The organism is Paraburkholderia tropica (assembly GCF_900109265.1).
Taxonomy (GTDB): domain Bacteria; phylum Pseudomonadota; class Gammaproteobacteria; order Burkholderiales; family Burkholderiaceae; genus Paraburkholderia; species Paraburkholderia tropica.
This window is the reverse complement of the sequence record NZ_FNZM01000011.1, coordinates 57480-170263: the sequence shown is the minus strand read 5'-3', so window position 1 is coordinate 170263 and position 112784 is coordinate 57480. Positions and strand designations below refer to the sequence as shown.

Sequence of the window (112784 nt, the reverse complement as noted above, 5' to 3'; positions counted from 1 at the left end):
TGCCGCGTTTCGACGCTTTTCACGCCTTTTCACCGCACCTTGCCGTTTCTCGCCGCCGCGCCGCGGTCGAGGCGCGCGCACGTCTGTCTGATCGTGCCCGGAAATCCTGGTGCCGCGGGTCGACCATCGGTCATAATGTCCGCCAAAATACCCAGAGAGGACTTCGTGCACCCGGCCCAACCGCGAGACCTGCTTGCGCAGGCACGTCAGCGCTTCACGCAGCAGCAGATCGCCGCCCACGTCGGCAAGGACGTCAAGACCGTGCGCCGGTGGGAAAAAGGCGAAACGCCTTGCCCCGCCATGCTCGAAGCCGCGTTGCGCGAATTGCTGCGCAGCGCCGAACCCGTTCGGGGCGCCGCGTCGGGCGCCGGCGCCGCGCCGGCGCGCTTTCGTTTCGTCGATCTGTTCGCGGGCATCGGCGGGATCCGCATGGGCTTCGAGGCGCACGGCGGCCGCTGCGTGATGACGAGCGAGTGGAATCCGTTCTCGAAGAAGACCTATCTCGAGAACTACGGCCAGACCGATGCCGAAGGCCACGCCTTCGTCGGCGATATCACCGCGTTCGAGGCCGCCGACGTGCCCGACCACGACGTGCTGCTCGCGGGCTTTCCGTGCCAGCCGTTTTCGATCGCGGGCGTCTCGAAGAAGAACGCGCTCGGCCGTCCGCACGGTTTCGAGTGCACCACGCAAGGCACGCTCTTTTTCGACGTGGCGCGCATCATCGCCGAAAAGCGGCCGGCCGCCTTTCTGCTGGAGAACGTCAAGAACCTGCTGTCGCACGACAAGGGCCGCACCTTCGACGTGATCCTGCAGGTCCTGCGCGACGAACTCGGCTACGACGTGCACTACCGCGTGATCGACGGCCGCCATTTCACGCCGCAGCATCGCGAGCGCATCATCATCGCCGGATTTCGCGAACCGACCGATTTTTCGTGGGACGCGCTCGACCTGCCCGAAGACGGCCCGCGCCTCGCCTCGATTCTGCATCGCACCGACGGCAGCGAACCGGTTCTGCCGTGGGACGGCGAGCGTTTCTTCGATCACACCGCGCGCCGCGTGCAGCCGAAGTACACGCTCACGCCCGGTCTCTGGGCCTATCTCCAGCAATACGCCGAGAAGCATCGCGCAGCCGGTAACGGCTTCGGCTACGGCCTCGCGTTTCCGGAGAGCGTGACGCGCACGCTGTCGGCGCGCTATCACAAGGACGGCAGCGAGATCCTCGTGCATCAGGGCGAAGGCTTGCGTCCGCGCCGCCTGACGCCGCGCGAGTGCGCGCGCCTGATGGGCTTTCCCGACACGTTCCGCATTACCGTGAGCGACACGCAGGCGTATCGCCAGTTCGGCAACAGCGTGGTGATGCCGGTGATGCGCGAAGTGGCGCGCACGATGATGCCGCATCTCGACGCGATGCTCGCGAAAGCGCCGGCCGGCAAGCGCGCGGCGAAGTCGGGCAAGAAATCGGTTGAGGAAGCGGTAACGCTGGGCGAAGCACAACCCGCAGCGAAAGCCGCCGCGAAAGCCCCCCGCCGCCGCGCACCAGCCACCGCCGAAGCCGCCGCCTCGGCCTGAGCGGACCTTCGCACACACGTCAGGACGAATCAGCATGGTCGACGTCGTGGATGCCGCCACCCGAAGCCGGATGATGTCCGGCATTCGCGGGCGCAACACGAAGCCGGAAATCCTGATTCGCAGCCTGCTGCATCGCCGCGGCTTCCGCTTTCGCCTCGACGTGCGCGAACTGCCGGGCCGCCCCGACATCGTCCTGCCGCGCTATCGCGCCGCCGTGTTCGTGCACGGCTGTTTCTGGCACGGCCACGACTGCGCGCTTTTCAAGTGGCCCGCCACGCGGCCCGAATTCTGGCGCGACAAGATCGCCCGCAACCGCGCCAACGACGCCAAAGCCATCGCCGCGCTCGCCGCCCAGGGCTGGCGCGTCGCCGTGATCTGGGAATGCGCGTTGCGCGGCGCGTCACGCGATCCGCAGGCGGTCGTCGACCGGCTCGCCGCGTGGCTCGCCACCGAGCAAGGCGCGTGGTTCGAAGCGCGCGCCTGAGACGTTGCGACCTGAAGCCGCGCGAACCTGCGTCGTCGCGGAAAAGCGCCTGCGCATCGCGGTGCTAAACTGGATCGACACGCTCTGCGCAGGCTGTGCGAGCCGCATACGTCCGCGCATCCGCTCAAGACCCGGCACCCACGAAAAGGAGACAAGCGATGGCTGACTTTCGACTCTGGTCCGACGACTTTCCGGGCAATGGCTTCATGCCGAAGGCGCAGGAGTTCGACGATCGGGCCTTCGGCGTCGATGGCGACAACGTCTCGCCCGCGCTGCAATGGGACGCCCCGCCCGCCGACACGCAAAGCTTCGCCATCACCGTCTACGATCCCGACGCGCCCACCGGCAGCGGTTTCTGGCACTGGGTCGTGGTCAACGTTCCGCCCGACGTGCGCTCGCTCGCGCGCAACGCGGGCAAGCCCGACGGCAGCCTGCTGCCGCAAGGCGCCGTGCAGATGCGCAACGACTACGGCACGGTCGGCTTCGGCGGCGCCGCGCCGCCGCGCGGGGACAAGCCGCACCGCTACATCTTCCGCGTGCACGCGCTGAAGGCGGCGCAACTGCCCGTCACGCCCGAGACCACCAACGCGGTCGCGCGCTTCATGACGCATCTGAACGAAATCGACTCGACGACCTACGTCGGGCTCTACGAACTGAAATAACGCGCGCCGCGCGCCCACGCACCGCGCGCGCCGCCATGCAGCTTCCGGCGGCGCGCGCCGTCCTTTCCTCGATGCCGATCACCACGCCAACCGCCTCATCGCGCGCACCCGCCGCGCACCCCGCCGACGACGCCGAATCCGGCCTGCCCTTCCCCCAACGCTATTACGCGATCCTCGTGGTCGCGCTCGGCATCACGCTTGCCGTGCTCGACGGCGCGATCGCCAACGTCGCGCTGCCGACCATCGCGCACGACCTGCGCGCGAGCGCGGCCAGCTCGATCTGGATCGTCAACGCCTACCAGCTTTCGGTGACGATCTCGCTCCTGCCGCTCGCCTCGCTCGGCGACCGCATCGGCTACAAGCGCGTCTATCTGGCCGGTCTCGCGCTCTTCACGGTCGCCTCGCTCGGCTGCGCGCTCGCGGGGACGCTCACGCAACTGGCGCTCGCGCGCATGATCCAGGGCTTCGGCGGCGCGGGCATCATGAGCGTGAACACCGCGCTCGTGCGCATGATCTATCCGCGTGCGCAGCTCGGGCGCGGCGTGGCGATCAACGCGATGGTGGTGGCCGTCGCCTCGGCGGTTGGCCCGACGCTCGCCTCGGGCGTGCTCGCCATCGCCTCGTGGCCCTGGCTGTTTGCGATCAACGTGCCGATCGGCATCGCCGCCTTCGCGCTCGGCGTGCGCGCGCTGCCGATGAACGAAGGGCATCCCGCGCCCTACGACTACGTGAGCGCCGTCTTCAACGCCATCGTGTTCGGTCTCCTGATCTTTGCCGTCGACGGCTTCGGCCACGGCGAAAACCCGCTCTGGATCGCCGCCCAACTCACGGGCGCGGTGGTCGTCGGCTGGTTCTTCGTGCGCCGCCAGCTCAGCCAGCCCGCGCCGCTGCTGCCCGTCGATCTGCTTGCGAATCCGGTGTTCGCGCTCTCGATCAGCACTTCGGTCTGCTCGTTCTGCGCGCAGATGCTCGCGTTCGTGGCGCTGCCGTTCATGTTGCAGGACGCGTTCGGTTTTTCGCAGGTCGACACCGGCTTGCTGATGACGCCCTGGCCGCTCGTCATCATCGGCGCGGCGCCGCTCGCGGGCTGGCTGTCCGACCGCTACGCCGCCGGCATGCTCGGCGGCATCGGCCTCGTGCTGTTCGCGCTCGGGCTGTTGTCGCTCGCGACGCTCGGCGCGCATCCCTCGGTGTTCGACATCGGCTGGCGCATGGCGCTGTGCGGCGCGGGTTTCGGCATTTTCCAGTCGCCCAATAACCGGCAGATTCTCTCGTCCGCACCGCGCGAACGCAGCGGCGGCGCGAGCGGCATGCTCGGCACCGCGCGGCTCACGGGGCAAACGCTCGGCGCGGCACTGGTCGCGCTGATTTTCGGCGTCGCGCCGCAGCACGGACCGGCGCTCGCGCTGTATGTGGCGACGGCGTTCTCCGCCGTGGCCGCCGTCGTGAGCCTGATGCGGCTCGTGCCGCAGCGCAACGCACGCCTGCGCGGCTGACGCGGGCCGCGCGGATCGCCTCGCGTTTGCCCTCACGTTTCGCACAGGCACGCACTAACATGGGATTACGGCGCGCCGCACGCGCGGCGCGTCTTCCTTCGGTGAGTCAACCTTGCGAAGGGGGATTCCCATGTCACTGATCGTCGCCGGGCGCTTCACGACCTTCCCCGCCGCCGAAGCCGTCGCCGACAAGCTGTTCGCGCGCGGTTTCGTCGAAGAAGACGTCAACCTGTTCTTCGTCAATCCGCGCGGACAACACGCGCGTCACACGCCGCATCCGGTGGCCGTGGCCGCCGCGCCGCCGCATCGCACGCGCAATCTCACCCTCGGCGCGGTCGCGGGCGCCGTGGCCGGTGTCGCGCTGTTCGGCGCGCTGCTGTCGGCGTCGCTGCCGGCGGTGGTGATCGCGGCGGGCGTGGGCGCGTGGATCGGCGCACGCATCGGCGCGGGCTGGCACCGCGCGAGCGAGCACGAGGAGCGCGTGCATCACGAGATGCGTCAGTCGGGCGTGCTGCTCGCCGTGCACGTGAGCCCCGATAACCAGGCCGTCGCCGCCGACGTGCTGCGCGAAGCCGGCGCCGACGACGTCGAGCGCGCGTCGGGCCAATGGCACGGCGGCCACTGGGCGGATTTCGATCCGACCGCCGCGCCGCATCCGTTCGGCGAAGCGGGCGCGCAACGCGCCTGAAGCGACACGCGGCACCACGCGGCGCGGCAAGCGTGCGCAAAAAAACGGCGACTCGAAAGCCGCCGGGGGGTGAATCGTCTGTCGTCCGCGTTAACGCGTGACGACGATGTGCATCGCGATCATTCCGCCTTCGCCTTGCTGACGGTGGCGGCGCTCGACGCCGGCTTCGCGGCGGCCTTCGCCGACGCCTTCGAAGGCAGATCGACTTGCGCAGCTTTCGCGACCGGAACCGCGACCGGCGGGACCGGAGCGATCGGTGCAATCGATGCATTCGGCACGCCCGGCGTCGCACTGCGCGCCTTCGCCGTGGCCGTCACCGAAGCCGCCGTCGCGACGCTGCGCAGATCGGCGAGGAACGTATCGCGCCACACCGAAAGATTGTTCTCGCGCAGCGACGCCATCATGTCCTCGTAGCGCGACTGGCGCTCGGCATACGGCATCGAGAGCGCGCGCTCCAGCGCCTCGGCGGTCTGATTCAAATCGTAAGGATTCACAACCAATGCGCCAGGCAACTGCTCTGCCGCGCCCGCGAACTGCGAGAGCACCAGCACGCCCGGATCCTCAGGATTCTGCGACGCCACGTATTCCTTCGCGACGAGGTTCATGCCGTCACGCAGCGGCGCGACATAACCCACCTGCGCCTGGCGGAACAGCGCCATCAACAGATGACGTTCGTACTTGCGGTTCAGATACTGGATCGGCGTCCAGTCGAGCTGCGCGAAGCGGCCGTTGATGCGTCCGGCCTCGCCTTCCAGATTGCGGCGGATGGTCTGATAGGTCTGCACGTCGGAGCGCGTCGGCGGCGCGATCTGCAGGAGCGAGACGCGGCCATGCCAGCCCGGCCCGTTCTGCAGCATGCGCTCGAACGCCTGGAAGCGCTCGGCGAGCCCCTTCGAATAATCGAGACGATCGACGCTCATGATGAGCTTGCGTCCGCGCATCGCGTCGCGCAGGCTGCGCACCGGCTTGCGGTCGGTGAATTGCGCCGCCGACTTCGCGATCGAATCGGGATAGATGCCGATCGGGTACGCGCCCACCTTCAGGAAGCGATCCCAGGCGTGCACCATGCCGTCTTCGCTCGCGGTGCCGTGGCCGCCGCGCTCGATGTAGTCGACGAACGCCTGACGGTCCGCATCGGTCTGAAAACCGACCACGTCGTAATGGCACATGAACTTCATCAGTTCTTCGTGCGGCGGCACCGAGCGCATCACTTCGGGCACCGGCAGCGGAATGTGCAGGAAGAAGCCGATCGGATTCTTCACGCCGAGGTCGCGCAGGCAGCGCGCGAACGGAATCAGGTGATAGTCGTGGACCCAGATGATGTCGTCGGGCTGGATCAGCGGCTTGAGCTGGCGCGCGAGCGTCACGTTCACGCGCAGATAGCCGCCATATTCCTGGCGCTCGTAGCGCGCGAGGTCGTTGCGATAGTGGAACGTCGGCCAGAGCGTCGTATTCGAGAAGCCCTTGTAGTACTGGTCGTAGTCACGGCGGGTGAGTCCTACCGTCGCGTAGGTGACGCTGCCCTGCTGCTCGATGACCGGCGCGGCCGGCTCGGCGACCGTTTCGCCGCTCCACCCAAACCACACGCCGCCCGTCTCCTTGAGCGCGTCCAGCACGCCGACCGCCAGCCCGCCTGCTGCGGGACGGCCTTCTTGCGTCGGTGCCACGCGATTCGATACCACGATCAGTCTGCCCATTGCGGCCAATCCTCCTGTTTCGTTGCTTCGTTGTTTCTCGTGCGTCCGAAGACGTTGCCTCAGGCACGCACGCAAGATCCGCGCCTCCTTTGCCCGACAAGGAACGGATTTAAACGGGGCACAAACGGACGCCGACACCTTCCGCGCGCACGCGTCCCGACTGCGCGCGCGGTGAATGCGCTGCGCAAAAGCAGGGTGGGATGCCTGACTGCGAGTGAACTTCGACTGAACTTCGACTGAACTTCGACGGGAGCCGCGTTCGCCGACGGAGCGCTCGGCAGCGCGACTTGAACCGATCGATCAAGCGTCCTGCTCCGAGCCCAGATCCCGCTGATAGTCGATGCCCTCGGCGCGCGCGCCGCCCTGGTTGTGCTCGCCGTCGGGCGGCACGCCGGGCGCGGGGCGATTCTGGCCGGCCGGATCGGGGCTGTATCCGGACGCACCGGAAGCGCCGGGCGAGCCGGAAGACGGATCGGCGGAACTGCCGCTTTTCGGTTCTCCGTCACGCGAGCCGCGCCGGGCCGAGTGACGTGCGGAGCGGCGCAATGCGGGATGTCTCATGTCGATGCCTCCAGCGGGAAGGCTGCCACGCAGCGTGGGCGTTTTTTATAGTCTAGGGTTCGCCGCGTGAATTTGCCGGTAAATATGGCGATTGGTTTGTAACTCGTACATAAAAATCGCGGATGTCACCGATGCTGCAACACTGGCGCGGCCCGGGACGGCGCGGACGGGGTTCGATCGTCGCCGGGACGGCAGGTCCAGCTTGCCCAACGCGCCCAGCGCGCCCACGCCGAGCGGCCCGCCTCGCGCGCATACGCGGCCACGCGCGCCCACTCGTCGTGCGACTCGCGCGTGCGCATCACGGGATAGTGTCGGATCGAGCGCGGCACTTCGCCCGGCTGCGGCGGCGGATCGCCGACCGGGGGCACGTCGGGCGTGCCGGGTTCGCTGGGCGGCGGATCGTCGGGTTGCGGCGTATGGGCAAGCCACGGCTTCACGCGGAACGGATCGGATTGTTTGCAGCTGGGCATCGTGCACTCCTCCAAAGGTCGTCGATGAACCGTCTGCAAGCGACATACCAGCCGCGCCGATCGGCGGGTGAGCGGCGTCCCGCGCGGCATCGGCGCGCTGTCGCCGACTGGTGCCCAATGCAAAGCGCCCGTTCGGCCGGCGCGATTTACATCGCATACCGGCACGAACGGGCGCTGACTTCAGTGCGTCTTGAGGCTTATCGCCTTATCCGGACAGGGCGGCTCAGGCTCCCGCGCGCGCGGGCGTCTCGCCCTTGCCCGTCTCGTTGCCATACTCGACCAGCCGGTTATAGAGCGTCTTCAGGCTAATGCCGAGAATCTCCGCCGCGCGCGTCTTCACGCCGCCGCACTGTTCGAGCGTCGCGAGGATCAGTTGACGATCGGCGTCGGCGAGCGAGGTGCCGAACGGGATCGTCACGGCCGTGCCCGCCACGGGCTTCGACAGCGAGATCTGCAAAGGCACGGCCGCCGTGAGATCGCCTTCGTTGCCCGACATGATGTGCGCACGCTGCACGTAGTTCTTCAGCTCGCGCACGTTGCCGGCCCACGGATAGGCCGCGAGCATCTCGCGCACCGCGGGCGGAAACTGCTTCTTCGTGCCGTGGCGCTCGTTGAGTTCGTCGAGGAAGGCCTGCGCCAGCAGCTCGACGTCCTTGCCGCGCTCGCGCAGCGGCGGCAGGTTGATCGGGAACACGTTCAGACGGTGATACAGGTCCAGACGCAGCTTGCCCTCGGCCACGGCCTGCTCCGGATCGCGATTGGTGGCCGCGATCAGGCGCACGTCGGTCTCGATTTCCTTGGTCGTGCCGACGCGCATGAACATGCCGGTTTCGAGCACGCGCAGCAGTTTCACCTGCAACTCGATCGGCATTTCGGTGATTTCATCGAGAAACAGCGTGCCGCCGTTCGCGCGTTCGAAATACCCCTTGTGCTGACGGTCCGCACCCGTGAACGAGCCGCGTTCGTGGCCGAACATTTCGGATTCGATCAGGTTCGGCGAAATCGCGCCGCAGTTCACCGCGAGGAATTCGTGCTTGCGGCGCAGGCTCAACTGATGGATGGTCTGCGCGGCGACTTCCTTGCCGGTGCCCGACTCGCCCACCAGCATCACCGAGGCGGGCGTGGGCGCGACGCGGCTGATCTGGTCGTAGACGTCCTGCATGACCGGCGAATTGCCGAGCATCAGACCGAAGCGGCCCATGCGGCGCAGCTCGCCGCGCAGCGTGCCGATTTCGGCCTTGAGATCGCCCGCGCGCGGCAGACGATTGAGAATCGCCTTCACGCGCTGGAGGTTGATCGGCTTCACGAGGTAGTCGATCGCGCCGTTCTTGAGCGCGTCGACGGCCGTCTCCACGGTCGCGTGACCGGTGATGACAACGAGTTCCACGCCCGAGCGCGGATCGAGATCCTGGAACAGATCGGTGCCGCTGCCGTCGGGCAGCTTCAGATCGGTGAACACAACGTCCGGCATTTGCCGGATCAGCTGGATGCGCGCTTCCCGCAGGTCGCCGGCCTGCGCGGTGGTGAGTCCGTCTTCGCCCACCACGGCGGCGAGCGCTTCGCGGGTTTCTGCGTCGTCATCGACAATCAATACATGTGGCATCGCGTCTCGTCAGCCCTGAAAGGTGAGTGGCTCCTGGGCGCACAACACGACGCGCCGCAGCAAGTTCCAGCGCGACGGACAACAGAGTCCGACGTCGCGGGCTGCGCGGCGCGAGGGTGGCGCTGCAAGTGGAGTGCGAAACGGCCGGGTACGCTCAGGACGGCGAGCGCGGTCTTTTAGCTGCATGATCGCAACAATCTCGCGACCCGCAGTCAACCCAAACCTTGATTGTTGTGGATATGGCCATTATAGACATATTCCAGATACGGATGCGTGGCATTCACGGTGACATCGGACGCCCGGCGCGCGCGTCGCGAGGACGTGAGCGCCGTGCCGATGTTGCGTCGAAAGCCGCATCCGCTACCGGAATGCGTCCTCCCGTACCTCAATGCCGCGTGGCCGGATCGCTGCCGCTTTGCGGAAACGGCCATGCGCCGCTCGAGGCGTCGCCCGCCGCGCCGTTGACCGGCTCGCCGCGCGCCATCACGCCGGCGGCCATCGCATCGCCCGTCGCTGCCGCGCCCGGCGCCACGCCGCTCTCCGCCAGCGAGCCGCCCTCGCCCTCCCAGCGGTTCAGCTCGCGGTGAAACGTCTGACGCTGCATGCGGTGACGCTGCGCAAAACGCCACGCCAGCATGCCTGCCGTCGCGCCGAGCGCACCCACCGCCACGAGGGTCCCAATCAGTCCACGCTTGTTCTTCGCCATGTCGCACTCTCCCAGGTTGTTGTCGGAAATGCGGTCAGAATCGGCAGCCGTGAGCAGATGAACCGGCCACCGATCTATCGGCGCATACGCCGCGCCAGGTAGGATAGACGCCCGTGCGCAGTCCGACATGCAGAGCACGAGGCGTGCCAGCCGGTCCGCGCGCCGAATTCTGGCCGCAGTCGACGGCGTCCGGGCGCGCATCGGGGCGCATTCGCGCAGAACGCGGCGCGCAGCGACAATCCGGGCACGTCCATTGCCCTGCGACGCGCGGCAGTGGTTAAATGTTTACGAGATGGAAATCCCGTGGCCGCCGGGCAAGGTATCGCCTGCGCCGTTTCGCACAGCCAGTTGGCCAGATCGTGCGGCTCGCCAGCCGCCGAGGCCGGCAAGCCATGCCCGATCCGCCCGACGCGCGCAACGCCAGCGCCCCGGCTTCGGGCCACACACCACACTTTGCAGGACGACTACCCTATGGCGACAATCGAGCCGGGCTCGCCCGCCGCCGAGCGCGATGCAATGCGCGACGAACAACGTAACGAGATGCTGGATGAACGGCCTGACGAGAAGCGTGCAGGAAAGCGCAGTGAAAAACGCAGCGACAAGCCGCGCGCCGCGGCACGCCGCGACAAAGCCGACAAGCCCGACAAGCCCGACGACGCGCGCATGAGCGAGGAACGGAGCGCGCGCGTCGCGGGCCTGGAATCGTACGGACGCCTGTACGGTTCGTCGGCGGTCATGCAGGACCTCTACGAGCAGATCCGGCGCGTTTCGGTGACCGAGGCGACGGCGCTGATCGTCGGCGAATCGGGCACCGGCAAGGAGTTGGTCGCGCGCACGATTCACGAGGAAAGCAATCGCCGCGACGGTCCGTTCATCGCCGTGAACTGCGGCGCGATTCCCGACGAGCTGATCGAAGCCGAACTCTTCGGCCACGAAAAAGGCAGCTTCACGGGCGCGGTGCAGGCGCGCGACGGCCACTTCGAGCACGCGCGCGGCGGCACGCTGTTTCTCGACGAAGTCACCGAAATGTCGCTGCTGCATCAGGTCAAGCTGCTGCGCGCGCTGGAGTCCGGCGAGTACTACCCCGTCGGCAGCAACGAGGCGATTCGCGGCGACGTGCGCGTGATCGCCGCGACCAATCGCGACCCCGTGGCCGCCGTGCGCGACATGGCGCTGCGCGAGGATCTGATGTATCGCCTCGCGGTGTTTCCGCTGCGCGCGCCGCCGCTGCGCGAACGCGAGCGCGACCGCGAACTGCTCGCCCAGCTCTTTCTCAACGAACTCAACGACGAGAGCGGCACGCAGAAGGTGTTCAGCAAGCGCGCGCTCGAAACGGTGCGCAACTGGTCGTGGCCCGGCAACGTGCGCGAGCTGAAGAACGCGGTGTATCGCGCGTTCATCCTCGCCGAGAAGCAGGTGGAGATCGCGCATCCGCAACTCGTGCCGCGCGTGAAGAAGCCCGTCACGCAGGGCGATGCGATGAGCGTGTGGATCGGCACGCCGCTCGCGGACGCGCAAAAGCAGATCATTCTCGGCACGCTCAAGCATTGCGGCGGCGACAAGCGTCTCGCGGCGCGCACGCTCGGCGTGAGTCTGAAGACGCTGTACAACCGGCTCGGCAGCTACGGCGCCGAGGACGGCGACGCGCCGCCGCCGGAGGACATCGACAGCGACGAAGGCGACGACCCGCGCGACGACGCATGATCGCGCGCGGAAGATTTCAGGCGAAAGGAATCTGAAACGAGGCTGTCGGTTATCGGCAAGCGCGTTGCCGAATACGTTGACGAAAGCGTCGGCAAAAAGCCTCGAAATGTTGCGAAATAGCCGTCATCGCAATCACGTTAGGACAAGCGGTGCACGGCATTTTGCAATTTCTTGCACTTTACCTATGCCCTTGTGTAAGTCCTTCCTGCACAATCCGCAGCACGAAAACGTGCTGGAGGCTTGCGCAACGCGGCTTCCGGCCGCAAGCGGCAGGGAAAGGATCATGCAAGAACGAAGTGCTCTGGCGTGCAACGCGCCGATGGCGGCATCGCCGATCGACTCGACGACTCACCCGATCGCTGATTCGCCGCGTGAAACGATTCGTATCGCGCTCGCACGGCACGCCGCTTCGTCGGCGCGCTGGCGCCGCGCCGCGTCGCTCTCGCTGCTCGCCACCGTGGCCAGCTTCGCGTGTTCGGCGTGCAGCTCGCTCTACTCCGAGGGCGCGCAAACCGGCGCCGGTATCGCGGGCGCCGCCGTCGCCGCGAAGGTGACGAACAACGCGGCCGTGGCGACCGGCATCGGCCTCGGCGCGCTGGCCGCCGCCAAGGCCGGCGTGCAGTACTCCGAGCGCGTCGTGCACACCAACACCCAGGACAGCATCGCGAAGGCCGCGGGCCCGCTCGACGTCGGCGCCGTCGCGCCCTGGTCGATCGTCCATTCGTTTCCGATCGAAGACGACGAACACGGCCGCGTGACGGTGAGCCGCACGATCAGTTCGGGCGCGCTCGACTGCAAGGAAATCGTCTTCTCCGTCGATCACGACGCGACGAAGGACAAGGCCGCGACGAGCGCGTTCTACGTGGCCTCGGTGTGCCGCGACGGTCAGAACTGGAAGTGGGCGTCGGCCGAACCGGCCACCGCGCGCTGGGGCGCGCTGCAATGAACGGCGTGAATTCCCCGGCCGTGGCCGCGACACGTGCGGCGCGCGCGCGGCGTCCCGGCGCATCGCGCGGGCTCTCGCTCGTTGCACTCGCGGCGCTCTGCGCGAGCGTTGCGCTCACCACCAGCGGCTGCGGCTCAATCGGCGCGGCCAGCGGGGCCGCCGCCGCGGCCGCCACCGGCATCGTCACCGCGAATCCGGCCGTGGGCGTGGGCGTGGGCATCGCCGTGCAGGCGGCCACCGACGAAGCCGTCAACCGCTTCATGAAGAGCATGCACGCCGACCAGCAGGAGCTGATCGCGGAAACCGCCGGACGTCTGCCCGTCGACGGCACCGACACCTGGCGCATCAAGCACACGCTGCCCGTGGAAAACGGCCACGGCAAGGTGCGCGTGACGCGCGCGTTCGCGTCGGCGCTCGCGCTGTGCAAGGACTTCGTGTTCTCGGTGCAGGACGGCGACGCCGCCAACTCGCCCGAGCAGTGGTACACCGCCACCGCGTGCCAGGATCAGAGCACCTGGAAATGGGCGACGGCCGAGCCTGCCGTCGAGCGCTGGGGCTCGCTGCAATAATCGCTCGCTACACGAAAAAACGGTCGCCTCGGCGACCGTTTTTCATGGTGCGTATCGCGTGAATGCGATCCGCAAATCGATCAGGACTCCACGTCTTCGAGACTGAAGATTTCCGACTGGTCGTTGTACGAGAAGATCTCGCCGTAACGGCCCCAGTCGATCACGGTGTCGAGCGTCTCCTCGGCCGCGCCGTCGGAGAGAAAGTCTTCGAGTTCCTGCTCGAAACGCACGCGCGGCGCGCGGTGGCCCGGACGCTCGTTGAGCACCTTCTTGATCCGCGCCGCGAGCGGCACATGACGCAGCAGATGCTCGGCGAACATCATCTTGCGCTCCTGCGTGCCGAATTCCGCGAACACGCGGGCGGGCGGCGTGAGCAGCACGTCGCCTTCGCGCACATCGGCGAAACCGAGGTGTTGCAGCACTTCCGCGATCGGGAACAGATCGTCCACTTCCAGATGCAGCGAGCGGGCGATTTCCGGCATGTCGGCGCGGCCGTGATACGGCGCGGCGGCGAGCGTTTCGATCAGACCGGCCATCAGGTTGGTCGACACGCGCGGCAGCCAGCTGCCGAGTTCGAGGCCCTTCCTCGTCGTCTCGCCGGTCTGACGCGCGGTCATCTTCGCGTAGATGTCGTCGACCAGCTTGCGGAACGCCGGGTCCAGACGATTGCGCGGATGCTTGAACGGCACCTTGATTTCCGCGACCACGCGACCCGGATTCGACGACAGCACCAGAATGCGGTCGCACATGAACACCGCTTCCTCGATGTTGTGCGTGACGATCAGCACCGACTTGATCGGCAGACGCCCTTGCGTCCACAGATCGAGCAGGTCGGTACGCAGCGTTTCGGCGGTCAGCACGTCGAGCGCGGAGAACGGCTCGTCCATCAGCATGAGCATCGGATCGACGACGAGCGCGCGCGCGAAGCCCACGCGCTGGCGCATGCCGCCCGAGAGTTCGCGCGGATAGGCGTTTTCGAAGCCGTCGAGACCGATCAGGTCGATCGCCGCCAGCGCGCGTTCGCGACGCTCGCGCGCGCCCACGCCCTGCGCTTCCAGACCGGCTTCCACGTTCTGCAGCACCGTGAGCCACGGGAACAGCGCGAAGGTCTGGAACACCATTGCCACGCCTTCGGCCGGGCCGTCGAGCGGCTTGCCGCGCCACGTCACTTCGCCGCCGGTCGGCTCGATCAGCCCGGCGATGATGCGCAGCAGCGTCGACTTACCCGAACCGGAGCGGCCGAGCAGCCCGACGATCTCGCCTTCGCGCAGCGAGAGATTGGCGTCGTCGAGCACCAGCAGTTCGCCCTGCGACTTGTTGAAGCCCCGGCATACGTCCTTGACACGCAGGATTTCCTCGCCGAGCCGCGGCGGATTCGGGGCCGTCTGCACGTCGCCGTGCGCGGTGCTCAGGGTCTTGGGGTTTTGCATCGCGTTACCTTCGATCCTTCGTTGATTCGCTGAATTGTCGCAGTCTTCGCCCGATGGCGATCAATCGAGCCGCAGCCGCGATTCGGCATGCGTGTACAGCGGGCGCCAGAGCACGCGGTTGAACAGCGTGACGAACAGCGACATCACGGCGATGCCGAGGATGATCTTCGGAAAGTCGCCGGCGGCGGTCATCTGCGCGATGTACGCGCCGAGGCCATGCGCTTCGAGCTTCGTGTCGCCCCACTGCACGTATTCGGCGACGATGCTCGCGTTCCACGCGCCGCCCGAGGCCGTGATCGCGCCGGTGATGTAGTACGGGAAGATGCCCGGCAGCACCGCCTGACGCCACCACTGCCAGCCACGGATGCGGAAATTCTTCGCCGCTTCCTTGTAGTCGTTCGGGTAGGCGCTCGCCCCGGCAATCACGTTGAACAGGATATACCACTGCGTGCCGAGCACGATCAGCGGTGACAGCCAGATGTCAGGATTGAGGTGGAAGCGCACGATCACGATCACGAACGCGGGGAACAGCAGGTTCGCCGGAAACGCCGCGAGAAACTGCGCGAGCGGCTGGATCTTTTCCGCGAGCGCCGGGCGCATGCCGATCAGCACGCCGAGCGGCACCCAGATCACCGAAGCGATCGCGATCAGCACGATCACGCGCAGCAGCGTGATGAGGCCGAGCATGAGCACGTGGCCGACTTCGTCGAGCGAGACGCCCGTGCGCACGTAGGCCACCACGCGCCAGACCACGAACAGCGTGAGCGCGATCACGAACAGCGCCCAGACGATATCGCCGAGCTTCGAGCGCGCGCCGCCGCGCGCGGGGGCCGCGGGCGCGGCGCGCTGGATCGTCCGAAACGCGGGCAGACGGAACGGAATGCGCGCGGCCTTGGCGAAAACCCAGCCGAGCGGCACGAGCAGTTCGTGAATCAGATGCGTGCGGCGGATCAGGTCGAGCAGCCACGACTGCGGCGCGTCGCCGGAACTGGTGTTCTCCATGCGGAACTTGTCGGCCCACGCGACGAGCGGTCGGAACAGCAGCTGGTCGTAGGCGAGAATCACGACCGTCATCGTCAGGATCACCCAGCCGATCGCGTGCATGTTGCGCTCGGCGATGGCCTGCGCGAGATAGGCGCCGACGCCCGGCAGCGTGATCGTGTTGTTGCCCACCGTGATCGCTTCGGAAGCCACCACGAAGAACCAGCCGCCCGACATCGACATCATCATGTTCCAGATGAGGCCCGGCATCGAGAACGGCACTTCGAGCTTCCAGAAGCGCTGCCAGTTGGTCAGATGGAAACCTTTCGAGACTTCGTCGAGATCGCGCGGCACCGTGCGCAGCGACTGATAGAAGCTGAAGGTCATGTTCCACGCCTGGCTCGTGAAGATCGCGAAGATCGCCGCGAGTTCGGCGCCGAGCACGCGCGAGGGAAACAGCGCGAGGAAAAACGTGACCGTGAACGAAATGTAGCCCAGCACCGGCACCGACTGAAGAATGTCGAGGATCGGCACCAGCACGAGACCGGCGCGGCGGCTCTTGGCCGCGAGCGTGCCGTAGACCAGCGTGAAGATCAGCGAGGCGACCATCGCCGCCAGCATGCGCAGCGTCGTGCGCATCGCGTATTCGGGCAGGTTCGCGGCGTCGAGCGAGATCGGCTGCGCCTTGAGCGTGGCGATGGGCGCCATCGTTTCGTGAAAGCCCACGGCGGCCATCGCGATCAGGCAGATGATCAGCGGGAACGCCACGAAGTCCCAGCGATTAGGCAGCACGCGCCACGCCGAAGCGTTGGCCGTGCGGTTCAGGTTGAACTTGAATTCCATCAGACGCCCTCCCCGTTGAAGATCGATGCGGCGGCCTCGCGGTGCGGTGCGCGCGCGGCACCAGCCACGCAAGCAACGCAAGCGGCGCGCGGAGAGCGGAAATCAGCAAAGGCAAGACGCATGGACTGAGTATTTCGTTAGCGTTGATGACGCGGCGGCGCCCCACGAGGACGCATGCCGCCGCACGCAGGGGCCGGACCCAAGGAAGCGCGCCCGCTGCCGTCCGGCGCGGCCGGCGCAACCCGCGGCGGCGCGCTCACGCGGCAGGCTTGCCTGGTTCGGAACGGCACGACACTACACCAACCTTCGTGACACATTCAACCTCGCGCGCCACGCCGGCAGGATTCCAGCAAACGCCCGCCAGGCGGGGCTTTCGAGCCACTTTCGGCGCGCTTTCCGCGACATTCCGGCCAGCATGCGGCAAAGCCTGCCGACGACTCCCCAACGTGCGCCCGCGCACACGGCGATCACGCGCGAGGCCCGCCGGACGGCGTTTGCAGGCTCGCAGACGCCGTTCGAGAGGTAGAATCGTCACGCGGCGACGGCCACCCCTTCGCCGCGCAGTGTCCCGTTGTGCCGGGCCGGTGCTTCACGCGCCGGGATATCGGGCGAGCCGCCCGCTCAAGCATCAGGCGCGCCATGCCCATCCACGAATCAGAAGGCCGATGAACAGGAGACTCTTGCGTCAGGCAGCCGGGCCGCTCGGAGTCGTGGCGGTCGCCCTCGTCTGCTGGCTGGGCGCCGGCTGGCTCGCCGACCGCATGGTGCGTCAGGAGCTCGACACGGCGCTCAAGGTCCAGCGTCAGATGACGCGTTCCGTCGTCGACAACATGGCGGAAGTGATCGCCAGCGATCTCGCCATGTCGCGCGCGATTCCCGCCACCATGGCCGAGACCCGCGTGGTGCAACAGGCGCTCACCGAGGCTGGGCATTATGCCGCTTTGCGCACATCTACGGAACTGGCGCGACGCGAAGCGTTGCAGCAGATGCCCGAGCTCGCCACCGTCAACCGCTTCCTGCACGACGCGCAAGGCTTCTCCGGCCTCGATGCGATCTGGCTCGTCAACAGCAACGGCATCTGCATCGCGTCGAGCAACGCGATGGACAAGATTTCCTACGTGGGCGTCGACATGCGTCCGCGCGCGTACCTCACCGACACGCTGCTCGGTGCGTTCTCAGAAACCTATGGCGTGGGCACCTCGAGCGGCGAGCCGGGCATCTTCGTCGCCGCACCGGCCTACGACAACGGCCTGCTGGTGGGCGCCGTGGTCGCCAAGGTGAGCATCGCGCGGCTGCGCCACTGGGTCACGCATCCGGGCACCTTCGTCTCGGACAGCAACGGCGTGATCGTGATGGCGCACGACAGCGCGCTCGAAGGGCTCGCGATGCCCGGCTCGCACGTCGAAGAAATGAACGCCGTCGACCGCGTGAACACCTATCTGCGCGAGCGCTTCTCCGAACTGTCGCTGCAAAACGCCGCCGACGCCGCCACGAGCCAGGCGCCGTGGATGCCCGCGCAGGCCGCGCAGTCGCTCGTCGATCTGCCGGGCCAGCCCCTGCCCGCGCTTTATGAGGTGCGCGGCGGGCTCAACTCGGGACTCTCGGCGCATCTCGTCGATCCGCTCAACGCCTGGCCTGAACTGCTCGCCAACCATCGGCGCGATCGTCTGCTGATTTTTCTGACGCTCGCGGGCACCGCGGCGCTCGCGGCCGTGATTTCGATCTCGTGGGTGCGCGAGCGGCGTCTGCATCGCGCGAGCCGCGATCTCGCGGGGCAACTGCAGGCCGCCAACGCGCTGCTCGCCGCCGAAGCGCGCCACGACGCGCTGACCGGCGCCCTGTCGCGCCGCTATTTCCTCGACCTGCTGCGCCGCGAAATCGACGCCGCCTATGCGCAGGGCAAGCCGCTGTGCATGGCGATCGCCGACCTCGATCACTTCAAGCAGATCAACGACCGCTTCGGCCATCCGGCGGGCGACCGCGCGCTTCAGCATTTCGTGGAAACCTGCCGCGCCGAACTGCGCTCCGGCGACGCCGTGGGACGGCTCGGCGGCGAGGAGTTCGGCATCCTGCTAACCGACACCTCGCTCTCGACCGCGCACGACGTAATCGAGCGTCTGCGCCGCGAAGTGAAGTCGAGCCCGTGCGCGGAATTGCCCGCGGAATCGAACCTGAGCGTGAGCATCGGCGTCACCGAACTGGCCGCGTCGCAAGACCAGCCCGAACGGCTGATGAGCCGTGCCGATCTGGCGCTCTACATGGCGAAAGCGGGCGGCCGCGACCGCTGCGAGGCGATGACCGCCGACGGCGCCGTGCCGCCGCGCACCGCCGCCGAAACGTGGTGAACGCGCCGTCGCCGCGCACGCCGGACATCAGCACACACTCACTTAACTGCCGAACTCGACCGGGGCAAACCGGCCCGACGCGGTATCATCGGACCAGCGCAGCACGCGCCGCCATGCTATGCGCATCGCCGAAGTCCGGCGTGCGGCGCGTCAGGTCGTTTCACAGCACATATCAGGAGGCATGCATGAAGGGAAATCTGGTCATCGTCTGCCGCGATCAGGATGCTCTCGCGTTCGACCAGTTGATGGTGGAATACGGCGCGTTCCAGACGCGCCTCTCTTCGACCGCGTGGTATCTGAAGCTCGAGGCTGCGCCCGAGCTGGTCCAGGAAGAGATTCTCGCCCGCATCGGCAAATACACGACGCACTACATCTTCGAAGCCGACAGCGTTGTTTACAACACGGTCGACAGCGAAGCCGCCGCCGCACTCGACACGCTGTTCTCGGCCTGAAAATAAAAAGAGCGGCTGGTTCGCAGCCGCTCCGGGTCACACTGATTCATATTCGCCAACACGCATCCGCTGGACTTTCGGTCGGCTCCGGCACAGCCCGGACGCCCGCCGCGCAAATCCCCAAACCGTCTACAGCACGCCGGCGCTCACCAGATCTGAGCCGCCTCGGCCACCGTACGTTCGACCACTTCGAACGGAAAGCTCATGCGCACCGCGAGGCCGCCGCTTTCGCCGTTGCCGATGGCGATCTCGCCACCCGCGCGCCGCACCAGCCGCTCGACAATCGCGAGACCCAGGCCGCTGTGGCCGTTGCCGCCGCGCGCCGGGTCGAGCCGCACGAACGGACGGCTCGCCTGCGTAAGGTCCTGGTCGGCGATGCCCTTCCCGTGGTCGCGCACCGTGAGCGTGTAGCCCTCGGCATCGCGCGACGTTTCGATCACAACGGGCGGCGCGCCATAGGCGTGCGCATTGTCGAGCAGATTCGCGACCACGCGGTCGAGCGTGGCGGCCGGCAGACGGAAGTCCGGACCGGCCTTGAAACGCCGCTCGATCGCCAGCGTCTCGCCGCCCACCGTGCGGTAATTGCGCGCGATGCGCTCGCACTGCTCGTCGACTTCGACGGGCTCGCTGCGGTCGGCGCCATCGTGCGCGAACACCAGAAACTGGTCGACGATGTGCGCCATGGACTCCACGTCGCGCACCACGCCGTCACGCACCTTTTGCTCGTCCATCATTTCGGCGCGCAGACGCAAACGCGCCAGCGGCGTCTTGAGGTCGTGCGCCACGCCCGCGAGCATGACCGCGCGGTCTTTCTCGGTGCGCTCGACTTCCTTCACCATCTGATTGAAGCCGCGCGTGAGCTGGCGCAGCTCGCGCGGACCGCGCTCGCGCAGCGGCGGCACGGGCTGGCCGCGGCCGAAGCGCGCGACCGCGTGAGCCAGCGCGCGCAGCGGCTTTTGCACCATCCACGCCGCCACCAGCGCGGCCACCAGCGCCGCCGAGAAGATGATGATGAACCACGGCGCGCGGTCGATCGGCCGCATCATGCGCAGCGGCTGACCCGGCACCACGATCCACTTGGCGTCCTGCGGCCCCTTCACCCACAGCGTGGGCGGACGCCCCGGCATGCCGGGGCGCACTTCCGTGCCCGGCGGCATGCGCTCGCGGATGTCGTCAAGGAAGCGGTGAAGCGGCTCCGGCATTTCGTTGCGCATGGTCGGCACGTCCGGGCTGTCGGCTGGCACCAGTTGCACCCGCGAGGGCAGCGGCTGGTCGGGCTCGCGCTGGACGTGCTGGCGCACGGCGTCGACGAGGAACATGGCCTCTTCGACCGCGTAGCGCGATTGCATCTGGTCGCGCTCGAGACGCATGAGCGCAAACCAGGCGACGTGCGACAGCAGCAGAACGCCAATGAAGAGCAGCGCAAGCCGCCCGAACAGCGAATCAACCGGCCGGCGCATGACCACTCTGCTCGCCGTCCGGCACGAAAACGTAGCCGCGGCCACGCACCGTCTGGATGAAGCGCGGCGTGGACGGATCGGTTTCGAGGATGCGTCGCAGACGCCACACCTGCACGTCGATGCCGCGGTCGGTGCCGTCGTATTCCGGACCGTGCAGCAGTTCGAGCAGGCGCTCGCGCGTGAGCGTACGCATGGGGTGATTGACGAAAATCTTCAGGAGCGCGAACTCGCTGCCCGACAGCATGATGGGCTTGCCTTCCTGCTGGAGCGTGCGCGACTGGAAGTCGAGCGTGAAGCGGCCGAACGAGAACGGCTCGCGCTGCTCGGGCGCGGCGGCCGAGGGCAGCGTGCGGCGGCGGCGCAGCACGGCCTGCACGCGCGCCAGCAGTTCGCGCGGGTTGAAGGGTTTGCCGAGGTAATCGTCGGCGCCCAGTTCGAGACCGACGATGCGGTCCACGTCGTCGGCGCGCGCGGTCAGCATGATGACGGGGATGTCGTCGCCGGACGCGCGCAGCTTGCGCAGCGCGGTGAGCCCGTCGACGCCCGGCATCATGAGATCGAGCACGATCAGGTCGGGGCGCTCGCGCTCGAGGCGGCGCTCGAGCGAGCCCGCATCGTGCAGCACCGACACTTCCATGCCTTGCCGCGCCAGATAGTCGCGCAGCAGGTCGCGCAGTTCGACGTCGTCATCGACGACCAGAATTTGAGTAGCCATGGGACGAAGTTTAACGCGCGCATGTAAGCCGTTTGCTTACACGGAGGCGCTTTGGGTTACGAGAAGTTACCGCGAAAGGCACATGTAATGTCGCGTAATGACAACGCCGTGGCCCGTAACACGCCGCTCCCGACCGGCCTATACGCTAGGGACACCGGTTGCGGCCACCCTGCTTCGGACGCCGTGCCAAACCGGACCAAACCTTCAAGGATTTGTCAGGAGCATCACCATGTACAAGACTACTTCGCGCCTTCTCGCGATCGCCGCTGCCTCTCTCGCTCTCACGGTCGGCGCAACCGCCGCCAATGCACAAACGCCGCCGCCGCCCCCGGGCGGTCCCGGCATGATGCACGGCCCGCACGGCGGCCCGGGCATGCACGGCGACTTCATGATGGGCGCCAAAAAGCTGCACGACAAGCTCAACCTGAACGCCGCTCAGGAAAAGCAATGGCAAACCGCCGTCGACACCATGAAGCAGAACGGCCAGGCCATGCGCAAGAACCATGAACAGCTCAAGCAGCAGTTCGACGCGCAGAAGAACCAGCCGATCCTCGACCTGAACGCGATGCACGCCACGCATCAGCAGATCGAGCAGCAGGAAGCGCAACTGCGCGAGCAGACCGCGCAAGCCTGGCTCGCGTTCTACAACGGCCTGAACGACCAGCAGAAGACCACCGTCAGCTCGGCGCTCAAGGAGCACTTCGCGAAGATGGAACAGCGCCACGAGAAGATGCGTCAGCGCTGGGAACAGCACCGCCACGACAAGGGCGCGGCATCGGCGCCGGGCGCGCAGTAAGCAACCGGGCGCCAATCGAGGCGCGCGCCTGAGCGGACGCGCGGCGGGTCGCGCCGCCGCATGTCCGCCCGGCGCGGGCCTGACCGCCCGGTTCAGCAAAGACGCAAACAAAAGCGAAAGCGCCGCGAGTCTCATCCCTCGCGGCGCTTTTTTCATGGCCGCGCGCGGAGCGTTTCCGCGCGCGGCGTCACACGCGCAGCCTGCGCGTCCCGTGCGGCATCACGCCACGTCGAACAGCAGCACTTCCGCCGCTTCGCCCTTCGCGAGCACCACGGCCGTTTCAGCTTCGATCATCGCCGCGTCGCCCGTGTTCAGGCGCTCGCCGTTGACCTCCAGCGCGCCGCGCGCCACCTGCACGTAGACCCGCCGCCCCGTCGGCACCGCATATTCGGCGCGCTCGTCGCCGTCGATCAGCGCTGCGTGAATCGAGGCGTCGGCCTGCACCGTCACCGAGCCGTCGCGCCCGTCGGGCGAGGCGATCAGGCGCAGACGGCCGCGCTTGTCGGCGTCGTCGAACCGCTTTTCCTCGTAGCCCGGCGCGCCGCCGCGTTCGGTCGGCAGCAGCCAGATCTGCAGCAGATGCGCTTCCTCGTCCTTCGAGGCGTTGAACTCGCTGTGCATCACGCCCGTGCCGGCGCTCATGCGCTGCACGTCGCCGGGGCGGATGGTCGAGCCGTTGCCCATGCTGTCGCGGTGCGCGAGCGCGCCGGAAAGCACATAGGTGACGATTTCCATGTCGCGGTGGCCGTGCGCGCCGAAGCCGCGTCCGCCCGCGATGCGGTCGTCGTTGAGCACGCGCAGTGCGCCGTAGTGCAGATGCGCTTCGTCGAAATAGTCCGCGAACGAGAAGCTGTGATACGTGTCGAGCCAGCCGTGGTTGGCATGGCCGCGTTCGTCGGCGCGTCGGATCGCAAGCATGGGGATTCTCCGTTCAGTCATGTCGATGTCCGAAGGTAGGGGCGGACGGCCTCGCGCACAATCCGCACCGGCGCACCGCATCGTTTCGCCAGCAACATCAATGGCCGGCGCGGGCGCGTCGCGGCCGTCCGGACACCGATCGGGCGCCCGATCGCCGCTCGATACGCGCCCCGCGACCAATTCTGTCAGGCCTGAACCACATGCCTGGTGCCGAGTCGCCCGCGTGCGCCCTGGCTTCGGGTAAAATACCGCGCTTTTCGGCCAGCGCCAGCTCGCGCGCGACCCGGCGCCGGCTTTGGGCGCCAGCCTGGACGCCCTGCGCGTCCGACCCGTATTTTTGATCGCCTACAATGGCGGCGCTCCGGCCACGAGCCGGTTCGCGCAAGTCGCGAGCGAGCGCCGGTATCGACGCGCGCCGCCGGCGCCGCGGTCCCGAAGCGCCCGCCTCAGCTATGGAAGGGACGGAGTCAGTGATGAACCACTCGCTGCGCCCCGACAGGAGAAAGATGAAGAAGTTCGCAGTGTGCGTCGCGCTCGCCCTGATGGCGGGCAGCGCCGCGGCCAGGGATTGGCATACCGTGCGTATCGGCGTCGATGCGAGCTATCCGCCGTTCGAGTCCAAGGCCGCCAACGGCCAGATCGTCGGTTTCGACGTCGACCTCACGAAGGCGCTGTGCGCGCGCATGAACGTGAAGTGCGTGTGGGTGGAAAACGACCTCGACGGCATCATTCCGGCGCTCAAGGCGCGCAAGTTCGATGCGATCGTCTCGTCGCTGACGATCACGCCGCAGCGCCGCCAGCAGATCGACTACTCCGACAAGCTGTTCGACGCGCCCGCGCGCATGATCGCGCGCAGCGGTTCGCCGCTGCTGCCGACGCCCGAATCGCTCAAGGGCAAGAACGTCGGCGTGGAACAGGGCTCGACCCAGGAAGCGTACGCGAAGGTCCACTGGGCGCCCAAGGGTGTGAACGTGGTGTCGTACCAGAACCAGGATCAGGTCTATCAGGATCTGATCGCGGGCCGCCTCGACGCCACGCTGCAGGATGAAGTGCAGGCCGACTACGGTTTCCTGAAGACGCCGCGCGGCAAGGGCTTCGGCTGGGCCGGTCCGGAAGTCGAGGATCTGGCGACGATCGGCGACGGCACCGCCATCGGCCTGCGCAAGGACGACGCCGACCTGAAGGCGAAGTTCAACGCGGCCCTCGCCTCGCTGCACAAGGACGGTACGTTCGACCAGATCGCGAAGCAGTATTTCGACTTCCCGATCTACAAGGGCAAGTAAGCAAGGCAACCAGGCCGGCGCGCGCGGCGCGCCCGGGGCTCGCCCCGATGGACCGCGCAGGCGCTTCGTATACAGTGCGAAGCGCGTCCTGCGAAGACGCCGTCCAGAGCGCCATTCGACACCATTCGACACGCGCCTCCAGGACACGGAGACCGACGGCCACGCGGCGAAGCCTCGCCAGCCGCGCTTGACCGGATTTGAACCGCGGCAGTCGCTGCCGCGCCTTTCGCGAGGCGCCCCTCGGCATCGAGGACGCTTCGTCGAGGACTCACCTATGTTTCTTCAAGGCTACGGCCCGCTGATCCTCGCCGGCACCTGGCAGACCGTCAAGCTCGCGGTGCTCTCGCTCGTGCTCTCCTTCGTGCTCGGGCTGATCGGCGCGGCGGCGAAGCTCTCGAAAAACCGCGCCGTGCACGGCGCGGGCACGGCCTACACCACGCTGATCCGCGGCGTGCCCGATCTCGTGCTGATGCTGCTGCTGTTCTACAGCATCCAGATCTGGCTGAACGACCTCACCGACATGCTCGGCTGGGATCAGATCGACATCGACCCGTTCCTCGCCGGCGTGGTGGTGCTCGGCTTCATCTACGGCGCGTACTTCACGGAAACCTTCCGCGGCGCGTTTCTCGCCGTGCCGCGCGGCCAGCTCGAAGCGGGCCACGCCTACGGCATGACGAACTGGCAGGTGTTCACGCGCATCATGTTCCCGCAGATGATGCGCTTCGCGCTGCCCGGCATCGGCAACAACTGGCAGGTGCTCGTGAAGTCCACGGCGCTCGTCTCGATCATCGGTCTCGCCGACGTCGTGAAGGCCAGCCAGGACGCCGGCAAGGGCACGCTGCGCTTTTTCTTCTTCACGCTGCTCGCGGGCGCGATCTATCTCGGCATCACGACGGTCTCGAACTTCGTGCTGATGTATCTCGACAAGCGCTACTCCACGGGCGTGCGCAAAGCGGATCTCTGAGATCCAGGCTCAGGCGGAACTTAGCCAGAAGACAAGACAAGGCCAACGACAATGCAAGACCTGATCCAGCTGATCCAGCAATACTGGCGCAACTATCTCTACACCGACGGGTATCACTTCACGGGCGTCGCGATCACGGCCTGGCTGCTGGTGATTTCGATCGGCCTCGGCTTCTGCCTCTCGGTGCCGCTCGCCGTCGCGCGCGTCTCGAAGAAGAAGTGGCTCTCGGGCCTCGTGTGGCTGTACACGTACATCTTTCGCGGCACGCCGCTCTACGTGCAGTTGCTGCTCTGCTACACGGGCCTCTACAGCCTCGAAATCATCCGCAATCACGAGCTGACGAGCGCGTTCTTCCGCAGCGGCATGAACTGCACGCTGCTCGCGTTCACGCTCAACACCTGCGCGTACACGACCGAGATCTTCGCGGGCGCCATCAAGGCGACGCCCTACGGCGAGATCGAGGCCGCGCGCGCCTACGGCATGAGCCCGTTCACGCTGTATCGCCGCGTGATCCTGCCGTCGGCGCTGCGCCGCGCGCTGCCCTACTACAGCAACGAAGTCATCCTGATGCTGCACGCGACCACCGTCGCGTTCACGGCCACCGTGCCGGACATCCTGAAGATCGCGCGCGACGTGAACTCGGCGACGTACCAGTCGTTCGGCGCGTTCGGCATCGCCGCGGTGCTGTACCTGATCATTTCATTCACGCTCGTGTGGCTGTTCCGCCAAGCCGAGCGCCGCTGGCTCGCATACCTGCGACCGCAAGGCAAGTGAGCCAACGAGGTCTTTGATGAATTCCCAGAAGCAGAAACTTTTCGTCGATTCGATCCACAAGCAGTACGGCGACAACGAAGTGCTCAAAGGCGTCTCGCTCAAGGCGAACGCCGGCGACGTGATCAGCGTGATCGGCTCGTCGGGCTCCGGCAAGAGCACGATGCTGCGCTGCATTAACTTCCTCGAGCAGCCGAACGCGGGCCGCATCTTCGTCGACGGCGAAGAAGTCGTCACGAAGGCCGACCGCCGCAGCGGCGCGCTCGTGGCCGCCGACGTCAAGCAGTTGCAGCGCGTGCGCACCAAGCTCGCGATGGTGTTCCAGCACTTCAACCTGTGGTCGCACATGACGGTGCTCGAGAACGTGATCGAGGCGCCGGTGCACGTGCTCGGTCTTTCGCGCAAGGAGGCCGAGGACCGCGCGCGCGTCTATCTGGAGAAGGTCGGGCTCGCGCCGCGCGTGGAGAAGCAGTATCCGTCGCATCTCTCGGGCGGCCAGCAGCAGCGCGTGGCGATCGCCCGCGCGCTCACCATGAACCCCGACGTGATGCTGTTCGACGAACCGACTTCGGCGCTCGACCCCGAACTCGTCGGCGAAGTGCTCAAGGTGATGCAGCAGCTCGCCGAGGAAGGCCGCACGATGATCGTCGTGACGCACGAAATGGGTTTCGCGCGCAACGTTTCGAATCATGTGATGTTCCTGCATCAAGGCCGCGTGGAAGAGGAAGGCGTGCCCGCCGAGGTGTTCGCCAATCCGAAGAGCGACCGTCTGCGCCAGTTTTTGTCGGGCAGTCTGAAGTGATGCCGGGTTTTGTAGTCGCGCTGCATAGTCAGTCTATGTAGTCGACTACATCCGTTCCAGCGGCGATGTAGTAAAAGTAGTATTTCAAGGCGCTTTCTGCGCCTTTTCTTTTTTCCTTCGCAACCCGCCTCTCGCCCCCGAAAATCGCCGCCAAAAGCGCGTTTTTCGCATTACTCCTGCGTCCTTCACGCGTCAATAGTGGCAATCCTGAGGAGCCCCCCTGACGATCCGTGTGTCCCTTGTCTGATAAGGATTTAGGCATACTTTTCAGACTCGGGTGACCACCATCCAGGAAGGCCATATGGCAATTTGACGACACCCGGCGCCGCCCGCGCGATTTCGTTCGCCACCGCCCACCTTTTTTGCTAAATTAGTAACCAAAGTAGCAAAACAAACTTCTTTAAAAGTAGTTTCACTTCAAATAAGAACGGGAGATGCCAGTCAACCAGGGGATCTGCATGACGACTCGATCAGGTTGTCCTGCTCGCATCGTTTCCGTACGCCGATCCTCCGGGTCACACTCCCTTTACGCGACCGTTTCTGTCCGCAGCACCCCGAAGGCGCGCGGACGTCTTTCGCAGTACTAAGGTTGACTCTTTGACAGGGTATGGAGGAGAAGATGAAGAAAGCATTGCTCGCCGCAGCATTGATGTCGGCTGGCGTCGTGGCGCATGCGCAAAGCAGCGTGACGCTCTACGGCCGCCTCGACGCAGGTGTGGCGTACATGAACGGCGTCGGCGCCGGTTCGGGCGCAAACGGCCAGGCTACCCATGGCACGAGCCAGGTTCAGCTCGAAAGCGGCTACTGGGGCACCAGCCTCTGGGGCATGAAGGGCGTTGAAGACCTCGGCGGCGGCAACAAGGCACTCTTCCAGTTGGAAGGCAGCTTCAGCACGGCAACGGGCGCAGGTCCGGGCAACGGCGGCCTCTTCAATCGCTGGGCAACGGTCGGTATGTCGAACGACAACTACGGTACGCTGCTGTTGGGCCGCGAACTGATGATCGTCAACGGCATTTGGGACTTCGACCCGTTCGGTCAGTCGAACTGGTCGTCGGCATCGATGGTCCGTGGTCGTAACTGGCCGCAATCAAGCAACAACATTTCGTACCAGTCGCCGAAGTTCTACGGCTTCGACGTGTACGGCCAGTACTCGTTCTCGAACGCCACGAACTGGAACGGTAACGGCACGACGTCGCAAGGCCGCCAGAACGGCATCCAGCTGACCTACACGAACTCGCTGTTCCAGGTTCGCGGTATCTACGACGAAATCCGCAATCCGGCCAACGGTACGCTGGGTGGCACGTACGACCAGACCAACGCAGACAACGCCTCGCAAGGCGTCTTCGCGTACTCGCGCGACTACATGGCGATGGTCAACGTGTTCCTCGGTCCGTTCAAGGTTCAGGGCGGCTACGAAGCCGTTCGCTCGTCGGGCATGACGGGTCTGGCAATCGGCCAGCCGAGCACGCTCGATCACGAGTGGGGCGGTGTGACGTGGCAAGCCACGCCGGCTGCCGCGCTGATCGCCGCGGTCTACCACGTCAACGCGAACAACGGCGGCGGCAACGCCACGCTGTACACGATCGGCGGCTCGTACAACCTGTCCAAGCGCACGCTGCTCGACCTGCAGGTCGCCACGGTGCAGAACAGCAAGTCGGCCAACTTCGGTCTGAACGCCAACAACTACGGCGACTCGGCTGCCACGGGCAACCCGCTGGCCGGCCACAGCCAGACCGGCGTGTACGCAGGCATCCAGCACTCGTTCTAATTCCGGACGAGTGTAGACAGAACAGCTACATCGACGTTTTCACGCTGCTGCGAGAGGCGCGTATCGGTGCGGTGTCCGAAAGGGTACCGCACCGTTTTTTATTCCTGGGCGACCTTCGGGCCGCCCTTTTTCTTTGCCGGCGTCACGCTGTGACGTGACGCCCGTGCGGACGATCGATCAGACCGCCGCTTCGTTCTCTTCGCCCGTGCGGATGCGGATCACGCGCTCGACGTCGGTGACGAAGATCTTGCCGTCGCCGATCTTGCCGGTGCGCGCCGCGCCGATGATCGCGTCGATCACCTGGTCGGTCTGCTCGTCGGCGACCACGACTTCGATCTTCACCTTCGGCAGGAAGTCGACCACGTATTCGGCGCCGCGATACAGCTCCGTGTGGCCCTTCTGGCGGCCGAAGCCCTTCACTTCGGTGACGGTCAGGCCCGTGAGGCCCACTTCGGCGAGCGCCTCGCGCACTTCGTCGAGCTTGAACGGTTTGATGACGGCGGTAATGCGTTTCATGGCGATCCTCGTTCGGTATCGGTTACGTAGGTTTCGTATCCGGTGACTTGCGGTAAATGGGCAATGTGACTGGCGTAATTTTACGCCGCCGGCTCCTGCGCGGGCACGCGCTCCAGATCGGCGAGCCAGACGACCGATTCCGAATCACTCGGCGCGCGCCAGTCGCCGCGCGGCGACAGCGAGCCCCCCGTGCCCACCTTCGGCGCGTTCGGCACGCAACTGCGCTTGAACTGGCTCTGGCGGAAGAAGCGGTCGAGGAAAATCCGCAGATTGCGCTTGATGGCCGCCAGATCGTACTGATTGCGCGCGACCTCGGCGTTCTCCGGCCACGCGCCCGTCTCGCGGTCGCGCCACGCGTGACGCGCGAGGAACGCGACCTTCGCGGGCGTGAAGCCGAAGCGCAGCGTGTAGTAGAGATTGAAGTCCTGCAGCTCGTACGGTCCGATCGTGCTTTCGGTCTTCTGCTCGGGCGCGCCGTCCGACTTGCCGGGAATCAGTTCGGGGCTGATGTCGGTGCCGAGAATCGCTTCGAGCACGTCGCGTCCGCTCTCGCCGTTCTGGCCGATCTGGCCGGTTTCCGCGACCCAGCGCACGAGGTGCGTGATGAGCGTCTTCGGCACGCTGGCGTTCACGTTGTAATGCGACATGTGATCGCCGACGCCGTAGGTGCACCAGCCGAGCGCGAGCTCGGACAGATCGCCCGTGCCGATCACGATCGCATGATTGAAGTTCGCGAGACGGAACAGATGATTCGTGCGCTCGCCCGCCTGCACGTTTTCAAACGTGATGTCGTAGCTTTCCTTGCCTTCCGAATACGGATGGCCGAGGTCTTCGAGCATCTGCATGCAGCTCTTGCGGATGTCGATTTCGCGCGCCGTGCAGCCGACGAGATTCATCAGCTCGCGCGCCTGGCGCAGCGTGCGTTCGCTGGTCGCGAAGCCCGGCATCGTGTACGCGAGGATGTTCGCGCGCGGCAGCTTGAGGCGGTCCATCGCCTTCGCGCAGACGAGCAGCGCGTGCGTGGAATCGAGCCCGCCCGACACGCCGATCACCACCTTCTTGATGTTGGCCTGCGAGAGACGCTGCACGAGCGCCTGCACCTGAATGTTGTAGACCTCGTTGCAGCGTTCATCGCGGCGCTTCGGATCGGCCGGCACATACGGGAAGCGCTCGACGCGGCGCTCCAGCGCGAGCGTTTCCTGCTGCCACGGCGCCGTGCCTTGTGCGTTGTCTTGTGCATTGCCGACGGCGCATTCGATCACGCGGAACTTCGCGATTTCGTCGGCGTGACGGCGGATCGAATCGCCGAATGTGGTCTGGCGAATGCGCTCCTGCTGGAGGCGCTCCAGATCGACATCGGCGTAAATGATCTGCGAATCGTCGAAGAAACGCTCGGACTGCGCGAGCAATTCGCCGTTTTCGCAGACGAGCGCCTGACCGTCCCACGCGAGATCCGTGGTCGATTCGCCCTTGCCCGCCGAGGTGTAGAGATACGCGGCGAGGCAGCGCGCCGACTGCTGCGAAACCAGTTGATGGCGATAGCCCGCCTTGCCCACCACCACGTTCGACGCCGACAGATTCACGAGCACCGACGCGCCCGCAAGCGCCGCGAACGACGACGGCGGAATCGGCACCCAGACGTCCTCGCAGATTTCCACCTGGAAGCGCAGGCCCGCGACCTCCGGCACGTCGAACAGCAGCGCGGCGCCGAACGGCACGTCCGCGCCCGCGATGCGCACGCTGTCGACGCTCGCGCTGTCGGCGGCGCTGAACTGGCGCGGCTCGTAGAACTCGCCGTAGTTCGGCAGATAGCTCTTCGGCACGATGCCCGCGACGCGCCCGCCCGCCACCACGGCGGCGCAGTTGAACAGCGAATGCCCGACGCGCAGCGGCAAACCGACGATCATCGCGAGCGGCAGCGTCTTCGAAGCTTCGGCGATCTGCGCGAGCGCGTGCTCGCAGGCATCGAGCAGCGCCTGTTGATGGAAGAGATCGTCGCAGCTATACGCCGACAAACCGAGTTCCGGAAACGCGACGAGCACCGCGCCCTTCGCCGCCGCCTCGCGGGCGAGCGCGAGCGTCTGTTCGGTGTTGAAGACCGGATCGGCCACGTGGCAGCGCGGCAAGCCCACGGCCACGCGCGCGAAACCATGCGAGTAGAGATTGAAGAAGCGCTCTTTCATGTCGATAACCTTGGGCTCTTGAGGCAGTCGGCGCGCGCGGCGCCTGGCAAGCGAATGGCGAGGTTCTGGTGCGGTTCGTGCCGTCCGCGCGGAACGTACGCATTGCGTGACGACGGCGCAACGACGGCAGCGGCACGATAGCGGCGGCGCGCCAGCGCTCACCCGTTCGGAGGGTTTGCTTTACCATGACCGCTTGCCGCGGCGCGGCGAAACCGGCGCACCCGCGCCGCGACGGGCCGAAACCCTCGCCGCCCGCCTCCCACCTCGCCACGCCAGAACGGGCACGCAAGTTGAAAAAGGAACATTTCGATTATCGCACGGGCATTCTCGGCTCACCGGCCGAGATCGACGCCGCCGAATGGAACGCGCTGCTCGCGCGCCAGGCGCAGCCGACGCCTTTTTTGCGCCACGAATTCCTCACGGCGCTCGACGCCACGCGCTGCGCCGCGCCCGACGCGGGCTGGGCGCCGCAGTTCGTCACGCTCACCGACCCGCAAACGGGCAAGCTTGCCGCCGCCGCGCCGGTCTATCTCAAGGGCCATTCGTACGGGGAATACGTGTTCGACTGGGCCTGGGCCGACGCCTACAAGCGCAACGGCCTGGAGTACTACCCGAAGCTGCTGTGCGCCGTGCCGTTCACGCCGGTGCAAGGCACCCGCCTGCTGGCCGCCGACGAACCCGCGCGCCGCCATCTGGCCGCCACGCTGCTGGCGTTCGCGGAGCAGGCCGAAGTCTCGTCGCTGCACGTGCTGTTTCCGCCCGAAGACGATGCGCGCGCGCTCACCGACCTCGGCATGATGCAGCGTGAAGGCGTGCAGTTTCACTGGCTCAACCAGGGCTATCGCGACTTCGACGACTTCCTCTCGACGCTCGAACAGAAGAAGCGCAAAAACATCCGCGCCGAGCGCCGCAAGGTGCGCGAGGCCGGCGTGACGCTGCGGCGCGTGCGCGGCGAGGACATCCGCGACGAGGACTGGCGCTTTTTCAGCCGCTGCTATCGGCAGACCTACCGCGAGCATTTTTCGTCGCCGTATCTGAACCTCGATTTTTTCCGCATGATCGGCGCGTCGATGCCCGAGAACCTGCTGCTCGTGATCGCCGAATACGAAGGCAAGCCGATCGCCAGCTCGCTCGTGGTGTATCAGCGCGGCGCGGACGGCCGCGGCGGCACGCTCTACGGCCGCTATTGGGGCGCGCTCGAACACGTGCCCTGCCTGCACTTCGAGACCGCGTACTATCAGCCGCTCGAATTCTGCATCGAGGAAAAACTCGACGTGTTCGAAGGCGGCGCGCAAGGCGAGCATAAAATGGCGCGCGGCTTCATGCCGACCGTCACGCGCTCGGCGCACTGGCTCGCGCATCCCGCGTTCGCAGACGCCGTCGCGCGCTTTCTCGACAGCGAGACGAACCAGATTCACGCCTATATGCATGAGTTGAACGAGCACAATCCGTTTCGCGGATAACGCCAGCCCGAACGCAAACGCCGACGCACACTCACCCAAGCCTCACGATCATCGCTTCCAGAAATATGCCGTGGTTTCTCTATCTGCTCGAATGCGCCGACGGCAGCGTCTACACGGGCATCGCCATCGACGTGGCCGCGCGTTTCGCGCAGCACGCCGACGGCACGGGCGCGCGCTACACGCGCTCGCGCAGGCCCGTGCAGGTGCTCGCGCAATTCGAACTCGCCGATCGCGCGAGCGCCTCGCGCGCCGAATACTGGGTCAAGCGGCTCACGCCGCGTGAGAAACGCGCGCTCGCGGCAGGCGCGCGCACGCTCGAATCGGTGCTGCCGCCGGTGCCGGTCGAAGTGCCCGCGAGCGACGAACCGGAAGCCGAAGCGCCCGCTTGAAGCCAAACCCGCACCCATGAAAAAACCGCACGGCCTTTCGGCACGTGCGGTTTTTTTACCGCCAGGAATCGCGACGCTTACTTCTTCGCGTTCGCGAGGCCTTCAGTGATTTCCTTGTGAGCGGCTTCGATGCCGACCCAGCCTTCGACCTTGACCCACTTGCCCTTTTCGAGCGCCTTGTAGTTCTCGAAGAAGTGCTTGATCTGGTCTTTCAGGTACTCGGGCACGTCGTCCAGCGTCTTGATGTTCGCCGTCATCGGGCAAACCTTGTCGTGCGGCACGGCGATCAGCTTCGCGTCGACGCCCGACTCGTCCGTCATCTGCAGCATGCCGAGCGCGCGCGAACGCACGACCGAGCCGGCCAGCAGCGGGAACGGCGTGATCACGAGCACGTCGACGGGGTCGCCGTCGCCCGAGAGCGTCTGCGGAATGAAACCGTAGTTGACCGGATAACGCATGCCGGTGCCGACGAAACGGTCGACGACGAGCACGCCCAGATCCTTGTCGGCTTCGTACTTGACCGGATCGCTCTGCGCCGGAATCTCGATGATCACGTTGAAGTCGTGCGGCAGATCCTTGCCGGCGGGGACATTTGCGAAGCTCATGAGCGCTCTCTGAGAGAAGGGGAAAAAAGCGACGGTTCACGCGAGGCGCGCGGCGAGCACGCGGCTCTCGCGCGAGGCGTGCCGGTGCGAAACCGGACGTCACAGGTTCGCAGCATTATAGCCAATCGGCTGCGGCGTCCGGATGATGCCCGGATGAAGCGTCTCCTGAAAACCCACGCGTGCGCCGCGATTGGCGCGATAATGGCCCGGCAGGCCGGCGCTCGCGCACGCAACGCGCGGCGCCTGCCTGTTGATGGCCTGATACTGGCTGTTCGTGTTTTCGTCTTGCGTTCCCTTCCCTCGTTTCATCCCCTATTTACGAGGCGCATGCATGGAAGAAGCGAAGCATTTCATCGGCGGCGCGTGGCGCGCGCCCGCCAACGGCGAAACCCTCGCCGCCCTCGATCCCTCCACCGGTCAACCCTTCGCGCAACTCGCGCGCGGCAATGCCGCCGACATCGACGCCGCAGTGCAGGCCGCGCGCGCCGCGTATGAAGGCATCTGGGGCGCGCTCAGCGCCGCCGAACGCGGACGCCTGCTGTTCAAGCTCTCGGGTCTCGTCGCGCAGCATCAGGAAACGCTCGCGCAACTCGAAGCGCAGGACACCGGCAAACCGCTCAAGCAGGCCCGCGCCGACGCCGCCGCGCTCGCGCGCTACTTCGAGTTCTACGCGGGCGCCGCCGACAAGCTGCACGGCGAAACGCTGCCCTATCAGCACGGCTACACGGTCCTCACGATCCGCGAGCCGCACGGCGTGACGGGCCACATCGTGCCGTGGAATTATCCGATGCAGATCTTCGGACGCAGCGTGGGCGCCGCGCTCGCGACCGGCAACGCCTGCGTGGTGAAGCCCGCCGAGGACGCCTGCGTGTCGCTGCTGCGCGTGGCGGCGCTCGCGCATGAAGCGGGCTTTCCGCCCGGCGCGCTCAATCTCGTCACCGGGCTCGGCCACGAGGCGGGCGCGGCGCTTTCGGCGCATCCGGGCATCGACCACATCTCGTTCACGGGCTCGCCGCAAACCGGCAAGCTCGTCGCGCAGGCCGCCGCCGAACATCACGTGCCGGTCACGCTCGAACTGGGCGGCAAGTCGCCCCAGATCGTGTTCGCCGACGCCGACTTCGACGCCGCGCTGCCCGTGCTCGTCGCCGCGATCGTGCAGAACGCCGGGCAGACCTGCTCGGCGGGCAGCCGCGTGCTGATCGAGCGCAGCGCCTATGCGCCGCTGCTCGAGCGGCTCGCGGCTGCGTTCGAAACGCTGCGAGTCGGGCCCGCGAGCGCCGATCTCGACTGCGGCCCGCTCATCAACGAGAAACAGCGGCGGCGCGTGCGCGACTTTCTCGACGAAGCGCAGCGCGACGGCATCGCCGTGGCCGCGCGCGGCACGCTCGACGCCGCCGCGCCCTCCGGCGGTTTCTACGAAGCCCCGACGCTGCTGCGCGACGTGCCGCCGCAAAGCCGTCTCGCGCAGGAAGAAGTGTTCGGCCCCGTGCTCGCCGCCATGCCTTTCGACGACGAAGCCCAGGCGCTCGCGCTCGCCAACGGCACGCCCTACGGCCTCGTCGCGGGCGTGTGGACGCGCGACGGCGCGCGCCAGATGCGCATCGCGCGGCGCGTGCGCGCGGGCCAGGTGTTCGTCAACAACTACGGCGCGGGCGGCGGCGTCGAACTGCCGTTCGGCGGCTCGCGCCAGTCGGGCCACGGCCGCGAAAAAGGCTTCGAAGCGCTCTACGGCTTCACCGTGCTGAAAACCATCGCGCTCAAGCACGGCTGACGCCACACCGTTTTTTCATCGCTGATAAAAAATTCGGAGACAGCATGCGACTCACAGGCAAGACGGCCGTCGTGACGGGCGCCGGTTCGGGATTCGGCGAAGGCATCGCCAAAACCTATGCGCGCGAAGGCGCGAATGTCGTCGTCAACGATCTGAACGCCGAGGCCGCACAGCGCGTCGCGAGCGAGATCGCGCACGCGGGCGGCCAGGCGATCGCCGTGCAAGGCGACATCACGCGCGAAGCCGACTGGCACGCGCTGCGCGACGCCGCCATCGGCCGCTTCGGCAGCGTGGAGATCGTCGTCAATAACGCGGGCACCACGCATCGCAACAAGCCCGTGATGGAAGTCAGCGAAGCGGAATTCGACCGCGTTTTCGCCGTCAACGTGAAAGGACTCTACTGGAGCGTGCGCGCGTTCGTGCCGCATTTTCGCGAGCGCGGCGGCGGCGCGTTCGTCAACATCGCCTCGACGGCGGGCATCCGGCCGCGCCCCGGGCTCGTCTGGTACAACGGCAGCAAGGGCGCGATGATCGTCGCGAGCAAGGCGCTCGCCGCCGAACTCGGCCCCGACCGCATCCGCGTGAACTGTGTGAATCCCGTGATCGGCGACACGGGCCTCACCGCCGAATTCATGGGCGTGCCCGACACGCCCGAGAACCGCGCGCGCTTCGTCGCGACGATCCCGCTCGGGCGCTTCTCCACGCCGCAGGACGTGGCCAACGCCTGCCTCTATCTGGCCTCCGACGAAGCCGCGTTCATCACCGGCGCGTGTCTCGAAGTGGACGGCGGGCGCTGCGTCTGAGCCACGCCGCGCCGCTTTCGCCTCGCTCGTAAGTGCTTGACGCATGAGTGTTTTCCCGCGCCGCCACGCTCCGGCGGCGCGGCTAGAATGGTCGTGCTTTAATCCGGCGTACTCGACGCAAACAACACGAATAACAGCCGACACACGACATTGGAGACACCATGGCCAGTCCAGCGAATCCCCTGCCGCATGCGAGCGCGGGCGCGCCGCCTTCGGCGTTCGAAGAAGCCACTTACCGCAAGGTCGCCTGGCGGCTCACGCCGCTCCTGATGCTCTGCTACGTGGTCGCGTATCTCGACCGCGTGAACGTCGGCTTCGCCAAGTTGCAGATGAGCGCGGCGCTCAATCTCTCCGACGCGGTCTACGGCTTCGGCGCGGGCATTTTCTTCATCGGCTACTTCCTGTTCGAAGTGCCAAGCAATGTGATCCTGCATCGCGTGGGCGCGCGCATCTGGATCGCGCGCATCATGGTCACGTGGGGGCTCGTGTCCATTCTCACGATGTTCGTCACCACGCCGACGATGTTCTACGTGATGCGCTTCCTGCTCGGCCTGTGCGAAGCGGGCTTCTTCCCCGGCATCATCCTCTATCTGACCTACTGGTATCCGGCGCACCGGCGCGGCCGCATGACGACGTGGTTCATGACGGCCATCGCGCTCTCGGGCGTGATCGGCGGTCCGGTGTCGGGCTGGATCCTCAAGGCCTTCGACGGCGCGAACGGCTGGCAAGGCTGGCAGTGGCTGTTTCTGCTCGAAGGGCTGCCGTCGGTGATCGTCGGCGTGCTGGTGTTTTTTGTGCTCGACGACCGCATCGGCAACGCGAAGTGGCTCACGCCCGACGAACGCGCGCTGCTCGAACGCAACATCGCCGCCGAAGACGCGACCAAGGAAGATCCGCCGCTCGTCACCGTGCTCACGAGTCCGCGCGTGCTGCTCATGAGCCTCACCTACTTCTCGTTCGTGATGGGTCTGTACGGCGTGAGTTTCTGGCTGCCGACCATCATCAAGGCGACGGGCGTGAAGGACGCGCTGGCGATCGGCCTGCTCTCGGCGATTCCGTTCGCGGCGGCGGTGGTCGGCATGGTGCTGGTGGCGAAGAGCGCCGACCGTCGCCGCGAACGTCGCTGGCACATCGCGATTCCGGCGGCCGTGGGCGCGCTCGGCCTCGTGCTCTCGGTGACATGGGCGCACGACACCGCGCTCGCGATGGCCGCGCTCACGCTCGCGACCTTCGGCATCCTCACCACGCTGCCGCTGTTCTGGAGCCTGCCCACAGCGTGGCTCGCGGGCACGGGCGCCGCGGCGGGCATCGCGCTCATCAACTCGATCGGCAATCTCGCGGGCTTCCTGAGCCCGTACGCCGTGGGCTGGCTCAAGCAGGCGACCGCCGCCAACGACTCCGGCATGTACATGCTCGCGGCGTTCATGATCCTCGGCGGGCTGCTCGCGCTGTCGGCGCCGAAGACGCTGGTCGATCGATAAACATGCTTCGACAAAAGAAAACGGCCGCTAGCAGCGGCCGTTTTTCGTTGCAGCATGCGCAGCGAAAGCGCACGATCCGACGGACGATCACACCACGTTCATCGACATCGCGCTTTCGCGATAGTGCGTGGCGGCCTTGCCGGCGTCGCCCAGTTCCTCGTGCAGACGCGCGAGCGCGCGGTGCGAGCGGATCTTGAGCGGCTCGTTGTTGCTCGCGTTGGCCGACTTCAGCGCCGCCTCGAGGAACGACTGCGCCTTGCCCCACAACTGCTGCTTCAGGCACAGGCGACCCAGCGCGAACAGCAGATCGCCGTCTTCGGGACGCTCCTTGCGCCACGCCTCGGCCTTCTGGATCAGCGGCAGCGCGTCATCGCCGGCCGTGTCCGGATAGCGGCGCAGCAGGCGCGCGTCCCAGTTCTGCGCGAGCGCTTCCTCGACGATCTTGCGCGCGTCCGCCTGCCGCTCCAGCGCGATCAGCAGTTCGGCCGCGCAATCGGCCAGACGCGGCGAATGACGCTCGATCGGCGACAGCGCGTGCCAGAGTTCGAGCAGCGCGTCGGCGTTATGGCGACGGTCGCGCAGCAGGTTCTCGGCCGCCAGCTGGCGCAGACGCACCGCCACGGCCGGATGCAGCGCCTCGCGCTTTTCCAGCGTCTTCACGAGCTTGAGCACTTCGCTCCAGTTCTTGAGCTGCTGCTGCGCGCGCAGCGCGATCTGCTGCGCGTGAATGCGGCGGCCGCCCTGCGAGCGCATTTCGGTGAGCGCGGCCAGCGCGCCGTCCGCGTCGCGGCCGTCGGCGCGCATGTCGGCGGTCGCCATCAGACGCGCTTCCTGCAACTCGGGGTCGTCGACCTGCGTGAGCCAGTCGTCGCGACGCGCGTACTCGTGCAGACGATGCGCGGCGTTCGCGGCGATCAGGCCCGCGGCGCCCTTGTTGTTGTCGTCGGCGAGCGAGTCGCGCGCGGCCTTCTCGGCGCGCGAGAAACGGCCCGCATAGAGATTGCCGATCGCGTCGCGCAGCGCCGAATGCGCCTTTTCCTTGCGCGCGCGTGCGCGGTACGCGGCCACGCGGCGCGGCATCGTCACGACGTTGCGCACGAAACGCAGGATCGCGTAGAGCAGCAGAAACGCCACCACGACGCCGACCACGAACAGATTGAGCGAGACATCCACGCGATACGGCGGATAGACGAGCAGCACCTGCCCCGCGTCGAAACGGCCGACGGTCGCGAGCGCGACCGCCACGACGAACAGGAGCGCGAGCCAGAGAAGTCCACGGATCGCCATGCTTACCCCCGGCTCTGGTATTGCTGCAGCGCCTTCAGGCTCGTGTCGAGCGTGGGCAGCGCGACAGCGGCCGAGCCCGCGTCCACCTGCTTGAGCAGGTCGCGCACGTTCTGCGTTTCTTTCGACGCGCCGTCGAAGTAGCGCGCGAGCGTTGCGTCGGCGGCGGCGAGGTCGGACTTGAGCGTGGCCGGATTGCGCGAGAGCAGCGACAGACGCGCCGACAGCAGGCGCAGCTTCAGGTTCTCGCGCATGAAGTAGCCCTGATCGGGCGAGACGAGCATGGCGTCGGCGTTGTCGATGCGGCGCACCTGCACGAGGCTCGCGATCTGCTGGCCGACGCCGTGCACGAAGGTGTCGAGCCACGCCTTCCAGCGCGGCTCGCCCGTGGCGGCGGCCGTCACGGCGACGTCGGCAGGCGCGGCGGCTTCGGGCTTCGTGTGCGCGACGAGCGCTTCACCCGCGAGCGGCAGCGCGTCGATTTCGGCGAGCGCGGTGTCGAGCTTGATGGCGAGACCGGCGAGGTCGGTGGACGGCGCGGCCTTGAGCTTGTCGATGTCCTCGGCGATGGCCTTGCGCACGGCGAGCGCCTGCGGGCTGGCCGACGCGGCGAGGCGCGTGTCGGCGCTTTGCAGCGCGAACAGCGCGAGCTGCGTGTTGCCGGTGAGCTGGAGCTGCTCGCTCGCACTCGACAGCATCTGGCCGACTTCGGCGAGCGTCCAGTCGTCGCGGTTCTTCGCGAGGTCGGCATATTGCTGCGAGAGCGCCTGCTGCGAGTTCTGCGCGTCGGCGATCTTGCCTTCGAGCTGCGCCATCTGCTTGTCGATCTGCTGCGCGCTCGACGCGGCTTCGTCGGCGCGCGCGCGCAAGGCGGCGGTCTGCTGGTCGGCGCTCTGCTGGCGCTGCGCAAGCGAGGCGTCGACGCGGTCGAGCTTGCGATTGAGCGCATAGCCGCCGCCCGCCGCACCTGCCGCGAGCAGCACGACCACGAGCCAGAGGATCGCGGTGCCGCCGCCGCGGCGCGCGCCGCCGTTGCCGGCCGGCGTCAGCGGCGCGGACGAATAGGACGTCGATGCGGATGACGACGCAGCGGACGACGCAGGTCGCGCGCTCGCGGCCTGGGCGGCCGGTTTCGATGCCGTCGGGGAAGCGGTTTGCGAAGCGCCTGCCGAAGCGGCGCCTTGATTGGGAACGTGGCTGGAATCGTTCGAATCAGTCATGCGGGGTTGTGCCGGCGGCGAGGCCGGGGTGTTCTGAACCGGTTGAGCCGCCGAAAGCGCGGCTGAAGAGAGATCGGAAGAAACCGTGCTGGCTGGCGCGGATGCGGCAAGCCCCAGCAGCGTCTCGACGATGCGCTCGTCGCCCGCGCCGGACACCGTCATCCTATCAAAACCCAATCCGCGCGCCGTCTCGGCAATACGCGGATGCGGCGCGACCAGTTGCGCATGGCGCAGCTCGACGATCTCGCCTGCCGTGAGGTGCTCGCGCGCGAGTTCGTCGAGATTGCGCACGCCTTCCGAGCTGGTCACGAGCCACGCGTGCGGCGCGCCTTCGAGCAGCGTGTGAACCGCCGCCCACGCGCCCATCGGCGGCTCGGGCACGATGCGGCGGTAGGCCGCGACGGCCTCCACTTCCGCGCCCGCTTCGCGCAGGCGGTCGGCGAGCCATTCGCGCCCGCCGTCGCCGCGCACGATCAGCACGCGCTTGCCCGCGAAGGCGTTCTCGCCGAGCTCTTTTTCGAGTGCGGCGTACAGCGATTCCGAGTCGAAGCGCGCCGGTTCCTCGTCGGCGGAACCGGCCGGGCTGATCACGCGATGCGCGGGGGCGGCAACGCCGTGGCGCGCGAGCGCGGCGACGCTCGCCGGACCGACCACGCCGACGGGCAGCGCGTGCGGCCAGATCGACGAAATCGACCGGTAGCACTCGAACGCGCGGTCGACCGCATTCGGCGAAACGAACACGACGAGCGCATAGCGGTCGAGCGCGCCGAGCGCTTCGCGCAACGGCGCGTCGTCGCGCACGGGCGCGATGGCGATCAGCGGAAATTCGAGCGTGCGCAGGCCGCTCGCGGCCAGTTGCGCGGACAGCGCGTCCGACTGACCGGCCGGACGGGTGATGACAACGGTGAAATCCGTGCCCGCTGCCGTGCCGCGCGCGTCATGATGCGGCGCGGACGAATCGGCCGGCCCGCGCCATTCGTCGGGCTGGGCCGAACCCGGGCCGCCCTGGCGCGGCTGCCACGGGCCGCCGGTCATCGCGGCTCGGCGGGATCGTCGCCCGCGCGGTTGGCGTTGCCGGAAGTTGCCGGGGGCGCGTTCGGCACGCGTTGTTCTTCAGGCCCCGCTTCGGACAGCGCGCGCACGATCTCGAGCGCGCCCTGGGCGATCAGTTCGTCGGCGACCTTGCGGCCGAGCGCGACGGCGTCCGCGACCGTGGCGGGCGTGGCCGCATCTTCGGCGGCCAGCACGCGGCTCGCGTCCGGCGTGGCGATGGTGCCGCGCAGCGCGAGCTTGCCGTCCTGCCACTGCGCGTAGGCCGCGAGCGGCACCGAGCAACTGCCGCCGAGCGCGCGCGACACCATGCGTTCGGCCTCGACGGCCTTCGCGGTGGCGTCGTCGTGCAGCGGCGCGAGCCAGGCGGCGATGTCGGCGCGGTCGGCGCGGATCTCGATGCCGAGCGCGCCCTGTCCCGCCGCCGGCAGGCTGTCCGCCGGTTCGAGCAGCGCGCGGATGCGTGCGCCGAGACCCAGACGCTTGAGCCCCGCCGCCGCGAGAATGATGGCCGCGTAGTCGCCGCGGTCGAGTTTGCCGAGACGCGTGTCGAGATTGCCGCGCAGCGGCTTCACGTCGAGATGCGGATAACGCGCGCGAATCATCGACTCGCGGCGCAGGCTGGAGGTGCCGACCACGGCGCCCGGCGGCAGCGCCGCGAGCGAGTCGTATTCGTTAGACACAAAGGCGTCGCGCGGATCTTCGCGCTCCATGATGCACGCGAGCGCGAAGCCCTCGGGCAGCTCCATCGGCACGTCCTTGAGCGAATGCACGGCCAGATCGGCGCGCCCTTCGGCCAGCGCCTGCTCCAGCTCCTTCACGAACAAACCCTTGCCGCCGACCTTCGACAGCGTGCGGTCGAGAATTTGATCGCCGCGGGTCGTCATTCCGACGATGCTCACGTCGCAGGATGGATATAATTTGTGCAGCGCAGCTTGCACATGCTCGGCCTGCCACATCGCGAGGCGGCTCTCCCGCGAAGCGATGACAAGCGTGCGGGGCATGGGCGCGGATAACGTCTCGGAATTCATGGCTAGCACATCGAATGACGGGTTCGAAAAACAGAATCGGATAACAGGCAATGTTAGCACGCGCCCCTTTTTAGGCCCGCGCGTGCGGCGGCAAGGAAGAGACACGGTCCGTCGCTGACGTACACGCTATCTGCGCGTCGGCGGCGCTGATCCCGCACGCCCTCCCCGGCACCCGGCGCGAACCTGCGTCCGCTCCATGGTGCCGCGCTTTCGCAAAGCCTGCTCCCGGCGCGCCGGTATCCGCAGTTTTTCGCCGTCTTCGTATCGTCTTCGCCGTCGCTTGCCGTTCGATCCGCCGCGATACCGCAGCACCGCAGTCCGCGCGGCTCGCGCAGGATGGCTCCCGCCATCCGTTCTGGTGGTTTCTGGTAGCACCGAAGTACCCTGACCGCGGCCCGCGCCGCGGCCATGCAGTTGGCAGTCCCCGAATACCCTGTCCACACTCCTGGCTAGTCTTGAGGAAAACATCGTGAAGTCTTCCGGATCGGCGCGCGCAGAGCGCCGCAACAACGCATCGCTTGCCTCTTCTTCCCCCGCGGCCGCCGACAAGGCCAAAACCGCCAGGGCCGTGAAAGCCGCAACGGCCACTGAAACGAAGAAGACGACGAAGACATCGAAACCGGCCGACGCCAGCAAGACCACGAAAACGAAAGCGACGAAGGCGGTCAAGGCCGGCAAGTCGTCAAAAGTCGCGTCGAAAGCCGCGTCGAAGGTCGCCGAATCCGCCGGGATCGTCGAAGTGGCGCAGGCGGCAAAGCCTGAAAAAGCCGCGAAGGCGACGAAAGCCACCAAGGCCGCAAAGCCCGCCAAGGCGCCGAAAACCGCCGGCGCGCCGCGCGGCGGCCGCACGCGCGACGAAGAACAGCGCGACGACAAGGACCAGCCGCTCTTCGAAGACATCCGCTATCTCGGACGCCTGCTCGGCGACGTCGTGCGCGAACAGGAAGGCGATGCCGTGTTCGAGGTGGTCGAAAGCATCCGCCAGACGGCCGTGCGTTTTCGCCGCGAGGACGACAACGCCGCCGCGCTCGCGCTGGAAAAACAGTTGCGCGGACTCTCGCCCGAGCAGACCGTGAGCGTGGTGCGCGCGTTCAGCTATTTCTCGCATCTGGCGAACATCGCCGAGGACCGTCACCGCAACCGTCGCCGCCGTATCCACGATCTGGCCGGTTCGGCGCCACAGGCGGGCACCATCGCGCATTCGCTCGAACGTCTCGCGCAAGCGGGCGCCGCCGCCACGCCGATGCTCCAGCAGTTCTTCAACGATGCGCTGATCGTGCCCGTGCTCACCGCGCACCCCACGGAAGTGCAGCGCAAAAGCACGCTCGATTCGCAGCACGACGTCGCGCGCCTGCTCGCCGAACGCGACCAGCCGCTCACGCATCGCGAACGCGAGCATAACGAAGCGCTGCTGCGCGCACGCGTGACCTCGCTGTGGCAGACGCGCATGCTGCGCGACGCGCGCCTGACCGTCACCGACGAAATCGAAAACGCGCTCTCGTACTACCACACCACCTTCCTCACCGAGATTCCCGCGCTGTACGGCGAGATCGAAACCTCGCTCAAGGAGCACGGTCTTTCCGCGCGTCTGCCCGCGTTCTTCCAGATGGGCAGCTGGATCGGCGGCGACCGCGACGGCAATCCGAATGTCACGTCGGCCACGCTCGAAGAAGCCAGCGAGCGCCAGGCGCAGGTGATCCTGCAGCACTATCTCGACGAAGTGCACAAGCTCGGCGCGGAACTGTCGGTGTCGAATCTGCTTGCCGGCGCGAGCGACGAACTCAAGGCGCTGGCCGAAGCCTCGCCCGACCAGTCGCCGCATCGCGTGGACGAACCGTATCGGCGCGCGCTGATTGGCGTGTACACGCGCCTCGCCGCGAGCGCGCGCGTGCGCCTGGGAGAAGGCGTCGTGGCCGTGCGCAGCGCGGGCCGCAACGCCGCGCCCGTGCGCGCGCAGCCGTACGCCGACGCCGCCGAGTTCTCGCGCGATCTGCACATCCTGATGGATTCGCTCGCCGCGCATCACGGCGCTTCGCTCGCCACGCCGCGCCTCGCGCCGCTCGTGCGCGCGGTGGAAGTGTTCGGCTTCCATCTGGCCTCGATCGACCTGCGTCAAAGCTCGGACATCCACGAAGCCGTGATCACCGAACTGCTCGCGCGCGCGGGCGTGCAGGCCGATTACGCGGCGCTCTCCGAAGAAGACAAGCAGATCGTGCTGCTCGCGCAACTCGCCGATCAGCGTCCGCTGCGCTCGCCGTATCTCGACTACTCCGCCCTCGTGAAGAGCGAACTCGGCGTGCTGGAAATGGCGCGCGTGACGCGCGAAAAGTTCGGCGCGCGCGCGGTGCGCAACTACATCATCTCGCACACCGAAACGGTGTCGGACCTGCTCGAAGTGATGCTGTTGCAGAAGGAAACCGGTCTGCTCGGCGGCCGCCTCGGCCACACGGACGATCCCGCGCAGGCCGCGCTGATGGTGATCCCGCTGTTCGAAACGATTCCCGACTTGCGCCACGCGCCGGGCATCATGCGCGACCTGCTCGCGCTGCCGGGCATCGACGGCATCGTCGAGCATTGGGGCAACGAGCAGGAAATCATGCTCGGCTATTCGGACAGCAACAAGGACGGCGGCTTCCTCACGTCGAACTGGGAGCTGTATCGCGCCGAACTCGCGCTCGTCTCGCTGTATCGCGAACGCGGCATCACGCTGCGTCTGTTCCACGGGCGCGGAGGCACGGTCGGACGCGGAGGCGGCCCGACCTACAACGCGATCCTGTCGCAGCCGCCGGGCACGGTGGACGGCCAGATCCGCCTGACCGAACAGGGCGAGGTGATCGCCAGCAAGTTCGGCAATCCGGAAATCGGCCGCCGCAATCTGGAGACGGTGATCGCGGCCACGCTTGAAGCCACGCTGCTGCCGATGGACAACACCGCGGGCAATGCGCCGGATCAACTGCCGGCGTTCGAAGCAACCATGCAGCATCTCTCCGATGCGGCGATGGCGGCGTACCGCTCGCTCGTCTACGAGACGCCCGGCTTCACCGACTACTTCTTCGCCTCGACGCCGATCACCGAAATCGCGGAACTGAACATCGGCAGCCGCCCGGCTTCGCGCAAGCTGCAGGATCCGAAAAACCGCAAGATCGACGACCTGCGCGCGATTCCGTGGGGCTTTTCGTGGGGCCAGTGCCGTCTGCTGCTGACGGGCTGGTATGGCTTCGGCAGCGCGGTGGCCTCGTATCTCGACGAAGCGGACAGCGACGCCGAACGCGCGCGCCGCCTCGCGCTGTTCAAGAAGATGTACAAGACCTGGCCGTTCTTTGCGAACCTGCTGTCGAACATGGACATGACGCTCGCGAAGACCGATCTCGCGGTGGCGTCGCGCTACGCGCAACTCGTCGCCGACAAGAAGCTGCGCAAGCATGTGTTCGAGCGCATCGTGGCCGAGTGGGAGCGCACGACGAAGGTGCTCGACGAGATCACCGGTTCGAACGGCCGTCTCGCCGACAACCCGCTGCTCGCGCGCTCGATCAAGAACCGCTTCCCGTATCTCGATCCGCTCAATCACTTGCAGGTCGAGCTGATCAAACGCTATCGCGCGGGCGACCCGAGCCCGCGCGTGCGGCGCGGGATTCATCTGACGATCAACGGGATTGCGGCGGGGTTGCGGAATACGGGTTAACTGCGCGGGCGACCGCACGGGTTGACACCGTATAAAAAAGCCTCGCAGGTCTTTGATCTGCGAGGCTTTTCTTTTGGACGATGCTTGCCGGGATGCAAAATTCTGATGCAAAATCGCATCAGAATCTGAATCACGGAGGGCAGCATGCGCACCACGGTGACCCTGGACGACGCGCTTTATGAGAAAGCGCTCGAAATGGCCGATCCCGGCATGGAGAAGGCCGATCTGTTTCGCGAAGCCGTCAAGACGTTCGTGCGGGTTCAAGCGGCCAAGCGGCTGGCCGCTTTAGGCGGCAGCGCGCCCGAGATGGCGGACATCGCGCGTCGGCGCGACGACACGCCCGCGTCATGAGCGTGCTCGTCGACACGTCGGTCTGGGTCGATCATTTCAGACGCCGAAACGGAGCGCTCGTCGAACTGATGCTGAGCGACGAAGCGCTGGCTCATCCGATGGTGCTCGCCGAACTGGCCTGCGGCACGCCGCCCGCGCCACGCGTGCGCACACTAGGCGACATTGGCCTGCTGCGGTCGGCGAATCCGGTGAGCCTGCAGGAAGTCATGGCGCTGATCGAACGCGAACAACTCTACGGCCTCGGCTGCGGCGTGGTCGACCTGATCCTGCTCGGCTCCGTGCTGATCACGCCGGGCGCGCGCCTCTGGACGCTCGACAGGCGGCTGGCAGGTCTCGCCGAACGCTTCGACGTGGCCTGGCAGCCGCCCATGCATTGAATTGCGCGCAGGCTAACCTGTTGCGCAACATGCCCCTCAATCCCGCCGCGTCGCCTCGATCATCAGCGCATCGAGCTTGAACGAGCGATCGCTCTGCACATCGAAATACTGGCGCACTTCATCGGGCGCGTTGTCCCACATCGAGCGGATCGCCGTCACGCGCTCCGGCGGCGTGCGCATGCGCGCGACCCACGTGTCGAAGTCGAGCGCGATGCGCCAGCGCTCCGTCACCTTCGCGTCGAAGCCCGCCGCATCGAGCATGCTCACCCACTCGTCGGCGCGGTAATCGCGGATATGCGACGCATCGCGCAGCAATTCCACCGCCTGAATATGCGTGTCGAAAAGCGGATCGTCGATGCCCGCGATATCGATGAACTTGAGCCGGCCGCCCGGTTTGAGCACGCGATGCACTTCGGCGAGCGCGCGCGGCACGTCGCGCCAGTGGTGCGCGCTCATGCGGCTGATCGCCCAGTTGAAGCTCGCGTCGGCGAACGGCAACGTCTCGGCGGCGCCCTGCTGCGTGCGGATCGTGCTCAAACCGCGCTCCTTCGCGGCGGCTTCGACGGTCGCGAGCATCGGCGGCGCGATATCGTAGGCGACGACTTCACGCACATGCGGCGCGACCGCGAAGCTCGCGTGACCCGCGCCGCAGCCCATGTCGAGCACCCGCGCGTTGCCGCAGGTCGCCGCGAAGGTCGCGGCCAGGTTCTCGAGATCGGCACCGGTTGCGTGGACCTGGCTGGTGAGATAGGCGGCGGCGGTCGTGCCGAAGGCGTCGGCGACCTGATCGTGATGCTTCATGACATGCTCCTGGTGCGGATCCGGCGCGCCGACGCTCCTGCGCGCGCACCGGTGTTCCGGTTGTGTGGGGCGCGAGTTCAGCTGCATGGACCACGACATCTGCGGCTGCGGCCTCGCGTCAATCTTTTTTGCTTCTGTCCCCGGGGCGGGTCGGCGCGGCGGCCCGGCGCCGCGTCAGCCGTTACAATAGAGCCCGTTCTGTACCAGTACAAGTTGAGCGATTATTCTGGTATCGCCAGCACCCGCCAGCCTTCCATGAGCCTCGATACCTCCACTACCGGCGATTCCGGCCCCGCTAAAACCCTCGACGCCACGCCCGCGCGCGCGCTCGGCGAGTTCATCCGCGCCCATCGCGAGCGTCTGTCGCCGCAGGAAGTCGGCCTGCCGCCCGGCCCGCGCCGGCGCACGCCCGGCCTGCGCCGCGAGGAAGTCGCGCAGCTTTGCGGCGTGAGTCCGACCTGGTACACGTGGATCGAGCAGGGCCGGCCGGTCTCGGCGTCGGCGGACGCGCTCGCGCGCATCGCCGTGGCGCTGCGGCTCTCGCGCGCCGAACGCGCCTATCTGTTCGAACTCGCCGCGCAGCGCGATCCCGCCGAACCCGACACCGCCAGCGCCGCCGACGCGCCCGCCACCCTGCTGCAAACCGTCGGCCTGATCGACGCGCCCGCCTACGTGCTCGACCGCCAGTGGACCGCGCTCGCCTGGAACGCGCAAGCCGCGGATCTGTTCACGGGCTGGCTCGACGGCGATCACGACCGCAACCTGCTGCGTTTCACCTTCACGGAGCCGCTCGGGCGCGAGCTGATCGTCGACTGGGAAACCCGCGCGCGCCGTCTGGCCGCTGAGTTCCGCGCCGACTCCATCCGCCATCTGAACGACGCGCCCACGCGCGCGCTGATCGATTCGCTGATCGCCGCGAGCGACGAATTCGGCCGCTACTGGGGCTCGCAGGACGTGTTCGAGCGCGAAGGCGGACGGCGCGAATTCCATCATCCGCGCCACGGCCGCATCGCTTACGACCAGATCACGTTCAAGCCCGCGCACCGCGAGGATCTCAAGCTGGTGGTGCTGGTGCGCCTCTGAGTGCGCCCCGGACGCGCCGCATCGCCGGTCCGCGCCTGCGCGGATGGTAAAATCCTGAACTTTCCTGCCGCACCCGGCGCCCTGCGAGGCACTCAGCGCGCGGCCCGCTTTCCCATCGCTCACCGCTCATCATCATGACGTCCCAACTGCACAAAAAAGGCGAAGCCTGGTCGGCTCGCTTCTCCGAACCCATGTCGGAGCTGGTCAAGCGCTACACGTCGTCGGTCTTCTTCGACAAGCGACTCGCGCTCGTGGACATCGAGGGCTCGCTCGCGCACGCGTCGATGCTGGCCGCGCAGAAGATCATCTCCGCCGACGACCTCGCCGCCATTCAGGGCGGCATGGCGCAGATCAAGGGCGAGATCGAGCGCGGCGAATTCGAGTGGAAGCTCGATCTCGAAGACGTGCACCTGAACATCGAAGCGCGCCTCACGGCGCTGATCGGCGACGCGGGCAAGCGCCTGCACACGGGCCGTTCGCGTAACGACCAGGTCGCGACCGACATCCGCCTGTGGCTGCGCGGCGAGATCGACCGCATCGGCGGCCTGATCGGCGACCTGCGCGGCGCGCTGCTGGACCTCGCCGAGCAACACGCGGGCACGATCATGCCGGGCTTCACGCACCTGCAGGTTGCGCAGCCGGTCACCTTCGGCCATCACCTGCTCGCCTACGTGGAAATGTTCACGCGCGACGCAGAGCGCATGGTCGACTGCCGCAAGCGCGTGAACCGCCTGCCGCTCGGCGCGGCGGCGCTCGCGGGCACGAGCTATCCGATCGACCGCTTCGCCGTGGCGAAGACGCTCGGCTTCGACGGCATCTGCACGAACTCGCTCGACGCCGTCTCCGACCGCGACTTCGCGATCGAATTCACGGCCGCCGCCGCGCTCGTCATGACGCACGTGTCGCGCTTCTCGGAAGAACTGGTGCTGTGGATGAGCCCGCGCGTCGGCTTCATCGACATCGCCGACCGCTTCTGCACCGGCTCGTCGATCATGCCGCAGAAGAAGAACCCCGACGTGCCCGAACTGGCGCGCGGCAAGACCGGCCGCGTGAACGGCCATCTGATGGGCCTGCTCACGCTGATGAAAGGCCAGCCGCTCGCGTACAACAAGGACAATCAGGAAGACAAGGAGCCGCTGTTCGATACCGTCGATACGGTCGCGGACACGCTGCGCATCTTCGCGGAAATGGTCGCCGGCATCACGGTCAAGGCCGACGCCATGCGCGCCGCCGCGCTGCAAGGCTTCTCGACGGCCACCGATCTCGCCGACTATCTGGTGAAGAAGGGTCTGCCGTTCCGTGACGCGCACGAAGCCGTGGCGCACGCGGTGCGGATCTGCGTGGATCGCAACTGCGATCTCGCCGACCTGACACTCGACGAAATGCGCAGCGAACTGCCGGCCGTCGCGCATCTGCTCGCCGAAGACGTGTTCGAAGTGCTGACGCTGGAAGGCTCGGTGTCGTCGCGCAATCATCCGGGCGGCACTGCGCCCGAACAGGTGCGCGCGGCGATTGTCGCGGCGCGCGCGGCGCTCGGCGCGGCGAAGTAAGCGCGAAGTTAGCGCGAAGCAAGCGCAGCGGCCCGCCAGGCCATGCACCCGAAACGGGCGCGCGACGGACAACGTCGCGCGCCCGTTTTGTTTTTGCGCGCGGCGTGTAAATTGCGCAGAGGCAAACCGCGCGGCTGTACCCGCTTCGAATGGCCCCAGTTGTACGCCTGACGATCGCGCCCCTTGACCTAGAATCGAGATCGTTACTGTTGCGCTTCTATCGCGTTCCGTCGCTTTCCCGCTCCGAGTCTCCGCCCCGATGATCGTCCGCCCTCACCTCAACTGGTTCCGCATGCTGCTCGCGTGGCGCGGTTCCGTCCTGCCGCAACTGCTGCCGCGGCTCTTTATCGTGCCGTGTCTGTCGATCGTCGCCGTCGCCGCGCACGACCACATCCTGCGCGTGACCGTGAACCTCAGCACGGTGCCGTTTTCGCTGATCGGCATCGCGCTCGCCGTGTTTCTCGGCTTTCGCAACAACGCGAGCTACGACCGCTACTGGGAAGGCCGCAAGCTCTGGGGGCAACTGCTCAACGAATCGCGCTCGCTCGCGCGCGAGGCGCTCACGCTCGTCACGCCCGGTCAAGGCGAGGACGCCCGCAGCCACGCGCGTCCGTTCGTCGAGATCCTGTGCGCGCTGCCGCATGCGCTGCGCCATCAACTGCGCCACACGGACCCGCGCGCCGACCTCGAAACGCGTCTGCCGCCCGCACTGCTCGAGCGCGCGATGGCCTCGCAATTCCGTCCCGCCACGCTGCTGCTGTGCGCGTCCGAGTGGATGCGCGGCGAAGCGCGCGCAGGCCGTCTGGACGGCTATGCGGTGCTCGCCTTCGAGCGCAATCTCAACGGACTCTCGGACGTGATCGGCGGCTGCGAGCGCATCGCCTCCACGCCGCTACCGTTCGCCTACACGGTGATGATCCATCGCACGGTCTACTTCTTCTGCGCGATGCTGCCGTTCGGGCTCGTCGACAGCATCGGCGCGCTCACGCCGATCTTCGCCGTGTTCGTGGCCTACGCGTTCATGGCGCACGAAGCGATCGCCTCGCAGATCGAGGACCCGTTCGGCATCGAAGACAACGACCTCGCCCTCAACGCGATGTCGACGGGCATCGAGTCGGCGCTGCACGATCTGCTCGGCGACCCGACGCGCACGCCGTCCCATCCGCCCGAGCAGTTCATTCTCGACTGACGCGGCCCAAAACCGCGGCTCAAAACCGCGCCCAAAACAAAACCGGCGTGTATCGCGAAGATACACGCCGGTTTTTTCATGGAACGCACGCAACGGTCAGCGGTTGTTCACCGTCTCCGACAAACGCTTCAACGTGGCCAGCCGCGCACCGAGCAGATCGAGGCGCGCGCGCTCGTCGATGAGCGGCGTGGTTGCATCGCGATACGCGCGCCACGCGCTCTGCGCGCGCGACACGGCAGGCCGCGCGTGCTTCGGCATCCGCGCGTAAAGCTGCCGGTAATAGCGGTTGAGGTCGTAGCTCACGTGCTCGCAGCGCGCATCGGCGCTACAGGCGCGCGAACGCGGCGCCTGGCCGTCCCAGCTCGCGGCTTCGTTGCGCAGCGCAAGCGCGCGGTCGCGCACCGGCTGCAAGCGCATGTCGGCCTCGTAGAGCTGATACGTGCTGCCGCTCGTGGTCGCGAACGCGGCGCCGAGCATGGTGTCCTCGGCGTCGCGCCACGCCACCCACTTCTGCTGGCTCAGCTTCCAGCGTTTCTGGTCCGCCGGTTTGAGCTTCGCGTTCAGTTGCACGAGCGCGGATTCCGTGGCGGCGCGCCATGCGCCGCGCGCCTCTTCCATGCACTGGATCTGGCCCGCTGTCGTCGAGCGGTCCGCGCGCGCGAGACACGCGCGCATCGCCGTATCGATCGGATCGGCGGCCGCCACTTCGGCGCGCGCGGGCGCGGCGGCGAACATCGTCGCCGCCAGCGCCAGCGTCGCCGTCAGCGCCCGCAGGGTTCGCGAAGTTCGCACCGTCATGCCGCCCGCCTCCGCGCTCAGCCGCGCACGCAATCCACGAAATACTCGATGCGGCCGTTGATGGTCTCGCCCACGAGTCCGTGGATGTCGGTGTGGAAACCCGGGAAGCGCTCGTTGAATTCGCGCGCGAACTTGAGGTAGTTCACGATCGTCTTGTTGAAGCGCTCGCCCGGAATCAGCAGCGGAATGCCCGGCGGATACGGCGTGAGCAGGATCGACGTCACGCGGCCTTCGAGTTCGTCGACCGGCACGCGATCGATCTCGCGGTGTGCGAGCTTCGCGAACGCGTCGGACGGCTTCATGGCCGGCTCCATCGTCGACAGATACATCTCGGTCGTCAGACGCGCGATGTCGTTGGCGCGGTAGACGCTGTGGATCTGCTGGCACAGATCGCGCAGGCCCACGCGCTCGTACATCGGATGCTGCGCCACGAACTCGGGCAGCACGCGCCAGAGCGGCTGGTTGTTGTCGTAGTCGTCCTTGAACTGCTGCAGTTCGGTGACCATCGAGTTCCAGCGGCCCTTCGTGATGCCGATCGTGAACATGATGAAGAACGAGTACAGACCGGTCTTCTCGACGATGATGCCGTGCTCGGCCAGGTACTTCGTGACGATCGCCGCCGGAATGCCGGTTTCGCCGAACTCGCCGTCCACGTCCAGACCCGGCGTGACGATGGTCGCCTTGATCGGGTCCAGCATGTTGAAGCCTTCCGCCAGCGCGCCGAAGCCGTGCCAGTGGTCGTTCGGACGCAGGATCCAGTCGTCGCGCGAGCCGATGCCTTCCTCGGCCAGATCGTCCGGACCCCAGACCTGGAAGAACCAGTCGTCGCCGTATTCGGCGTCCACCTTGCGCATCGCGCGGCGGAAGTCGAGCGCCTCGGCGATCGACTCTTCCACCAGCGCCGGACCGCCCGGCGCTTCCATCATGGCCGCGGCCACGTCGCACGACGCGATGATCGCGTACTGCGGCGAGGTCGACGTGTGCATCAGATACGCCTCGTTGAAACGATGGCGGTCGAATGCGCTGTCTTCCGAATCCTGCACGACGATCTGCGAAGCCTGCGAGATGCCGGCCAGCAGCTTGTGCGTCGAGTGCGTCGCGAACACGAGCGCCTTGGTGCGCGGACGGCCCGCGCCGATCGCGTGCATGTCCTGGTAGAACGCGTGGAACTCGGCGTGCGGCAGCCACGCTTCGTCGAAGTGCAGCGTGTCGAGCATGTCGCCGAGCAGATCCTTGATCATCTCGACGTTGTAGACCACGCCGTCGTACGTGCTCTGCGTGATCGTCAGAATGCGCGGCTTGACGTTCGGGTTCTTCGCCAGCGCTTCACGCGCGAACGGATTCGCCTCGATCTTCTTGCGGATGTTTTCCGGCTTGAACTCATCGCGCGGAATCGGGCCGATGATGCCGAAGTTGTTGCGCGTCGGCGTGAGGAACACGGGGATCGCGCCCGTCATCGTGATCGCGTGCAGGATCGACTTGTGGCAGTTGCGGTCGACCAGCACGATGTCGCCCGGCGCCACGGTGGCGTGCCAGACGATCTTGTTCGAGGTGGACGTGCCGTTGGTCACGAAGAACACGTGGTCCGCGCTGAAAATGCGCGCCGCGTTGCGCTCCGACGCCGCGACCGGGCCGGTGTGATCGAGCAGCTGGCCGAGTTCTTCCACGGCATTGCACACATCCGCGCGCAGCATGTTCTCGCCGAAGAACTGGTGGAACATCTGGCCGAGCGGGTTCTTCAGGAACGCCACGCCGCCCGAGTGACCCGGGCAGTGCCACGAGTACGAGCCTTCGTCGGCGTACTTGACGAGTTCCTTGAAGAACGGCGGCGAGAGCGCGTCGAGATACACCTTCGCTTCGCGAATGACGTGGCGCGCCACGAACTCCGGCGTGTCCTCGAACATGTGGATGAAGCCGTGCAGCTCGCGCAGGATGTCGTTGGGCAGATGGCGCGAGGTGCGCGTTTCGCCGTACAGGAAGATGGGGATGTCGGCGTTGCGCTTGCGCACCGCTTCCATGAACGCGCGCAGCGCGACGATCGCGGGCGCGTGCTCGGGCGCTTCGCCGTCGCTGCCTTCCACGTAGGGCAGCAGTTCGTCGTCGTCGATCGACAGGATGAAACAGGCCGCGCGGCTCGATTGCTGCGCGAACGACGTGAGGTCGCCGTAGCTCGTCAGCCCGAGGACTTCCGCGCCCTCTTTCTCGATGGCTTCGGCGAGTGCCCGGATGCCGGAACCCGAGATGTTCTCGGAGCGAAAGTCTTCGTCGATGATGACGACGGGAAAGCGAAACTTCATGGGCGAATCTCCAAAAGAAACGACCGCTGCTTTAAACGCGCAGCGGTCCCCGTATGTCGTTGAAGCCGGAGTGGGTTTGCGCTCGAACTCAGGTCTTCGGCAGCGTGACGCCGTGCTGGCCTTGATACTTGCCGCCGCGGTCGGCGTACGACACTTCGCAGATCTCGTCGCTCTCGAAGAAGAGCACTTGAGCCACGCCTTCGTTCGCGTAGATTTTCGCAGGCAAAGGTGTCGTATTCGAGAATTCGAGCGTCACGTAGCCTTCCCACTCGGGCTCGAACGGCGTGACGTTCACGATGATGCCGCAACGCGCATAGGTCGATTTGCCGAGGCAGACCGTCAGGACGTTGCGCGGAATGCGGAAATACTCGACCGTGCGCGCCAGCGCGAACGAATTCGGCGGGATGATGCAGACGTCGCCCTTGAAGTCCACGAACGACTTCTCGTCGAAGTTCTTCGGATCGACGATGGTCGAATTGATGTTCGTGAAGATCTTGAATTCGTCGGCGCAGCGGATGTCGTAGCCGTAGCTCGAGGTGCCGTAGCTCACGATCTTGCGGCCGTCTTCCGACGTGCGGACCTGGTCGCGCACGAACGGCTCGATCATGTTCTGCTCTTCGGCCATGCGCCGGATCCACTTGTCGGATTTGATTGCCATGTTTCGCTACGGTCCAGAAAAAACGGGGATGTAACCCCGGGCCGCGACCCGGGGGAAAGCCGCGCGAACGGGCCGACGGGCGGGCCGCTCGCGAAAGGCGACTATTTTACGCGATGTCAACCGGCGTGCCGGGAAGTGCGCCACGAGGCGCATCCATGCGGGCGCCGCAGGCTTTGCCGCGGCGCATCATGCGCGCTCGGGCGCTGCAATGCAAGCGTTGTTTGCGAGGATGGCTTCGGGCGGGCGCGGATCAGACGTGAGTCGGGCGGGAATCGTGCCAATCCGCAGCCTGGCGTGGACTTCGGGCCGGGCGGCTTGGGGCGGCTTGCGGCCGGCTTGCAGCGATTCGCGTCGGCTTACTGCGCCTTGATGACGCCGCACGCGATCGCCGCGCCGGTGCCGCGCTGCGGATACGCATACGGGTCGATGGCGTCGTGATGCACGATCACTGCGCGCTGGATGACCGAGCGCACGCCGTCGAGCGAAACATCCGGCGCGACGATGAAGCCGATAGCTACGCCGTTCGAATCCGCATGAATATTGCCGAGGTCGCCTTCCACGCGCGCGCCGGCCTTGAGCCGGTCGGCCGCGGGCGCGAACACGGCGCCCGCGCTGGAGGCGTCGGCGGCGTTGCAGTCGCCGCGCTCGTGTACCTGCAGCGCATGGTCGCTGTCCGGTTGCAGGCCGGCGAGGTTGTAGCTCACCTGCACGCCGTCCGAACGCTCGACGAAGGACACGGTCCCGCGCACCTGGCTGCCGACCGTGGGCAGCACCTGCGCGCCTGCGCGCTTGTCCTGCTGCCCCATGAAGCTCGTGCAGCCGCCCAGCAGCGCACACGCAACCACGGCCAGCACGACTGCGTCTACCGCGTTCCTGTCGTTCCGTTTAACCATGCGATCCTCTTGCCGTCTCGCGGCCGCCCCTGCGGCCGTCGATCCGGACCCATGAAGCCCACATGATACCGCGCGCACGCGCTCTCGCGGGCCTTGCATGAGCACGGCGGCGAGCACGTTGCGTGCCGCCGCAGGCCTTGCTCAGCAAGCGATGCGAAGAATCGCGCGAACGCCGCCGTCGATCAGGTGTTCTGCACGACGATGGTCGGGAACTTCGAGGTCATGTCGCGGGCGCGTTCGGCGATCTGAATGGCCACGCGGCGCGCGATCGCCTTATAGGTCGACGCGACCTGCCCGGCCGGATCGGCGACCACGGTCGGCTGGCCCGAATCGGCCTGCTCGCGGATCGAGATATCGAGCGGCAGGCTGCCCAGCACCTCGACGCCGTACTCCTTCGCCATGCGCTCGCCGCCGCCCGCGCCGAAGATATGCTCGGCGTGGCCGCAGTTCGAGCAGACGTGCACAGCCATGTTCTCGACGATGCCGAGAATCGGAATACCCACTTTCTCGAACATCTTGAGGCCCTTCTTGGCGTCGAGCAGCGCGATGTCCTGCGGCGTCGTCACGATCACGGCGCCCGTGACCGGCACGCGCTGCGAGAGCGTGAGCTGGATGTCGCCCGTGCCCGGCGGCATGTCGACCACCAGATAGTCCAGCTCGCGCCAGTTGGTCTGCCGCAGCAGCTGTTCGAGCGCGGACGTGGCCATCGGGCCGCGCCAGACCATCGGGTTGTCCTGATCGACGAGAAAGCCGATCGAATTGGCCTGCACTCCGTGGCCTTCGAGCGGATTCATCGACTGGCCGTCCGGCGACTCGGGGCGGCCTTCGATACCGAGCATCATCGGCAGCGACGGGCCGTAGATATCCGCGTCGAGCACGCCGACCGAAGCGCCCTCGGCCGCCAGCGCGAGCGCGAGGTTCACGGCGGTCGTGCTCTTGCCGACGCCGCCCTTGCCCGACGCCACGGCCACGATGTTCTTCACGTTCGGCAGCAGCTTCACGCCGCGCTGCACCGTATGCGCGGCCACTTCGTGACGCACGTTCACGCGGCTCGATGCGACGCCCGGCACGGCGGCCAGCGCGGCTTCGACCTGCGCGCGCACCGCGTCGTACTGGCTCTTCGCCGGGTAGCCGAGCACGATCTCGACGCCCACCGTGTCGCCGTCGATCGTGACGTTGCGCACGCCTTTGGCGACCGTGTACGGCTTGCCCGTGTTGGGATCCGCGAGGGCCGCGAGCGCGGCGTCGACCAAAGCCCGATCTATGCTCATTGAAACTCCGTGGGGAATGTCCCGGCGCAAGCGGCATCAGGCCGCGCAGACGCCGGAAATCGAAAGAAATTGTTAAGCTGGATTGCGCAATTGTCTGCGACAAGGCACGCTTCGCGGCAACGGTTATCCTGAACCGCGCGCGCCTGTGTCAAGCGGCCGCCGAGCAGCAGGTGTACCGGATGCATCAGATGCGACAACGGCGCAAGCCAGCCCTCAAGCCGTCATTGTAGTAGCTGCCGCGGCGCGTCGTTTGAAGACCCTGACTGCAATCGGGGCCCACAGGAAGCGCACGCAGCCGTCACGTTCCACTCCAGAGAGGAAGGATTGAAAATGAACACAAGAATCTTGACCCGCCTGTCCGTCTTCGCCGTCGCCGGTGCGCTCGTCGCCGGCTGCGCGACCCAGCAGGGCACCGACACGGCGCTCGGCACCGGCGTCGGCGCCGGCACGGGCGCCGCCATCGGCGCGATCTTCGGCGGCGGCAAGGGCGCGGCAATCGGCGCTGGCGCGGGTGCGCTGGTCGGCGGCGTCACCGGCTACAACTGGCAGAACATCAAGAACAAGCTCTCGGGCGCGACCAAGGGCACGGGCACGCAGATCACCGAGCAGCCGGACGGCTCGCTCAAGCTCAACATCCCGAGCAACGTGACGTTCGACACGAACAGCTACGCCATCAAGCCGACGTTCGCGCCGGTGCTCGACCAGGTTGCGCAGACGCTGCAACAGAACCCGGAAGTGGTCGCGCAAGTCGTCGGCCATACGGATAACACCGGCCAGCCGGCGTACAACCAGACGCTGTCGGTCAACCGTGCACAGAGCGTCGTGAACTACCTCGCCTCGCGCGGCATCCAGATGCAGCGCATGGCGGCCGAAGGCCGTGGCGACACGCAACCGATCGCCGACAACAGCACCGAAGCCGGCCGCGCCGCGAACCGTCGCGTGGAAATCTATCTGCGTGCAACGGCGCAGCATCAGGGCGGCTAAGCTCGCGCGGCGCATGGCGCGCCGGAAATTAGCGCCATAAATAAGTGACACACCAACGGGACAGCGGCTTCGCTGTCCCGTTTTTATTTCCGCAGATGAACGCCGATCACGCCAACGCCCCGCCAGCCGGGCGCTCGGCCCGTCGCGCCGCGACACTCGCCGGGAAAGTTAAAAAAATTTCGAACTCTCGTTGAAAGGTGCTGTCTGTCTTTACGGTACGTGTGCGGCGACGCCGCCGCGTCACCATTCTCCTCTTGTCGTTGTTGCTCCGGGGCCATCCTGCCCCGGTTTTTTTTGCCCATCGATTTCGTCATGCCGATGCCTCGCGCATCGGGTCGCAGACTGGAGCGCACGCCGTAACGCGCCGTCCGCCCGGATCCGCGCGCCACGGTTGAGCGCCGGCCCGCCTGAGCCCGCCTTCGTCCGCGCCATCCGGCAGCCGACCGCGCGGACCGGCCGCCCTGCTAAAATCGCCCTTTCCCCCCGCAACATCGGACTTCCATCCACTTATGTCAGCACCCTCTACCGACCTCGCCGCCGGCGCGCCTGCCGTCCAGGGACGCCGCCAGATTCTCGTCACGTCTGCTCTGCCGTACGCCAACGGCCAGATCCATATCGGCCACCTGGTCGAGTACATCCAGACGGACATCTGGGTTCGCGCGCTGCGAATGCACGGCCACGAGGTCTATTACGTCGGTGCCGACGACACGCACGGCACGCCCGTCATGCTGCGCGCCGAGAAGGAAGGCCTCACGCCGCAGCAGCTGATCGCGCGCGTCTGGCAGGAACACAAGCGCGATTTCGACAGCTTCGGCGTGTCGTTCGACAACTATTACTCGACCGATTCGGACGAGAACCGCGTGCTGTCCGAGTCCGTCTATCTGGCGCTCAAGGAAGCCGGTTTCATCGAAACGCGCGATATCGAGCAGGCCTACGATCCGGTCAAGAACATGTTTCTGCCGGACCGCTTCATCAAGGGCGAGTGCCCGAAGTGCGGCGCGAAGGATCAGTACGGCGACAGCTGCGAAGTCTGCGGCTCGACCTACGCACCGACCGATCTGAAGAATCCGTACTCGGTCGTGTCGGGCGCCACGCCGATCCGCAAGACCTCGACGCACTACTTCTTCCGTCTTTCCGACTCGCGCTGCGAAGAATTCCTGCGCGGCTGGGTGGCGGGACTCGCACAGCCGGAAGCGACGAACAAGATGCGCGAATGGCTCGGCGACGCGGGCGAATCGAAACTCGCCGACTGGGACATCTCGCGCGACGCGCCGTACTTCGGCTTCGAGATTCCGGGCGCGCCGGGCAAGTACTTCTACGTGTGGCTCGACGCGCCGGTCGGCTACTACGCGAGCTTCAAGAACCTGTGCGAACAGCGCGGGCTCGACTTCGACGCGTGGGTCAAGCCCGGCACGAAAACCGAGCAGTACCACTTCATCGGCAAGGACATCCTGTATTTCCACACGCTGTTCTGGCCGGCGATGCTGGAGTTCTCGGGCCATCGCACGCCGACGAACGTGTTCGCGCACGGCTTCCTGACGGTGGACGGCGCGAAGATGTCGAAGTCGCGCGGCACCTTCATCACCGCGGAAAGCTACGTCACGACGGGCCTGAACCCCGAGTGGCTGCGCTACTACTTCGCGGCGAAGCTCAACAGCACGATGGAAGATCTCGACCTGAACCTCGAAGACTTCCAGGCACGCGTGAACAGCGACCTCGTCGGCAAGTACATCAACATCGCGAGCCGCGCGGCGGGCTTCCTGATCAAGCGTTTCGACGGCCGCGTGCAGGACAGCGCGATGCATCATCCGCTGCTGCAGCAACTGCGCGCCGCGATTCCGCAGATCGCCGCGAACTACGAGGCGCGCGAGTACAACCGCGCGCTGCGTCAGACGATGGAACTCGCCGACGCGGTGAACGGTTACGTCGACACGGCCAAGCCGTGGGAACAGGCGAAGGATCCGGCCAACGCGGTCGCGCTGCATGAAACCTGCAGCGTGAGCCTCGAAGCGTTCCGTCTGCTGTCGCTCGCGCTCAAGCCGGTGCTGCCGCAACTCGCGCAAGGCGTCGAGGAATTCCTCTCGATCGCGCCGCTCACGTGGGCCGACGCGAACACCGCGCTGTCCTCGCAGCAGCCGATCAACGCGTACAAGCATCTGATGACGCGCGTCGATCCGAAGCAGGTCGAAGCGCTGCTGGCCGCGAACCGCGACTCGCTGCAAGCGACCGACGCCGCGCCCGCCGCTGCCGCCGATGCGAACAAGAAGTCGAAGGCCGCGAAGGAAGCGAAGAAGGCCGAGCCCGAAACGCCGGAAACCATTTCCATCGACGACTTCGCGAAGATCGACCTGCGCGTGGCGCTGATCGTCGACTGCAACATCGTCGAAGGCTCGGACAAGCTGCTGCAACTCACGCTCGACGTCGGCGAAGAAAAGACGCGCAACGTGTTCTCGGGGATCCGTTCGGCCTACAAGCCGGAAGACCTCAAGGGCAAGCTGACGGTGATGGTCGCGAACCTCGCGCCGCGCAAGATGAAGTTCGGCATGTCCGAAGGCATGGTGCTCGCGGCGTCCGCGAAGGACGAGAAGTCCGAACCGGGTCTTTACATCCTCGAACCGCACAGCGGCGCGAAGCCCGGCATGCGCGTGCGCTAAGTTCGGCGTACGACCGCGGCATGAAAAAACACCCCTGTTTCAGGGGTGTTTTTTTTGTGCGCCGCTTACTGATGGTCGCTTACTGATAGCTCATCGTCATGGTCGCTGTTGCGTTGGCGGTGCCCGCGACGATGGGGTCGCCCGTCGCCACGTATTTCGCGACGATCGGTATCGTGACAGTGCCGTTCTGGGCCGCCGACACGAAGAACTGATTCGCGTTGCCGGCCACCGCCGAATCCGCGCCATACGCCAGCACCTGGCCGTTGTAGCTCAACTGCACCTTGACGCCCTTCGCTGTCGACGTCGGCGTCAGGGACAACTGGTTGGTGCGGTTGGCGGGCGCCGTGGCGTCCGTCATGGTCGCGTAGAGTTTCGTGGTCGAACCGGTCACACCACCGCTGCACGACAGTTGCACATTGGCCGAGGCCGCGCCTGCGGTCGAACCGGCTCCGGCAAAGGCGCCGCTCGACACCGCACCGAGGCTCGCCGATACCGACCTGGTGCTCACCGTGCAGGTCGGCACTTTCGGGATCACGCTGAGCGCCCCGTTGTATCGCAGGCTGAAGGCAAAGAGCGGCGAGCCCGTGGTTTGCGAGATCCACCATTGTCCGAACTCGCCGGTCAGCATGCCGCCGGCGGTGATGTCGCCGGTCTTGATCAGCCTGGCCGTCAGCGTCGGTTGGTACAGAAAGTTCACCTGGTAACTGAAGCTCCTCGTGATGGGGAATTGCCCCGACGCGAAGCTCAGGATGACACCGATTCCGGGGATGCCCGTGGCGTACTCGCCGTACTGTCCGACCGACGCCTGCGCCCCCGTTCCCGCCGTGCCGAAATACGTGTTGTTGCCGCCCGTCGTGCAGTCGACTTCGATCGCAGCAGAAGCCGGTACGGTCGATGTCGCGAGTGTCGTCCCGTCCGCAACAGTCGGATCGAAGGCCGGGAAATTGAAGGAGAACGCGAAGACGCCCGGCGCGCCGCCCACCACGACGCAGGACGCCCAGGCGCCGGGCGACAGCGCCAGCAGCACTCCGGCCGCGCACAGCAGCTTCGGGACGGCGCGCGCGCCGGTTCGGGCGCGGCCGCACACGGCCAGCGCCGTCAGCAGGGTCAACGCCCATGCCGCGATTCGTATCACAAACATGACTTCACCTCGAAACAGGCGCACCGCCCGGAAGCGGCACGCTCACGCCGCTCACTTGTATGTGAAATTGACCGTCGCCGCCGCGGCCACGGTGCCCGCCGTCATCGTGCCGAGACGGTAGTACTGCGCCACCATCGGGATCGTCATCGCGTTGGTCGCGTCGACCGTGCCGACGCTCTGTAACGCATTGAGCGCGATGGCCGTCCCCGTGGTCGCACCGACACTCGAACCGAGCAGCAGTTGCACGCCGACGCCCGTCGCGGTGCCGGTGTTCTTGAGCACGCTGGTGACGGTGTCGCTCGTGCCGCTGACCGTCATGCTCACGCCAGCTCCCGACGTACAGCTTTTGAGCTTGAGGTTGAACGCCGCGGGCAGCTGCGTGCTGCCGACGCTCGCGAAATTCGACGACGACGCCGTGGTCAGCGGAATCGTCTGGTTGGCGGTCGTGCTGTCGACCGTACAGGTCGGCACGATGATGTTGCCCGTGAAGCTGAGCGTGACGTCCGCCGCCTGCGCCTGCGCGGCGAAGCCCAGGGCCGCGACGGCCGCGAACATTCTGAGTGGATTCATAGCTGTTTCGTTACGTGATGGTGGTTGTTCGCCAATCGGGCGCCCCGGGGGGCGCCTTACCGGCACTCGGCGTCGACCGGCTCGTAGGCGCCGGCTTTCTCCTGCTTCTCGCGTGCCGCGTAGTACGACACCTTGCAGGTCTGCTGCGCGCCGTCGCCCCACTTGACGGCGAACTCGCCCGCCTGCGCCTTGCTGTAGACGAGCACGCGCCCGCCTTGCGCGACCGAGCCGACGTTGTTGCCGCCCGCGTCGAACACCTGCGCGCCAAGCGGAATGACGTCGCCGCCGCTGTGCTTCACGCGCAGCATCAACGGCTTGCCGCGATTGACGGTCTCGAAGTTGAGCCTGACGACCGCGCCCGCGCTCGGCGCGAAGTGCTGCTCCGTGTTCTTGAGTTCGACGCCGAGCGACAGGCCCTTCGGATCGATCTCGACGGTGTTCTGCTCGTAGGGATTCATGCCCGCGACGACGGCATGACCGAACGGGTCGACACGCACGCCCGGCGCGCTGGCGATCCGCGCGCCCGCCGCGTCCTTCGCGTCGATCACGGCGAAGGTGTCGCCGGTTTGCGACGTCACGGCCACGCCGCCGCGCCCGTGGCCGTCGTCCGGCCAGGCGACGAGCGAACCCGACATGCCCGCGCCCACCTGCGTGTAGCCGTTCGCATGGCTCGCGTTCGCGCGCAGTTGCGTGTACGGGCCCAGATAGCCGCCGTTGGCGCTGATGCTGCTGTTGCTGCCCGTCGGGCCGCCGAAGGTGTGGGCCGCCGTCACGCCGTAGTTGACTTCGTAGTTCTTGCCGAACGCGCCGCTGAAGCTTTCCTGCAACTGGTCGCTGCCGTCACGCGTGTCGTGAACGAACGCCGTGTTCGACGTACCGATCGACGAGCCGAGATTCAGCGGAACCGTGACGTTCAGCATCAGGCGGTTGTCCCAGCGCCGGTTCGACACATCGAGATCGCGCGACGCGGACACGCCGATGCCCACGCGCCTGAGCAGCGTGTTGTAGCCGAACTGGTACGAGGTATCGCGCCCGCTCCTGTTCCAGTAGTTCTGCGTGTAGCCCGACAGATAGAACGAGCCGAGACTGCCGAGGCTCTGGTTCAGCGTGACCTGCACCCGTCCCTTCTGGAGGCCGCTCGCCGAGAACGCCAGCCCGCGCGCGTCGAGGTCGTGCAGGTTCACCGCGTCCGGCAGGGAAAGGAAGCCGCTCGTCGAATAGCGATAGGCGGCCAGCGTGATGTTGGTGTTGGTCGGCGCGATGATGCGCGAGTACGACAGGCGCAGGCTTTGCCCGCTGCGGCTGGGCAGCGTGCGGAACTGCGTGGCCGCTTCGGTGACGTCGAAACCGAATGCGCCGAGCGGCGTGTTCAGCGCCACGCCCGCCGCGCCGGACAGATACTTTTCCGAGGCGATCAGCCCGCCGTACAACGTGACCAGATTGTTCAAGCCGTGCTGCACGTTCGCTTCGAACACGAACGGCGCATGCTCGGAGAACGAGGCGCGATACAGGCCTATGGCGGCGCTATAGCGCCAGCGGCCCTCGCGCAACGCATTGACCGGCGCGGAGTACGGCACGGCGGAGACGCGCTGGCTGCCGTCCGCCTCGGTAATCACGAGCTGAAGGTCGCCGCCGTAACCGGTCGCGTAGAGATCGTCGATCTGGAACGGGCCGGGCGCAACCGTCGTCTCGTAGATGATGTTGCCGTTCTGCCGGACCTGCACCCGCGCGTTCGAGTTGGCGAAGCCGCGCACGGTCGGCGCATAGCCGCGCTGCGATTCCGGGTACATGCGGTCATCGGTCGCGAGTTGCACGCCGCGCACGCCGAAACTGTCGAATATGCTGCCGTCCGTGTACGAATCGCCGAGCGTGAGTTCGCTCTTGAGCGGGACGATCGAGCGCTGCAGGTAGGTCTGAAGCGACTGGACGTGTGTGCCCTGCCCCGTCGTGCTGGTGACGTTGCCGTTGTAACGGAAGCGCCACGGTCCGGCGTTGATCCCGCCGGTCAGGCCGAGGTAGCTCTGGGTGCTCGCCGGGCCGATGCCGTTCGTGTGGAACACGTTGGCGTTGTATTGCAGCATCGCCGAGTTGATGCCGTCGTCCCAATAGGCGGGGTCCACCCAGCCGCGCGCGCTGCGATTGAGCACCGCCTGCGGCAGACTCACGTCGAGACGCTGCTCGCCCATGTCGAACGTGGCCGCCGCCCCGGGGATCAGTTCCGGCAACGTGGCGATGCCGCCCGATCCCGCCGCTTCGATCCGTGTGCGCGCCGCGTCGCTCAGGCGGCGCGGATCGACGCCCATGCGTTCGAGCAGATCGCGATCGACCACGGGCTGGACGTTGTCCTTGTGTCCGTCGATCTCGGCGAGCGAGACGTCGTTGACGCCGACCCAGACCTGATTCACATAGACCGCGGCCCGATACTCGCCCGCCGCGGCGGCATTGCCCGCATTGAAGCGGCTGATGTCGAGGTTCCGCGCGCCCGCGCCCGAGAGAAATTGCTCGTTGAATTCGACGTTGGCGGTAGCGGGCGCCGACGGGTTCGTCGCGGCGGCGGCCGCCACGGCCAGCTCGTCGCCGCCCGGCGTCACGTCCGCGAGGGCGCTGCTGGACGCCAGTGCGAACACGGCGGCGGCGAGCGGCGTCAGCCGATACCCGTCGCCCCGGGACGCCGTGACGGGCTGATTGTGCGTGTTGTCGTTCATTATGATGAGGTGCGGCAAGCAGGCCAAAGCCGGCGAAATCAGGCAAAAAACAGGCAAAGCGAAGCCCTGCCCAGCGCGCGCTCGCGTGCGGGGTGCGTGGGTGTGGTCAGCGAGCAGTTCGGTGAACAGGACAGGCCGGCGGACACCATCTCCGGCGGTCCGATGAGGGACCCTCGCCGGTCAGGGCAAGGTCGCTTCGTGGTGGACGGGACCGCCGTAGTCGTTGATCGTCGTGAACATGACTTTCGCGCCGGCGCGGACCGGCCCCGAGAGCCGCAGCGTCTGCTGGCCGCCCGGCTCCACCATCGTGCCTTCGTCGAAGGTCGGCGCATTGGGCTCGGCGCCCACATGCGCTTCGATAATCGTGATGTGGTACGGCGTGGGATTCGCCACCGTCAGCGCCGGTTTGGCGCTTGCCGTATCGAGACGCCACACGAGCTTGCCGGGCGCATCGTCGGCGCTGCCCGGCAGACCGTCCGGGCGAAAGAAGAATTTGATGCGCGAGCGAAAGGCAAGCTGCACGTAGTTCGCGCCGGCCTGCGCGGCGGTCGGCTTGGGCGGCACTTCCAGCACGTTGAGCCAGAACGCCGTTTCGCGGTCCTTCGCCAGCGGCTCGCCCGTGTAGAGCACGCGCACCGTCTGCCCTTTGCCCGGATCGATGCGCGACATCGGCGGCGTGATCATGAACGGCAGATCGAGCGTGGACGGATCGGCGTGCGGGTCGCCCTTGTCAAGCCAGACCTGGGTCAACGCAGGCTGCTCGCCCGCGTTCGACAGCTTGACCGTGACCTCGCTATCGGACGACTTGTACACCACGCGCGTGCCGCCGATGACGATCGACGCGCCGGATTCGAGCGGCGCCAGCGCCCCCGCCACGATCAGTCCCGCGCACACGACACGCGACAGCAGCTTGGAGAAAGGTTGAATATTCACTTGATGACCTTGGGAAGACCTGCGGCCTTCGATTCGCGACGCCGCGCACGCGACATCGGGCACCGGCCGGCGCTCGGGCGGATTAAATCGTTGTACTGATCAATACCCTGCGCCCTCGACATCGACGCCAGCACCGATCCGATCCGCACGCTCCACGCCAGGCTTGAGCTTGCGGTGCTCACCGCACGCGCGGGGCGGGGCCGTTTCCCTGCGGAACGCGCCCCGCGCCGCTAACACGGCTTACTGGTAGCTCATCGAGTACGTGACGCTGGTCGTCACGTCGCCCGCGGTGGCCGAGCCGGCCGGCGAGACGTACTGCGCCGCGTACTTGAGGTTCGCCGCGCCGCTCGCGATCGCGGCCGTTTGCGAATTCTGCGCGCCGTCGGCCTTGCTCACGTCGATCGTCGCGGGCGTGCCGTTGTAGTCGACGAGCTGGACTTCGACGTTGCCCGCGCTGCCGTTGTTCTTCAGATTGCCGTCGGCCAGCGTGTTCGCGCCGTACTGCCAGAACGTATGCACGTTGCCGGTCGCCGGCGTGCAGTTCGTCAGCGCGATCGAGAAGCCGGTCGAACCCGCGGTCGCGCCCGCCGACGACAGCGTTTGCGCCGACAGCGTCGGCAGCGTGACCGTGAAGTCCTTGCCCTGACCGTTGCCGCTGACAGTGCAGGTCGCGGCGGTCAGCTTGCCGTTGATCGTCAGCGTGCCGTCGCCGACATCCGCCGCATGCGCGCCCGCGGCAGCCAGACCCAGCACCGAGGCGATCAGGGTAATTGCATACTTGTTCATTTATTGCACTCCAGTGACAGCGTTTAGATCGTCCCGACTCATCTTGATCAGGACTCCTTTTTTTTAAAACGAAATGCCCAGAAGGGCGGGTCTCTCACGCTAGAAAGTAATGCGCTCAGCCTCGTTGCCGGGGACGTGAGTGAGGGATCCACCCTCAATTGAACGCAGCGCCATTTTTGCCTTAGGGTTCAGACCAATCCATAAGATTTATCTTAAACAAAAGGTTTTCTATAAGTGAATCGCTTGAAATTTCCCCTGCGCGTGAGAAATTTCGCCGATAAACGTGGGGGATTTCGACACGTCGACGCGACCGTCTGACAGGCGATGTTCAGAGGCCCGGTCGATCTGGGTCAAACGAGGAAGGAAGAATTGCGGCGTCGCATGCGGGGCGGTTTCCGGCGCACAGCCAGGCGTCCTGCCAGGAGCACCGCCAGGCGCGGGCGCGAGCCGAAGCCCGCGCCTCGCGGCTACCAGCGAATGCGGTCGAAGCGACGCGTGTAGTTGATGTCCGCGCCATTGAAAGTGCCGCCGTACACGGACACCGACCAGTAACGCGAGAAGTTGATGGTTGCCTTGATCGCGTTCGCCGCCGACTGCAGTCCCTGCTCGTAGCCGATCACGAGCCGCTCGTTGATCGCCTTCGACAGCATCACCACCTGCGGGTCGGTCAGGCCCACGTCCGAGCGGCCGATCGAGAACTCGTCGAGCCCGATGCTCTGCGCGATGCGCTTGCCCTGCGCGCTGCCGAGCAGCGCCAGCGCCGTGGTCATCGCGCTTTGCTGGCCGAGGTTGTTGCCCTGGTCGGTGCCGTGGCCGAACAGCAGCCAGGAGAGCTTTTCGTTGTCGGTCACGTTCGGCTCGGACACCAGCTTCGCGACCGGCGCCTGCACCGTGCCGGTGACCGACACGCCCGCCTCGACCTGCTGGTTGCGCCGCATCGCCAGAATGTTGATGCCCGGATTCGCCACCGGCCCGTTGAACGTGAAAAAGCCGTTCTCGATGTTGAGCTTGCGGCCGAATGCCGTATAGCTGCTGCCCTCGGTCACGCGCACGTTGCCCACGGCGCGCAGCGGCACGCCCGGCGCGCTCATGGCCGTGATGGTGCCCGCAAGGCCGAGATCCGCGCCCTGCCCGCGGAAGCGGAAGTTGCGGCCGAGATTGATGTCGATGTTCGCGCGCGGCGCAAAACGCGGCGCGGGTTTCGTCGAGGCGGTTTCGTCGAGCGGCGGCGGACCGCCGCGCGTGGTGCCGTCGGGACGCACGAGCACGACGTCGTCGCCGAGCGAGGGCGCCGCCGACTCCGGCAGATCGAACAGCGCGTGATCGACGGTGAATTTGCCGTCGATCTGCATGCCGCCCAGATGCCCGCCGTTGGCGACGCTCGCGCTGCCCGAGAGCGACAGGCGGCGATCGGGCGCGGCGAACAGTTCGAGCTTGTCGGCAACGATGTTCGCCGTGAGATCGGGGTCCTCGTTGTCGAGACGCACGCGGCCCGTCGCGCGCAGCGTGCCGCTCGCGCCGTGGAACTCGACCTGCTGGAAGTCGACCAGATTGTGCGACAGCGCGATATGAATCACGCCGTCCTTCAGTTGCACGCCCTGATCGACCACCGTCGCGGACAGCCCGTCGCCGATCAGCGAACCGGTCAGGTCGGGCTTCGCGACCGTGCCGCCCAGCGCGAGTTGCAGCGCGAGGTGACCGTCGAGCAGATAGCTCGGACCGAGCAGCCCGCCCGTGGTCTTGAGCGACGGCACGTTCGCCTTGATCGTGCCGCCGAGCGGCGCTTCGTCCACGACCGTGAGCACGCCGTCGCGCGGCGCAAGCGTGGTGTTCGCGTCGACGTCGATCACGCCCACGCGGCTCGCCTGCGCGTGCGCCGTAAGCGTCAGCCGGTTGCCGCCGCTGAAGGCCGCGCGCGCGTTGATGTCGCCAAGACCGAGCGAGGCGAGCCCGCGTCCGATTTCCACCGTGACGTCGCCGCTGCGGCGTTTGAGCTGCACGTAGCCCGTGGCCGTCGGCCCGATCGAGAAGTCCCAGTCGCCGTCGAACACGAGGTCGGTCTTGAGCGTCGACGGCTCGCCCGTGAACTGCTGGCGCAGCGCCATCATGCGCGCCACCGAGACGTTGGTGAGCGAGCCCGCCGAGCGGATCCTGCCGTGATCGAGATCGAAACCCTTGAGGTCGAGCGATGCGCCCTCGGCGACGATGCGCGTCGCGCCCAGCGTCACCTTGCCCGCGCCCGCGCTCACCGTGAGCGGCGACTGCATCGTGAGGTCCGGCACGCCGCGATTCTGCAACTGCGTGACGGTGCCGTCCCAGCGCGAGCCCTCGCGCGTGTCGGTGAGCTTGCCGTTGGCGGCCACCGACAGATCGATCGGCTGGCCTTGCAGCTTGCCCTTCGCGCTGGCCGTGAGCGTGTGATGCGCGCGCGTGCCCGAGAGCCGCGCGGTGAGGCTGGCGATATCGACGCCCGCCACGGCGATGTTGCTCGCATCCGTGTTGAAGGCGAGCGCGCCGTTCGCGCCATCGCGCGCTTCGGCGTGGCCTTGCGCATGGCCAACGCGGTTGTCGCCGAACACGACGTTGTCGAGCTTGTAGTCGAGCGCGACATCGGGATGCGCGAAGGTGCCGGTCAGATCGCCGTTCGCCGCCACCTGGCCCGCGACGCCGAAACCGAGCCGGTCGAGTTGCGGCGCGTCGACCTTGAAACGCAGACGGTCGCCGCGCGCGCCGAAGCTGCCTTGCAGATCGACGGTATTGCCCGCCACGGACAGATTCGCGCGGCTCGGCAGGATGCGCGTGCCCGCGAGCTGGATCAGGCCCGCGCCCGTGAGCGGCAGGTCGTCGTAGACGCTCGGCCCGAGCTTGAACTCGGCCTTGGTCGTGAGCGTGGGCGCGAGCATGCCGGTGGCCGTCAGCGTGCCGTTCACGCGCGCCTCGATGCGGCGGTTGGCGGGGCGCGGCGGGGTTTTGGGCTTGGGCGCCGGGTTCTTCACGTCGCTCGATGCGTTATTCGCGGCGTGCGTTGCGCCGGATTGCACGGTCTGTTTGTCGTTCTCGACGCGCTTTTGCGCCTGCGCCTGCTCGCCGCCGATCTGCGCGGGATTCAACGCCGGATTCAGCGACGGATTGAGCGCGAGATTGCGCTTGGGATTCAGCGCATCGCCGGACGTGGCCGCTTGCGTCGCGTCGCGCTGCGCGCTCTTTGCGGGCTTCGTGGACTTCGTCGGCTTCGGCGCGGTTTTCGTCGACCTCGCAGCCGTCGCCGCCTTCGCGGGCGGCACGAGCGAGAGCGGATCGAAGTTCGTGAGCGCCGCCTTCAGCGTGTAGCTGGAATTCGCGTCGTGCTTGAGCGCGCCCGACAGGTCGATGTGACCCGCGCCCGAAGTCAGCCGCACGTCGTTGAACGAGAGCCGCGCCGGGTCCTGCGTGATCTTGCCTTGAAGACGCAGCGCGGCCTTCGGATCGGCGAGATCGAGCGTGACGCTCTGCGTGTCGCCGTTCAGACGCACGCCGATCGGACCCGCCAGCTGCGTCGGCAGCACGCTCGCCTCGATGGCGTTGAGGTCGAGGCCCGCCACCTTGAGGTCGAAGCGCCCATTGCCGCCCGCCAGCGCGCCGCCGCCCGTGATCGTCGCGTTCTTGACGAGCCGCACGTTCAGATTCGAGAGGCGCTGCGCCTTGGCGTCGAGCACGACGTCGGTGTGCGCGTCGATCAGCGGCAGCAGTTGCTGGTCGATGGCGCCCGGCTTCGCGTTGACGATGGAGACGCTGCCCGCGACCGTGAAACCGGCCGCGTCGCTGTGCGCCGCGGCGGCGGACGCGGCAACCGGCGCCGACGCCACGGAAACCGAAGCCATCGCCGGCACCGAAGCCGCCGACGCCACCGAAGCCGAGGCCGCCCGCACCGCCGACGCCACCGCCTGCGGGCTCGCCGCCGCCCCACCGTGCGCCGTCTGCACCGGCTGCAACTGCGCGCGCAGCGCGAGGTCGGCGAACGGCGCGCCGGGCGCAAAAGCTTGCGGATTGACGTGATCGAAGGCCAGCGTGGCGCGCTGCAAAGGCACGGCGGCGAACGGCGTCGCTTCCACGTGCGCATGGCCCGTGAGCTTCATCCCGGTCGCCTCGATCTCCGCGGTGAGCGCCTCGAGCGAGCCGCCGAGCCTCGCGTTCACCTGCACGTCCTCGCCGTTGACCTTGCCCGCGTAGCCCGCGTCGCCCGAGAGCGCGAACGGTTTGACGCCGTCGAGTTTCGCGCTGGCGCTCACCGCGCCGAACGGCGTATCGAGGCGCTCGACGGCGGCTTCGTGATGGCGTCCGTCGCTGCGGCCATGAAACTGGAAGCGCGAAAATTCGGTCGCCGACGTGCCCTGATGCAGCGTGAGCTTGTCCACCTGCACGTCGCGGATGTCGATGGCGAGCGGCAGACGCAGATCGTCGGGCAGCGACATCGGCCCGGACGACGGCGCGTTCGACGGCACGATGCGCAGATCGACGTCGCCCACATGCAGATAGTCGATGACGAAGCGCCACGGCTTGCCGTGCGGCATCTCCAGCACCCACTGGCCGCCGAGGCGATCGACGCTCGCCGTGGTGCCGTCGCCGCCGCGCCAGGCGACGTTGGAGAAGCGCACGCCGCTCGCGAGCGTGCCGCCTTCGAGGGTGCCCGACAGCTTGCCGTCGAGGATCCTCACGGCCGCGCGCCACGCGTAAGCGGTGCCGCGCTCGGTCGTCAGCACGCCATACAGGAGTCCCGCGACGAGCGCGACCAGCAGCACCGGCACGGCAATCGCCCAGGCCAGCGCTTTCCAGAGCCGACGCGGGCGGCGCGGCGGCGGGGGCGTGTCGCCACGTTCGCCGCTTTCGCCCGCTGCGTCACCATTGCGATCTTCGTCGCGCGGCGATTCCGGCGATGGCGCACCGCCGCCCGGCGGCGCGGCCATCGGCGTCCAGGCTCGCGAACCGGCGGGCAGCAAGAAGGAAAGGATCGCGCGCATCGTCATCAGAAGGCGATCCCCAGCGTCAGATACGGCCGCACGCGGCGTTCGCGGAAGCCGTAAGCGAGGTCGAGATTGACCGGGCCGACGGGGCTGCGCCAGCGCGCGCCGAGACCCGCGCCCGGATAGAACACTTTCTCGCCCCAGGTGTCGGTGGCGGTGCCGACGTCGAAGAACGCCGCGCCGCCCCAGTCGTGCGTGAACCAGTGCTGATACTCCGCCGAAGCGGTCACGAGATATTTGGCCGGCAAGATCGAGCCGTCGACATCGTTACCGATGCTCTGGAAGCCGTAACCGCGCACCGAGTTCGAGCCGCCCGCGCGGAACAGCAGCGACGCGGGCACATCCTGCGAACTGCTCGACGTGAACACGCCGCCCAGCTCCGCGCGGAACAGCATGAGGTCGCTATGGCCGATCGGCAGGTATTGCTGGCCGCGCATGTAGCCGCGGAAGAAGGTGGCGTCGGCGAGCGCGCCCTTCACGGCGAAACCCGCCTCCACGCGAATCAGGTTGCCCGAGCGCGGAAACAGCGGGTCGTCGACGTTGCGGCGCGTCCATGACCACTGCGGCACCAGCGCGCGGCTCGTGGTCGGCGGCCCGGCGTTCTGGTCGAGCCGGTCCTGGTAGTAGAGCAGCGAATACGCGTAGTCGATGTTCTGCGAAGTGCGCGTGCGCTGCACGCCCGCGCGCAGGCTGTAGATCCGCGTGTCGGACACATCCGTCGTGGTGTAGGACGCGAGCGCGCTATTGGTCCACGCGCGCGGCCCCGGCGGCATCGACAAGGTCACCTGCCCGTACTGCTGGATCTGGTCCAGACGCCCCTGCACCTGGAACGGCCAGGCCTTGCCGAAGGTATCGAGATACGAATACGAGCCCTGCACGTGCGCGCCCGTATCAGTCGAATAACCCACGCCGCCACGGAAATTGTTGTACGGATACTCGCTCACCTTCACGTGCAGCGGCGTGTTGAGCGGCTTTTGCGTGTTGTCGTCGACGTCGATGGCGACGCTCGCGTAGTACGGCGTGTTCTGGAGCTGACGCTGTAGCTCGGTTACGCGGTTGACGTCGTAGATCTCGCCGGGCGACAGCGGATTCACGTCGGTCACGATCTTTTCAGGATAGCGGCGCGGTCCGGACACGTCGAGCGCGCCCATCGTGAAGGTCGGGCCGCTGTCGAACGTGACGGCCAGTTGCGCGTCGTGCTTGAGCGGATCGACGCGCGCCTCCGAACGCGCGATCTTCGCGCCCAGATAGCGCCGCGCCTGCAAGGCCCGCAGCGACGCGTTCTTGGCGTCGTCCCAGCCGGACTGCGTGAAGGCGTCGCCCGTGTGCAGCGAGAAGGCGAAGCGCGTGGCGTTTTCCTGCGCCTTGTCCTCGGTCAGCACGGGGCCGCGAAACGTGAGCGTGACCGCCGAAATCGTCGTGCGCGGCCCCGGATCGACGCTCACCGTCACGTGGCGGCGGCCGTTTTCGTCGCTGCCGACGTCGGTGCGCACGACCGGCGTGAAATAGCCGTCGGTGGACGCGAGATCGCGCACCTGCTGCGGCGTGGCCGTGACGAGGAATTCGAACTGATCTTCGCTGATGTCGGCGCGCGTGGCGAAGCGGGCGATGTCGAGGTGCGCTTCGAGCAGCTTGCGCAGTTCGCGCGGCGAGGCGTCGACCTTGACGTCGTAATAGGTGCGCGCGCGCGACCAGGGCAGCAGGCTCGCCAGATCCGCGTGCGCGGGCGTGGCGGTCAGCGCGCTCAGCGCCATGCCGAGAGCAAAGCACGCCGCGACGCGGCGAGCAAAGTGATGGGGTCGATTGACGGAAAAAGTCGCGAAGATTTTTGCGATAGCGTGGCCGGGAGCGTGGGTCGAGTGGCGTGTGGCGAGCGGTTTGTCACGCTGTGCGCGCTCCGCCACACGGCGGGCGGCGTGCCACGGCCGCGCCGCCCATACGGGACGCCGCCATGCGCGCAATGCTTCGATCAGCCATCCCGCCAAACAGGACCTCCAGACGTTATTTCGTTCACTTCGGTTCGCTTCGCATCGGTTCGCTACGGTTTGCTTTCGTGCGGCTCGCGCCGCCGCGCGGACTGCGCGCAGACCCAAACGCGCTATTTCACCACATCAGCGCTCCAAAACCCCAGGACGAGGCGCAAAGTGGACCGCAAGCCACGCGGACGGCCAATGCCGCCCTTCCTGCGCAGACGCATCGCGTGCCTTCGACGCGCCGCCCGCCCGGATGTTCCGCGCCCGCCGCTTGCGGTAAAATTGCCGCCGACACGAACATCGGCGGCTGTCAGAAACAGCTGCCTCACTCGACGGACGTCAGCCATGTATCAGTCGGACATCACCCAGTTCCTGACCCAACTCAAGCAGCAGAAGCCGCAGCTCGAAGAGCAGCAGCGCAAGGGCCGCTCGCTCCTGTGGGACAAGCAGCCGATCGACCTCGACGAACGCGAGCGCCAGCAGGCGTCGCGCGTCAAGCAGACGCCCTACGTCTACTACCAGAACTTCTGATGGCTGAAGCCGACGGGGCCGAAGGCGCCAAGGAGGCCTTGACGCCTCCACCCGGCGCCGAGGCGGCGCATTCCGCGGCGCACGCGGCCGGCCATCCGGCCGCGCCGGCGAATCCGCAAGCGCTGGCCGCCCCCGCCACCGACTCGACGCCCGACACGATCGACGGCGTCGCGTTCGCTCGCCTGTACGGCGAGCCGCTTTTCAAGCTGCCGCAGGATCTCTATATCCCGCCCGATGCGCTCGAGGTGTTCCTCGAAACGTTCGAAGGTCCGCTCGACCTGCTGCTCTACCTGATCCGCAAGCAGAACTTCAACGTTCTCGACATTCCGATGGCGGAGGTCACCGTGCAGTACCTCGGCTACGTCGAGCAACTGCGCAAGACCAATCTGGAACTGGCGGCGGAGTATCTGCTGATGGCGGCGATGCTGATTGAGATCAAGTCGCGCATGCTGCTGCCGGTCAAGAAGGCCGACACCGGCGAGGAAGCCGAAGATCCGCGCGCCGAACTCGTGCGCCGCCTGCTGGAATACGAGCAGATGAAGCTCGCCGCGCAGCGCATCGACAAGCTGCCGCAACTCGGCCGCGACTTCATGCGCGCCGAGGTCTATATCGAGCAGAGCATCACGCCGCGCTTCCCGGACGTGGACGCCGTCGACCTGCGCGCCGCGTGGGCCGACGTCATCAAGCGCGCGAAGCTCGTGCAGCACCACAAGATCTCGCGCGAGGAACTGTCGGTGCGCGAGCATATGAGCACGATCCTGCGCAAGCTCCAGGGCGCACGCTTCATGGAATTCTCGGAACTGTTCGACGTCACGCGCGGCGTGCCGGTCGTGGTCGTGAACTTCATCGCCATGCTCGAACTGTCGCGCGAATCGCTGATCGAAATCACCCAGCCCGAGCCGTTCGCGCCCATCTACGTGCGCCTCGCCTATCTGCCGGTTTAACCCGGTTCAAGTCGCGCCAAATTCCGCTCAAGCAGCCAAAATCACGCTTCGCAACGCACCTTCCCGGTGCGCGCGAAGCGGCTGCGCGCGCCTGCGACGTTCCGTCCCCATCAATATTTCACGCCGCCGGGCCAGGATAATCCCGTAGCCGAAGGCGCTGCGCGGCCCGGTCAAATCCTCTACAATCGCCCGCGCCTGCTCCTGACAGGGGTTGGCACGCCATCCGGCCGGCTCGCCCGCGCGAGCGCCGGTTGCCGCAACCTACGTCTTGCCCCGCGCGAGGCATAACGCATCCGATCATGAAAGTCATCAGCTCGATTCAGGAACTGCGCGACCAGCTGCGCGGCCAAAACCGCACCGCGTTCGTGCCGACCATGGGCAACCTCCACGAAGGCCACCTCTCGCTGATGCGCCTCGCGCGCCAGCATGGCGATCCGGTCGTGGCGAGCATCTTCGTCAACCGTCTGCAGTTCGGGCCGAACGAGGATTTCGACAAATACCCGCGCACGCTGCAAGACGACATCGAGAAGCTGCAGAAGGAAAACGTGTACGTGCTGTTCGCGCCCACCGAGGCCGACATGTACCCGCAACCGCAGGAATACCGCGTGCATCCGCCGCATAACCTCGGCGATATTCTCGAAGGCGAATTCCGCCCCGGTTTCTTCGAGGGCGTCTGCACGGTCGTGATGAAGCTGATGTCGTGCGTGCAGCCGCGCGTGGCCGTGTTCGGCAAGAAGGATTACCAGCAGCTGATGATCGTGCGCGCGATGTGCCAGCAGTTCTCGCTGCCGACCGAAGTAATCGCCGCCGAAACCGTGCGCGACGACGACGGCCTCGCGCTCAGCTCGCGCAACCGCTATCTCACGCAGCCGGAACGCGCCGAGGCGCCGCAACTGGCGGCCGTGCTGCGCGCGATTCGCGAGTCGGTGCTCGCGGGCCGCCACGATTATCCGCAACTCGAACTGGACGCCATGGCCACGCTGGCCGCGCGCGGCTGGAAGCCCGACTACATCTCGATTCGCAAGCGCGCGAACCTGCTGCCGCCCGCACCGGGCGAGACCGGCGCGCCGCTCGTCGTGGTGGCCGCCGCAAAACTCGGCGCGACGCGCCTGATCGACAACCTGGAAATCTGAGCGCCACGCCGCTCGGACATCCGCTCCGGTTCCAACCCATCGAATGCCGTGCGGCGGGCTGCCTGCCCGTCCGCCTGAGGAGACGCACCATGCAACGCCACATGCTCAAGTCGAAGATCCACCGCGTCGCGGTCACGCACTGCGAACTGCACTACGAAGGTTCGTGCGCGATCGACGAGGATCTGCTCGAAGCCGCGAACATCGTCGAAAACGAGCGCATCGACATCTGGAACATCAACAACGGCGAGCGCTTCACGACCTACGCGATCAAGGGCGAACGCGGCAGCGGCATGATTTCGCTAAACGGTTCGGCCGCGCGCCGCGCGCAACTGGGCGACCTTGTGATCATCGCGGCCTTCGCGAACGTCGAAGAAGAAGAACTCAAGGCGGGCTGGAAGCCGGACCTCGTGTTCGTCGACGAAAACAACCGCATCAAGGGCAGCCGCGACCACGTGCCGACCCAGGCCTGGAGCTGAACGGCGGCGGATTGTGATCCGCTTCCGGGCGATGGCTGGCTAGCTGACTGAGTGACTCACTAACAGATTGGCTGGCTTTGCTACGGCAAACGGCGCGCGTTCTGCGCGCCGTTTGCATTTCCGGCGGCGCGTGCGGATCGGCGCGCGGGTGCGCTTATGCGCTTATGCGCTCACTTCGCGTTGAGCCAGCTGATGATCGGCTGCCACTGGTCCAGATCCTTCTCCACGCGGCTTTTCGCGACGTCCCAGAGCGTGAGCCCGTGCGCGGCGAGTTGCACGTAGTTTTGCGTGTCGCGCAGATAGCCGAGCACCGGCAAGTCGAGCCCTTCGACGAAGCGCTGCAACTGCTCCGCCGAGCGCGTGCGCGCATCGACGCGCATGCCCACCACGCCCACCTGAATCGCGCCCTTGCGCACCGCCTTTTCCTTCGACAGCCGGTCGAGGAAGTCTTTCGTGGCGAGAATGTCGAACATGGACGGCTGCAGCGGCACGATCACCTTGTCCGCCAGTTCGATCACCGTGGCGAGCCGGTTGCCGTGCAGACCCGCGGGCGTGTCGATGACGGCGTGCTCGAGGCCCTTGGGCGGCTTCTGTGGATGGTCCAGATCGACCGGCCAGCTCTCGATGGCGGGCAGCGTCGCGGGCCGCAGGTCGAGCCACGCATGCGACGACTGCTGCCGGTCGAGGTCGGCGAGCGCGACCCACTCGCCTTGCGCCGCGAAATAGCCGGCCAGATTGGTGGACAGCGTGCTTTTGCCGACGCCGCCCTTGGGGTTCGCCACCACGATCACCGTCATGAATGCTCCCGTCAGGAAGGCTGGCACACGGGCCAGCCGGTTTGCCGATTCTGCTGCTTGTGCGTGTTGATACGTGCCTATACGTGCCTATATGAGCGTGCGCGTGCTCGTACCGACAGTGCGCATCCCGCGGACTTCGGCACGCTTGCGGGCCGCCGCCAGGCGCCCCACGGTCGCGCCGCGTGGCCTGGAGCCGTCTGCAAAGCCGGCCGCGCAGCAGCGCAACCGTCCGATAATATCGGCAAATGCCGTGGCGCCGAAGCCCCCGACGGCGTCAGGGTGGCGCAGCATCGAGCCTCAAACCGGCTTTCCGTGCGCATCCGGACCGCATGAAAACCGTTGCGGCGCCCCGCCTGGCCGGGCTCCGGCCTTGCCTCGACTTCACTTCACCCCCCATCCAAGGAGACATGCCCCCATGAGCACGCTGCGCCCCGAGATCACCCTCGCCTCCCTGCACGAGCGCCAGCAAGGCCGGCTGCCCGACCTGCTCGGATTTCGCGCGGTGGCGCTCGAGCAAGGCATCCTGCGCGCCGAGCTCGATATCCGCAGCAATCTGCTTGCGCCCAACGGCTTCCTGCACGCCGCCACCGTGATTGGTCTCGCCGATACGGCCTGCGGCTACGGTTGCTACGCGCATCTGCCGCCTACGGCGAAGAACTTCACGACCGTCGAACTCAAGAGCAACTTCGTCGGCACCGCGCGCGAAGGCACGCTGAGCGTGGTCGCGACGGGCGTGCATCTGGGCCGCAGCACGCAGATCTGGGACGCCACCGTGACCGGCCCGGACGGCAGGACCACCGCGCTGTTCCGCTGCACGCAGATGGTGTTGTACTGACTGATGCTGACCGACGCGCCCTCGTTCAGCGCATCGCGCCGTACAGGCGGTCGAGGTCGAGGCTTGCGGCCAGCGTGTCGGCAAGCCGCTCCAGCGACGCCTCGCGCAGCGCCGGGTAATCCACGCTCTGCGCCGCGTCGAGCCCGGCCCAGCGCAGCAGCGCGGCGCACGCCTCGGGCGTGTCGAACAGGCCGTGCACATAGGTCGCGAGAATCTGGCCGTCCGCCGATTGCGCGCCGTCCAGGCGCGGTTCGCGCTGCGCCTCCGGCGTTTCTTGCACCTCTTGCGCCTCTTGCGCCTCGCCCTCGATCGAGTCGATCCGCAGCGCCGGTTGCGCCAGCGCCGCGCCGCGCGTCACGCCCATGTGAATCTCGTAGCCGCGCACGGGTGCACCGGCTTGCGCGCCACCCTCGCCCAGCCCCAAGGCAAGCCGCCCCGTCACATTGCGCAGCGCCTTCTCGCGCGTAAGTTCCGTTTCGTAGTCGAGCCAGCCGAAACCCGCCGTCGCGCCGGGCTCACCTTCCACGCCATGCGGATCGGCGATCGCGCGCCCGAGCATCTGCATGCCACCGCAAATCCCGATCACGCGGCCGCCATAGCGCAGATGCCGCGCGAGCGCGCTTTCCCACCCCTGCGCGCGCAGCCACGCGAGGTCGTCGCGGACGTTTTTGGAACCCGGCAGTATCACCAGATCGGCGGCCGGCGGCGCTTCGTTCGTGCGCACGTAACTGAATTCGACCTGCGGATGCGCGCGCAGCGCGTCGAAGTCGGTGTGATTGCTGATGTGCGGCAGCGCGGGCACGACCACACGCAGCGTATGCCCGCCCGCCTGCGCGTGGGTATGGGCAGCGCCCGGCAGCATGTCCTCGGCGTCGAGCGTGAGGCCGTGCAGATACGGCACCACGCCGAGCACGGGCTTGCCCGTCTGCGCCTCGAGCCAGTCCAGGCCGGGCTTGAGCAACCCCGGATCGCCGCGAAACCGGTTGATGATGAAACCCTGCACGCGCGCCCGCTCGCTCTCCGACAGACACGCGAGCGTGCCGATCAGATGCGCGAACACGCCGCCGCGGTCGATGTCGGCGACCAGCACGACCGGGCAATCGACGGCTTCGGCAAAGCCCATGTTGGCGATGTCGTTGGCGCGCAGATTGATTTCCGCCGGGCTGCCCGCGCCCTCGACGAACACCGTGTCGTAGCCCGCGCGCAGTCGCCCATACGATTCGAGCACGGCCACGCGCGCCAGCGGCTTGTAGTCCTGATACGCGCGCGCGTTCAGATTCATGCGCGCCTTGCCGTGGATGATGACCTGCGAGCCCAGATCGCTGTTCGGCTTGAGCAGGACGGGATTGAGGTCGGTGTGCGGGGCGATGCCCGCGGCGACCGCCTGCAAGGCTTGAGCGCGGCCGATCTCGCCGCCGTCGGCGGTCACCGCGCTGTTGAGCGCCATGTTCTGCGGCTTGAACGGCGCGACCCGCACGCCCGCGCGGCGCGCGAGGCGGCACAGGCCGGCGACGAGCGTGCTCTTGCCGGCGTCGGAGGTCGTGCCCTGGATCATGAGCGTGCCCCTCGGCACGGCGGGCACGACAGGCACAACAGGCACGGCGGACTCGGCGGACTCGGCGGATTTCGAAGCGGACATGGTCGATACGGAGTGCGGTTGCGGCGCAAGGCCGATGAAGCGAATGCGCATTATCCCATCGCCTGCGCAACGGCCCGGCTGGCCGAACGGCCGATCCGCCATTCGGCCAGCCCCGTCCACGCCGGAAGTCGCGCGCCCAAACGCTACAATCACGCGATGATTTCGCGCGACCTCACCTTCATCGTCGGCGGCGCGCGCTCGGGCAAGAGCGCGCACGCCGAACGCCTCGCGGCCGACAGCGGCCTGCCGGTCACCTACATCGCCACGGCGGCCACGCCAACGGGCGCGCACGCCGACGCCGAATTCGCCGCGCGCATCGCGCATCACCAGGCGCGCCGCCCCGCGCACTGGGGCTTCGCCGCCGCGCCGCTGGCCCTCGCCCAAGCGCTGGACGCGCATGCCGCGCCCGGTCACTGCGTGCTGATCGACTGCCTCACGCTCTGGCTCGCGAATCTGCTCTGCCCGCCCGGCTCCGACGCGCCGCGCGCCGACTGGCAAGCGCGCCTCGACGCGTTCGCCGCCGCCTGCGAGCGCGCGCAAGGCACGGTGCTGGTGGTCAGCAACGAGATCGGCATGGGCGTGGTGCCGATGGGCGCGGCCACGCGCCTCTACGTCGACGAACTGGGTCGCCTGAACCAGCGCATCGCCGCGCTCGCCGACCGCGCGACGCTCGTCGCCGCCGGCCTGCCGCTCGTGCTCAAGGCGCCGCGAGCATGACGATGCTGAGCCTGCCCGTCACCGCCGCCCTCGCCGTCGCCGGCGTCGCCGTCGACCGCTGGTTCGGCGAACCGCGCCGCGCGCATCCGCTGATCGCCTTCGGCAACTACGCCCAACGCCTCGAAAAACGCTTCAACACGGGCCGGCGCGGACGTCCGCTCGGACTCGTCGCGTGGCTCGCCGCTGTCGCGCCGCCGGTGCTGATCGCCCTGCTGCTGTGCGCGCTGCTGCCCTGGCCGCTCGCCTGGGCGCTGCACGTCGCGCTGCTGTGGTTCGCGCTCGGCGCGCGCAGCCTCGAAGAACACATCGCGCCCATCGCCCGCGCGCTCGCGCAGCGCGATCTGGCCGCCGCGCGCGAACTGACGGCGCGCATCGTCTCGCGCGACACCGCCCAAGCCGACGCCACCGCGCTCTCGCGCGCGGCCTGCGAATCGGCGCTCGAAAACGGCAACGACGCGATCTTCGGCGCGCTGTTCTGGTTCGCGCTCGCGGGCGGACCGGGCGCGCTGGCGTTCCGGCTCGCCAACACGCTCGACGCGATGTGGGGTTACCGCACGCCGCGTTTCCTGCGCTTCGGCTGGGCCGCCGCGCGCATCGACGACGTGCTCAACTTCGCGCCCGCGCGCCTCACCGCGCTGAGCTACGCGCTGCTCGGCGACACGCGCGTCGCGCTGCGCTGCTGGCGCGAACAGGCGCCGCGCTGGGACAGCCCGAACGCCGGTCCGGTGATGGCGGCGGGCGCGGGCAGCCTGAACGTGCTGCTCGGCGGCGCGGCCGTCTATCACGGCGCGATCGAGGAGCGTCCCGCGCTCGGCGCGGGTTCGCCGCCGCGCGCGCAGGATGTCGACGCCGCCTTGCGCCTCGTCGAGCGCACCACGCTGCTGTGGCTCGCCGTGATCGTCGCGCTGGCTTTCGTGAACGTGGCGACCCATGTCTGAGCCATCCATGACTTCGACGACGACGACAACCGACACCGTAGCGCGCACGATCGCGCACGGCGGCAATCTGCACGAGGCGGCGCGCCGCTACGGCATCGCATGGGAAACGTGGATCGATCTCTCGACGGGCATCAATCCGCATGGCTATCCGGTGCCGCCCGTGCCCGCTTCGGCGTGGCGGCGCTTGCCCGAGGATGGCGACGGTCTCGCCGACTGCGCCGCGCGTTACTACGGCGCGCCCGACGCCGCGCACGTGCTGCCGGTCGCGGGCAGCCAGGCCGCGATCCGCGCGCTGCCCGCGTTGCTGCCTGCCCTGCTGCCTGCCCTGTCGCCGCGCGCGCGCGTGGCCATCGCGCCGCTCACGTATGGCGAGTACGCGCCCGCCTTCGCGCAGGCCGGTCACACAGTCGTGCCGCTCGACGTCACGCACGCCGATCTCCCCGCCGACGCGACGCACGCCGTCGTCGTGAATCCGAACAATCCCACCGCCGCATTGATCGACCGCGACACGCTGCTGCGCTGGCACGCGCAACTCGCCGCGCGCGGCGGCACGTTGATCGTCGACGAAACCTTCGCGGATGCGTTCGCCGACACGTCCGCGCGCTCGCTCGCGAACGCCACCGATCGCGCGGGCCTCGTGGTGCTGCGCTCGCCGGGCAAGTTCTTCGGTCTCGCGGGCGCGCGCTGCGGTTTCGCGCTCGCGCAGCCCGCGCTGCTCGCGGCCTTGCGCGAACGGCTGGGCGCGTGGACGGTGAACGGCCCCGCGCGTCATGCCGTCATGCACGCTTTCGCCGATACCGCGTGGCAACACGCGATGCGCGAGCAACTCGCGCGCGAGGGCGCAAGGCTCGCCGCCCTGCTGCGCGCGCACGGTTTCGCGCCGCGCGCCACGCCGCTGTTCGCGTGGATCGACGACCCGCGCGCCGCGCCATTGCAGGACGCGCTCGCCCGCCATGCGGTGTGGACGCGCCGCTTCGACGCACCCGCGAGCCTGCGCTTCGGGCTGCCCCCATCGGAGGAAGAATGGCAGCGCTTCGAGATCGCGCTGGGTCACGCGATGGCCACGCTGGAGGCGTCGCGCTGATGCGCCGCTTCGCCGCCTTCATCGCGTACGCCGCGTGCGTCGCGTGTTCAATCGGTACGGCGCACGCCGGCGTCAGCGCCACCGACGACGCCGGCAACACCGTCACGCTCGACGCGCCCGCGCAGCGCGTGATCAGCCTCGCGCCGCACGCCACCGAATTGATCTACGCAGCAGGCGGCGGCGCGAAGCTCGTCGGCACCGTGAGTTATAGCGATTACCCGCCCGCCGCGCTGAAGGTCCCGCACATCGGCGACAATCGCGCGCTCGACCTCGAACGCATCGCCGCGCTCAAGCCCGACCTGATCGTGGTCTGGCGGCACGGCAACGCGCAGCAGCAGATCGATCGCCTGCGCGACCTGCATATCCCGCTATTCTTCAGCGAGCCGCATCGTCTCGACGACGTGGCCACATCGCTGACACGGCTCGGCACGCTGTTCGGCACCGACACCGCCGCGCGGGCCGCCGCCGACGCCTATCGCCGCGACATCGCGCAACTGCGCACACGCTACGCGCAGCGCGCGCCCGTGCGCGTGTTCTATGAAGTCTGGGATCAGCCGCTCATGACGATCAACGGCGAGCAGATCATCAGCGATGCCATCACGCTCTGTGGCGGCCGCAATGTGTTCGCCGCGCTGCGCCCGCCCGTCCCGACGCTCTCGACCGAAGCCGTGCTCGCCGCGAATCCCGAGGCGATCGTGACCGCCTCGCCGGGCGCGACCGCGCCGGATCGGCCCTTGCCCGCGCTCGACCGCTGGCGCGCGTGGCCGCAACTCGCGGCCGTCGCGCAGGGCAACCTGTTCGCCATCGACGGCGATCTGCTCTCGCGCGCGGGTCCGCGTCTCGCGCAAGGCGCGGAGCAGCTTTGCAAGGATCTCGATCAGGCGCGCGTGCGTGACGCGACCGGCAAGACAAATTGATTCGCCATCCGAATCAATTCAAAACAACGAATCGATCAGGCGTTCCAACGCGCCAGTTGCCACTCGCCGCTGTGCAGGTCGCGGCGTAGCCACACGATCGCGGCCATCTCCAGCGGCCAGTTCGAACAACGCGCAAGCGTCAGCCCCAGCGCACGCGCCGTAATCGCGCGGATCACGCCCGCATGCGCGACGGTCCACAGGCACGCGCGCGGCGCCAGTCCCAGCGCATCGAGGCCCTCGAACCACGCCGTCACGCGCGCGTCGAACTGCGCGACGCTCTCGCCGCCATGCGCGCGTGCATGCTCGAAATCGGCGGCCCAGGCGTCGAGCTGCGCGCGCTCGATCGCGTCCCAGCGCTGCATTTCCCACGCGCCGAAATCCATCTCCGCGAGACGCGCATCGTGTTGCGGCACAAGCGTTTCATGCTGTTGCGCGAGCGCTTCCGCGATCCCCGCACAACGCGACAGCGGACTCGATGCGATGCGATGCGGCGCGCGCACGCCGAGCGCCGCAAGCCGCGCGGCAATCGCCGCCGCGCCCGCTTCGACGGACGCGGCGAGCGGCACGTCGGTGCTGCCGTAGCAAACACCCGGCTCGACCGCGACGGCCGGATGGCGGATCAGTACGAGATCCATGCGAGCCCCACGAGATAGATCGCCAGCTCGAACACCTGCTGCGCGAAGCCGAGACAATCGCCCGTGTAGCCGCCGATGCGCCGCACGAAATAGCGGCCGAGCGCATAGCGCAGCGCGATCAGCACGACGAACGTGACGAGCGCCGCGCGCCAGTCCGGCCACGCGGGCCACAGCAACCACGGCAGTCCGAACAGCAGCGCGCAACCGAGCGCGGCCGCGCCCATGCGCTGCGCGACCGGCTTGGCCTTGCCCTCGGGCCGCACGTATTCGAGCGTGACGAGATAGCTGATCGCGAACGCACGGCTCGCCGCGTGACCCGCGATCATCAGCGTGGCCGCGCGCAGCGGCGGCAGCGCCGCGAGCGTCTGCCACTTGATGAGCAGCGCAAGCACCGCGCCAATCGCGCCGAACGCGCCGATCCGCGAGTCGTGCATGATGCGCAGCACGTCCTCGCGCGTGTAGCCGCCGCCGAACGCATCGAGACAATCGGCGAGACCGTCTTCGTGGAAGGCGCCGGTGGCGAGCAGCGTCGCCGCCATCGACAGCAGCACCGCCACGCCCGGCGGAAACACGCGCAGCGCCGCCAGATAGACGAGCGCCGCGAGCGCCCCGATCAACGCGCCGACGAGCGGAAAATAACGCGCCGCCGCATTGAGCCACTGCGGCTCGAAGCCGACCCAGCGCGGCACCGGCACGCGCGTGAAATAACCGAGCGCCGTGAAGAAGTAACGCAGTTCCGCGAGCGGATTCATCGCGGGATCAGTGGCCTGCGCCGGGCGTATTGGCGCTGTGATCGGCGCTGTGATCGGCGCGATCGTCCACGCCCGCCGACTCGAAGCTCGCCATCTCGTTGAGGAAGGCCACGGCCGCACGCAGCAGCGGCACCGCGAGCGCCGCGCCCGTGCCTTCGCCGAGGCGCAGATCGAGCGCGAGCAGTTCGCGTCCGCCGAAATGATCGAGCATGCGGCGATGGCCCGCTTCGTTCGACGCGTGCGCGAACACGCAGTAATCGCGCACGTTCGGCGCGAGCGAATCGGCCACCAGCAGCGCCGAGGTCGCGATGAAGCCATCGACGAGAATCGCCATGCGCTGACGCGCCGCTTCGAGAAACGCGCCCGTCATCATCGCGATTTCGAAGCCGCCGAACGTGGCGAGCACGTCGAGCGGCTCGCGCACCTGAGCGTGCTTCGCGAGCGCCGCCGCCAGCACGTTGCGCTTCTTCGCGAGACCGGCGTTGTCGAGTCCGGTGCCGCGCCCGACGCATTCGTCGATGGGCACGTTGCACAGACGGCTCATCAGACACGCCGCCGCCGACGTGTTCGCGATGCCCATCTCGCCGAAGCCGATCACGTTGGTGCCGAGCGCCGCATGATGACGCACGCGCGCCGCGCCCGCCGCGAGCGCGCGCACCGCTTCGTCGCGCGTCATCGCCGGTTCGTGCGCGAAATTGCGCGTGCCGCGTGCGATCGGCACGCTGACGAGTTGCGCCGATTCGGGCAACGGCGCGGCCACGCCCGCATCGACGATTTCGAGTTCGAGCCCGCTCACGCCGCTGAACGCGTTGATCGCCGCGCCGCCTGCGAGGAAGTTCGCGACCATCTGCACCGTGACCGCTTGCGGATACGGGCTCACGCCTTCGTGCGCGATGCCGTGATCGCCCGCGAACACGATCATCGCGGGACGCGTCACGCGCGGCTGCGTGCTCCGCTGGATCATGCCGAGCTGGCGCGCGAGCGTTTCGAGGCGGCCGAGGCTGCCCGGCGGCTTGGTCTTGGTGTCGATCAGATGTTGCAGCGTGTCGCGCAGCGAGACGTCGAGCGGTTCGATGGTCAGCAGATCGGAAAGCGTCGTGGTCATAGGTCGTTCGTTAGCGTTCGGCGCGCGCGGCGCGTGGGTGTTTGTCGCCGCGCGCGAATCATTTGTGATGGGCGAAATCAGGTCAATGCGGATCAGCCGGGCGCGTGCGTGGAACCGAGCGCCGGCACGAGCGCTTCGTGCGGGCCGTCGCGGATCAGCACCAGCGCGTGGCCGAAGGCGTCGCTCGCGCGCTCCGCCGTCAAGACGTCGCGCACGGGGCCGGCGTAATAGCCGCCGCGTCCGTCGAGCAGGAGCGCGTGGGTCGCGAATCGGCGCGCGAGATTGAGATCGTGGCACGAGAGCACGACGGCGCGCGGGTCGGCGGTCGACTCGGCCGGTGTCCCGGCGCGAACCCACTGTGCGAGCGCATCAAGACACGCAATCTGATGATGCAGATCGAGATGCGCGAGCGGTTCGTCGAGCAGCAGTAGCGGCGCGTCCTGGCACAGCACCGCCGCGAGCGCGACGCGCTGACGCTCGCCGCCCGAGAGCGAGAGCACGTCGCGCCCGGCGAAGGCTTCGAGGCCGAGCGTGGCCAGCGCTGCGTACGCGGCAGCGCGATCGTCTTCGCTTTCCCAGCCCCAACCCGCGAGATGCGGATAGCGGTTGAGCAGCACGGTGTCGAGCACGCTCGCGCTGAACGCGTCGCGCACGTCTTGCGGCATCAGCGCGCGTCGTTGCGCGAGTCGCACGGGCGGCCAGTCGCGCAGTGTCACGCCGTCGACTTCGACATGGCCCGACGCGGCGTCGCGCAAACCGGCGAGCGCGGAAATCAAGGTGGTTTTGCCCGCGCCGTTCGCGCCCGCGAAGCACCAGATTTCGCCCGCGCCAATGTCGAGCGTGAGGTGTTCGACGAGCGTGCGCGAACCCGCGCGCAAGGTGAGCGCGCGCGTGGCGAGTAATGACGATGCACCCGGCGATGCGCTCGACGGCGTGATCGGCAAGGCGCTCATCGCGTGCGCCTCCGCAGCAGCATCCACAGGAACACGGGCACGCCCGCGAGCGCCGTCACCACGCCGACCGGCAATTGCGTCGGCGCGGCCACGGTGCGCGCGACGAGATCGGCGCCCATCACGGCGAGGCCGCCCGCAAGCGCGGCGGCGGGCACGAGCATGCGCTGGTCGTTGCCGAACGCGAGCCGCAGCATATGCGGCACGACGAGCCCGACGAAGCCGATGGTGCCGCCCGTCGTCACCGCGGCGGCGGCGGCAAGCGACGCGGCAAGATACACGCCCACGCGCAGACGCAGCACCGGCACGCCGAGCGCTTGCGCCGCGGCGTCGCCGCGCAGCAGCACATTCAGACGCGGCGCGGCATGCACGGCGAACGCGAGCACCACCGCGAGCGCCGCGAACGCGGGCCACGGCGCGGCGATGCCGTTGAGATCACCGGTCAGCCAGAACAGCATGCCGCGCAGACGCGCGTCGGGCGCGAGCGTCAGCAGCAAGGTGATCAGCGCGCCCCACCCGGCCGCCGTGACCGCGCCCGTGAGCAGCAGACGCGGCGCGCTGTCCTGCGGTTCGCCGCGCCACAACTCGCGGCGCGCAAGACCGAGCACGAGCAGGATCGACACGAACGCGCCCGCGCAGGCGCTCGCCTGCACGGCCCACGTCGCGAGACCCGCGATCATCGCGCACAACGCAAAGGCCGCCGCGCCGCCCGACACGCCGAGCACGTAAGGTTCCGCGAGCGGATTGCGCAACAGCACCTGCAGCAGCGCGCCCGCGAGCGCGAGCAACGCACCGCACGCGAAGCCGCCAAGCGCGCGCGGCATGCGCAACGTGCGGACGATTTCGGTGGTCATGTCGTCGGCCGCCGCGTTCGCGACAGCGGTATGAAGCGACGTCGAAGGCATCAGCGCATGCAGTGCCTGCGCGAACGACACCGGCACGCTGCCGATCAGCAGCGACGCCGCGAACACCGCGACCGCCGCAAGCGCGAGCCCGCACCAGATCGCCGCTGCGCGGCGCGCGTGCATGCCGCGACGCGGCGGCGCAACACGAACGCCCGGCGCGTGCGTCGAGCGTTCGCGCGCGTGGCGCGGTTCATCGGGACTGGCGGTTTGCATGCTGGGTTCGGCGTGGCTCGGACGTGGCTGGAGTGTGGCTGCGCTCGCGTGCGTATCGATCGTTGCGCGTCGCAAATTTGAGATGTCGAGATGTTATAACGCGCGCGGCGCGTTTGGCCGCCGATTCCCCATCGCATATGCAGTTCTCGCGGCAGTTCGAGCGCCTGCACTTCGCGCCCTCTTTCGCGTGACGCGCTGCACGAAGCGACTGACTGCCGCGAACCGCAACATAAAACGACGCGCAAAAAAAGTACTGGGAGCGTACGAATCAAGCGTCAAGAAAGCGCGATTATTGCCGTAAACGTGGCGATCGAGCGTGAGCGCGCATCGGACAACGCCCGGCAAAATATGTTCCCGCAGCACGACGCGCAACACGCCAACCGTTAAAAAACGCAAGATGCAGGCACGAAGCAGGGCTGTTACGTCTGGAAACGACGCAATTATCGGAATACGCCGCAATCCGCGCTAGAATGCCTGTCTTTAGAGGACGCAGCACATGCTCAACGAACTCGAAACACTCTCACAAAACATCGGGCGGCTGATCGAGATCAATCAGCGCCATCACGAAGCACGCGTGGCGCTCGAAGAGCAACTCGCACAACTTCAAGCGCAATGCGAAGCCACGCGCACGGAACTCGAGCAGGTGCGCGAAGAGCGTAACGCGCTGCAGGCCGAACGCGATGGGCTGTCGGCGAAGATCGACGACGCACAGGTGCGCCTGAACGCGATCCTCGAAAAGCTGCCGCGCGCACGCGCCGGCGCCGACCGCGACAATCAGCTCGACCTGCTCGAACCGCAGCAAAGCGCCGACGACGACAACGCCGCTCGCCACGGAGAAAATGCATGACGACCAAACAGATCGAAGCGACCATTCTCGGCCAGAGCTATCGCCTCGCCTGTTCGCCTGAAACCGAAGGCGCGCTGCTCGAAGCAGTGGCACGCGTGGACGCGGAAATGTCGAAGATCCGCAATCACAGCAACGTGCGCGGCCAGGATCGCATCGCCGTCATGGCGGCGCTCTCGCTCGCCTCGGAACTGCTGCGTTTGCAGACCAGCGTGCGTCACGGAGAAGCATTCCCAGCCGAAGAAATCCGTCGTACAATGCGCCAAATGAATGATCAGCTTGGCGCAGTGATCCAGCAATATGGCGTGCAATAAAAACGCCGCTGCATAATGCGCTAAAATGGATTCATCGAAACGTAGGAAGTGAATACGTTTCTAAACAGGTTTAAGCAGCTGTGGTTGTCATCAACGGCAGTTGCAATCAGTTCAGCTTCCCTGCCTGGTTCGCCAAGGTCATATATTCCTTGAACCAATGCCATGTGCACGGTTGCGGAAATTTGTAGCACGGGTGTGCGCGTCACTTGTCTGATGTACCCGAAGTGCTGCTAACTGCGACCAATTCTGAACCTCAGGTTCAGGATGCCGGCCTAGCGGCTAAGGCGGGGACCTATTCGAACGGCATCGGACACGCGTCCGATGCCGTTTTCCTTTTGCGGTCTACAAATCGATCTTCACGTCATGCGCTACTGGCTGATGAAGTCCGAACCCGACGAAGCGAGCATCGACGATCTCGCCAACGCGCCGCAGCACTCGCTGCCCTGGACCGGCGTGCGCAACTATCAGGCGCGCAATTTCATGCGCGACACCATGCAGATCGGCGACGGCGTGCTCTTCTATCATTCGAGCTGTCCCGAACCCGGCATCGCGGGGCTCGCGCAAGTGTCCTCCACCGCGTATCCCGATCCCACACAGTTCGATCCGAAAAGCCCTTACTACGACGCGAAATCCACGCAGGAAACGCCGCGCTGGATGCTCGTCGACGTCGTGTTCAAGAAGAAGTGCGCGCTGATTCCGCTCGCCACGCTGCGCGAGCACGACGAGCTTGCCGAGATGCGCGTGCTCGCCAAGGGCAATCGCCTTTCGATCACGCCGGTCACGCGCGCCGAGTGGGAGTTCATCACGAAGCGGCTGATGTAGCCTGTTTCAGGCGCTCGATCTTCAAAGTGTGCAAAACCGCCAGCGTGCGGGAACCCCGCGCGCGGCGCATCGCCTAACGAACACGCCGGCCGCCACGCAGCAGACCGTGCCTTCGTACAGGCAGCCGACACGCGTGCGCGAAGTTCAGCACAATCATGCGCTCGTGCCGGTACGCGTCAGTCCAGGCAGTCGCGCGATGTGCAGCGCTGCCACGTGCTGCAACGACCCGCCGGCGCATTCGTTCTGCAAGGAGCCACAATGAAGAAAAGAACCGCCGTCACGCTCGCCGCCGCCCTTTCCGCTGCGATTCCGCTCGCCTTGACGCTCGCGCCCAGCGCCGCCTTCGCGCAGAGCGATGCGCGCTATCAGCCCTCCGGCGTGCTCTCGCTGTCGGCCCAGGCGAGCGCCGAGGTGCCGCAGGATGTCGTCACGATCACGTTGTTCTACGAGCAGGAAGCGAGCGATCCCGCGTCGCTGACCAGCACGCTCAATCAGCGCGCCGACTCCGCGCTGCAAAAAGCCAAGGGCGTCAACGGCGTGACCGCGCGCTCGGGCCAGTTCTCGATCTACCCGTCCACCGACCGCGACGGCCGCATCTCCGCCTGGCGCGGCCGCACCGAGGTCGTGCTCGAATCGCGCAACTTCGCCGCCGCGTCGAAACTCGCGGGCGATATCTCGTCGGTCATGCAGGTCGGCAACGTGGCGTTCTCGCTCTCGCCCGAAGCGCAGCGCGCCGCCGAACAGAAGCTGTCGAGCGAAGCGATCGCGTCGTTCCGCGATCAGGCGTCCGCGAATGCGCGCGCGTTCGGCTACAGCGGCTATGCGATCCGCGACGTCAACGTGGGTCACTCCGGTGTGCCGCCGCGTCCGATGATGATGATGAGCGCGCGCGCCGCCAGCGCCGACGCGAAGATGGCACCCATGCCGCTCGAAGGCGGCACCTCCACCGTGACGGTCAACGTCTCGGGCTCGGTGCAGATGAAGTAACGCGACAGCGCCTGCGAAAGCACGTTTTAACGCGCTGCCAAACAAAAAAGCCACGGCAAACACCGTGGCTTTTTTCATGGGACTTCAGCGTGGGCGCTGTGCGCTTCAGCTTTTCGCGGCAGCCGTCTGCTGCGTGCCGTTCGCACCGTTCGCACCGCTGTCACCGTTGGCCCGCTTCGCGCGGCGATACGCCCAGATCATCAGCAGCACGCCCACGATGATCATCGGCAGCGACAGCCATTGGCCCATCGACAGACCGAGCGCGAGCAGGCCGAGGAAGTCGTCGGGTTCGCGCGCGAATTCCACCGTGAAGCGCGCGAGGCCATAGCCGATCAGGAACATCGCCGAAATCGCGCCGACGGGGCGCTGCTTGCGCGAGAACAGGATCAGCACGAAGAACAGCGCGATGCCTTCGAGCGCGATCTCGTACAGCTCGGACGGATGGCGCGGCAGCAGATGATATTGCGCGAACACTTCGTTCAGATGCCACTTCGCGGCCAGCGCGGGATGCGTTTGCAGCCACGCGGCGTCGTCGTTCGCGGCGCCCGGGAACATCATCGCCCAGGGCGAATCCGGCGAGGTCACGCGGCCCCACAGTTCGCCGTTGATGAAGTTGCCGAGACGCCCGGCGGCGAGACCCGTCGGCACCATCGGCGCGACGAAGTCGGTGACCTGCAGCCACGTGCGGCCGCGTTGCCACGCGAACAGGATCATCGCGAAGGTCACGCCGAGGAAACCGCCGTGGAACGACATGCCGCCTTCCCACACCTTGAAGATGTCGAGCGGATGCGCGAAGTACCAGCTCGCCTTGTAGAACAGCACGTAGCCGAGACGCCCGCCGAGGATCGTGCCGAGCACGCCGTAGAACAGCATGTCGTCGATGTCCTTGGCGGTCCAGCCCTGCGCGGCCACATACGGCAGACGCAGGCGCAGACGGCCGATCACGATCGCGAGAATAAAGCCGACGAGATACATGAGGCCGTACCAGCGCACGGCGAGCGGCCCCAGATGGATGGCGACGGGGTCGAAATTCGGATGGATGAGCATCGTGAAGTGGATTCTTGTCGGCGGTGAGCTTGAAAGCGGGTTGCAAGATACGCCACGCGGGTTGCACGTTACGCGGCGCCGAGGGGTGACATTATCGCCGACGCCGGGGCGCGCGAGCCAAAATGCACATTTCTCGCTGATCGTGCTGATCCGCGATTTTAAGGGACAGAGATGAAGGCGCCGTGCACACGCGTCGGCCGCCGGGACTTCACGCGTGCGGCTGCGCGTTCACCGTCGCCGCATGCGCGCGCACGATCTCGATGAACGCCGCCAGCACCGGGCTCACCTCCTGCACGCGCCAGACGAGGCCGGTTTCGATCGTCGGCACGGCCTGCGCGAGCGGCCGGTAGACCACGCCCGTGCGCCGCAGATGCCGCAGCGACTGCGGCACCAGCGCCACGCCCATGCCCGCCGAGACGAGGCTCACGATCGTCTGCATCTGGATCGCTTCCTGGCCCACGCGCGGCGCGAGACCGGCCGCGCCGTAGCAGTCCATGATCGTGTCGTGAAAACCCGGGGCCAGATGGCGCGGAAACACGACGAGCGGCACGTCGGCGAGATCGCGCAGGTTCACGGGCGTGGCGCACCAGCCGTCGTCGGCGTCGGCTTCGGCTTCCGCGCCGCCGAGTTGCGCCGAGAGCGCCGCCGGCATCGCGATCACCAGCGGCTCGCGCGCGACCGGCAGATACGCGAGCTGCGCCGCGTGGCGCGGCGGCACGGGCGCGACCACGAGGCCCGCGTCGATGCGCCCCGCCACCAGTTCGTCCACCTGCACGTCGCTGGTCGCTTCAGCCAGTTGCAGCCGCACGCGCGGATAGCGCGCGCCGAAGTCGCGCAGCAGGAGCGGCAGCAGGCCGTAGTCGGCGGTCGAGACGAAAGCCAGCGCCAGCACGCCCGCCTCGCCGCGCGCGAGACTCTGCGCAAGCGGGCGCAAGGCGTCCGCCGAAGCCAGAATGCGCCGCACCTCCGGCAGCAGATCGGCACCCACGGCCGTCAGCTCGACCGAGCGGCGCGTGCGCGCGAACAGCTCCACGCCAAGCGCCTCCTCCAGCGCGCGGATCGCCTGCGAGAGCGGCGGCTGCGTCATCGACAGGCGCGCGGCGGCGCGGCCGAAATGCTGCTCCTCCGCCACCGCCACGAAGTAGCGCAACTGGCGCAGATCGGGACTCGCGAGACTCATCGTGACCACTCAATTGATATGTTTTTCGACTCAATAAGCCACGAATAATATATTGGACATTGCGCTCGCGACACACCATCCTGACACGCACGTCCCCTCATCCCCACAACAATCGAAATCGAGACACGGAGCGTCCCCATGGCATACAACCGTCGTTCGAAGCACATCACGCAAGGCGTCGCGCGCTCGCCGAACCGTTCGATGTTTTACGCGCTCGGCTACGAGAAGGCCGACTTCGACAAGCCGATGATCGGCGTCGCCAACGGCCATTCGACCATCACGCCTTGCAACGCGGGCCTGCAACGGCTCGCCGACGCCGCCGTGGGCGCGCTCAAGGACGCCGACGCCAACGCCCAGACTTTCGGCACGCCGACCATTTCCGACGGCATGTCGATGGGCACCGAAGGCATGAAGTACTCGCTCGTCTCGCGCGAAGTGATCGCCGACTGCATCGAGACCTGCGTCCAGGGCCAGTGGATGGACGGCGTGGTCGTGATCGGCGGCTGCGACAAGAACATGCCCGGCGGCATGATCGCGCTCGCGCGCATCAATGTGCCGGGCATCTACGTGTACGGCGGCACGATCCGGCCGGGCCACTGGAAGGGCAAGGACCTGACGATCGTCTCGGCGTTCGAGGCCGTCGGCGAATTCACGGCGGGCCGCATGAGCGAGGAGGATTTCGAGGGCGTCGAACAGAACGCGTGTCCGTCGACCGGCTCGTGCGGCGGCATGTACACGGCCAACACGATGAGCTCGTCGTTCGAGGCGCTCGGCATGTCGCTGCTCTATTCGTCGACGATGGCGAATCCCGATCAGGAGAAGGTGGATTCGGCGGCGGAGTCGGCGCGCGTGCTCGTCGAAGCGGTCAAGAAAGACCTCAAGCCGCGCGACATCATCACGAAGGCATCGATCGAAAACGCCGTGGCGCTGATCATGGCGACGGGCGGCTCGACCAATGCCGTGCTGCACTATCTGGCCATCGCGCACGCCGCCGAAATCGACTGGACCATCGACGACTTCGAGCGCATGCGCAAGAAGGTGCCGGTCATCTGCGACCTCAAGCCCTCGGGCCAGTATGTGGCCACCGACCTGCACGCGGCGGGCGGCATTCCGCAGGTGCTCAAGCTGCTGCTCGACGCAGGCCTGCTCAACGGCGACTGCATGACCATCACGGGCCGCACGATCGCGGAAGAACTCAAGGACGTGCCGTCGCAACCGCGCGCCGACCAGAAGGTGATTTATCCGATCGACCAGGCGCTCTACAAGGAAGGCCACCTCGCGATTCTCAAGGGCAATCTCGCGACCGAGGGCGCGGTCGCCAAGATCACGGGGCTGAAGAATCCGGTGATCACCGGCCCGGCGCGCGTGTTCGACGACGAGCAGAGCGCGATGGACGCGATCCTCGCCGACAAGATCCAGGCCGGCGACGTGGTCGTGCTGCGCTACCTCGGGCCGAAGGGCGGACCCGGCATGCCGGAGATGCTCGCGCCGACGTCGGCGATCATCGGCAAGGGGCTCGGCGAAACGGTCGGGCTCATCACCGACGGTCGCTTCTCGGGCGGCACGTGGGGCATGGTGGTCGGGCACGTCGCGCCCGAGGCGTTCGAGGGCGGCACGATCGCGCTCGTGCAGGAAGGCGATTCGATCACCATCGATGCGCACCGGCTGTTGCTGCAACTGAACATCGACGACGCCGAACTCGCGCGCCGCCGCGCCACGTGGAAGCAACCCGCGCCGCGTTATACGCGCGGCGTGCTCGCGAAGTTCGCGGCGCTCGCGCGGCCCGCGAACAAGGGCGCCGTGACGGGCTGAGGGTGAGCCAGCAGGAATCGGGACGAAGCGCGCCAGACGCAATACTCGCAGCAATGCACACGGCAATGCGCGCGCGATAACACAGGCGGCAACCCGGCAAAGGGCGCACGGAAAATCCGCGCGCCCTTTGCTCTTATAATGCGTCGACACAGCCGGCGCCTACGCTGGCGGAGACCAGCATGAAACAGAAGTCGCAAGCGAAGAACAAGACAGCGACGCTCGCCGCCGCGCTCACGTTTCTCCTCGCCGCGTCGCACGTACAGGCACAAGCGCAGGTGCAGAACGCGCCCGGCGCACTCGCCCTCGCCCAGCAGCAGAACTGCATGAGCTGTCATTCGGTCACGCGCACCTTCATGGGTCCCGCACTGCGCGACGTCGCCGCGAAGTACGCCGGCAAGCCGGACGCGCAGAACTATCTCGCCCACAAGATCGCGGAAGGCAGCAGCGGCGTCTGGGGCGTCGTGCCCATGCCCGCCAACACGCAACTGAGCCCCGGCCAGGCGGCCACGCTCGCCGGCTGGATTCTCACGCTCAAGTGATGCGCTAACGCGCGCGTGGCAAACCGGCGCGCCATCGAGACGCGTGCGGCGCGCACCGGTCGTGACGCGCCGCAGCGAAAGCATTCAAGAATTCAGAAAACTCGAACGCGCGCCGCTCAGGCTTTGTGCGAACCGCTATGTGCGGCGCGCGCGGCGAGTTCCTCGCGCACTGCGGCCTTCACCCAGCCCTTCAGTTCCGTTTCGAGCGCGAGACCGATCTCGCGCGACACCTGCCCGACGATCCAGTGCGCGTGCTCCTGCATCGCGGCACTGCAACGCGCCTCGATCACACCGCGCCCTTCGCCGGTGAGCCAACTCAGCGCGCGTCCCCGCAGACGCTCGACGAGCGCGTCGGCGTCGTGGGCGAAGAGGCCTTCGGGTTCGTAAGCGGTGGATTGCGCGGGTGTTTGAACCGGAGTCTGCGCTTCGGCATGCGCCGACAACTGCGGCTCCGGCGCGGCGTTCGCGGCCGCGAGTGCGGCTGCCGCACTGGCGGGCGTCATCTGCACGAGCGGCTCGAAGCGATCGACCAGTTCGGGCAGATCGTCGTGATCGATGTGATCGAGCGGATCGAGACGGCTGCCTTGACCGGCATCGCCGCTCAATTCCGCGTGCTCGCCATGACCGGCTTCACCCGCTTGAACGTGAACGGCCGCAGCCTCGCCCTGCGGCGCTTCGGCGCGCTCGAACGGCGAACGCGCACGCAGCAGGTTGCCGTTGACCAGCACCTCGTCCAGCATGGGAATCGGCGCCTCGTCGACGTCGTGGAGATCGGGCATGATCGCCTCCTTCGAAAGTCGGTCAAGCAAGGCGAGGCGCGTCAACTGCCCTGCTTGTAGTTGTTCAGCGCATAGCCGCGATCGCGATAGAAGCGGTAGCGCTCGCGCCCGGACGCGAGTTCCTCGGGCGCATCGCCGATCACTTCGAGCAGGCGCTCGAAACGGGCGAACTGCGGCGGCACTTCGGCGCCGAGATTGAGCAGCACGCGATGATGCGGCGCGCGCTCGAGGTCCGTGGCCAGCACGATGGGCGTCTCGGCCGCGTGCGCGCTGTCGGCCATGCAATGCGGCACGAAGTCGAGCGGCGAGAACGTCCACAACATCTCGTCGAAAGCGCGCAGGCGCCCAGGCTCGGCCAGCACGACCGCCTGCTGGCCCGCCTGATACGCCTTGCGCACGAGACGGCATGCGTACAGCAGCGAGTCGCCGACATTCGTATGAAAGTCGATGCGCGTCATGCCCGCCCCGCCGCTATTTTCATGCCTGCCCCGCTTTCCAGCATGGTTTGCAACACCTGCATCACTGCGCGGCGCGATCGATCAGGAATTGCGCCAGCAGCGGCACCGGACGGCCCGTTGCGCCCTTCGCCGCGCCGCTCTTCCATGCGGTGCCCGCGATGTCGAGGTGCGCCCACGGATACGCTTCGGTGAAGCGCGAGAGGAAGCACGCCGCCGTCACGCTGCCCGCCGGACGCCCGCCGATATTGGCGAGATCGGCGAAATTCGACTTGAGCTGATCCTGATACTCGTCGTCGAGCGGCATACGCCAGGCCGGGTCGGAAGCTTCGCGCGACGCGTCGAGCAGTTCGCCCGCGAGCGCGTCGTCCTTCGAGAACAGGCCGCTGTTGTGATGGCCGAGCGCGATGATGCACGCGCCCGTGAGCGTGGCGATGTCGATCACCGCTGCCGGCTTGAAGCGTTCGGCGTAGGTGAGCGCGTCGCACAGGATCAGACGGCCTTCGGCGTCGGTGTTGAGCACTTCGACCGTGAGGCCCGCCATCGTCGTGACGACATCGCCCGGCTTGGTGGCGTTGCCCGCGGGCATGTTCTCGCAGGCCGGGATGATGCCGATCACGTTGAGCTTCAGGCCCATTTCGGCGACCGCGCGAATCGTGCCGAGCACCGAGCCCGCGCCGCACATGTCGTACTTCATCTCGTCCATGCCCTCGCCGGGCTTGAGCGAAATGCCGCCGGTGTCGAACGTGACGCCCTTGCCGACCAGCACGATCGGCGCGGATTTCGCGCTGGCGCCCTGGTAATGCAGCACGATGAACTGCGGCGGTTCGACCGAGCCCTTTGTTACAGAAAGAAACGAACCCATCTTGAGCGCTTCGATCTGACGCTGGCCCAGCACTTCGACCTTGAGCTTCCAGTCGCGCGCGAGCTTCTTCGCGGTGGCGGCCAGATAGGTGGGCGTGCAGACGTTGCCCGGCAGGTTGCCGAGGTCGCGCGTGAGGTCCATGCCGTTGGCGAGCGCCACGGCCTGCTTCGCGGCGACCTTCGCCACCTTCTCGTCGGCGGCGTCGACGCTGAACACCACGCGCTTGAGCGCGCGCTGCGTGACGTCGGGCTTGCTCTTCATCTGCGTGAAGCGGTAGGTCTCGGTGCGCAGGACCTGAATCGCGGCGCGCACGCCCCAGTCGCTCGTGCGCTCCTTGATGGGCAGTTGCGCGAGCGTGAAGGTCACCTGGGCGATGCGCGTGCCGAGGATCACGCGCCATGCCGCACGGGCTGCGTCGTTATAGGCTTTCTGGCCGAACGCATCCTGCTTGCCGAGACCGACGAGCAGCACGCGCGACGCGCCGATGCCCGTCACTTCGGGCAGGAACAGCGTGGAACCGGCCTTGCCGTCGATATCGCCGGCCTTGACGACGCGGGCGATCGTGCCGCCGAGCGCCGCATTGAGCGCGAATGCCGCGCCGGAGAGGGTTTGGGCCTCGAAGACACCCACCACGACGCAATCCGACTTGCCGGTCAGGAAGGGGCCTTCCCCGCCTTTGCTCCAATCACAGGCTTTTATGCTAAAGTCCATCGCGCTTGTCCTCGGATAAAATCAGGGCTTAGGATGAAAGCCGCAATTATCCGCTATTTTTCCCGCGGCGGCTCCTCGGCGGTTGCGCGAAAGGCGCGGCGCCTGGTCCGAGCCGCCCGCCCTGCCCATCTAGAATGATCTTCGAACGTTCCCTGCAGCGCGAACTCGCGTACACGGCCGGCGCTGTGTTCATGGTTCTGCTCACGATCATGCTGACGACGATGATGATCCGCATCGTCGGTTTCGCGGCTTCGGGCCAGATCGACCCGCGCGACGTGCTGGTCCTGATCGGCCTCACCGTGATCGGCTATCTCGCCGTGATGCTCATCGTCACGCTCTTCGTGTCGATCCTGTTCGTCCTCACGCGCTGGTACAAGGATTCCGAAATGGTCGTCTGGCTCGCCTCCGGGGTGAGCCTCACGCGCCTGATCAAGCCGATCGCCGTGTTTTCCACGCCGATCATCCTGCTGATCGTGTTTTTCGCCTTCATCGGCTGGCCGTGGTCGAACGCGCAGAGCAAGCTCATTCGCGCGCGCTTCCAGCAGCGCGACGAGGTCTCGCTGCTCGCGCCGGGCCAGTTCCGCGAATCGCCCACCACGCACCGCGTGTTCTTCATCGAGTCCATGAGCCCCGACCAGGCGCGCGTGGAGAACGTGTTCGTCACGAGCACGGAGAACGGCAAGGTCAACGTCATCGTCTCGAAGACGGGGCACACGGAAACCGAGAAGAACGGCGACCGCTTCGTGGTGCTCGAAAACGGCCGCCGCTACGACGGCGAGCCGGGCCATCCCGACTTCCGCATTTCCGAATTCCAGCGTTACGGCGTCAAGATCCAGAGCCAGCCGGTCGTGAACACGCCGTCGGCCAGTTCGACCTCCACGCCCGACCTGCTGCGCCAGCCCACCGACGACAATCTCGGCGAATTCGCCTGGCGCGCGGGCCTGCCGCTGATCGCGATCAATCTGATGCTGCTGGCGATCCCGCTTGCGTATCAGAATCCGCGCCGCAGCCGCACCATCAACCTCGTGATGGCCGTCCTGATCTACCTCACGTATTCGAATCTGCTGAACGTCATTCAGTCGCAGATCGAACAAGGCAAGATGTCGTTCGGCCTCGGGCTCGTGGTGCTGCACGTGGTCGTGCTGGCGCTCGTTGTTTTCATTTTCTGGCTGCGCGTGCGCAACCGGCCGCTCTTTACACGCGCGATGTTCCGCCGCGCGTCGCAGGGGAACTGACCGATGCGCATTTACGAGAAATACTTCGCGCGTCAGGTCTACCTGACGTTCGTGTTCATCCTGTTCGCCTTCTCGGGTCTATTCTTCTTCTTCGACCTGATCAACGAGCTGAACTCGGTCGGCCACGGCAACTACAAGTTCGGCTACGCGGTGCTGCGCGTGGGCTTGCAGGCGCCCTCGCGGCTCTATGAAATCATTCCCGTCGCGGCGCTGATCAGCGCGATCTACGTGTTCGCGCAGATGGCGGCCAGCTCGGAATTCACGATTTTCCGCGTCTCGGGTCTCGCGACCGGCCAGGCGCTGCGCTCGCTGCTGAAGATCGGCGTGCCGCTCGTGCTGCTGACCTATCTGATCGGCGAAGTCGTCGGTCCGTACACCGACCAGCTTTCCGAGCGCGTGCGTCTCGAAGCGCTGGGTTCGGCCGTGTCGACCAACTTCCAGTCGGGCGTGTGGGTGAAGGACACGCTCACGGCGCGCCTCGACGGCGAGCAGGTCACGCGTTTCGTGAACGTCGGCAAGCTGCAGCCGGACGCCACCATCACCGACGTGCGCATCTACGAATTCGACAAGCAGTTCAAGCTCTCGAACGTGCGCATCGCGAAGAGCGGCACGTTCCAGCCGCCGGGCCACTGGCTGCTCAAGGACGTGACCGACACCGAACTGGTCAGCGTGCCGCCGCCGCCGAACCAGCCGACCGACGCGCTCGCGCCCGTCTATCGCGCGAGTCAGACCGCGCTGCCCGAATACTCGCTGCGCTCGGAACTGACGCCGCAGATTCTCTCGGTGCTGCTGGTGTCGCCGGATCGCATGTCGATGTTCAACCTGTTCCGCTACATCCAGCATTTGCAGGAAAACCATCAGGACACGCAGCGCTACGAAATCGCGCTCTGGCGCAAGCTGCTCTACCCGTTCGCGGTGTTCGTGATGCTGGTGCTCTCGCTGCCGTTCGCGTATCTGCATACGCGTGCGGGCGTGGTCGGCGTGAAGGTGTTCGGCGGCATCATGCTCGGCATGAGCTTCCAGCTCGTCAACACGCTGTTCTCGCACATCGGTAATCTGAGTAGCTGGCCCGCGCCGCTCACGGCGGCCACACCCGCGCTGATCTATCTCGCGCTCGGCCTGATCGGGCTGAAGTGGGTCGACCGGCACTAGCGGCCACATGGATCACGGAGAATCGACGATGAGCACGCACGGCATGATTCTCTTCGGCCACGGCGCGCGCGACGCGCGCTGGAAAGAGCCGTTCACGCGTCTCGCCGCGAAACTCGCGGCGGCGCGCACTAACGACACCGCTGACAACGACGGCGGCCCGGTCGCCCTCGCCTTCCTCGAACTCATGGAACCGAGCCTGCCCGACGCCATCGCCGCGCAGGCCGCGCAAGGCTGCACGGTCATCACCGTGGTGCCGGTGTTCTTCGGCCAGGGCGGCCATATTCGCCGCGATCTGCCCGCGCTCATCGCGCAATGTCAGGCCGACCATCCGGACGTGCAGATCCGCTGCGCCACCGCCGTCGGCGAAGACGATGCCGTGCTCGACGCCATCGTCGGCTATTGCCTGACTCACGCATCGCAGCACGCGTCGCCCGGCGACGCCTGAATCCGTCGCGCAACCGCACAAAAGAAAAGGGCCGCTTCTCAGCGGCCCTTTCCCTTTCTGCTTTCGTGCTCGTACTACGCACAACCCCCGTTTTTTTATACTTTACGCAGCGGCGCGGCGCGGATCCTGTTCGTCCTGCGAGGCGTCTTCCTGCGCGGCGCGCGCACGAAACGCTTCGCCGATCATCAGCAGGCTCGGCTGCGCGGCGTCGAGCCAGTCTTGCGCCTCGCCCGCCTGCAGCGCCGCCAGCGTGAGCGTCAGCGTGCGCTCGCGCGCGGTGCTGCACGCCTCGACGATCGCCACCGGCGTCTCGCCCACGCGGCCCGCTTCGATCAGCTGGCGCGCGATCTCGGGCGCGCTGTCGCGGCCCATATAGAACACCAGCGAATCGGCGTTCACGTGTTCGCGGATTTCCTCGCTGCCCGCCGCGCGCGAATACGTCGCGAGCGCGACGCTGCGCGACACACCGCGCAGCGTGAGCGAGCGTTGCAGCGTGGCGGCGCTCGCGAGCGCCGCCGTGATGCCCGGCACGATTTCGTACTCGATGCCCGCCGCTTCGAGCGCGCGCATTTCTTCGTCGGCGCGGCCGAACAGCATCGGGTCGCCGCCCTTCAGGCGCACGACCACGTCGTGCTCCAGCGCGGCATCGACGAGTTGCTTGTTGATGAAGTGCTGCGCCGTCGAGCGTTGCCCGCAACGCTTGCCGACCGCGATGAACTTCGCATCGGCCGGCGCGTACTCGAGCATCGCCGGTTCGACGAGCGCGTCGTGCAGGACGACCTGCGCCTGCCCGAGCAGACGCGCGCCGCGCACCGTAATGAGATCCGCGGCGCCAGGACCGGCGCCGATCAGATAGACCTTACCCATTTGCTAGAAGACTCCCATACCGCACGCTCGAAACGCGCAAGCCCGGCGCACCGCCGCGCGCCGCCACAGGACGTGGATGGCGCGGGCGAGACGCGCTGCGGCGTCAGGCGGCGACGGCGCGGATCATGCCCGCGGCCACCGTGTGGTGCGTGGCTTCGTCGATCAGGACGAACGCGCCGGTGCCCGGATGCACATCATACAGGTCCGCGACGAGCGGCTTTTGCAGCGTGAGCGAGACGCGGCCGATGTCGTTCATCGCGAGGTCGTGACGGTCGACGGCGTGCGAAAGCGTATGCACGTCGAGCACTTCCTTGATCGCGCCGATCTTCGCGAACACCGTGCTGGTGGTCTGCTTGAGCAGGTACTTGCGCTGCGGCGAGAGCGGCTCCTCGTCGAACCAGCAGAGGTCCGCTTCGAGCTTCTTTGCCGGTTGCGTGTCGTCGCCGGCCGGCACGAAGGTGTCGCCGCGCGAGACGTCGACGTCTTCCGCGAGACGGATCGTGACGGTCTGGCCCGCGAACGCGCGGTCGACCTGCGCCGTGCCGCCCGGCACCGGCGCGATGATTTCCGCGACCGTGGCCGCGCGGCCCGCCGGCAGCACCGTGATGGCGTCGCCGAGCTTCACTTCGCCCGCTTCGATACGGCCCATGTAGCCGCGGAAGTCGTCGGCGCTCGAACCGTCCTGGCGCGCGACCCACTGCACCGGGAAGCGCAGCGCTTCGCCCGTTGCCTGCGCGACCGGCAGTTGTTCGAGCACGTCGAGCAACGCTTCGCCTGCGTACCACGGCATGCGCTCGCTCGCGCCGACGATGTTGTCGCCCTTGAGCGCCGACACCGGCACGAAACGCACGTGTTCCAGGCCGAGCTGGCGCGCGAGTTCGACGTAGGCTTCGCGGATCAGGTTGAAAGTCGCTTCGCTGTAATCGACCAGATCCATCTTGTTGATCGCAACGATCACGTGTTGCAGACCGAGCAACTTGACGATCGCGCTATGGCGCTTCGTTTGCGGCAGCAGTTGCGTCACGCCGTTCTCGACCGTCACGCGCGTGGGGTCGATCAGGATGATCGCGGCGTGCGCCGTCGAGGCGCCCGTGACCATGTTGCGCGTGTACTGCTCGTGGCCCGGCGTATCGGCGATGATGAACTTGCGCTTGGCCGTGGCGAAGTAGCGATACGCCACGTCGATCGTGATGCCCTGCTCGCGCTCGGCTTCGAGGCCGTCCGTGAGCAGCGACAGGTCGATTTCGTCGCCGACCGTGCGCTTGTTCTTCGCGCGCGAAAGCGCCGAGAGTTGATCCGAAAGCACTGCCTTGCTGTCGTACAGCAGGCGGCCGATCAGCGTGCTCTTGCCGTCGTCCACGCTGCCCGCCGTGATGAAGCGCAGCACGCCGAGGTCTTCAGGTTGATGCGTCGTAACCATGTTCAATTCTTCCTCTGCGTGCTCTTTAGAAATAACCTTGCTTCTTGCGCTGTTCCATCGCGGCTTCCGACGCCTGGTCGTCCATGCGCGTCGCGCCGCGTTCCGTGATTTCGGTCACGGCCGTTTCGGCGATGATCTTCTCGACGTTGTCGGCATCGCTCGCCACCGGGCACGTGCAGCTGATGTCGCCCACGGTGCGGAAACGCACTTGCGCCATTTCGCTGACTTCGCCTTCCTTCATCGGCGTGAGCGGCGTGACCGGCACGAGCAGGCCGTTGCGGCGCACGATCTCGCGCTGGTGCGCGTAGTAGATCGACGGCAGTTCGAGCTTTTCGCGCTCGATGTATTGCCACACGTCGAGTTCGGTCCAGTTCGAGATCGGGAACACGCGCAGGTGTTCGCCGTTGTGCAGACGCGCGTTGTACAGGCTCCAGAGTTCCGGGCGCTGCGCTTTCGGGTCCCACTGGCCGAATTCGTCGCGGAACGAGAAGATGCGCTCCTTCGCGCGAGCCTTCTCTTCGTCGCGGCGCGCGCCGCCGATCATGGCGGTGTAACCGTATTGCTCGATGGTTTCGAGCAGCGTGACCGCTTGCGCGGCGTTGCGCGAATCGGTTTCGCGGCGCAGGCGCACGGTGCCCTTCTTGATCGAATCTTCGACGTGACCGACCACGAGTTCCGCGCCGATTTCAGCCGCGCGGCGATCGCGGAAATCGATCACTTCCTCGTAGTTGTGGCCCGTGTCGATGTGAACGAGCGGGAACGGCAGCGAGGTCTTGCGGTTCGCGCCGAGACCGAACGCCTTGAGGGCGAGCGCCAGCACGACGACCGAATCCTTGCCGCCCGAGAACAGCAGCGCCGGCTTGCTGCATTCGGCGACCAGCTCGCGCAGGATGTGGATCGACTCGGCTTCGAGCCAGTCGAGATGGTCCATGCGGTTCGCCGTCACCTGAAGCGGGGCGTTCACTGCGGAATCGAGCGTCGTGCTCATGTTCGGAATCCTTCGTCTGATCGCGCCCTTTGCATCGGGCGCGTTACTCTGTATTCGACTTCGCTGCCGTTCGGCGTTCGTTAAAACGTCGAAAGCGGCGCGAAAACTTCAATCTTAGCTCGCCTGGCCGATCGGCGACACCGCCACCACCGGAATCGCGGACACCGACGTGATGTGCAGCCCGCATTCCTTCGTATCGCGCGACTCCCACCACCAGCGGCCCGCGCGGCTGTCTTCGCCGGGACGGATCGCACGCGTGCAGGGTTCGCAGCCGATGCTCGGATAGCCGCGCGCATGCAGCGGATTCACCGGCACCGCGAAGGCGCGCAGGTAATCCCACACATCGGCCTCGGTCCAGTCCGCGAGCGGATTGAACTTGTCGATGTTGCGCGCTTCGTCGCGTTCTTCCTCGTGCAGCTCCGCGCGCGTGACCGACTGCTCGCGGCGCTGGCCCGTGACCCACGCCGACACGCCCGACAGCGCGCGGTTGAGCGGCTCGACCTTGCGGATTTCGCAGCAGCGCTTGCGCAGATCGACGCTCTCGTAGAACGCGTTCAGGCCGTGCTGCGCGACATATTCGTCCACCGCGTCCTGCTGCGGATGGAACTGCTCGATCGCGTAACCGTAGCGCTCGCGCACCGCGTCGAGCATGCCGAGCGTTTCGGCGTGCAGGCGGCCCGTGTTCAGCGAGAAGATGCCGATCTTCACGCCGCGCGACAGGATCGCGTGCGTGAGCAGCATGTCTTCGGCGGCGAGGCTGCTGGCTAGCTTGACGTCGGCGTGACGCGCGGCGATCGAGTCGAGCAGCGCATCGAGCCGCTCGATCTTCGCCTGCAGGTCAGCCGTGATCTCGCTGGCTGCGGTAGGGGCGGTGCTCATGCTGCCGCGCCCGATTCGGCCGCTTGTGCCGCTTGTGCCGCGCGGCGGCGGAACAGCGGCGACGGTTCGTCGAACGCGCCCTGGTACTGCACCGTGAATTCCGTGAACGCCTTCAGCGCGTCGTGGATGTCCTTGTCGGCGCGTAGCGCGTAGGCGTCGAAGCCGCAGCGCTCGTAGAAGCGCAGCTGGTCGCGCAGCACGTCGCCGATCGCGCGAATCTCGCCCTTGTAGCCATAACGCTCGCGCAACAGACGCGCGATCGAATAGCCGCGGCCGTCGCGGAACACCGGGAAGTCGATTGCGATCAGAGCGATCTTGTCGAAGTCGGCGACCACGTCAGCCGGTTCGCTGTCCGGCGCGAGCCACACGCCCAGTTCGTCCTTGCCGCGCGCGGCCAGCGCGTCGCGGTTGGCCTGCCAGTACGCGAACGGGACCAGCACCTTGCCGGCCGGCAGCGCGGCCACGTCGGGCAGCGCGCCGTCTTCGGCGGCACGCACGACCTGCCAGTTGTCTTCGACGATCTCGCGGTTCTTGATGATCAATGCCATTGCTTAACTCTCGATTCGTTGCGTGCGGCTCATGCGTGCGCCGTCTGGCGCGAGGCGTACACGCGCTCCTTGAAGGGCGCGATGCCGAGGCGGTCGTAGGTGTCGATGAAACGCTCGCCGTCGATGCGCAGTTCGACGAACGTGTCGATCACCTTCTGCATCACGTCGGGCATCTCTTCCGCCGAGAACGACGGGCCGATCACGCGGCCAAGGCGTGCGCCGTTGGCGCCGTTGCCCTGCTCGCCGCCGAGCGACACCTGATACCACTCCGAGCCGTCTTTATCGACGCCCAGAATGCCGATGTTGCCGACGTGGTGGTGACCGCACGAGTTCATGCAGCCCGAGATGTTGAGCGAGACGTCGCCGAGGTCGTAGACGAAATCGAGGTCGCTGAAACGTTGCTGGATCGCTTCGGCGATCGGCAGCGACTTGGCGTTCGCGAGCGAGCAGAAGTCGCCGCCCGGGCACGCGATGATGTCGGTCAGCAGGCCGACGTTGGCCGTCGCGAAACCGACTGCCTTCGCCTTTTCCCACAGCGCGAACAGGTCCTGCTTCTTCACGTCCGCGAGAATCAGGTTCTGCTCGTGCGAGACGCGCACCTGGCCAAACGAGTAAGCGTCGGCCCAGTCGGCCACGGCTTCCATCTGCACGTCGGTCGCGTCGCCCGGGGCGATGCCCTGCGGCTTGAGCGAGAGCGTGACCGAAGCGTAGCCCGGCACGCGGTGCGGACGCACGTTGCGCTCGACCCAGCGCGCGAACGCGCGGTTTTCGAGCAGATGCTTTTCGTACGAGGTGTCGGTGTCGGTCAGCTTTTCGTAGGCCGGCGGCGCGAAGTATTGCGACACGCGGTCCACTTCGGCCTGCGTGATCGTCGACGGGCCGTCCTTCAGGTGCTGCCACTCTTCTTCCACTTGCTGCGCGAACTTCTCGGGCGAAAGCGCCTTCACGAGAATCTTGATACGCGCCTTATAGAGGTTGTCGCGGCGGCCGTAGCGGTTGTACACGCGCAGCACGGCTTCGCAGTAGGTCAGCAGATGCTGCCACGGCAGGTCGCGCTTGATGATCGCGCCGATGATCGGCGTACGGCCGAGGCCGCCGCCCGCGAGAATGCTCGCGACGACTTCGCCCTGCTCGTTGCGGTCGAGGTAGACGCCCAGATCGTGGATCTGCACGGCGGCGCGGTCTTCCTTCGAACCCGAGACGGCGATCTTGAACTTGCGCGGCAGCCACGCGAATTCGGGGTGGAACGTCGACCACTGACGCATGATCTCGGCCCACGGGCGCGGATCGATGACTTCGTCGGGCGCGACGCCCGCGAACTGGTCGGCGGTGATATTGCGGATGCAGTTACCCGAGGTCTGGATGCCGTGCATCTGGACCGACGCGAGCTTGCGCAGGATTTCGGGCGTTTCTTCGAGCTTGATCCAGTTGTACTGGATGTTCGAGCGCGTCGAGAAGTGGCCGTAACCGCGGTCGTGCTCGCGCGCGATGGTGCCGAGCATGCGCATCTGGTCGCTGCGCAGATTGCCGTACGGAATCGCGATGCGATGCATGTAGGCATGGCGCTGGTAGTACAGGCCGTTCTGCAGACGCAGCGGACGGAACTCTTCTTCGCTCAATTCGCCCGACAGGCGGCGGCGAACCTGGTCGCTGTATTGCGCGACGCGCTCGTCGACGATGGTCTGGTCGTACTGATCGTATTGGTACATTCGGGGACCCCAGGGTTGTATCAATCGCGGCGTTCCGGTTACGCCGCGTTCTCCGACTTCGACTTCGCTATTTCTGTTCCAGCCCGACCGGCGCCTTCAACTCGCCGGTCATTTGCTAATGACCAAAACAGATATCCATATTGGAAAAGTTGGGGAAATGGTAATAAACTCGCCTTATATTTCAAACGATTCAAAAATCAGGTTGATATGCCAAGGGGTTATATATGAACCTGCACCAGTTCCGCTTCGTACGCGAGGCCGTGCGCCAGAATTTCAACCTCACGGAAGCCGCGAAGGCCCTGTATACCAGCCAGCCCGGCGTCTCGAAGGCGATCATCGAGCTCGAGGATGAATTGGGGGTCGAAATCTTCACGCGCCACGGCAAGCGCGTGCGCTCGCTCACGGAACCCGGCCGCATCATCCTCGCCTCCGTGGAGCGCATCCTTCAGGAAGTGGAAAGCCTCAAACGCGTAGGTAAGGACTATGCGGCCCAGGATCAAGGCAATCTGGTGATCGCGGCCACGCATACGCAGGCGCGCTACTCGCTGCCGGCCGCCATCGCCGAGTTCAAGCGGCGCTTCCCCAAGGTCCACCTTTCGATTCTGCAAGGCAGCCCGACCCAGGTCGCCGAAATGGTGCTGCACGACCAGGCCGATCTGGCGATCGCCACCGAGGCCATCTCCAACTATAAGGAACTGGTCTCGCTGCCCTGCTTCACCTGGCATCACGTGGCCGTGATGCTACCCGATCATCCGCTGCTCGAACGCAAGCCGCTCTCGCTCGACGATCTGGCCCAATTTCCGCTGATTACCTACGACAACGCGTTTGCGGGCCGCACCAAGATCAACGAGGCGTTCCGTTTGCGCGGGCTCTCGCCCGACATCGTGCTCGAAGCCATCGACGCGGACGTGATCAAGACCTATGTGGAACTGGGCCTCGGCGTGGGGATCATGGCCGATATCGCCTTCAACGCCGAACGCGACCGCCATCTGCGCGCCGTGCCGGTGGGGCATCTGTTCGGCAGCAACGTGACGCGCGTGGCGCTCAAGCAGGGCGCGTATCTGCGCAGTTATGTGTATACGCTCGTCGAGCTGCTTTCGCCGAGCCTGAACCGCAAGCTGATCGAACAGGCGCTCAAGGGCGAGCACGAGACGTACGAGCTGTAATACGCGCTGTAATGCGCGCTGTAATGCGAACTGTAAGCGGACGGCGCGTGCCGCATTCAACCGCGCGGATTCACCCGCAGATTCACCCACAACTAACTAGATAGAACGCTTCTCGCTTTTTTCCTTCCTGGAGACCGCTGCATGAAGTCGTATCTGCGTCTGCATCTTCCGAATCCGGGCTTGCGCCCTGCCCTTCGTCCGCTGGCGCTCGCCGCCGCCGTCGCGCTGGGCGTTGCCGCCCCCGCCGCCCACGCCGACCTCAAGGTAGGCATCGACCTGTCGAGCACCGGCCCCGCCGCCGCCATCGGCATCACCAGCAAGAACGCCATGCTGATGTGGCCCCCGACGATCGCGGGCCAGAAAGCCGATTACATCGTGCTCGACGACGGCTCCGACCCGGGCGCGGCGGTGCGCAACATCCGCAAACTGGTCAACGAGGACCATGTGGACGTGATCGTCGGGCCGAACATCACGCCCGCCGCGCTCGCGGCGCTCGACGCCGTGGCCGAAAGCAAGACGCCGATGATCACGCTGGTCGGCTCGGCCTCGGTGGTCGAGCCGCAGCAGGGCGCGCGCACCTGGGCGTTCAAGATGGCGCAGACCGACGCCGCCATGGCCGACGTGATGACGCGCTACATGTCCGCGCACGGCGTGAAGACGGTGGGCTTCATCGGTTTCGCCGACAGCTACGGCGACAGCTGGCTCAACGCGTTCACGAAGTTCGCGAAGGAGCGCAACCTTCAGATCGTGGCGACCGAGCGCTTCAACCGCACCGACGCGAGCGTGACCGGCCAGATCCTCAAGCTGATCGCCGCGAAACCGGATGCCGTGCTGATCGCGGGCGCGGGCACGCCGACCGTACTGCCGCAGCGCACGCTGGTCGAGCGCGGGTACAAGGGCGCGATCTATCAGACGCACGGCATCGCCACGCCCGAGTTCATCAAGCTCGGCGGCAAGGATGTGGAAGGCACGCTGTTCCCGACGCAGCCCGTGGTGGTGGCGCGCACGCTGCCTGCCGATCAGCCCGCGCAGAAAGCGGCGCTCGCCTTCGTGGACGCCTATGAGGTCAAATACGGTCCTGGCACCGTCACGCAGTTCGCGGGCGACGCGGCCGGCGTGTATCCGCGCCTCGCGGACGCCGTAACGCGCGCGCTCAAGACCGCGCAGCCCGGCACCGAGGCGTTCCGCGTGGCGCTGCGCAGCGAACTGGAGCACGCGCACGAACTGGTCGTGCCCAACGGCGTGGTCAACACGAGCGAGAAGGACCACGTGGGTCTGGACCAGCGCGCGAGCGTGATGGGCACGATACGCGGCGGCAAGTTCGTGTATCTGGCGCAGTGAGTTCGAGCAGTGAGTTCGAGCAGTGAGTCGGCGCAGCGCGTGCTAATCCAGCTCGGCAGGCCAGCGCCGCGCGCCGTGCAGCACGCGTAGCACCGTGAGCGTTTGCCGTTCGACACGGTAAGCGATGACGAACGGCGCGCCATGCACGACCAGTTCGCGCGTGCCGCTTACCCGGCCACGACGGCCGATCTCCGGATAGAGGCGCAGCCGACGGACCGCGGAGGCGATGCACTCGTCCACGCTCACGGCTGCATGCGCGCCGCGTGTCTCGTTGAAGTCGAATATCGCTTCGCGGTCGGCCAGCGCGAGCGGCGACTATTCGAGCTTCAACTTTTGCGCTTGCGAACGGGGTTCAGCTTCGGAGCCGCCGGCTCGGCCTCGTCCACGTGCCTCGCCGCCGCCGCGCGCCGCTTCGCGAAATGCGCCTCGACCGCGTCCGCTTCCACGGCCGGGCGCGCGTCTTCCAGCGCTTCCAGCACTTTCGCGCGGAACCACGCGTCGTGCGTGGCCGGATCGACCGCGAAGCCGACGGGCAGCGCGCCCTCGTTCGCCACCCGCGTGAGCAGGATGCGCACCGCGTCCGACACCGTGAGTCCCATCTTTTCCAGCACCGCCGTGGCGCGTTCTTTCAACGCCGGGTCGATGCGGACCTGTACCAATGCGCTTGCGCCCATCGCCTCACTCCCTCGCGTGGTGATCGAAGCCGCATTGTAATTCAACTGTATTACATTAGACATGAGCATCCTTGAAGTGCGTTAAACACACTGCAAGTTTTGTCGCGTCCGGAAATCCGCGCCATTCATCCGAATGGCTAACGCCGCGCGCTGCCCGCCACCGTCGGCCCCCCCCCCCAACCCTCAACCCAGCGCGCGCCAGGCGCCATCGGCGGCGCTGCTGGCCAGCACCGCTTCGATAAAGCGCAGCCCGGCCACGCCATCGTCGACGGTCGTGAGCAACGTACTTTCGGGCGGCGGCGGCACGCCCATGTCGCGCGCACGAATCTGCGCCGCCGCATCGCGATAAAGCTGCGCGAACGCTTCCAGATACCCTTCCGGATGCCCCGGCGGCACGCGCGTCGCGTGCGCGGCGGCCGCGCCCGTCACCCGTCCGCGCGTGAGCCGCTGCGCCTCGCCGCCCTGCGGCGTGAACCACAGTTCGTTCGGCGCTTCCTGATCGAACGCGAGCCCGGCCTTCGCGCCAAAGACGCGCAAACGCAACGCATTCTCCGCGCCGCTCGCGACCTGGCTCGCCCACAGCATGCCGCGCGCGCCGTTCGCGTAACGCAGCATCGCCTGCACGTGATCGTCGATACGCCGTCCGGGCACGAAGGTATGCAGCTCCGCAGCGACCGCCACCGGCTCCATGCCGCTGACGAACGCCGCCAGCTGATACGCGTGCGTGCCGATATCGCCGAGACAACCCGCCGGACCCGCCAGCGCCGGATCGGTGCGCCAGCTCGCCTGACGATTGCGGCCGTCCGCGCCGCCCTGCTCGATCGGATGCGCGAGCCAGTCCTGCGCGTACTCCACCTGCACGACGCGCACCTCGCCCAGTTCGCCCGCCGCCACCATTTCTCGCGCATGGCGCACGAGCGGATACCCGGAATACGTGTGCGTGAGCGCGAACACCACGTTCGCGTCGCGCGCGTGCTGGGCGAGCGCGCGCCCTTCGTCGAGCGAGACGGCCAGCGGCTTATCGCAGATCACGTGGATGCCCGCCGCCATGAACGCATGCGCCATCGGCGCGTGCAGATGATTGGGCGTGACGATCGCGACCGCGTCGATGCCGTCCGCGCGCACGCCTTCTTCGCGCGCCATCTCGCGCCAGTCGGCGTAACTGCGCGCGAGGCCGATGGCGTCGGCGCTCGACTGCGCGCGTGCCGCATCGGACGACAACGCGCCCGCCACCAGTTCGAAATCGTCGTCGAGGCGCG

General features: G+C 66.8%; 99 protein-coding genes, 1 other RNA gene and 1 pseudogene (1 of these 101 only partly in view). 51 read left to right on the top strand and 50 right to left on the bottom strand.

Annotation, left to right across the window (positions count from 1 at the left end; genetic code table 11):
- Positions 1 to 135 precede the first annotated feature (135 nt).
- The 5 genes from dcm (at position 136) to BMY06_RS19720 (ending at position 4899) form a co-directional block, all read left to right on the top strand.
- Complete coding sequence (gene dcm, locus BMY06_RS19740) at positions 136 to 1569, top strand: DNA (cytosine-5-)-methyltransferase (RefSeq protein ID WP_080180705.1); 1434 nt, start codon at positions 136 to 138, stop codon at positions 1567 to 1569.
- Positions 1570 to 1603: 34 nt separating this feature from the next.
- Positions 1604 to 2053: a very short patch repair endonuclease gene (locus BMY06_RS19735; protein ID WP_065063720.1), complete on the top strand. Its 450-nt coding sequence runs from the start codon at positions 1604 to 1606 to the stop codon at positions 2051 to 2053.
- A 158-nt stretch (positions 2054 to 2211) separates the two neighbouring features.
- On the top strand, positions 2212 to 2715 hold the full coding sequence (locus tag BMY06_RS19730; protein WP_065063722.1) for a YbhB/YbcL family Raf kinase inhibitor-like protein: 504 nt from the start codon (positions 2212 to 2214) through the stop codon (positions 2713 to 2715).
- A gap of 71 nt (positions 2716 to 2786) precedes the next feature.
- Positions 2787 to 4211 carry an MFS transporter gene (locus BMY06_RS19725; RefSeq protein WP_074984853.1) on the top strand — a complete coding sequence of 475 codons (1425 nt, stop codon included), beginning with the start codon at positions 2787 to 2789 and terminating at the stop codon, positions 4209 to 4211.
- A 130-nt stretch (positions 4212 to 4341) separates the two neighbouring features.
- Positions 4342 to 4899 (top strand): hypothetical protein, encoded by a 558-nt coding sequence (locus BMY06_RS19720; protein WP_065063724.1) that lies wholly within the window; start codon positions 4342 to 4344, stop codon positions 4897 to 4899.
- Between the two features lie 293 nt (positions 4900 to 5192).
- Here BMY06_RS19720 and otsA read toward each other — a convergent pair.
- The 5 genes and pseudogenes from otsA to BMY06_RS19695 all read right to left on the bottom strand — a co-directional run.
- Positions 5193 to 6596, bottom strand: a pseudogene (gene otsA, locus BMY06_RS19715) (alpha,alpha-trehalose-phosphate synthase (UDP-forming)); the annotation flags it as partial.
- 300 nt (positions 6597 to 6896) lie between these two features.
- Entirely contained in the window at positions 6897 to 7157 is a 261-nt protein-coding gene (locus BMY06_RS19710) for a hypothetical protein (protein ID WP_074984734.1), read from the bottom strand.
- A gap of 125 nt (positions 7158 to 7282) precedes the next feature.
- Entirely contained in the window at positions 7283 to 7627 is a 345-nt protein-coding gene (locus tag BMY06_RS19705) for a hypothetical protein (protein WP_074984732.1), read from the bottom strand.
- 223 nt (positions 7628 to 7850) lie between these two features.
- Positions 7851 to 9230 carry a sigma-54-dependent transcriptional regulator gene (locus BMY06_RS19700; RefSeq protein ID WP_065063729.1) on the bottom strand — a complete coding sequence of 460 codons (1380 nt, stop codon included), beginning with the start codon at positions 9228 to 9230 and terminating at the stop codon, positions 7851 to 7853.
- A 385-nt stretch (positions 9231 to 9615) separates the two neighbouring features.
- Positions 9616 to 9936: a hypothetical protein gene (locus tag BMY06_RS19695; protein ID WP_074984730.1), complete on the bottom strand. Its 321-nt coding sequence runs from the start codon at positions 9934 to 9936 to the stop codon at positions 9616 to 9618.
- A 663-nt stretch (positions 9937 to 10599) separates the two neighbouring features.
- Between BMY06_RS19695 and BMY06_RS19690 the strand changes: the two genes are divergently transcribed.
- The 3 genes from BMY06_RS19690 (at position 10600) to BMY06_RS19680 (ending at position 13155) form a co-directional block, all read left to right on the top strand.
- On the top strand, positions 10600 to 11640 hold the full coding sequence (locus BMY06_RS19690) for a sigma-54 interaction domain-containing protein (protein ID WP_074984851.1): 1041 nt from the start codon (positions 10600 to 10602) through the stop codon (positions 11638 to 11640).
- A 319-nt stretch (positions 11641 to 11959) separates the two neighbouring features.
- The gene (locus BMY06_RS19685) at positions 11960 to 12586 is read left to right on the top strand and encodes a hypothetical protein (protein WP_373681616.1); all 627 of its coding nucleotides are present in this window, start codon (positions 11960 to 11962) and stop codon (positions 12584 to 12586) included.
- Positions 12583 to 13155 (top strand): hypothetical protein, encoded by a 573-nt coding sequence (locus BMY06_RS19680; RefSeq protein WP_221224211.1) that lies wholly within the window; start codon positions 12583 to 12585, stop codon positions 13153 to 13155. The genes BMY06_RS19685 and BMY06_RS19680 overlap by 4 nt, the downstream gene beginning before the upstream one ends.
- 80 nt (positions 13156 to 13235) lie before the next feature.
- Here BMY06_RS19680 and BMY06_RS19675 read toward each other — a convergent pair whose 3' ends face one another.
- Both BMY06_RS19675 and BMY06_RS19670 read right to left on the bottom strand, forming a co-directional pair.
- A complete protein-coding gene (locus BMY06_RS19675) occupies positions 13236 to 14585 on the bottom strand; it encodes an ABC transporter ATP-binding protein (RefSeq protein ID WP_065063733.1) in 1350 nt (449 codons plus the stop codon).
- A gap of 60 nt (positions 14586 to 14645) precedes the next feature.
- Positions 14646 to 16409 carry an ABC transporter permease gene (locus tag BMY06_RS19670; RefSeq protein WP_074984728.1) on the bottom strand — a complete coding sequence of 588 codons (1764 nt, stop codon included), beginning with the start codon at positions 16407 to 16409 and terminating at the stop codon, positions 14646 to 14648.
- 665 nt (positions 16410 to 17074) lie between these two features.
- Here BMY06_RS19670 and BMY06_RS19665 point away from each other — a divergent pair.
- Positions 17075 to 18754: a sensor domain-containing diguanylate cyclase gene (locus tag BMY06_RS19665; RefSeq protein WP_065063737.1), complete on the top strand. Its 1680-nt coding sequence runs from the start codon at positions 17075 to 17077 to the stop codon at positions 18752 to 18754.
- A gap of 185 nt (positions 18755 to 18939) precedes the next feature.
- On the top strand, positions 18940 to 19206 hold the full coding sequence (locus tag BMY06_RS19660; protein ID WP_065063739.1) for a double-stranded DNA-specific endonuclease: 267 nt from the start codon (positions 18940 to 18942) through the stop codon (positions 19204 to 19206).
- Between the two features lie 146 nt (positions 19207 to 19352).
- On the opposite strand, the gene BMY06_RS19655 is transcribed toward BMY06_RS19660, so the two are convergent.
- Positions 19353 to 20666, bottom strand: coding sequence for an ATP-binding protein (locus BMY06_RS19655; RefSeq protein WP_065063741.1), 1314 nt, complete (start codon positions 20664 to 20666; stop codon positions 19353 to 19355).
- Positions 20650 to 21381, bottom strand: coding sequence for a response regulator (locus BMY06_RS19650; RefSeq protein ID WP_065063743.1), 732 nt, complete (start codon positions 21379 to 21381; stop codon positions 20650 to 20652). The genes BMY06_RS19655 and BMY06_RS19650 overlap by 17 nt, the downstream gene beginning before the upstream one ends.
- 229 nt (positions 21382 to 21610) lie before the next feature.
- On the opposite strand from BMY06_RS19650, the gene BMY06_RS19645 reads away from it, so the two are divergent.
- The gene (locus BMY06_RS19645; protein ID WP_074984726.1) at positions 21611 to 22177 is read left to right on the top strand and encodes a Spy/CpxP family protein refolding chaperone; all 567 of its coding nucleotides are present in this window, start codon (positions 21611 to 21613) and stop codon (positions 22175 to 22177) included.
- Between the two features lie 219 nt (positions 22178 to 22396).
- On the opposite strand, the gene BMY06_RS19640 is transcribed toward BMY06_RS19645, so the two are convergent.
- On the bottom strand, positions 22397 to 23095 hold the full coding sequence (locus tag BMY06_RS19640) for a pirin family protein (RefSeq protein ID WP_065063747.1): 699 nt from the start codon (positions 23093 to 23095) through the stop codon (positions 22397 to 22399).
- A 506-nt stretch (positions 23096 to 23601) separates the two neighbouring features.
- Between BMY06_RS19640 and BMY06_RS19635 the strand changes: the two genes are divergently transcribed.
- From BMY06_RS19635 to BMY06_RS19615, 5 genes are all read left to right on the top strand, one after another.
- Positions 23602 to 24378 carry an ABC transporter substrate-binding protein gene (locus BMY06_RS19635; RefSeq protein WP_065063749.1) on the top strand — a complete coding sequence of 259 codons (777 nt, stop codon included), beginning with the start codon at positions 23602 to 23604 and terminating at the stop codon, positions 24376 to 24378.
- A 274-nt stretch (positions 24379 to 24652) separates the two neighbouring features.
- Positions 24653 to 25342 carry an ABC transporter permease gene (locus BMY06_RS19630; protein ID WP_065063751.1) on the top strand — a complete coding sequence of 230 codons (690 nt, stop codon included), beginning with the start codon at positions 24653 to 24655 and terminating at the stop codon, positions 25340 to 25342.
- A 60-nt stretch (positions 25343 to 25402) separates the two neighbouring features.
- Positions 25403 to 26116: an ABC transporter permease gene (locus BMY06_RS19625; RefSeq protein WP_065063791.1), complete on the top strand. Its 714-nt coding sequence runs from the start codon at positions 25403 to 25405 to the stop codon at positions 26114 to 26116.
- 16 nt (positions 26117 to 26132) lie between these two features.
- Complete coding sequence (locus BMY06_RS19620; protein ID WP_065063753.1) at positions 26133 to 26915, top strand: ABC transporter ATP-binding protein; 783 nt, start codon at positions 26133 to 26135, stop codon at positions 26913 to 26915.
- Positions 26916 to 27534: 619 nt separating this feature from the next.
- Positions 27535 to 28683, top strand: a complete 1149-nt coding sequence (locus BMY06_RS19615) for a porin (protein ID WP_065063793.1) — start codon at positions 27535 to 27537, stop codon at positions 28681 to 28683.
- Positions 28684 to 28860: 177 nt separating this feature from the next.
- On the opposite strand, the gene glnK is transcribed toward BMY06_RS19615, so the two are convergent.
- Together glnK and BMY06_RS19605 are read right to left on the bottom strand one after the other, a co-directional pair.
- Positions 28861 to 29199 carry a P-II family nitrogen regulator gene (gene glnK, locus BMY06_RS19610; protein WP_065063755.1) on the bottom strand — a complete coding sequence of 113 codons (339 nt, stop codon included), beginning with the start codon at positions 29197 to 29199 and terminating at the stop codon, positions 28861 to 28863.
- An 80-nt stretch (positions 29200 to 29279) separates the two neighbouring features.
- Positions 29280 to 31382, bottom strand: a complete 2103-nt coding sequence (locus tag BMY06_RS19605) for an NAD(+) synthase (RefSeq protein WP_074984724.1) — start codon at positions 31380 to 31382, stop codon at positions 29280 to 29282.
- Between the two features lie 290 nt (positions 31383 to 31672).
- On the opposite strand from BMY06_RS19605, the gene BMY06_RS19600 reads away from it, so the two are divergent.
- Both BMY06_RS19600 and BMY06_RS19595 read left to right on the top strand, forming a co-directional pair.
- Complete coding sequence (locus BMY06_RS19600) at positions 31673 to 32845, top strand: GNAT family N-acetyltransferase (RefSeq protein ID WP_074984722.1); 1173 nt, start codon at positions 31673 to 31675, stop codon at positions 32843 to 32845.
- A 65-nt stretch (positions 32846 to 32910) separates the two neighbouring features.
- A complete protein-coding gene (locus tag BMY06_RS19595; protein WP_074984720.1) occupies positions 32911 to 33234 on the top strand; it encodes a GIY-YIG nuclease family protein in 324 nt (107 codons plus the stop codon).
- A 77-nt stretch (positions 33235 to 33311) separates the two neighbouring features.
- Here the strand turns inward: BMY06_RS19595 and ppa are convergent, their stop codons facing one another.
- Positions 33312 to 33839: an inorganic diphosphatase gene (gene ppa / locus BMY06_RS19590; protein ID WP_065063761.1), complete on the bottom strand. Its 528-nt coding sequence runs from the start codon at positions 33837 to 33839 to the stop codon at positions 33312 to 33314.
- Positions 33840 to 34170: 331 nt separating this feature from the next.
- Here ppa and BMY06_RS19580 point away from each other — a divergent pair, with 331 nt between their 5' ends.
- The 3 genes from BMY06_RS19580 to BMY06_RS19570 all read left to right on the top strand — a co-directional run bounded on the left by BMY06_RS19580 (position 34171) and on the right by BMY06_RS19570 (position 37894).
- Complete coding sequence (locus BMY06_RS19580) at positions 34171 to 35610, top strand: aldehyde dehydrogenase family protein (protein WP_074984716.1); 1440 nt, start codon at positions 34171 to 34173, stop codon at positions 35608 to 35610.
- Between the two features lie 44 nt (positions 35611 to 35654).
- Positions 35655 to 36413, top strand: a complete 759-nt coding sequence (locus BMY06_RS19575; RefSeq protein ID WP_074984714.1) for an SDR family oxidoreductase — start codon at positions 35655 to 35657, stop codon at positions 36411 to 36413.
- Between the two features lie 161 nt (positions 36414 to 36574).
- Positions 36575 to 37894 (top strand): MFS transporter, encoded by a 1320-nt coding sequence (locus BMY06_RS19570; RefSeq protein WP_065063766.1) that lies wholly within the window; start codon positions 36575 to 36577, stop codon positions 37892 to 37894.
- A gap of 87 nt (positions 37895 to 37981) precedes the next feature.
- On the opposite strand, the gene BMY06_RS19565 is transcribed toward BMY06_RS19570, so the two are convergent.
- Genes BMY06_RS19565 through hemC form a run of 3 tightly spaced genes read right to left on the bottom strand, consistent with a single transcriptional unit; the run spans position 37982 to position 42479 of the window.
- Complete coding sequence (locus BMY06_RS19565) at positions 37982 to 39181, bottom strand: heme biosynthesis protein HemY (RefSeq protein WP_065057356.1); 1200 nt, start codon at positions 39179 to 39181, stop codon at positions 37982 to 37984.
- A 2-nt stretch (positions 39182 to 39183) separates the two neighbouring features.
- Positions 39184 to 41433, bottom strand: a complete 2250-nt coding sequence (gene hemDX, locus BMY06_RS19560) for a fused uroporphyrinogen-III synthase HemD/membrane protein HemX (protein ID WP_080180707.1) — start codon at positions 41431 to 41433, stop codon at positions 39184 to 39186.
- Positions 41430 to 42479 carry a hydroxymethylbilane synthase gene (gene hemC, locus BMY06_RS19555; RefSeq protein ID WP_080180708.1) on the bottom strand — a complete coding sequence of 350 codons (1050 nt, stop codon included), beginning with the start codon at positions 42477 to 42479 and terminating at the stop codon, positions 41430 to 41432. Before hemC ends, hemDX begins: the two co-directional genes overlap by 4 nt.
- 469 nt (positions 42480 to 42948) lie before the next feature.
- Here hemC and ppc point away from each other — a divergent pair, with 469 nt between their 5' ends.
- The 3 genes from ppc to BMY06_RS19540 all read left to right on the top strand — a co-directional run bounded on the left by ppc (position 42949) and on the right by BMY06_RS19540 (position 46889).
- A complete protein-coding gene (gene ppc / locus BMY06_RS19550) occupies positions 42949 to 46161 on the top strand; it encodes a phosphoenolpyruvate carboxylase (protein WP_074984712.1) in 3213 nt (1070 codons plus the stop codon).
- A 144-nt stretch (positions 46162 to 46305) separates the two neighbouring features.
- On the top strand, positions 46306 to 46512 hold the full coding sequence (locus BMY06_RS19545) for a type II toxin-antitoxin system VapB family antitoxin (protein WP_065057354.1): 207 nt from the start codon (positions 46306 to 46308) through the stop codon (positions 46510 to 46512).
- On the top strand, positions 46509 to 46889 hold the full coding sequence (locus tag BMY06_RS19540; RefSeq protein WP_065057353.1) for a type II toxin-antitoxin system VapC family toxin: 381 nt from the start codon (positions 46509 to 46511) through the stop codon (positions 46887 to 46889). Before BMY06_RS19545 ends, BMY06_RS19540 begins: the two co-directional genes overlap by 4 nt.
- A gap of 36 nt (positions 46890 to 46925) precedes the next feature.
- Here BMY06_RS19540 and BMY06_RS19535 read toward each other — a convergent pair whose 3' ends face one another.
- Positions 46926 to 47690 carry a class I SAM-dependent methyltransferase gene (locus tag BMY06_RS19535; protein ID WP_074984710.1) on the bottom strand — a complete coding sequence of 255 codons (765 nt, stop codon included), beginning with the start codon at positions 47688 to 47690 and terminating at the stop codon, positions 46926 to 46928.
- Between the two features lie 255 nt (positions 47691 to 47945).
- On the opposite strand from BMY06_RS19535, the gene BMY06_RS19530 reads away from it, so the two are divergent.
- The 3 genes from BMY06_RS19530 to BMY06_RS19520 all read left to right on the top strand — a co-directional run bounded on the left by BMY06_RS19530 (position 47946) and on the right by BMY06_RS19520 (position 51512).
- The gene (locus BMY06_RS19530) at positions 47946 to 48773 is read left to right on the top strand and encodes a helix-turn-helix transcriptional regulator (RefSeq protein ID WP_065057352.1); all 828 of its coding nucleotides are present in this window, start codon (positions 47946 to 47948) and stop codon (positions 48771 to 48773) included.
- A 134-nt stretch (positions 48774 to 48907) separates the two neighbouring features.
- Positions 48908 to 50323 carry an argininosuccinate lyase gene (argH, locus tag BMY06_RS19525; protein WP_065057351.1) on the top strand — a complete coding sequence of 472 codons (1416 nt, stop codon included), beginning with the start codon at positions 48908 to 48910 and terminating at the stop codon, positions 50321 to 50323.
- Positions 50324 to 50582: 259 nt separating this feature from the next.
- Positions 50583 to 51512, top strand: coding sequence for a bestrophin family protein (locus tag BMY06_RS19520; protein ID WP_074984708.1), 930 nt, complete (start codon positions 50583 to 50585; stop codon positions 51510 to 51512).
- Positions 51513 to 51608: 96 nt separating this feature from the next.
- On the opposite strand, the gene BMY06_RS19515 is transcribed toward BMY06_RS19520, so the two are convergent.
- From BMY06_RS19515 to apbC, 5 genes are all read right to left on the bottom strand, one after another.
- Positions 51609 to 52310 carry a lysozyme inhibitor LprI family protein gene (locus BMY06_RS19515; protein ID WP_080180715.1) on the bottom strand — a complete coding sequence of 234 codons (702 nt, stop codon included), beginning with the start codon at positions 52308 to 52310 and terminating at the stop codon, positions 51609 to 51611.
- Positions 52311 to 52327: 17 nt separating this feature from the next.
- Positions 52328 to 54607, bottom strand: coding sequence for an arginine/lysine/ornithine decarboxylase (locus BMY06_RS19510; RefSeq protein ID WP_074984707.1), 2280 nt, complete (start codon positions 54605 to 54607; stop codon positions 52328 to 52330).
- A gap of 88 nt (positions 54608 to 54695) precedes the next feature.
- Positions 54696 to 55265: a dCTP deaminase gene (dcd, locus tag BMY06_RS19505; RefSeq protein ID WP_065057348.1), complete on the bottom strand. Its 570-nt coding sequence runs from the start codon at positions 55263 to 55265 to the stop codon at positions 54696 to 54698.
- 356 nt (positions 55266 to 55621) lie between these two features.
- A complete protein-coding gene (locus tag BMY06_RS19500; RefSeq protein ID WP_065057347.1) occupies positions 55622 to 56158 on the bottom strand; it encodes a superoxide dismutase family protein in 537 nt (178 codons plus the stop codon).
- Positions 56159 to 56340: 182 nt separating this feature from the next.
- Positions 56341 to 57429, bottom strand: coding sequence for an iron-sulfur cluster carrier protein ApbC (gene apbC, locus BMY06_RS19495; RefSeq protein ID WP_065057346.1), 1089 nt, complete (start codon positions 57427 to 57429; stop codon positions 56341 to 56343).
- Positions 57430 to 57759: 330 nt separating this feature from the next.
- On the opposite strand from apbC, the gene BMY06_RS19490 reads away from it, so the two are divergent.
- The gene (locus BMY06_RS19490; protein ID WP_065057345.1) at positions 57760 to 58413 is read left to right on the top strand and encodes a YiaD family glycine zipper/OmpA-like lipoprotein; all 654 of its coding nucleotides are present in this window, start codon (positions 57760 to 57762) and stop codon (positions 58411 to 58413) included.
- 509 nt (positions 58414 to 58922) lie between these two features.
- Complete coding sequence (gene metG, locus BMY06_RS19485; RefSeq protein ID WP_065057344.1) at positions 58923 to 61067, top strand: methionine--tRNA ligase; 2145 nt, start codon at positions 58923 to 58925, stop codon at positions 61065 to 61067.
- 79 nt (positions 61068 to 61146) lie between these two features.
- Here metG and BMY06_RS19480 read toward each other — a convergent pair whose 3' ends face one another.
- From BMY06_RS19480 to BMY06_RS19450, 7 genes are all read right to left on the bottom strand, one after another.
- Complete coding sequence (locus tag BMY06_RS19480) at positions 61147 to 62178, bottom strand: fimbrial protein (protein ID WP_074984705.1); 1032 nt, start codon at positions 62176 to 62178, stop codon at positions 61147 to 61149.
- 81 nt (positions 62179 to 62259) lie between these two features.
- Positions 62260 to 62778: a fimbrial protein gene (locus BMY06_RS19475; protein ID WP_080180710.1), complete on the bottom strand. Its 519-nt coding sequence runs from the start codon at positions 62776 to 62778 to the stop codon at positions 62260 to 62262.
- Positions 62779 to 62834: 56 nt separating this feature from the next.
- Positions 62835 to 65483 carry a fimbria/pilus outer membrane usher protein gene (locus tag BMY06_RS19470; protein WP_074984702.1) on the bottom strand — a complete coding sequence of 883 codons (2649 nt, stop codon included), beginning with the start codon at positions 65481 to 65483 and terminating at the stop codon, positions 62835 to 62837.
- A 180-nt stretch (positions 65484 to 65663) separates the two neighbouring features.
- Positions 65664 to 66416: a fimbria/pilus periplasmic chaperone gene (locus BMY06_RS19465; protein ID WP_065057341.1), complete on the bottom strand. Its 753-nt coding sequence runs from the start codon at positions 66414 to 66416 to the stop codon at positions 65664 to 65666.
- A gap of 240 nt (positions 66417 to 66656) precedes the next feature.
- Positions 66657 to 67202, bottom strand: a complete 546-nt coding sequence (locus BMY06_RS19460) for a fimbrial protein (RefSeq protein WP_065057340.1) — start codon at positions 67200 to 67202, stop codon at positions 66657 to 66659.
- A gap of 467 nt (positions 67203 to 67669) precedes the next feature.
- Positions 67670 to 72199, bottom strand: a complete 4530-nt coding sequence (locus BMY06_RS19455) for a translocation/assembly module TamB domain-containing protein (protein WP_390971283.1) — start codon at positions 72197 to 72199, stop codon at positions 67670 to 67672.
- 5 nt (positions 72200 to 72204) lie between these two features.
- A complete protein-coding gene (locus BMY06_RS19450; protein WP_080180711.1) occupies positions 72205 to 73956 on the bottom strand; it encodes an autotransporter assembly complex protein TamA in 1752 nt (583 codons plus the stop codon).
- A gap of 564 nt (positions 73957 to 74520) precedes the next feature.
- On the opposite strand from BMY06_RS19450, the gene BMY06_RS19445 reads away from it, so the two are divergent.
- The 4 genes from BMY06_RS19445 to panD all read left to right on the top strand — a co-directional run bounded on the left by BMY06_RS19445 (position 74521) and on the right by panD (position 77259).
- Complete coding sequence (locus BMY06_RS19445; RefSeq protein WP_065057339.1) at positions 74521 to 74706, top strand: DUF3460 family protein; 186 nt, start codon at positions 74521 to 74523, stop codon at positions 74704 to 74706.
- On the top strand, positions 74706 to 75650 hold the full coding sequence (locus BMY06_RS19440; protein ID WP_258365486.1) for a segregation and condensation protein A: 945 nt from the start codon (positions 74706 to 74708) through the stop codon (positions 75648 to 75650). Before BMY06_RS19445 ends, BMY06_RS19440 begins: the two co-directional genes overlap by 1 nt.
- A gap of 299 nt (positions 75651 to 75949) precedes the next feature.
- On the top strand, positions 75950 to 76783 hold the full coding sequence (gene panC / locus BMY06_RS19435; protein WP_065057338.1) for a pantoate--beta-alanine ligase: 834 nt from the start codon (positions 75950 to 75952) through the stop codon (positions 76781 to 76783).
- Between the two features lie 89 nt (positions 76784 to 76872).
- Entirely contained in the window at positions 76873 to 77259 is a 387-nt protein-coding gene (panD, locus tag BMY06_RS19430) for an aspartate 1-decarboxylase (protein ID WP_065057337.1), read from the top strand.
- 170 nt (positions 77260 to 77429) lie between these two features.
- Here the strand turns inward: panD and BMY06_RS19425 are convergent, their stop codons facing one another.
- Positions 77430 to 78056: a ParA family protein gene (locus BMY06_RS19425; RefSeq protein WP_065057336.1), complete on the bottom strand. Its 627-nt coding sequence runs from the start codon at positions 78054 to 78056 to the stop codon at positions 77430 to 77432.
- A 415-nt stretch (positions 78057 to 78471) separates the two neighbouring features.
- Between BMY06_RS19425 and BMY06_RS19415 the strand changes: the two genes are divergently transcribed.
- Positions 78472 to 78891 carry a PaaI family thioesterase gene (locus tag BMY06_RS19415; RefSeq protein ID WP_065057335.1) on the top strand — a complete coding sequence of 140 codons (420 nt, stop codon included), beginning with the start codon at positions 78472 to 78474 and terminating at the stop codon, positions 78889 to 78891.
- A 25-nt stretch (positions 78892 to 78916) separates the two neighbouring features.
- Here the strand turns inward: BMY06_RS19415 and BMY06_RS19410 are convergent, their stop codons facing one another.
- Entirely contained in the window at positions 78917 to 80446 is a 1530-nt protein-coding gene (locus BMY06_RS19410) for a cobyric acid synthase (protein ID WP_244144397.1), read from the bottom strand.
- A 240-nt stretch (positions 80447 to 80686) separates the two neighbouring features.
- On the opposite strand from BMY06_RS19410, the gene cobU reads away from it, so the two are divergent.
- Genes cobU through BMY06_RS19390 form a run of 4 tightly spaced genes read left to right on the top strand, consistent with a single transcriptional unit; the run spans position 80687 to position 84186 of the window.
- On the top strand, positions 80687 to 81247 hold the full coding sequence (gene cobU / locus BMY06_RS19405; protein WP_065057381.1) for a bifunctional adenosylcobinamide kinase/adenosylcobinamide-phosphate guanylyltransferase: 561 nt from the start codon (positions 80687 to 80689) through the stop codon (positions 81245 to 81247).
- Complete coding sequence (locus tag BMY06_RS19400) at positions 81244 to 82185, top strand: CobD/CbiB family cobalamin biosynthesis protein (RefSeq protein WP_074984697.1); 942 nt, start codon at positions 81244 to 81246, stop codon at positions 82183 to 82185. Before cobU ends, BMY06_RS19400 begins: the two co-directional genes overlap by 4 nt.
- 7 nt (positions 82186 to 82192) lie before the next feature.
- The gene (gene cobD / locus BMY06_RS19395; protein WP_074984696.1) at positions 82193 to 83269 is read left to right on the top strand and encodes a threonine-phosphate decarboxylase CobD; all 1077 of its coding nucleotides are present in this window, start codon (positions 82193 to 82195) and stop codon (positions 83267 to 83269) included.
- Entirely contained in the window at positions 83269 to 84186 is a 918-nt protein-coding gene (locus BMY06_RS19390) for a cobalamin-binding protein (protein ID WP_065057332.1), read from the top strand. The genes cobD and BMY06_RS19390 overlap by 1 nt, the downstream gene beginning before the upstream one ends.
- A gap of 35 nt (positions 84187 to 84221) precedes the next feature.
- On the opposite strand, the gene cobC is transcribed toward BMY06_RS19390, so the two are convergent.
- The 5 genes from cobC to BMY06_RS19365 form a co-directional block, all read right to left on the bottom strand.
- A complete protein-coding gene (gene cobC / locus BMY06_RS19385; RefSeq protein ID WP_074984694.1) occupies positions 84222 to 84821 on the bottom strand; it encodes an alpha-ribazole phosphatase in 600 nt (199 codons plus the stop codon).
- A complete protein-coding gene (locus tag BMY06_RS19380) occupies positions 84806 to 85573 on the bottom strand; it encodes an adenosylcobinamide-GDP ribazoletransferase (protein WP_074984692.1) in 768 nt (255 codons plus the stop codon). The genes cobC and BMY06_RS19380 overlap by 16 nt, the downstream gene beginning before the upstream one ends.
- Before the next feature lie 7 nt (positions 85574 to 85580).
- Positions 85581 to 86678 (bottom strand): nicotinate-nucleotide--dimethylbenzimidazole phosphoribosyltransferase, encoded by a 1098-nt coding sequence (gene cobT, locus BMY06_RS19375; RefSeq protein ID WP_074984690.1) that lies wholly within the window; start codon positions 86676 to 86678, stop codon positions 85581 to 85583.
- A 92-nt stretch (positions 86679 to 86770) separates the two neighbouring features.
- Positions 86771 to 87631 carry an ABC transporter ATP-binding protein gene (locus BMY06_RS19370; protein WP_074984689.1) on the bottom strand — a complete coding sequence of 287 codons (861 nt, stop codon included), beginning with the start codon at positions 87629 to 87631 and terminating at the stop codon, positions 86771 to 86773.
- Positions 87628 to 88656, bottom strand: a complete 1029-nt coding sequence (locus BMY06_RS19365; protein ID WP_065057380.1) for a FecCD family ABC transporter permease — start codon at positions 88654 to 88656, stop codon at positions 87628 to 87630. The genes BMY06_RS19370 and BMY06_RS19365 overlap by 4 nt, the downstream gene beginning before the upstream one ends.
- A 586-nt stretch (positions 88657 to 89242) precedes the next feature.
- Here BMY06_RS19365 and BMY06_RS19360 point away from each other — a divergent pair.
- The 5 genes from BMY06_RS19360 to BMY06_RS19340 all read left to right on the top strand — a co-directional run bounded on the left by BMY06_RS19360 (position 89243) and on the right by BMY06_RS19340 (position 91713).
- On the top strand, positions 89243 to 89593 hold the full coding sequence (locus BMY06_RS19360; RefSeq protein WP_074984688.1) for an ATPase: 351 nt from the start codon (positions 89243 to 89245) through the stop codon (positions 89591 to 89593).
- The gene (locus tag BMY06_RS19355; protein WP_065057327.1) at positions 89590 to 89904 is read left to right on the top strand and encodes a cell division protein ZapA; all 315 of its coding nucleotides are present in this window, start codon (positions 89590 to 89592) and stop codon (positions 89902 to 89904) included. Before BMY06_RS19360 ends, BMY06_RS19355 begins: the two co-directional genes overlap by 4 nt.
- 114 nt (positions 89905 to 90018) lie before the next feature.
- A non-coding RNA gene (gene ssrS / locus BMY06_RS19350) (6S RNA) lies at positions 90019 to 90199 on the top strand.
- A gap of 68 nt (positions 90200 to 90267) precedes the next feature.
- A complete protein-coding gene (locus BMY06_RS19345) occupies positions 90268 to 90726 on the top strand; it encodes an EVE domain-containing protein (protein ID WP_074984686.1) in 459 nt (152 codons plus the stop codon).
- Between the two features lie 258 nt (positions 90727 to 90984).
- Positions 90985 to 91713 (top strand): SIMPL domain-containing protein, encoded by a 729-nt coding sequence (locus tag BMY06_RS19340; RefSeq protein WP_074984685.1) that lies wholly within the window; start codon positions 90985 to 90987, stop codon positions 91711 to 91713.
- A 105-nt stretch (positions 91714 to 91818) separates the two neighbouring features.
- On the opposite strand, the gene lgt is transcribed toward BMY06_RS19340, so the two are convergent.
- Positions 91819 to 92760: a prolipoprotein diacylglyceryl transferase gene (lgt, locus tag BMY06_RS19335; protein ID WP_074984684.1), complete on the bottom strand. Its 942-nt coding sequence runs from the start codon at positions 92758 to 92760 to the stop codon at positions 91819 to 91821.
- Here lgt and BMY06_RS38805 point away from each other — a divergent pair.
- Entirely contained in the window at positions 92753 to 92935 is a 183-nt protein-coding gene (locus BMY06_RS38805; RefSeq protein WP_124261103.1) for a hypothetical protein, read from the top strand. The genes lgt and BMY06_RS38805 overlap by 8 nt on opposite strands.
- A gap of 33 nt (positions 92936 to 92968) precedes the next feature.
- Here the strand turns inward: BMY06_RS38805 and BMY06_RS19330 are convergent, their stop codons facing one another.
- Positions 92969 to 93940: a LysR family transcriptional regulator gene (locus BMY06_RS19330; RefSeq protein ID WP_074984682.1), complete on the bottom strand. Its 972-nt coding sequence runs from the start codon at positions 93938 to 93940 to the stop codon at positions 92969 to 92971.
- A 138-nt stretch (positions 93941 to 94078) separates the two neighbouring features.
- Here BMY06_RS19330 and ilvD point away from each other — a divergent pair, with 138 nt between their 5' ends.
- Positions 94079 to 95752 carry a dihydroxy-acid dehydratase gene (gene ilvD / locus BMY06_RS19325; protein ID WP_065057324.1) on the top strand — a complete coding sequence of 558 codons (1674 nt, stop codon included), beginning with the start codon at positions 94079 to 94081 and terminating at the stop codon, positions 95750 to 95752.
- A gap of 179 nt (positions 95753 to 95931) precedes the next feature.
- On the top strand, positions 95932 to 96291 hold the full coding sequence (locus BMY06_RS19320) for a c-type cytochrome (protein WP_074984680.1): 360 nt from the start codon (positions 95932 to 95934) through the stop codon (positions 96289 to 96291).
- Between the two features lie 116 nt (positions 96292 to 96407).
- Here the strand turns inward: BMY06_RS19320 and BMY06_RS19315 are convergent, their stop codons facing one another.
- The 3 genes from BMY06_RS19315 to BMY06_RS19305 form a co-directional block, all read right to left on the bottom strand.
- Positions 96408 to 97070 (bottom strand): DUF2486 family protein, encoded by a 663-nt coding sequence (locus BMY06_RS19315; RefSeq protein ID WP_074984678.1) that lies wholly within the window; start codon positions 97068 to 97070, stop codon positions 96408 to 96410.
- A 41-nt stretch (positions 97071 to 97111) separates the two neighbouring features.
- Positions 97112 to 97528 (bottom strand): DNA polymerase III subunit chi, encoded by a 417-nt coding sequence (locus BMY06_RS19310; RefSeq protein WP_065057321.1) that lies wholly within the window; start codon positions 97526 to 97528, stop codon positions 97112 to 97114.
- Between the two features lie 61 nt (positions 97529 to 97589).
- Positions 97590 to 99101, bottom strand: a complete 1512-nt coding sequence (locus BMY06_RS19305) for a leucyl aminopeptidase (protein ID WP_074984675.1) — start codon at positions 99099 to 99101, stop codon at positions 97590 to 97592.
- A gap of 134 nt (positions 99102 to 99235) precedes the next feature.
- On the opposite strand from BMY06_RS19305, the gene lptF reads away from it, so the two are divergent.
- Genes lptF through BMY06_RS19290 form a run of 3 tightly spaced genes read left to right on the top strand, consistent with a single transcriptional unit; the run spans position 99236 to position 101933 of the window.
- Positions 99236 to 100336 (top strand): LPS export ABC transporter permease LptF, encoded by a 1101-nt coding sequence (lptF, locus tag BMY06_RS19300; RefSeq protein ID WP_065057319.1) that lies wholly within the window; start codon positions 99236 to 99238, stop codon positions 100334 to 100336.
- A 3-nt stretch (positions 100337 to 100339) separates the two neighbouring features.
- Positions 100340 to 101488, top strand: coding sequence for an LPS export ABC transporter permease LptG (gene lptG, locus BMY06_RS19295; protein WP_074984672.1), 1149 nt, complete (start codon positions 100340 to 100342; stop codon positions 101486 to 101488).
- A 28-nt stretch (positions 101489 to 101516) separates the two neighbouring features.
- Positions 101517 to 101933 (top strand): sirohydrochlorin chelatase, encoded by a 417-nt coding sequence (locus BMY06_RS19290; protein ID WP_074984670.1) that lies wholly within the window; start codon positions 101517 to 101519, stop codon positions 101931 to 101933.
- A gap of 102 nt (positions 101934 to 102035) precedes the next feature.
- On the opposite strand, the gene cobA is transcribed toward BMY06_RS19290, so the two are convergent.
- From cobA to BMY06_RS19260, 6 genes are all read right to left on the bottom strand, one after another.
- Entirely contained in the window at positions 102036 to 102800 is a 765-nt protein-coding gene (gene cobA, locus BMY06_RS19285; RefSeq protein ID WP_074984669.1) for a uroporphyrinogen-III C-methyltransferase, read from the bottom strand.
- A gap of 103 nt (positions 102801 to 102903) precedes the next feature.
- Entirely contained in the window at positions 102904 to 104220 is a 1317-nt protein-coding gene (locus tag BMY06_RS19280; RefSeq protein WP_074984665.1) for a sulfate adenylyltransferase subunit 1, read from the bottom strand.
- Between the two features lie 25 nt (positions 104221 to 104245).
- Positions 104246 to 105208: a sulfate adenylyltransferase subunit CysD gene (cysD, locus tag BMY06_RS19275; RefSeq protein ID WP_065057314.1), complete on the bottom strand. Its 963-nt coding sequence runs from the start codon at positions 105206 to 105208 to the stop codon at positions 104246 to 104248.
- A 114-nt stretch (positions 105209 to 105322) separates the two neighbouring features.
- On the bottom strand, positions 105323 to 106087 hold the full coding sequence (locus BMY06_RS19270; protein WP_065057313.1) for a phosphoadenylyl-sulfate reductase: 765 nt from the start codon (positions 106085 to 106087) through the stop codon (positions 105323 to 105325).
- Positions 106084 to 106635 (bottom strand): DUF934 domain-containing protein, encoded by a 552-nt coding sequence (locus BMY06_RS19265; protein WP_065057312.1) that lies wholly within the window; start codon positions 106633 to 106635, stop codon positions 106084 to 106086. Before BMY06_RS19265 ends, BMY06_RS19270 begins: the two co-directional genes overlap by 4 nt.
- Positions 106636 to 106664: 29 nt before the next feature.
- Entirely contained in the window at positions 106665 to 108344 is a 1680-nt protein-coding gene (locus tag BMY06_RS19260; RefSeq protein ID WP_065057311.1) for a nitrite/sulfite reductase, read from the bottom strand.
- Between the two features lie 224 nt (positions 108345 to 108568).
- Between BMY06_RS19260 and BMY06_RS19255 the strand changes: the two genes are divergently transcribed.
- A complete protein-coding gene (locus BMY06_RS19255; RefSeq protein WP_065057310.1) occupies positions 108569 to 109510 on the top strand; it encodes a CysB family HTH-type transcriptional regulator in 942 nt (313 codons plus the stop codon).
- A gap of 141 nt (positions 109511 to 109651) precedes the next feature.
- Positions 109652 to 110851 (top strand): ABC transporter substrate-binding protein, encoded by a 1200-nt coding sequence (locus tag BMY06_RS19250; RefSeq protein WP_080180712.1) that lies wholly within the window; start codon positions 109652 to 109654, stop codon positions 110849 to 110851.
- Positions 110852 to 110893: 42 nt separating this feature from the next.
- Here BMY06_RS19250 and BMY06_RS19245 read toward each other — a convergent pair whose 3' ends face one another.
- The 3 genes from BMY06_RS19245 to BMY06_RS19235 form a co-directional block, all read right to left on the bottom strand.
- The gene (locus BMY06_RS19245; RefSeq protein WP_074984663.1) at positions 110894 to 111154 is read right to left on the bottom strand and encodes a type II toxin-antitoxin system RelE/ParE family toxin; all 261 of its coding nucleotides are present in this window, start codon (positions 111152 to 111154) and stop codon (positions 110894 to 110896) included.
- Between the two features lie 23 nt (positions 111155 to 111177).
- Positions 111178 to 111525, bottom strand: a complete 348-nt coding sequence (locus BMY06_RS19240; protein ID WP_074984661.1) for a type II toxin-antitoxin system RelB/DinJ family antitoxin — start codon at positions 111523 to 111525, stop codon at positions 111178 to 111180.
- A gap of 183 nt (positions 111526 to 111708) precedes the next feature.
- Positions 111709 to 112784, bottom strand: the 3' portion of a protein-coding gene (locus tag BMY06_RS19235; protein WP_244144393.1) for a Gfo/Idh/MocA family protein. Its footprint extends 76 nt past the window's final position; only the last 1076 of its 1152 coding nucleotides appear in the window; the start codon falls outside the window, past its right edge — the gene reads right to left on this strand; it ends in the stop codon at positions 111709 to 111711.

Excerpts from the sequence above, each read along its gene's own strand:
- dcm (WP_080180705.1), top strand. The coding sequence starts at position 136 with ATGTCCGCCAAAATACCCAGAGAGGACTTCGTGCACCCGGCCCAACCG.
- BMY06_RS19735 (WP_065063720.1), top strand. The coding sequence starts at position 1,604 with ATGGTCGACGTCGTGGATGCCGCCACCCGAAGCCGGATGATGTCCGGC.
- BMY06_RS19730 (WP_065063722.1), top strand. The coding sequence starts at position 2,212 with ATGGCTGACTTTCGACTCTGGTCCGACGACTTTCCGGGCAATGGCTTC.
- BMY06_RS19725 (WP_074984853.1), top strand. The coding sequence starts at position 2,787 with ATGCCGATCACCACGCCAACCGCCTCATCGCGCGCACCCGCCGCGCAC.
- BMY06_RS19720 (WP_065063724.1), top strand. The coding sequence starts at position 4,342 with ATGTCACTGATCGTCGCCGGGCGCTTCACGACCTTCCCCGCCGCCGAA.
- BMY06_RS19710 (WP_074984734.1), bottom strand. The coding sequence starts at position 7,157 with ATGAGACATCCCGCATTGCGCCGCTCCGCACGTCACTCGGCCCGGCGC.
- BMY06_RS19705 (WP_074984732.1), bottom strand. The coding sequence starts at position 7,627 with ATGCCCAGCTGCAAACAATCCGATCCGTTCCGCGTGAAGCCGTGGCTT.
- BMY06_RS19700 (WP_065063729.1), bottom strand. The coding sequence starts at position 9,230 with ATGCCACATGTATTGATTGTCGATGACGACGCAGAAACCCGCGAAGCG.
- BMY06_RS19695 (WP_074984730.1), bottom strand. The coding sequence starts at position 9,936 with ATGGCGAAGAACAAGCGTGGACTGATTGGGACCCTCGTGGCGGTGGGT.
- BMY06_RS19690 (WP_074984851.1), top strand. The coding sequence starts at position 10,600 with ATGAGCGAGGAACGGAGCGCGCGCGTCGCGGGCCTGGAATCGTACGGA.
- BMY06_RS19685 (WP_373681616.1), top strand. The coding sequence starts at position 11,960 with ATGGCGGCATCGCCGATCGACTCGACGACTCACCCGATCGCTGATTCG.
- BMY06_RS19680 (WP_221224211.1), top strand. The coding sequence starts at position 12,583 with ATGAACGGCGTGAATTCCCCGGCCGTGGCCGCGACACGTGCGGCGCGC.
- BMY06_RS19675 (WP_065063733.1), bottom strand. The coding sequence starts at position 14,585 with ATGCAAAACCCCAAGACCCTGAGCACCGCGCACGGCGACGTGCAGACG.
- BMY06_RS19670 (WP_074984728.1), bottom strand. The coding sequence starts at position 16,409 with ATGGAATTCAAGTTCAACCTGAACCGCACGGCCAACGCTTCGGCGTGG.
- BMY06_RS19665 (WP_065063737.1), top strand. The coding sequence starts at position 17,075 with ATGAACAGGAGACTCTTGCGTCAGGCAGCCGGGCCGCTCGGAGTCGTG.
- BMY06_RS19660 (WP_065063739.1), top strand. The coding sequence starts at position 18,940 with ATGAAGGGAAATCTGGTCATCGTCTGCCGCGATCAGGATGCTCTCGCG.
- BMY06_RS19655 (WP_065063741.1), bottom strand. The coding sequence starts at position 20,666 with ATGCGCCGGCCGGTTGATTCGCTGTTCGGGCGGCTTGCGCTGCTCTTC.
- BMY06_RS19650 (WP_065063743.1), bottom strand. The coding sequence starts at position 21,381 with ATGGCTACTCAAATTCTGGTCGTCGATGACGACGTCGAACTGCGCGAC.
- BMY06_RS19645 (WP_074984726.1), top strand. The coding sequence starts at position 21,611 with ATGTACAAGACTACTTCGCGCCTTCTCGCGATCGCCGCTGCCTCTCTC.
- BMY06_RS19640 (WP_065063747.1), bottom strand. The coding sequence starts at position 23,095 with ATGCTTGCGATCCGACGCGCCGACGAACGCGGCCATGCCAACCACGGC.
- BMY06_RS19635 (WP_065063749.1), top strand. The coding sequence starts at position 23,602 with ATGAAGAAGTTCGCAGTGTGCGTCGCGCTCGCCCTGATGGCGGGCAGC.
- BMY06_RS19630 (WP_065063751.1), top strand. The coding sequence starts at position 24,653 with ATGTTTCTTCAAGGCTACGGCCCGCTGATCCTCGCCGGCACCTGGCAG.
- BMY06_RS19620 (WP_065063753.1), top strand. The coding sequence starts at position 26,133 with ATGAATTCCCAGAAGCAGAAACTTTTCGTCGATTCGATCCACAAGCAG.
- BMY06_RS19615 (WP_065063793.1), top strand. The coding sequence starts at position 27,535 with ATGAAGAAAGCATTGCTCGCCGCAGCATTGATGTCGGCTGGCGTCGTG.
- glnK (WP_065063755.1), bottom strand. The coding sequence starts at position 29,199 with ATGAAACGCATTACCGCCGTCATCAAACCGTTCAAGCTCGACGAAGTG.
- BMY06_RS19605 (WP_074984724.1), bottom strand. The coding sequence starts at position 31,382 with ATGAAAGAGCGCTTCTTCAATCTCTACTCGCATGGTTTCGCGCGCGTG.
- BMY06_RS19595 (WP_074984720.1), top strand. The coding sequence starts at position 32,911 with ATGCCGTGGTTTCTCTATCTGCTCGAATGCGCCGACGGCAGCGTCTAC.
- ppa (WP_065063761.1), bottom strand. The coding sequence starts at position 33,839 with ATGAGCTTCGCAAATGTCCCCGCCGGCAAGGATCTGCCGCACGACTTC.
- BMY06_RS19580 (WP_074984716.1), top strand. The coding sequence starts at position 34,171 with ATGGAAGAAGCGAAGCATTTCATCGGCGGCGCGTGGCGCGCGCCCGCC.
- BMY06_RS19575 (WP_074984714.1), top strand. The coding sequence starts at position 35,655 with ATGCGACTCACAGGCAAGACGGCCGTCGTGACGGGCGCCGGTTCGGGA.
- BMY06_RS19570 (WP_065063766.1), top strand. The coding sequence starts at position 36,575 with ATGGCCAGTCCAGCGAATCCCCTGCCGCATGCGAGCGCGGGCGCGCCG.
- BMY06_RS19565 (WP_065057356.1), bottom strand. The coding sequence starts at position 39,181 with ATGGCGATCCGTGGACTTCTCTGGCTCGCGCTCCTGTTCGTCGTGGCG.
- hemDX (WP_080180707.1), bottom strand. The coding sequence starts at position 41,433 with ATGACCGGCGGCCCGTGGCAGCCGCGCCAGGGCGGCCCGGGTTCGGCC.
- hemC (WP_080180708.1), bottom strand. The coding sequence starts at position 42,479 with ATGAATTCCGAGACGTTATCCGCGCCCATGCCCCGCACGCTTGTCATC.
- BMY06_RS19545 (WP_065057354.1), top strand. The coding sequence starts at position 46,306 with ATGCGCACCACGGTGACCCTGGACGACGCGCTTTATGAGAAAGCGCTC.
- BMY06_RS19540 (WP_065057353.1), top strand. The coding sequence starts at position 46,509 with ATGAGCGTGCTCGTCGACACGTCGGTCTGGGTCGATCATTTCAGACGC.
- BMY06_RS19535 (WP_074984710.1), bottom strand. The coding sequence starts at position 47,690 with ATGAAGCATCACGATCAGGTCGCCGACGCCTTCGGCACGACCGCCGCC.
- BMY06_RS19530 (WP_065057352.1), top strand. The coding sequence starts at position 47,946 with ATGAGCCTCGATACCTCCACTACCGGCGATTCCGGCCCCGCTAAAACC.
- argH (WP_065057351.1), top strand. The coding sequence starts at position 48,908 with ATGACGTCCCAACTGCACAAAAAAGGCGAAGCCTGGTCGGCTCGCTTC.
- BMY06_RS19520 (WP_074984708.1), top strand. The coding sequence starts at position 50,583 with ATGATCGTCCGCCCTCACCTCAACTGGTTCCGCATGCTGCTCGCGTGG.
- BMY06_RS19515 (WP_080180715.1), bottom strand. The coding sequence starts at position 52,310 with ATGACGGTGCGAACTTCGCGAACCCTGCGGGCGCTGACGGCGACGCTG.
- BMY06_RS19510 (WP_074984707.1), bottom strand. The coding sequence starts at position 54,607 with ATGAAGTTTCGCTTTCCCGTCGTCATCATCGACGAAGACTTTCGCTCC.
- dcd (WP_065057348.1), bottom strand. The coding sequence starts at position 55,265 with ATGGCAATCAAATCCGACAAGTGGATCCGGCGCATGGCCGAAGAGCAG.
- BMY06_RS19500 (WP_065057347.1), bottom strand. The coding sequence starts at position 56,158 with ATGGTTAAACGGAACGACAGGAACGCGGTAGACGCAGTCGTGCTGGCC.
- apbC (WP_065057346.1), bottom strand. The coding sequence starts at position 57,429 with ATGAGCATAGATCGGGCTTTGGTCGACGCCGCGCTCGCGGCCCTCGCG.
- BMY06_RS19490 (WP_065057345.1), top strand. The coding sequence starts at position 57,760 with ATGAACACAAGAATCTTGACCCGCCTGTCCGTCTTCGCCGTCGCCGGT.
- metG (WP_065057344.1), top strand. The coding sequence starts at position 58,923 with ATGTCAGCACCCTCTACCGACCTCGCCGCCGGCGCGCCTGCCGTCCAG.
- BMY06_RS19475 (WP_080180710.1), bottom strand. The coding sequence starts at position 62,778 with ATGAATCCACTCAGAATGTTCGCGGCCGTCGCGGCCCTGGGCTTCGCC.
- BMY06_RS19470 (WP_074984702.1), bottom strand. The coding sequence starts at position 65,483 with ATGAACGACAACACGCACAATCAGCCCGTCACGGCGTCCCGGGGCGAC.
- BMY06_RS19460 (WP_065057340.1), bottom strand. The coding sequence starts at position 67,202 with ATGAACAAGTATGCAATTACCCTGATCGCCTCGGTGCTGGGTCTGGCT.
- BMY06_RS19455 (WP_390971283.1), bottom strand. The coding sequence starts at position 72,199 with ATGCGCGCGATCCTTTCCTTCTTGCTGCCCGCCGGTTCGCGAGCCTGG.
- BMY06_RS19450 (WP_080180711.1), bottom strand. The coding sequence starts at position 73,956 with ATGGCGCTGAGCGCGCTGACCGCCACGCCCGCGCACGCGGATCTGGCG.
- BMY06_RS19445 (WP_065057339.1), top strand. The coding sequence starts at position 74,521 with ATGTATCAGTCGGACATCACCCAGTTCCTGACCCAACTCAAGCAGCAG.
- BMY06_RS19440 (WP_258365486.1), top strand. The coding sequence starts at position 74,706 with ATGGCTGAAGCCGACGGGGCCGAAGGCGCCAAGGAGGCCTTGACGCCT.
- panC (WP_065057338.1), top strand. The coding sequence starts at position 75,950 with ATGAAAGTCATCAGCTCGATTCAGGAACTGCGCGACCAGCTGCGCGGC.
- panD (WP_065057337.1), top strand. The coding sequence starts at position 76,873 with ATGCAACGCCACATGCTCAAGTCGAAGATCCACCGCGTCGCGGTCACG.
- BMY06_RS19425 (WP_065057336.1), bottom strand. The coding sequence starts at position 78,056 with ATGACGGTGATCGTGGTGGCGAACCCCAAGGGCGGCGTCGGCAAAAGC.
- BMY06_RS19415 (WP_065057335.1), top strand. The coding sequence starts at position 78,472 with ATGAGCACGCTGCGCCCCGAGATCACCCTCGCCTCCCTGCACGAGCGC.
- BMY06_RS19410 (WP_244144397.1), bottom strand. The coding sequence starts at position 80,446 with ATGATCCAGGGCACGACCTCCGACGCCGGCAAGAGCACGCTCGTCGCC.
- cobU (WP_065057381.1), top strand. The coding sequence starts at position 80,687 with ATGATTTCGCGCGACCTCACCTTCATCGTCGGCGGCGCGCGCTCGGGC.
- BMY06_RS19400 (WP_074984697.1), top strand. The coding sequence starts at position 81,244 with ATGACGATGCTGAGCCTGCCCGTCACCGCCGCCCTCGCCGTCGCCGGC.
- cobD (WP_074984696.1), top strand. The coding sequence starts at position 82,193 with ATGACTTCGACGACGACGACAACCGACACCGTAGCGCGCACGATCGCG.
- BMY06_RS19390 (WP_065057332.1), top strand. The coding sequence starts at position 83,269 with ATGCGCCGCTTCGCCGCCTTCATCGCGTACGCCGCGTGCGTCGCGTGT.
- cobC (WP_074984694.1), bottom strand. The coding sequence starts at position 84,821 with ATGGATCTCGTACTGATCCGCCATCCGGCCGTCGCGGTCGAGCCGGGT.
- BMY06_RS19380 (WP_074984692.1), bottom strand. The coding sequence starts at position 85,573 with ATGAATCCGCTCGCGGAACTGCGTTACTTCTTCACGGCGCTCGGTTAT.
- cobT (WP_074984690.1), bottom strand. The coding sequence starts at position 86,678 with ATGACCACGACGCTTTCCGATCTGCTGACCATCGAACCGCTCGACGTC.
- BMY06_RS19370 (WP_074984689.1), bottom strand. The coding sequence starts at position 87,631 with ATGAGCGCCTTGCCGATCACGCCGTCGAGCGCATCGCCGGGTGCATCG.
- BMY06_RS19365 (WP_065057380.1), bottom strand. The coding sequence starts at position 88,656 with ATGCACGCGCGCCGCGCAGCGGCGATCTGGTGCGGGCTCGCGCTTGCG.
- BMY06_RS19360 (WP_074984688.1), top strand. The coding sequence starts at position 89,243 with ATGCTCAACGAACTCGAAACACTCTCACAAAACATCGGGCGGCTGATC.
- BMY06_RS19355 (WP_065057327.1), top strand. The coding sequence starts at position 89,590 with ATGACGACCAAACAGATCGAAGCGACCATTCTCGGCCAGAGCTATCGC.
- BMY06_RS19345 (WP_074984686.1), top strand. The coding sequence starts at position 90,268 with ATGCGCTACTGGCTGATGAAGTCCGAACCCGACGAAGCGAGCATCGAC.
- BMY06_RS19340 (WP_074984685.1), top strand. The coding sequence starts at position 90,985 with ATGAAGAAAAGAACCGCCGTCACGCTCGCCGCCGCCCTTTCCGCTGCG.
- BMY06_RS38805 (WP_124261103.1), top strand. The coding sequence starts at position 92,753 with ATGAGCATCGTGAAGTGGATTCTTGTCGGCGGTGAGCTTGAAAGCGGG.
- lgt (WP_074984684.1), bottom strand. The coding sequence starts at position 92,760 with ATGCTCATCCATCCGAATTTCGACCCCGTCGCCATCCATCTGGGGCCG.
- BMY06_RS19330 (WP_074984682.1), bottom strand. The coding sequence starts at position 93,940 with ATGAGTCTCGCGAGTCCCGATCTGCGCCAGTTGCGCTACTTCGTGGCG.
- ilvD (WP_065057324.1), top strand. The coding sequence starts at position 94,079 with ATGGCATACAACCGTCGTTCGAAGCACATCACGCAAGGCGTCGCGCGC.
- BMY06_RS19320 (WP_074984680.1), top strand. The coding sequence starts at position 95,932 with ATGAAACAGAAGTCGCAAGCGAAGAACAAGACAGCGACGCTCGCCGCC.
- BMY06_RS19315 (WP_074984678.1), bottom strand. The coding sequence starts at position 97,070 with ATGCCCGATCTCCACGACGTCGACGAGGCGCCGATTCCCATGCTGGAC.
- BMY06_RS19310 (WP_065057321.1), bottom strand. The coding sequence starts at position 97,528 with ATGACGCGCATCGACTTTCATACGAATGTCGGCGACTCGCTGCTGTAC.
- BMY06_RS19305 (WP_074984675.1), bottom strand. The coding sequence starts at position 99,101 with ATGGACTTTAGCATAAAAGCCTGTGATTGGAGCAAAGGCGGGGAAGGC.
- lptF (WP_065057319.1), top strand. The coding sequence starts at position 99,236 with ATGATCTTCGAACGTTCCCTGCAGCGCGAACTCGCGTACACGGCCGGC.
- lptG (WP_074984672.1), top strand. The coding sequence starts at position 100,340 with ATGCGCATTTACGAGAAATACTTCGCGCGTCAGGTCTACCTGACGTTC.
- BMY06_RS19290 (WP_074984670.1), top strand. The coding sequence starts at position 101,517 with ATGAGCACGCACGGCATGATTCTCTTCGGCCACGGCGCGCGCGACGCG.
- cobA (WP_074984669.1), bottom strand. The coding sequence starts at position 102,800 with ATGGGTAAGGTCTATCTGATCGGCGCCGGTCCTGGCGCCGCGGATCTC.
- BMY06_RS19280 (WP_074984665.1), bottom strand. The coding sequence starts at position 104,220 with ATGGTTACGACGCATCAACCTGAAGACCTCGGCGTGCTGCGCTTCATC.
- cysD (WP_065057314.1), bottom strand. The coding sequence starts at position 105,208 with ATGAGCACGACGCTCGATTCCGCAGTGAACGCCCCGCTTCAGGTGACG.
- BMY06_RS19270 (WP_065057313.1), bottom strand. The coding sequence starts at position 106,087 with ATGAGCACCGCCCCTACCGCAGCCAGCGAGATCACGGCTGACCTGCAG.
- BMY06_RS19265 (WP_065057312.1), bottom strand. The coding sequence starts at position 106,635 with ATGGCATTGATCATCAAGAACCGCGAGATCGTCGAAGACAACTGGCAG.
- BMY06_RS19260 (WP_065057311.1), bottom strand. The coding sequence starts at position 108,344 with ATGTACCAATACGATCAGTACGACCAGACCATCGTCGACGAGCGCGTC.
- BMY06_RS19255 (WP_065057310.1), top strand. The coding sequence starts at position 108,569 with ATGAACCTGCACCAGTTCCGCTTCGTACGCGAGGCCGTGCGCCAGAAT.
- BMY06_RS19250 (WP_080180712.1), top strand. The coding sequence starts at position 109,652 with ATGAAGTCGTATCTGCGTCTGCATCTTCCGAATCCGGGCTTGCGCCCT.
- BMY06_RS19240 (WP_074984661.1), bottom strand. The coding sequence starts at position 111,525 with ATGGGCGCAAGCGCATTGGTACAGGTCCGCATCGACCCGGCGTTGAAA.